The 115,343-nt window shown below is 38.9% G+C and carries 110 protein-coding genes, 4 tRNA genes, 2 rRNA genes, 4 pseudogenes and 2 other annotated features (1 of these 122 cut by a window edge); of the genes and pseudogenes, 20 read left to right on the top strand and 100 right to left on the bottom strand.

Annotation, left to right across the window (positions count from 1 at the left end):
- Nucleotides 1-166 precede the first annotated feature (166 nt).
- The 16 genes and pseudogenes from CYK55_RS04245 to CYK55_RS04170 all read right to left on the bottom strand — a co-directional run bounded on the left by CYK55_RS04245 (nt 167) and on the right by CYK55_RS04170 (nt 15,268).
- Nucleotides 167-874 (bottom strand): DivIVA domain-containing protein, encoded by a 708-nt coding sequence (locus tag CYK55_RS04245; RefSeq protein ID WP_010735972.1) that lies wholly within the window; start codon nt 872-874, stop codon nt 167-169.
- Nucleotides 875-894: 20 nt separating this feature from the next.
- Nucleotides 895-1,677, bottom strand: a complete 783-nt coding sequence (locus CYK55_RS04240) for an RNA-binding protein (protein WP_034689841.1) — start codon at nt 1,675-1,677, stop codon at nt 895-897.
- Between the two features lie 33 nt (nt 1,678-1,710).
- Nucleotides 1,711-1,980 carry a YggT family protein gene (locus CYK55_RS04235; RefSeq protein WP_010735974.1) on the bottom strand — a complete coding sequence of 90 codons (270 nt, stop codon included), beginning with the start codon at nt 1,978-1,980 and terminating at the stop codon, nt 1,711-1,713.
- Between the two features lie 30 nt (nt 1,981-2,010).
- Complete coding sequence (locus tag CYK55_RS04230) at nt 2,011-2,610, bottom strand: cell division protein SepF (RefSeq protein WP_034689844.1); 600 nt, start codon at nt 2,608-2,610, stop codon at nt 2,011-2,013.
- Nucleotides 2,610-3,296, bottom strand: a complete 687-nt coding sequence (locus tag CYK55_RS04225; RefSeq protein ID WP_010735976.1) for a YggS family pyridoxal phosphate-dependent enzyme — start codon at nt 3,294-3,296, stop codon at nt 2,610-2,612. Before CYK55_RS04225 ends, CYK55_RS04230 begins: the two co-directional genes overlap by 1 nt.
- 15 nt (nt 3,297-3,311) lie before the next feature.
- Nucleotides 3,312-4,559, bottom strand: coding sequence for a cell division protein FtsZ (gene ftsZ, locus CYK55_RS04220; protein WP_010735977.1), 1,248 nt, complete (start codon nt 4,557-4,559; stop codon nt 3,312-3,314).
- A gap of 21 nt (nt 4,560-4,580) precedes the next feature.
- Nucleotides 4,581-5,909, bottom strand: coding sequence for a cell division protein FtsA (gene ftsA / locus CYK55_RS04215; protein ID WP_034689847.1), 1,329 nt, complete (start codon nt 5,907-5,909; stop codon nt 4,581-4,583).
- 154 nt (nt 5,910-6,063) lie between these two features.
- Nucleotides 6,064-7,239: a cell division protein FtsQ/DivIB gene (locus CYK55_RS04210; protein ID WP_034689849.1), complete on the bottom strand. Its 1,176-nt coding sequence runs from the start codon at nt 7,237-7,239 to the stop codon at nt 6,064-6,066.
- Nucleotides 7,240-7,253: 14 nt separating this feature from the next.
- On the bottom strand, nt 7,254-8,342 hold the full coding sequence (gene murG / locus CYK55_RS04205) for an undecaprenyldiphospho-muramoylpentapeptide beta-N-acetylglucosaminyltransferase (RefSeq protein ID WP_034689851.1): 1,089 nt from the start codon (nt 8,340-8,342) through the stop codon (nt 7,254-7,256).
- Between the two features lie 18 nt (nt 8,343-8,360).
- A complete protein-coding gene (murD, locus tag CYK55_RS04200) occupies nt 8,361-9,731 on the bottom strand; it encodes a UDP-N-acetylmuramoyl-L-alanine--D-glutamate ligase (RefSeq protein ID WP_126133986.1) in 1,371 nt (456 codons plus the stop codon).
- 12 nt (nt 9,732-9,743) lie between these two features.
- A pseudogene (gene mraY / locus CYK55_RS04195) lies at nt 9,744-10,704 on the bottom strand (phospho-N-acetylmuramoyl-pentapeptide-transferase).
- A gap of 16 nt (nt 10,705-10,720) precedes the next feature.
- The gene (locus CYK55_RS04190; protein WP_126133985.1) at nt 10,721-12,913 is read right to left on the bottom strand and encodes a penicillin-binding transpeptidase domain-containing protein; all 2,193 of its coding nucleotides are present in this window, start codon (nt 12,911-12,913) and stop codon (nt 10,721-10,723) included.
- Nucleotides 12,914-13,312: a cell division protein FtsL gene (gene ftsL, locus CYK55_RS04185; RefSeq protein ID WP_010735984.1), complete on the bottom strand. Its 399-nt coding sequence runs from the start codon at nt 13,310-13,312 to the stop codon at nt 12,914-12,916.
- Between the two features lie 4 nt (nt 13,313-13,316).
- Nucleotides 13,317-14,276: a 16S rRNA (cytosine(1402)-N(4))-methyltransferase RsmH gene (gene rsmH / locus CYK55_RS04180; protein ID WP_126133984.1), complete on the bottom strand. Its 960-nt coding sequence runs from the start codon at nt 14,274-14,276 to the stop codon at nt 13,317-13,319.
- Nucleotides 14,277-14,297: 21 nt separating this feature from the next.
- A complete protein-coding gene (mraZ, locus tag CYK55_RS04175; RefSeq protein ID WP_034689889.1) occupies nt 14,298-14,729 on the bottom strand; it encodes a division/cell wall cluster transcriptional repressor MraZ in 432 nt (143 codons plus the stop codon).
- A gap of 170 nt (nt 14,730-14,899) precedes the next feature.
- On the bottom strand, nt 14,900-15,268 hold the full coding sequence (locus CYK55_RS04170) for a DUF3397 domain-containing protein (RefSeq protein WP_010735987.1): 369 nt from the start codon (nt 15,266-15,268) through the stop codon (nt 14,900-14,902).
- Nucleotides 15,269-15,477: 209 nt separating this feature from the next.
- On the opposite strand from CYK55_RS04170, the gene CYK55_RS04165 reads away from it, so the two are divergent.
- Both CYK55_RS04165 and CYK55_RS04160 read left to right on the top strand, forming a co-directional pair.
- Nucleotides 15,478-16,434, top strand: a complete 957-nt coding sequence (locus CYK55_RS04165; RefSeq protein WP_010735988.1) for a magnesium transporter CorA family protein — start codon at nt 15,478-15,480, stop codon at nt 16,432-16,434.
- 71 nt (nt 16,435-16,505) lie between these two features.
- Nucleotides 16,506-16,622 carry a DUF4044 domain-containing protein gene (locus CYK55_RS04160; protein WP_010735989.1) on the top strand — a complete coding sequence of 39 codons (117 nt, stop codon included), beginning with the start codon at nt 16,506-16,508 and terminating at the stop codon, nt 16,620-16,622.
- A 257-nt stretch (nt 16,623-16,879) separates the two neighbouring features.
- Here CYK55_RS04160 and CYK55_RS04155 read toward each other — a convergent pair whose 3' ends face one another.
- The 22 genes from CYK55_RS04155 to rplU all read right to left on the bottom strand — a co-directional run bounded on the left by CYK55_RS04155 (nt 16,880) and on the right by rplU (nt 36,403).
- The gene (locus tag CYK55_RS04155; protein ID WP_126133983.1) at nt 16,880-17,959 is read right to left on the bottom strand and encodes a hypothetical protein; all 1,080 of its coding nucleotides are present in this window, start codon (nt 17,957-17,959) and stop codon (nt 16,880-16,882) included.
- A 106-nt stretch (nt 17,960-18,065) separates the two neighbouring features.
- Complete coding sequence (locus CYK55_RS04150) at nt 18,066-18,341, bottom strand: hypothetical protein (protein ID WP_034689865.1); 276 nt, start codon at nt 18,339-18,341, stop codon at nt 18,066-18,068.
- 561 nt (nt 18,342-18,902) lie between these two features.
- Complete coding sequence (gene recN / locus CYK55_RS04145; protein WP_034689867.1) at nt 18,903-20,582, bottom strand: DNA repair protein RecN; 1,680 nt, start codon at nt 20,580-20,582, stop codon at nt 18,903-18,905.
- A 17-nt stretch (nt 20,583-20,599) separates the two neighbouring features.
- The gene (locus CYK55_RS04140; RefSeq protein WP_010735995.1) at nt 20,600-21,049 is read right to left on the bottom strand and encodes an arginine repressor; all 450 of its coding nucleotides are present in this window, start codon (nt 21,047-21,049) and stop codon (nt 20,600-20,602) included.
- Nucleotides 21,050-21,148: 99 nt separating this feature from the next.
- A complete protein-coding gene (locus CYK55_RS04135) occupies nt 21,149-21,970 on the bottom strand; it encodes a TlyA family RNA methyltransferase (protein ID WP_126133982.1) in 822 nt (273 codons plus the stop codon).
- A gap of 8 nt (nt 21,971-21,978) precedes the next feature.
- Nucleotides 21,979-22,866, bottom strand: a complete 888-nt coding sequence (locus tag CYK55_RS04130; RefSeq protein WP_034689871.1) for a polyprenyl synthetase family protein — start codon at nt 22,864-22,866, stop codon at nt 21,979-21,981.
- Nucleotides 22,863-23,090 carry an exodeoxyribonuclease VII small subunit gene (locus CYK55_RS04125; protein ID WP_034689874.1) on the bottom strand — a complete coding sequence of 76 codons (228 nt, stop codon included), beginning with the start codon at nt 23,088-23,090 and terminating at the stop codon, nt 22,863-22,865. The genes CYK55_RS04130 and CYK55_RS04125 overlap by 4 nt, the downstream gene beginning before the upstream one ends.
- Nucleotide 23,091: 1 nt before the next feature.
- On the bottom strand, nt 23,092-24,432 hold the full coding sequence (gene xseA / locus CYK55_RS04120; RefSeq protein WP_034689876.1) for an exodeoxyribonuclease VII large subunit: 1,341 nt from the start codon (nt 24,430-24,432) through the stop codon (nt 23,092-23,094).
- Entirely contained in the window at nt 24,429-25,283 is an 855-nt protein-coding gene (locus CYK55_RS04115) for a bifunctional methylenetetrahydrofolate dehydrogenase/methenyltetrahydrofolate cyclohydrolase (protein ID WP_034689878.1), read from the bottom strand. The genes xseA and CYK55_RS04115 overlap by 4 nt, the downstream gene beginning before the upstream one ends.
- Nucleotides 25,284-25,377: 94 nt before the next feature.
- On the bottom strand, nt 25,378-25,827 hold the full coding sequence (nusB, locus tag CYK55_RS04110; protein ID WP_010736001.1) for a transcription antitermination factor NusB: 450 nt from the start codon (nt 25,825-25,827) through the stop codon (nt 25,378-25,380).
- Nucleotides 25,820-26,245, bottom strand: a complete 426-nt coding sequence (locus tag CYK55_RS04105; protein ID WP_010736002.1) for an Asp23/Gls24 family envelope stress response protein — start codon at nt 26,243-26,245, stop codon at nt 25,820-25,822. Before CYK55_RS04105 ends, nusB begins: the two co-directional genes overlap by 8 nt.
- A gap of 213 nt (nt 26,246-26,458) precedes the next feature.
- A complete protein-coding gene (locus CYK55_RS04100; RefSeq protein ID WP_126133981.1) occupies nt 26,459-27,523 on the bottom strand; it encodes a M24 family metallopeptidase in 1,065 nt (354 codons plus the stop codon).
- A gap of 151 nt (nt 27,524-27,674) precedes the next feature.
- A complete protein-coding gene (locus CYK55_RS04095) occupies nt 27,675-27,920 on the bottom strand; it encodes a GlsB/YeaQ/YmgE family stress response membrane protein (RefSeq protein ID WP_010736004.1) in 246 nt (81 codons plus the stop codon).
- 77 nt (nt 27,921-27,997) lie between these two features.
- Nucleotides 27,998-28,372, bottom strand: a complete 375-nt coding sequence (locus tag CYK55_RS04090; RefSeq protein ID WP_034689882.1) for a DUF956 family protein — start codon at nt 28,370-28,372, stop codon at nt 27,998-28,000.
- A gap of 310 nt (nt 28,373-28,682) precedes the next feature.
- Entirely contained in the window at nt 28,683-29,597 is a 915-nt protein-coding gene (locus CYK55_RS04085) for a PTS system mannose/fructose/sorbose family transporter subunit IID (protein ID WP_019724014.1), read from the bottom strand.
- Between the two features lie 16 nt (nt 29,598-29,613).
- Nucleotides 29,614-30,420: a PTS mannose/fructose/sorbose transporter subunit IIC gene (locus tag CYK55_RS04080; protein WP_034689884.1), complete on the bottom strand. Its 807-nt coding sequence runs from the start codon at nt 30,418-30,420 to the stop codon at nt 29,614-29,616.
- A 32-nt stretch (nt 30,421-30,452) separates the two neighbouring features.
- Nucleotides 30,453-31,424, bottom strand: coding sequence for a mannose/fructose/sorbose PTS transporter subunit IIA (locus CYK55_RS04075; protein ID WP_010736008.1), 972 nt, complete (start codon nt 31,422-31,424; stop codon nt 30,453-30,455).
- A gap of 100 nt (nt 31,425-31,524) precedes the next feature.
- A complete protein-coding gene (locus tag CYK55_RS04070; RefSeq protein WP_034689886.1) occupies nt 31,525-32,016 on the bottom strand; it encodes a mannose/fructose/sorbose PTS transporter subunit IIB in 492 nt (163 codons plus the stop codon).
- Nucleotides 32,017-32,179: 163 nt separating this feature from the next.
- Nucleotides 32,180-35,035 (bottom strand): sigma-54-dependent transcriptional regulator, encoded by a 2,856-nt coding sequence (locus tag CYK55_RS04065; RefSeq protein WP_126133980.1) that lies wholly within the window; start codon nt 35,033-35,035, stop codon nt 32,180-32,182.
- A 380-nt stretch (nt 35,036-35,415) separates the two neighbouring features.
- Complete coding sequence (gene rpmA / locus CYK55_RS04060; protein ID WP_010736011.1) at nt 35,416-35,709, bottom strand: 50S ribosomal protein L27; 294 nt, start codon at nt 35,707-35,709, stop codon at nt 35,416-35,418.
- 12 nt (nt 35,710-35,721) lie between these two features.
- The gene (locus CYK55_RS04055) at nt 35,722-36,066 is read right to left on the bottom strand and encodes a ribosomal-processing cysteine protease Prp (RefSeq protein WP_010736012.1); all 345 of its coding nucleotides are present in this window, start codon (nt 36,064-36,066) and stop codon (nt 35,722-35,724) included.
- Between the two features lie 28 nt (nt 36,067-36,094).
- Nucleotides 36,095-36,403 (bottom strand): 50S ribosomal protein L21, encoded by a 309-nt coding sequence (gene rplU, locus CYK55_RS04050; RefSeq protein WP_019723824.1) that lies wholly within the window; start codon nt 36,401-36,403, stop codon nt 36,095-36,097.
- Nucleotides 36,404-36,423: 20 nt separating this feature from the next.
- Nucleotides 36,424-36,503: a sequence feature (ribosomal protein L21 leader region), on the bottom strand.
- A 127-nt stretch (nt 36,504-36,630) separates the two neighbouring features.
- Between rplU and CYK55_RS04045 the strand changes: the two genes are divergently transcribed.
- Nucleotides 36,631-37,275, top strand: a complete 645-nt coding sequence (locus CYK55_RS04045; RefSeq protein WP_034690686.1) for a uracil-DNA glycosylase — start codon at nt 36,631-36,633, stop codon at nt 37,273-37,275.
- Nucleotides 37,276-37,349: 74 nt separating this feature from the next.
- On the opposite strand, the gene CYK55_RS04040 is transcribed toward CYK55_RS04045, so the two are convergent.
- The 4 genes from CYK55_RS04040 to CYK55_RS04025 all read right to left on the bottom strand — a co-directional run bounded on the left by CYK55_RS04040 (nt 37,350) and on the right by CYK55_RS04025 (nt 40,750).
- On the bottom strand, nt 37,350-37,724 hold the full coding sequence (locus CYK55_RS04040; protein WP_010736015.1) for a MerR family transcriptional regulator: 375 nt from the start codon (nt 37,722-37,724) through the stop codon (nt 37,350-37,352).
- Between the two features lie 83 nt (nt 37,725-37,807).
- The gene (locus tag CYK55_RS04035) at nt 37,808-39,442 is read right to left on the bottom strand and encodes a SulP family inorganic anion transporter (RefSeq protein WP_034690683.1); all 1,635 of its coding nucleotides are present in this window, start codon (nt 39,440-39,442) and stop codon (nt 37,808-37,810) included.
- 123 nt (nt 39,443-39,565) lie between these two features.
- Nucleotides 39,566-39,925 (bottom strand): DUF1304 domain-containing protein, encoded by a 360-nt coding sequence (locus CYK55_RS04030; RefSeq protein ID WP_034690682.1) that lies wholly within the window; start codon nt 39,923-39,925, stop codon nt 39,566-39,568.
- Between the two features lie 219 nt (nt 39,926-40,144).
- On the bottom strand, nt 40,145-40,750 hold the full coding sequence (locus tag CYK55_RS04025) for a GNAT family N-acetyltransferase (protein WP_126133979.1): 606 nt from the start codon (nt 40,748-40,750) through the stop codon (nt 40,145-40,147).
- Nucleotides 40,751-40,896: 146 nt separating this feature from the next.
- Here CYK55_RS04025 and CYK55_RS04020 point away from each other — a divergent pair, with 146 nt between their 5' ends.
- Nucleotides 40,897-41,433 carry a TetR/AcrR family transcriptional regulator gene (locus CYK55_RS04020; protein ID WP_034690678.1) on the top strand — a complete coding sequence of 179 codons (537 nt, stop codon included), beginning with the start codon at nt 40,897-40,899 and terminating at the stop codon, nt 41,431-41,433.
- 70 nt (nt 41,434-41,503) lie between these two features.
- On the opposite strand, the gene CYK55_RS04015 is transcribed toward CYK55_RS04020, so the two are convergent.
- Nucleotides 41,504-41,854 (bottom strand): hypothetical protein, encoded by a 351-nt coding sequence (locus tag CYK55_RS04015; protein WP_034690675.1) that lies wholly within the window; start codon nt 41,852-41,854, stop codon nt 41,504-41,506.
- 211 nt (nt 41,855-42,065) lie between these two features.
- On the opposite strand from CYK55_RS04015, the gene CYK55_RS14050 reads away from it, so the two are divergent.
- Complete coding sequence (locus tag CYK55_RS14050; protein ID WP_126133978.1) at nt 42,066-42,356, top strand: CPBP family glutamic-type intramembrane protease; 291 nt, start codon at nt 42,066-42,068, stop codon at nt 42,354-42,356.
- Between the two features lie 114 nt (nt 42,357-42,470).
- Here CYK55_RS14050 and CYK55_RS04005 read toward each other — a convergent pair.
- The 3 genes from CYK55_RS04005 to CYK55_RS03995 form a co-directional block, all read right to left on the bottom strand.
- Nucleotides 42,471-42,544, bottom strand: a tRNA-Arg gene (locus CYK55_RS04005).
- 328 nt (nt 42,545-42,872) lie between these two features.
- Nucleotides 42,873-43,556: an O-methyltransferase gene (locus tag CYK55_RS04000; protein ID WP_034689058.1), complete on the bottom strand. Its 684-nt coding sequence runs from the start codon at nt 43,554-43,556 to the stop codon at nt 42,873-42,875.
- 79 nt (nt 43,557-43,635) lie between these two features.
- The gene (locus tag CYK55_RS03995; protein WP_126133977.1) at nt 43,636-44,166 is read right to left on the bottom strand and encodes a signal peptidase I; all 531 of its coding nucleotides are present in this window, start codon (nt 44,164-44,166) and stop codon (nt 43,636-43,638) included.
- A 427-nt stretch (nt 44,167-44,593) separates the two neighbouring features.
- On the opposite strand from CYK55_RS03995, the gene CYK55_RS03990 reads away from it, so the two are divergent.
- Together CYK55_RS03990 and CYK55_RS13430 are read left to right on the top strand one after the other, a co-directional pair.
- Nucleotides 44,594-45,019: a hypothetical protein gene (locus CYK55_RS03990; RefSeq protein ID WP_126133976.1), complete on the top strand. Its 426-nt coding sequence runs from the start codon at nt 44,594-44,596 to the stop codon at nt 45,017-45,019.
- A gap of 406 nt (nt 45,020-45,425) precedes the next feature.
- Nucleotides 45,426-45,572: a hypothetical protein gene (locus CYK55_RS13430; RefSeq protein WP_161633740.1), complete on the top strand. Its 147-nt coding sequence runs from the start codon at nt 45,426-45,428 to the stop codon at nt 45,570-45,572.
- A gap of 303 nt (nt 45,573-45,875) precedes the next feature.
- Here the strand turns inward: CYK55_RS13430 and CYK55_RS03985 are convergent, their stop codons facing one another.
- The 11 genes and pseudogenes from CYK55_RS03985 to CYK55_RS03935 form a co-directional block, all read right to left on the bottom strand.
- Complete coding sequence (locus CYK55_RS03985; RefSeq protein WP_034689061.1) at nt 45,876-46,880, bottom strand: lipoate--protein ligase; 1,005 nt, start codon at nt 46,878-46,880, stop codon at nt 45,876-45,878.
- 13 nt (nt 46,881-46,893) lie between these two features.
- On the bottom strand, nt 46,894-47,634 hold the full coding sequence (locus CYK55_RS03980; protein WP_126133975.1) for an MBL fold metallo-hydrolase: 741 nt from the start codon (nt 47,632-47,634) through the stop codon (nt 46,894-46,896).
- Between the two features lie 61 nt (nt 47,635-47,695).
- Nucleotides 47,696-48,490, bottom strand: a complete 795-nt coding sequence (locus CYK55_RS03975; protein ID WP_034689063.1) for a DUF975 family protein — start codon at nt 48,488-48,490, stop codon at nt 47,696-47,698.
- Nucleotides 48,490-49,376: pseudogene (locus CYK55_RS03970) on the bottom strand (M42 family metallopeptidase). Before CYK55_RS03970 ends, CYK55_RS03975 begins: the two are co-directional and overlap by 1 nt.
- A gap of 416 nt (nt 49,377-49,792) precedes the next feature.
- Complete coding sequence (gene dltD, locus CYK55_RS03965) at nt 49,793-51,058, bottom strand: D-alanyl-lipoteichoic acid biosynthesis protein DltD (protein WP_126133974.1); 1,266 nt, start codon at nt 51,056-51,058, stop codon at nt 49,793-49,795.
- Nucleotides 51,059-51,060: 2 nt separating this feature from the next.
- A complete protein-coding gene (gene dltC / locus CYK55_RS03960; protein WP_034689068.1) occupies nt 51,061-51,294 on the bottom strand; it encodes a D-alanine--poly(phosphoribitol) ligase subunit DltC in 234 nt (77 codons plus the stop codon).
- Nucleotides 51,295-51,321: 27 nt separating this feature from the next.
- Nucleotides 51,322-52,527, bottom strand: a complete 1,206-nt coding sequence (gene dltB / locus CYK55_RS03955; protein ID WP_034689069.1) for a D-alanyl-lipoteichoic acid biosynthesis protein DltB — start codon at nt 52,525-52,527, stop codon at nt 51,322-51,324.
- Nucleotides 52,527-54,025: pseudogene (gene dltA, locus CYK55_RS03950) on the bottom strand (D-alanine--poly(phosphoribitol) ligase subunit DltA). The gene dltB and the pseudogene dltA overlap by 1 nt, the downstream one beginning before the upstream one ends.
- Before the next feature lie 10 nt (nt 54,026-54,035).
- A complete protein-coding gene (locus tag CYK55_RS03945; RefSeq protein WP_010736035.1) occupies nt 54,036-54,185 on the bottom strand; it encodes a teichoic acid D-Ala incorporation-associated protein DltX in 150 nt (49 codons plus the stop codon).
- Between the two features lie 210 nt (nt 54,186-54,395).
- Nucleotides 54,396-56,510, bottom strand: a complete 2,115-nt coding sequence (locus tag CYK55_RS03940; protein ID WP_126133973.1) for an ABC transporter permease — start codon at nt 56,508-56,510, stop codon at nt 54,396-54,398.
- Entirely contained in the window at nt 56,500-57,267 is a 768-nt protein-coding gene (locus tag CYK55_RS03935; RefSeq protein WP_019723768.1) for an ABC transporter ATP-binding protein, read from the bottom strand. The genes CYK55_RS03940 and CYK55_RS03935 overlap by 11 nt, the downstream gene beginning before the upstream one ends.
- Before the next feature lie 320 nt (nt 57,268-57,587).
- Here CYK55_RS03935 and nrdD point away from each other — a divergent pair, with 320 nt between their 5' ends.
- On the top strand, nt 57,588-59,777 hold the full coding sequence (nrdD, locus tag CYK55_RS03930) for an anaerobic ribonucleoside-triphosphate reductase (RefSeq protein ID WP_034689072.1): 2,190 nt from the start codon (nt 57,588-57,590) through the stop codon (nt 59,775-59,777).
- 250 nt (nt 59,778-60,027) lie between these two features.
- Entirely contained in the window at nt 60,028-60,630 is a 603-nt protein-coding gene (gene nrdG / locus CYK55_RS03925) for an anaerobic ribonucleoside-triphosphate reductase activating protein (RefSeq protein ID WP_034689073.1), read from the top strand.
- Nucleotides 60,631-60,732: 102 nt separating this feature from the next.
- Here nrdG and dinB read toward each other — a convergent pair whose 3' ends face one another.
- From dinB to dnaX, 10 genes are all read right to left on the bottom strand, one after another.
- On the bottom strand, nt 60,733-61,869 hold the full coding sequence (gene dinB, locus CYK55_RS03920; protein ID WP_200868965.1) for a DNA polymerase IV: 1,137 nt from the start codon (nt 61,867-61,869) through the stop codon (nt 60,733-60,735).
- A gap of 158 nt (nt 61,870-62,027) precedes the next feature.
- Nucleotides 62,028-62,897: a 16S rRNA (cytidine(1402)-2'-O)-methyltransferase gene (gene rsmI / locus CYK55_RS03915; protein WP_034689075.1), complete on the bottom strand. Its 870-nt coding sequence runs from the start codon at nt 62,895-62,897 to the stop codon at nt 62,028-62,030.
- A gap of 139 nt (nt 62,898-63,036) precedes the next feature.
- On the bottom strand, nt 63,037-63,384 hold the full coding sequence (locus tag CYK55_RS03910; protein WP_010736045.1) for a DNA replication initiation control protein YabA: 348 nt from the start codon (nt 63,382-63,384) through the stop codon (nt 63,037-63,039).
- Nucleotides 63,377-64,201 (bottom strand): PSP1 domain-containing protein, encoded by an 825-nt coding sequence (locus tag CYK55_RS03905; RefSeq protein ID WP_034689076.1) that lies wholly within the window; start codon nt 64,199-64,201, stop codon nt 63,377-63,379. Before CYK55_RS03905 ends, CYK55_RS03910 begins: the two co-directional genes overlap by 8 nt.
- Nucleotides 64,202-64,240: 39 nt before the next feature.
- Complete coding sequence (holB, locus tag CYK55_RS03900; RefSeq protein WP_034689078.1) at nt 64,241-65,179, bottom strand: DNA polymerase III subunit delta'; 939 nt, start codon at nt 65,177-65,179, stop codon at nt 64,241-64,243.
- Between the two features lie 8 nt (nt 65,180-65,187).
- The gene (locus CYK55_RS03895; protein ID WP_010736048.1) at nt 65,188-65,517 is read right to left on the bottom strand and encodes a cyclic-di-AMP receptor; all 330 of its coding nucleotides are present in this window, start codon (nt 65,515-65,517) and stop codon (nt 65,188-65,190) included.
- Nucleotides 65,514-66,176, bottom strand: coding sequence for a dTMP kinase (tmk, locus tag CYK55_RS03890; protein WP_034689079.1), 663 nt, complete (start codon nt 66,174-66,176; stop codon nt 65,514-65,516). The genes CYK55_RS03895 and tmk overlap by 4 nt, the downstream gene beginning before the upstream one ends.
- An 89-nt stretch (nt 66,177-66,265) precedes the next feature.
- On the bottom strand, nt 66,266-66,862 hold the full coding sequence (recR, locus tag CYK55_RS03885) for a recombination mediator RecR (RefSeq protein WP_019722633.1): 597 nt from the start codon (nt 66,860-66,862) through the stop codon (nt 66,266-66,268).
- Nucleotides 66,863-66,885: 23 nt separating this feature from the next.
- Nucleotides 66,886-67,197, bottom strand: a complete 312-nt coding sequence (locus CYK55_RS03880) for a YbaB/EbfC family nucleoid-associated protein (protein WP_034689080.1) — start codon at nt 67,195-67,197, stop codon at nt 66,886-66,888.
- 18 nt (nt 67,198-67,215) lie between these two features.
- Nucleotides 67,216-68,952 (bottom strand): DNA polymerase III subunit gamma/tau, encoded by a 1,737-nt coding sequence (gene dnaX / locus CYK55_RS03875; protein WP_126133972.1) that lies wholly within the window; start codon nt 68,950-68,952, stop codon nt 67,216-67,218.
- A gap of 464 nt (nt 68,953-69,416) precedes the next feature.
- On the opposite strand from dnaX, the gene CYK55_RS03870 reads away from it, so the two are divergent.
- The 5 genes from CYK55_RS03870 to CYK55_RS03850 all read left to right on the top strand — a co-directional run bounded on the left by CYK55_RS03870 (nt 69,417) and on the right by CYK55_RS03850 (nt 74,558).
- Nucleotides 69,417-70,664, top strand: coding sequence for an SPFH domain-containing protein (locus CYK55_RS03870; protein WP_034689082.1), 1,248 nt, complete (start codon nt 69,417-69,419; stop codon nt 70,662-70,664).
- Between the two features lie 17 nt (nt 70,665-70,681).
- Complete coding sequence (locus CYK55_RS03865) at nt 70,682-71,875, top strand: ATP-binding protein (RefSeq protein ID WP_034689083.1); 1,194 nt, start codon at nt 70,682-70,684, stop codon at nt 71,873-71,875.
- Nucleotides 71,872-72,678, top strand: a complete 807-nt coding sequence (locus tag CYK55_RS03860; protein WP_034689085.1) for a TPM domain-containing protein — start codon at nt 71,872-71,874, stop codon at nt 72,676-72,678. The genes CYK55_RS03865 and CYK55_RS03860 overlap by 4 nt, the downstream gene beginning before the upstream one ends.
- 224 nt (nt 72,679-72,902) lie before the next feature.
- Nucleotides 72,903-73,208, top strand: a complete 306-nt coding sequence (locus tag CYK55_RS03855; RefSeq protein ID WP_034689086.1) for a hypothetical protein — start codon at nt 72,903-72,905, stop codon at nt 73,206-73,208.
- 27 nt (nt 73,209-73,235) lie between these two features.
- Nucleotides 73,236-74,558, top strand: a complete 1,323-nt coding sequence (locus tag CYK55_RS03850) for a PTS sugar transporter subunit IIC (protein WP_126133971.1) — start codon at nt 73,236-73,238, stop codon at nt 74,556-74,558.
- A 505-nt stretch (nt 74,559-75,063) separates the two neighbouring features.
- Here the strand turns inward: CYK55_RS03850 and CYK55_RS03845 are convergent.
- The 11 genes from CYK55_RS03845 to CYK55_RS03795 all read right to left on the bottom strand — a co-directional run bounded on the left by CYK55_RS03845 (nt 75,064) and on the right by CYK55_RS03795 (nt 87,001).
- Nucleotides 75,064-75,327 carry a type B 50S ribosomal protein L31 gene (locus CYK55_RS03845; RefSeq protein WP_010736059.1) on the bottom strand — a complete coding sequence of 88 codons (264 nt, stop codon included), beginning with the start codon at nt 75,325-75,327 and terminating at the stop codon, nt 75,064-75,066.
- A 96-nt stretch (nt 75,328-75,423) separates the two neighbouring features.
- Nucleotides 75,424-76,719, bottom strand: a complete 1,296-nt coding sequence (rho, locus tag CYK55_RS03840; RefSeq protein WP_034689091.1) for a transcription termination factor Rho — start codon at nt 76,717-76,719, stop codon at nt 75,424-75,426.
- Complete coding sequence (locus tag CYK55_RS03835) at nt 76,716-77,987, bottom strand: UDP-N-acetylglucosamine 1-carboxyvinyltransferase (protein WP_034689092.1); 1,272 nt, start codon at nt 77,985-77,987, stop codon at nt 76,716-76,718. The genes rho and CYK55_RS03835 overlap by 4 nt, the downstream gene beginning before the upstream one ends.
- 173 nt (nt 77,988-78,160) lie before the next feature.
- Entirely contained in the window at nt 78,161-79,030 is an 870-nt protein-coding gene (locus CYK55_RS03830; RefSeq protein WP_034689093.1) for a class II fructose-bisphosphate aldolase, read from the bottom strand.
- A gap of 263 nt (nt 79,031-79,293) precedes the next feature.
- Entirely contained in the window at nt 79,294-80,904 is a 1,611-nt protein-coding gene (locus CYK55_RS03825) for a CTP synthase (RefSeq protein ID WP_034689095.1), read from the bottom strand.
- A 656-nt stretch (nt 80,905-81,560) separates the two neighbouring features.
- The gene (glnA, locus tag CYK55_RS03820; protein WP_010736064.1) at nt 81,561-82,901 is read right to left on the bottom strand and encodes a type I glutamate--ammonia ligase; all 1,341 of its coding nucleotides are present in this window, start codon (nt 82,899-82,901) and stop codon (nt 81,561-81,563) included.
- A gap of 29 nt (nt 82,902-82,930) precedes the next feature.
- Nucleotides 82,931-83,326: a MerR family transcriptional regulator gene (locus tag CYK55_RS03815; protein ID WP_010736065.1), complete on the bottom strand. Its 396-nt coding sequence runs from the start codon at nt 83,324-83,326 to the stop codon at nt 82,931-82,933.
- 169 nt (nt 83,327-83,495) lie between these two features.
- A complete protein-coding gene (gene hflX, locus CYK55_RS03810) occupies nt 83,496-84,740 on the bottom strand; it encodes a GTPase HflX (protein WP_126133970.1) in 1,245 nt (414 codons plus the stop codon).
- Entirely contained in the window at nt 84,737-85,660 is a 924-nt protein-coding gene (miaA, locus tag CYK55_RS03805; protein WP_126133969.1) for a tRNA (adenosine(37)-N6)-dimethylallyltransferase MiaA, read from the bottom strand. Before miaA ends, hflX begins: the two co-directional genes overlap by 4 nt.
- Nucleotides 85,661-85,667: 7 nt before the next feature.
- On the bottom strand, nt 85,668-86,402 hold the full coding sequence (locus CYK55_RS03800) for a glycerophosphodiester phosphodiesterase (protein ID WP_034689101.1): 735 nt from the start codon (nt 86,400-86,402) through the stop codon (nt 85,668-85,670).
- Between the two features lie 134 nt (nt 86,403-86,536).
- Entirely contained in the window at nt 86,537-87,001 is a 465-nt protein-coding gene (locus CYK55_RS03795) for a hypothetical protein (protein ID WP_404830921.1), read from the bottom strand.
- Nucleotides 87,002-87,244: 243 nt separating this feature from the next.
- Between CYK55_RS03795 and clpP the strand changes: the two genes are divergently transcribed.
- On the top strand, nt 87,245-87,838 hold the full coding sequence (gene clpP, locus CYK55_RS03790) for an ATP-dependent Clp endopeptidase proteolytic subunit ClpP (protein ID WP_010736070.1): 594 nt from the start codon (nt 87,245-87,247) through the stop codon (nt 87,836-87,838).
- 81 nt (nt 87,839-87,919) lie between these two features.
- On the opposite strand, the gene CYK55_RS03785 is transcribed toward clpP, so the two are convergent.
- The 3 genes from CYK55_RS03785 to efrA all read right to left on the bottom strand — a co-directional run bounded on the left by CYK55_RS03785 (nt 87,920) and on the right by efrA (nt 91,969).
- Nucleotides 87,920-88,408, bottom strand: coding sequence for a gamma carbonic anhydrase family protein (locus tag CYK55_RS03785; RefSeq protein WP_126133968.1), 489 nt, complete (start codon nt 88,406-88,408; stop codon nt 87,920-87,922).
- Between the two features lie 73 nt (nt 88,409-88,481).
- Nucleotides 88,482-90,242, bottom strand: coding sequence for a multidrug efflux ABC transporter subunit EfrB (efrB, locus tag CYK55_RS03780; protein WP_034689104.1), 1,761 nt, complete (start codon nt 90,240-90,242; stop codon nt 88,482-88,484).
- Nucleotides 90,239-91,969 carry a multidrug efflux ABC transporter subunit EfrA gene (efrA, locus tag CYK55_RS03775; protein WP_034689105.1) on the bottom strand — a complete coding sequence of 577 codons (1,731 nt, stop codon included), beginning with the start codon at nt 91,967-91,969 and terminating at the stop codon, nt 90,239-90,241. The genes efrB and efrA overlap by 4 nt, the downstream gene beginning before the upstream one ends.
- Nucleotides 91,970-92,353: 384 nt before the next feature.
- On the opposite strand from efrA, the gene CYK55_RS03770 reads away from it, so the two are divergent.
- Nucleotides 92,354-92,566 (top strand): DNA-directed RNA polymerase subunit epsilon, encoded by a 213-nt coding sequence (locus CYK55_RS03770; RefSeq protein WP_010736074.1) that lies wholly within the window; start codon nt 92,354-92,356, stop codon nt 92,564-92,566.
- A 1-nt stretch (nt 92,567) separates the two neighbouring features.
- Complete coding sequence (gene rnjA, locus CYK55_RS03765) at nt 92,568-94,247, top strand: ribonuclease J1 (protein WP_010736075.1); 1,680 nt, start codon at nt 92,568-92,570, stop codon at nt 94,245-94,247.
- Nucleotides 94,248-94,575: 328 nt separating this feature from the next.
- Here the strand turns inward: rnjA and CYK55_RS03760 are convergent, their stop codons facing one another.
- The 12 genes from CYK55_RS03760 to CYK55_RS03705 form a co-directional block, all read right to left on the bottom strand.
- The gene (locus tag CYK55_RS03760) at nt 94,576-94,776 is read right to left on the bottom strand and encodes a cold-shock protein (RefSeq protein WP_010736076.1); all 201 of its coding nucleotides are present in this window, start codon (nt 94,774-94,776) and stop codon (nt 94,576-94,578) included.
- 149 nt (nt 94,777-94,925) lie between these two features.
- On the bottom strand, nt 94,926-95,618 hold the full coding sequence (gene radC / locus CYK55_RS03755) for a RadC family protein (RefSeq protein ID WP_010736077.1): 693 nt from the start codon (nt 95,616-95,618) through the stop codon (nt 94,926-94,928).
- Between the two features lie 63 nt (nt 95,619-95,681).
- Complete coding sequence (locus tag CYK55_RS03750) at nt 95,682-96,335, bottom strand: HAD family hydrolase (RefSeq protein WP_034689107.1); 654 nt, start codon at nt 96,333-96,335, stop codon at nt 95,682-95,684.
- On the bottom strand, nt 96,325-97,638 hold the full coding sequence (locus CYK55_RS03745) for a bifunctional folylpolyglutamate synthase/dihydrofolate synthase (protein WP_034689108.1): 1,314 nt from the start codon (nt 97,636-97,638) through the stop codon (nt 96,325-96,327). The genes CYK55_RS03750 and CYK55_RS03745 overlap by 11 nt, the downstream gene beginning before the upstream one ends.
- A 121-nt stretch (nt 97,639-97,759) precedes the next feature.
- On the bottom strand, nt 97,760-100,405 hold the full coding sequence (locus tag CYK55_RS03740) for a valine--tRNA ligase (protein ID WP_126133967.1): 2,646 nt from the start codon (nt 100,403-100,405) through the stop codon (nt 97,760-97,762).
- Nucleotides 100,406-100,452: 47 nt separating this feature from the next.
- Nucleotides 100,453-100,665 (bottom strand) — a binding site (T-box leader).
- A gap of 103 nt (nt 100,666-100,768) precedes the next feature.
- On the bottom strand, nt 100,769-101,422 hold the full coding sequence (locus CYK55_RS03735; protein WP_010736081.1) for a redox-sensing transcriptional repressor Rex: 654 nt from the start codon (nt 101,420-101,422) through the stop codon (nt 100,769-100,771).
- Nucleotides 101,423-101,681: 259 nt separating this feature from the next.
- Nucleotides 101,682-102,893 (bottom strand): tRNA uracil 4-sulfurtransferase ThiI, encoded by a 1,212-nt coding sequence (gene thiI / locus CYK55_RS03730; RefSeq protein WP_126133966.1) that lies wholly within the window; start codon nt 102,891-102,893, stop codon nt 101,682-101,684.
- A gap of 19 nt (nt 102,894-102,912) precedes the next feature.
- On the bottom strand, nt 102,913-104,055 hold the full coding sequence (locus CYK55_RS03725; protein WP_126133965.1) for a cysteine desulfurase family protein: 1,143 nt from the start codon (nt 104,053-104,055) through the stop codon (nt 102,913-102,915).
- 199 nt (nt 104,056-104,254) lie between these two features.
- Entirely contained in the window at nt 104,255-105,976 is a 1,722-nt protein-coding gene (locus CYK55_RS03720; protein ID WP_126133964.1) for a septation ring formation regulator EzrA, read from the bottom strand.
- A gap of 203 nt (nt 105,977-106,179) precedes the next feature.
- Nucleotides 106,180-106,734 (bottom strand): HAD family hydrolase, encoded by a 555-nt coding sequence (locus CYK55_RS03715; RefSeq protein WP_126133963.1) that lies wholly within the window; start codon nt 106,732-106,734, stop codon nt 106,180-106,182.
- A gap of 31 nt (nt 106,735-106,765) precedes the next feature.
- Entirely contained in the window at nt 106,766-107,605 is an 840-nt protein-coding gene (locus tag CYK55_RS03710; RefSeq protein ID WP_034689119.1) for a Cof-type HAD-IIB family hydrolase, read from the bottom strand.
- A gap of 120 nt (nt 107,606-107,725) precedes the next feature.
- Entirely contained in the window at nt 107,726-108,559 is an 834-nt protein-coding gene (locus CYK55_RS03705; RefSeq protein WP_126133962.1) for a DUF72 domain-containing protein, read from the bottom strand.
- A 143-nt stretch (nt 108,560-108,702) separates the two neighbouring features.
- Between CYK55_RS03705 and CYK55_RS03700 the strand changes: the two genes are divergently transcribed.
- Complete coding sequence (locus CYK55_RS03700; RefSeq protein WP_010736088.1) at nt 108,703-109,671, top strand: asparaginase; 969 nt, start codon at nt 108,703-108,705, stop codon at nt 109,669-109,671.
- Between the two features lie 202 nt (nt 109,672-109,873).
- On the opposite strand, the gene CYK55_RS03695 is transcribed toward CYK55_RS03700, so the two are convergent.
- From CYK55_RS03695 to CYK55_RS03680, 4 genes are all read right to left on the bottom strand, one after another.
- Nucleotides 109,874-110,623: an acyl-ACP thioesterase domain-containing protein gene (locus CYK55_RS03695; RefSeq protein ID WP_010736089.1), complete on the bottom strand. Its 750-nt coding sequence runs from the start codon at nt 110,621-110,623 to the stop codon at nt 109,874-109,876.
- A 14-nt stretch (nt 110,624-110,637) separates the two neighbouring features.
- The gene (locus CYK55_RS03690) at nt 110,638-111,471 is read right to left on the bottom strand and encodes a fructosamine kinase family protein (RefSeq protein WP_034689123.1); all 834 of its coding nucleotides are present in this window, start codon (nt 111,469-111,471) and stop codon (nt 110,638-110,640) included.
- A 181-nt stretch (nt 111,472-111,652) separates the two neighbouring features.
- Nucleotides 111,653-112,981, bottom strand: coding sequence for an aminopeptidase C (locus tag CYK55_RS03685; protein WP_023519252.1), 1,329 nt, complete (start codon nt 112,979-112,981; stop codon nt 111,653-111,655).
- Between the two features lie 164 nt (nt 112,982-113,145).
- Nucleotides 113,146-113,219 (bottom strand) — tRNA-Asn (locus tag CYK55_RS03680).
- A gap of 199 nt (nt 113,220-113,418) precedes the next feature.
- Between CYK55_RS03680 and CYK55_RS03675 the strand changes: the two genes are divergently transcribed.
- Together CYK55_RS03675 and CYK55_RS03670 are read left to right on the top strand one after the other, a co-directional pair.
- Nucleotides 113,419-113,491 (top strand) — tRNA-Thr (locus CYK55_RS03675).
- A gap of 161 nt (nt 113,492-113,652) precedes the next feature.
- Nucleotides 113,653-114,701 (top strand): annotated as a pseudogene (locus tag CYK55_RS03670) (ISL3 family transposase); the annotation flags it as partial.
- Between the two features lie 40 nt (nt 114,702-114,741).
- Here CYK55_RS03670 and CYK55_RS03665 read toward each other — a convergent pair.
- The 3 genes from CYK55_RS03665 to CYK55_RS03655 all read right to left on the bottom strand — a co-directional run.
- Nucleotides 114,742-114,815: transfer RNA gene (locus CYK55_RS03665), tRNA-Asn, on the bottom strand.
- A gap of 12 nt (nt 114,816-114,827) precedes the next feature.
- Nucleotides 114,828-114,943 (bottom strand): 5S ribosomal RNA (gene rrf / locus CYK55_RS03660).
- A 90-nt stretch (nt 114,944-115,033) separates the two neighbouring features.
- Nucleotides 115,034-115,343, bottom strand: a 23S ribosomal RNA gene (locus CYK55_RS03655) (it continues 2,605 nt past the right edge of the window).

Raw genomic sequence — 115,343 nt, 5'->3', positions numbered from 1 at the left:
CAAATTTAGTTACGATCGTAACTCTCAAAGACCGATAACGAGGTCAACCGCTATTTCTTACTAGTGTTCAGAAATAAATCAAGTAGAGGATCTTTCACTTTGCAGGGTCTTACCAATCTTACACTGTCATTGGCTCGCTTTAAGAATGTCAAAATGCTTTTCTGTTCTACTCTTCTTCGTATTCTCCAGGAATGATCGAAAGATCGATTGCTTGCGTATCAAAAGCAGTCACTGGAGACTCGTATACTCCTGTTTCAGAGTGTACATCACTTTCATTTTCATTGTCAAGCTGTTTTGCCAAAACTTCTTTGATTACTTCATGGCTATCTGTTACATAACTAGAAAATGGTTGTAGGATCTCATCCCATTCTGGACTTTTTACTTGTTCAAGTTGAGATTCCAACATCAAGCTGATTCGTTGATGGAATACACGAGTTTTCTTCTTCAAGTCCTCTGTTTCTGTCGCTAATTGTCTTGCTTTTTCAGTCGCATCTGTCAAGATACGACGTGCTTTTTCTTCAGCATCTGTAGTTAATTGGTGCGCACGTTTTTCAGCATTTGCGACCATTTCGTCCGCTTTGTTTTGTGCAGAAGTAACAATCACTTCTGATTCTTTGCTTGCACTTGTTTTTACTTTGTCAGCTGTATCTTGTGCCACAATGATCGATTGATTCAACGCATCTTTCAATTCATTGAAGTACTCAAGTTTTTCTTCCGAATGCTTTACTGCTTTTTCTAATTCACGATTTCTTTGTGTTACTTCTTCGTAATCACGAACGACTAAATCTAAGAAATCATCTACTTCGTCTTGATTGTATCCCCGCATTTTTGTTGGGAATGTTTTATTTTGAATATCTAATGGAGTTAAAGCCATGAGTAAACCACCTTCTTGTTTTATTTACGTAATACACCAAACAACACCCTGCACTTGTCTTTTTTCGTTTTCCCCTCAAGGTCTTGGATCTGTATTCTACCATACCCTCTGATCGAAACAATGTCCAATAACTCAAGTAGAAAGTCCGGTTTTGTATTTTCTGTCCAATTGACTTTTACTTTACCTGCTTCGATCAATTGCTTCGAACGTTGTCTGGATATATTATAGATTTCCGATATCACAGTGTCCAGTCTAAGTGAAGTGACCGTTCCTCTTTCTTGCATCCAGCTATCTTTTGGCAAGACCATATCTGTATACTTGATTTCCTCTAAGCGTACAGCTACTTTTCCGATCTTAGTCACTTGATTAACGACAAAGTGGTCGACTTCATTTGCAATGAAAACTTGCCATCGTTCATCATCTGAAATAATATCACCAAAATATGAACGTTTTATCCCTGTACCAACTAGTGTACCTAGGATCTTCCCATGGCTTAAACTGGCAAATTTACTGGGATAATGGACTTCATATAATGACATTTCAAAATCTTCATCAACAGGCTCATAATAGTCTGGGAAAATCAAGCATCTTTTCCGTTCCGCTTGCTCATACCCACCATATAACTGAAAACGCAAGTCACTATTTTGACGTATCAGGGTCTCTAAGATGTAGCACTGTCTCGGATCAAGAAATTCTGTCAGATATGGTGCATACTGACTCTGGACCTGTTCAATCCAATCTCCGACAGAGTCGATAAAAGAACGTTCATCTACTCGGAAATGTTGATATACATTCGCATCCACTTGATCCCCTCCTAACTCCCTGTTTATTCTACGCTAAATAGCGAACGTAATCATCCATAAAACGATATGCTGCAATCCTTGTACGGCAAGATTCAAAATCAAAATCGATGCTAAGATCGTAAAATCAATTGGTCCAAATCTTAACGGCAAACGATCAAATAGGCTGATATATGGTTCACAAATCTTTGCTAATATACGTCCAAGACTAGATTGGTACCCTCCAGGAAACCAAGATAGTAACGCATAAACTACTAGAATCATGCTGTAAAAGTATGCAGCACGTGAAATTAAATTAAGTAACATAAAAAGAATATAAATGTTTACTCCTCCTCTTTACAGATCAAACATACTGCCATCTGCGAAAGATTGAGCCGTTGAACTATCGATTTCCAGACCAGCAGGTGTGCAAAGGAAAATCTCATCACCTACTCGTTTAATATCGCCGTCTAACGCATAGACTGTCCCTGTTAGGAAATCCACGATACGTCGAGCCTGCTTTTCTTCTACTAATCGAAAATTGACTAATGTTGCTTCTCCCGCAATGATCCTTTTAGCAATCGTCATCGCTTCAGAGTAGGCACGAGGTTCCATCACTGTGATTTTTCCTGCTAACTGTGTGTTAGGTTGAACAGATGGTCTCGTTTGTCGTTGGTCTTTTTGCGTATTTTTTGTAGAAGTTTGATGTAATTCAATGACTTTTTTTGTTTCGTTCATCGGCGCATTCTCACGACCAACCGGACGAGATGTCATCGCTGGACGTTGTTTTTTTTCAATCGGCTGTGAAACAGCTGGAGAATGTTGTTGATGCTGTGTGTTTGATTTAGTTGGTTGCTTGGCAACCTGTTGTTGTTCAGGATAATCTTCGTATTCGTACTCTTCTTCATCCGCTAATCCGAAAAAATTAGCAATTGCTCCCCTGTTTAAAAGTGGCATTATTCTTCCTCCTCGTCTTTGAATAGCGCTGTTCCTACACGGATAAATGTAGCTCCTTCTTCAATTGCAAGTTGAAAATCTTGGCTCATCCCCATGCTCAGTTCGGTACATGGTGCATGTGTGTATTGTTTTGATTGGGCAAGATCACGCAATTCTCTCAGCGTTTCAAATACTTTATGAATTTGTTCAGCAGAAGCGTCCTTCGGTGCCATAGTCATAAGTCCCACTACCTGTATATTTGGATAGGCTGCTAAAGATTCTAAGAAAGGTAGAAGCTCCGCTGGTGAGATACCGTGTTTCGATACTTCACCAGACACATTGACTTCCACAAAACAAGCTAGCTGTTTTTCTAATCTTTTTTGGATTTCTTCTGCTAATTTCAAACTGTCTAACGCATGAAAGTAATCAATTTCATTTACAATCAATTTTACCTTTCTGCGTTGTAAATTACCAATTAAATGCCACTTCACTTCAGAATATTTAAGCAAATCTTGTTTTTTTTGCAACAATTTATCGACACGATTTTCTGCACAATGTGTGACTCCAGCATTGATTAATTCTTCAGCTTGGAGTGACTCTACAGATTTTGTAACAGCTACTAATGTCACTTCTTTCGGGTCACGATGAACAAGAGCACACGAATCCTGAATGTCTTGCTTGATATTCTGCAAGTTGTCAGCAATCATGTGCTCTTCCTCCTTTTATTTTTTACGACGGAAAAACGGCGGTGTATTCAATTCGTCGTCACCTTTTGTTTTTGTTTCTTCACGATTGAATGTATCAAATTCTTTTTTCTCAATAGTTTCGTAATTAGACTCATCCACTTTTGGACGAACATTTTGTTCGCGGCGGATGTCCCAATCACCAAAACTGCTTTCATCCTCAGCAGTAATTGGTTTTGCTTGGTCCATGTCTAATCGATTGCTTTGAGCAGAAGATTGCGTTTGAGTTGACGTTTGTCTAGCTGGACGACTAGACTTCCGTTCCTTTTTTGTTTCATCAATACCTGTAGCAATGACCGTTACACGGATTTCATCGCCCATTTCTTCATTGATCGATGTCCCTAAGATGATATTTACATCGCCAGTTGCTGCATTTGCTACGATATCTGAAGCATCTTGTGCTTCGAATAACGTCATATCCAAGCCACCAGTGATGTTCAATAGGACTTGTTCTGCCCCATCGATCGATGTTTCTAATAATGGAGAAGAGATTGCTTTCTTCGTTGCTTCAATCACACGTTCTTCACCACTTGCTACTCCGATACCCATCAAAGCAGTACCTTGGTTTGCCATCACTGTTTTCACATCAGCAAAATCCAAGTTTACGTAACCTGGTGCAGTGATTAAATCAGAGATACCTTGCACACCTTGGCGTAAGACATTATCTGCCTCGCGGAATGCTTCAAGCATTGGTGTCTTTTTATCAACGACTTCAAGAAGTCGGTTGTTTGAGATGATCAATAATGTATCTACGTTTTCTTTCAAACGTGCGATACCTTCCGCAGCAAAACGGCCACGTTTTGGTCCTTCAAATGTAAATGGACGAGTGACAACACCTACTGTCAATGCACCCAATTCTCTAGCAATTCCAGCAACGATCGGTGCAGCACCAGTACCAGTTCCACCACCCATACCAGCAGTGATGAAGATCATGTCTGCGCCTTCTAATGCTTCACGTAGAGATTGTTCACTCTCTTCAGCTGCTTTTTGGCCAACTTCTGGTTGTGAACCTGCACCTAAACCACGTGTGTATTTAGGTCCTAATTGGATCACTGTTTCAGCTTTTGAATTTTTTAATGCTTGGACGTCTGTGTTGGCAGTGATAAATTCAACACCTTTAACGTTTTCTTCAATCATACGGTTTACAGCGTTTCCGCCTCCGCCACCGACGCCGATTACTTTGATGACTGCGCCGTCATTGATGTTATTATCAATTGAGAATTCCATGTTTTTTTCCTCCCACGATGATTAATCAAATATATTGGTAAAAAATCCTTTGATTTTACTTGTTACGTTTTCGCCAGAATTTTTTTCTTCTGGTTCTTCGTTATACGTTGTTTCTTCTGCCACATCGTATTGTTCATAAGATGTGTGAGCTTCCGGCTCATTGGTTGTATAATGAACAGGTGCTGATTCCCCCATAACAGCGATTTTAGCTAATTGGTATACTTCACTTAAATTCGCAGAGTAATCAACGATACTGATCACGTTTGTAAATACTGGATTTCTTAGACCCATTTGATTTGGTACATAAAGCTTCACATTTACGCCAAATATTTCCTGTGCCAAATCAACGACACCTGGAAGGCTTGCTGCCCCACCAGTTAAGACAATACCGCCAGGCAGCTCTAACGCTTCGATTTGATCTAACGCTTCTTTTGCTTTATTGAAGATTTGTTCCATCCGAGCAGAGATTACTTCTGATAGGTAATGTTCATCGACTCGAACAGGTTCTGTTTGGCCAATCACATCTACCGGAAATACTTCTTGCTCTGAGGTACGTTCTGGATATGCATCCCCGTAATTTATTTTTAATGCTTCTGCATTGTTGAAGGAAGTATTTAAAACAATGGAGATATCTTTTGTGACAAATTCGCCACCTTCTTGATCTAGGCTCGTGAATTTCAACTGTTTGTCATGCATGACAGCTGTTGTTGTTTGTCCGCCACCCATATCGATAACGATTGTACCAAAATCTTTTTCTCCATCCGAAAGAATTGATTCAGTCAACGCTAAAGGTGTGATCACTAATTCATTGACGATCAATCCCGCATTTTCAACACATTTACGAATGTTATGAATGATTGTTTTTGGTCCAGTAAATAATAGACCATACATTTCTAATCTGACACCGATCATCCCACGAGGATCTTTGATGCCTTCGAATCCATCTACCGTAAAGTCCTGTGGTAAAATTGACACGATTTGACGTTCAGGAGGTATTGAACGAACCAGTGCAGCTGAAGCCACATTGCGGACATCTTCATCGGTGATTTCTTTTGAATCTCCGTTTACTGCAATCATCCCTTGGCAGTTTTCTACTTCAAGCATGTTTGCTGGTAGACCCACGCTTACACTTTTGATTTGAATGCCGGCTTTTTCTTCTGCCTGACGCACTGCTCGCTGTATCGCTTGTACTGTTTTATCGATATCAACGATGATGCCTCGGTTAATCCCTTCTGATTTTGCGTTCCCTACTCCAATAATATTCATTTGGCTGTCGATATATTCAGCCACGACAACTTTGACAGATGTCGTTCCAATATCAAGGCCTACGTACATTCCTGTTTTTGCCATGAATGGGATTCCCTCCTACTTAACTATTCCATATACATGCGAACCAATAACGTCCGTTTTAAAAATATACTTAATAGATATATTCACTGTTTCCAATTTTACCATAAATTACCAGTTTTTAGAAAGTAGATTATCACATTTTACAGTGGTTTTCTTAATTTTCATCTAAACTTGACGAAGATGGGGTCGTATTTTCATTTGTTGGATTCATTTCGCCTTGATTCTCACTTATTTGAGGCTCATCAACGCCCGTTTCTGAAGTAGAAGTTTGATCCGTACTTTGCGCACTTGCCTCTGTACTTTCTTCTGATCCTTCTTCTTGCGCTTCTTCGCTATTATTTGAGTAAGGGTAAGAAAAAATCCCTACTTCCATGTCGATGACACCATTTTCTTCCATTTCGCTAGCTACTTGCGCATAAAAATTCATTTGCGTTGCTAAGTTAGTAATATTGACGATCACTTGGTTCCCATCGTTCATATTCAGCTGGATCAAATTCTGATTCGTATTACGTGGCGTATATTTGATTTCCGAAATGGCTTTTTGTAACTCTGGCGATAGTTTATTATATTCTTTTGCTAAATCTTTGATTTTTGTTGAGTCAGTAAATCCTTCTAGGATCGGAAGATTTTTTGTTGGACTTTCAACTATCTCATCCAACACTGTTCCATCTTCGATCACAGGACTATATTTTCCGTCCGTTAAAATCAAAGCAATCTCTTTATATTCAGTGACAGACAGATCAAATGTATTGACACTACTAAAACCGATCGTAGCAGATTTTATTCGAGGCTGCTCTTTTTTCAAATGATCGATGTAACTTTGGCGCTGCCAATACTGTCCCCAAATATGCTGATTCAATGCTAATTGCGTATCCTTCAATATTTCTTCTTTCGAAACAACTTCATTTCCGGAAACAGAAACGCCCTCTAATTTGCTCAACGGGGAAACATAATAAATCAAAAATAACAAAGGAATCAAAAGAATGGAAATGATTAAACTCAGCCTTTTGTATAAAACTTTGTTTCGATAATTTTTTAAATTAGGCAAGCGATCAATAAACGAACCATTATACGGTCCCCCGTCTTTCTTATGTTCGATTTCTTCATAGTCTAATAAATCATCTTCTTCAACAAGTAGTTCTTCTTTTTTAGGAGGTGTAGGTTCTTTTTGTTCTTCTTTATGCTCGCTTTTTTCACTTGTTCCTGTCTGATGATCTGTGTGTTCTTTATGTTCTTCTAAGTATTTTCGGTTGGCCATTTGCCAAGGCGTCAGCGAGTTTTCATCGTTTGACTTCTCAGGCGTTTTTTTTGTTTCTTTTTTCTTACTCATCTATGACCACCACCTTATTCTATGATTAACGATTTTGCTAGTTGATACAAACGCTCAGACGCATCCGGGATACCTAATGTTTTAGAGGCAGTTGACATATTTTGTTGTAGTGTTTCATCTGTCATGATCTCATTTATCGTGGCACCCAAGGAATCACCATCCAACTCTCCATCCGCAATCATCTTAGCCGCCCCAACTCGAACGAGACTCATCGCGTTTTTTGTCTGATGATCGTTTGTCACATAAGGACTTGGGATAAGGATCGCAGGTAACCCAAGTGCGGTCAACTCAGCAATGGAGGTCGCCCCTGCTCGTCCGACCAATAGATCACTTGCCGCCATCACCGCTGCCATTTCATTGATGTAAGGTTGAATACTGATATTTGCTTTTGTTTCTCCTAACTTTTCCTTAATACTTTGATAATAACGTTCTCCTGATGCATAAAGGATCTGATAATCCGTCGCTTCAAATGTATCCAAATAAGAAGTAACAGCTTGATTGATTTTTAATGCCCCTTGGCTTCCTCCAAAAATCAAGACTGTTTTCTTCTTAGGATCGAGATCAAATTTTTTTAGAATATCTGTTTTCATCGTATCTGCAACTTCTTGTGCTCGCGGGTTACCGATCAAAACTGATTTGTCCTCTGGGAAAAAGGTTGCTGCATCTTTAAAAGAAAGCGCGATTCGATTCACATAACGACTCAAAAATTTATTTGTCATCCCCGGTACACTATTTTGTTCATGGATGATTGTCGGAATCCCTAACTTAGCAGAAGCATACACAACTGCCCCAGAAACATAACCACCGGTTCCGATCACGATATCTGGTTGAAATTCTTTTAGTATTTTTTTCGCTTGATGGATACTTTTTAAGAATAATTGGATCGTTTTGACATTAGCTAGTGAAAACTTTCGCTGAAATCCTTGGATCTCTAAGGTATGAAAAGGAATCCCAGTGGTTGGAACGATTTTGTTTTCCAAACCACGTTTTGCACCTACATACATAAACTCGGCGTTCGGCTCTTGTGTTTTCACATAATTGACGAAGGCTAGCGCGGGATAGATATGTCCACCGGTTCCTCCACCTGTTACCAAAATTTTCATAGTTATTATCGCTCGTTTCTACTTTTCTATTTTTAATTTTCTAACGGCTTCCATAAAGCGATCACCACGGATCTCAAAATTAGGATATTGATCCCAACTTGCATTGGCTGGTGATAATAAAACCACATCTCCTGGTTCGCTATTTTCTAAAGCTACAGGAACCGCAGCTTCCACAGACTCTGCTGTGCAGATCGTTGGTATGCCCGCTTTTTCACCAGCATCCTTTAATTTCTCTTTAGTTTCACCAAAAGTGATCAATCCCTTCACTCCTTCAAGTGATGGAATGAGTTCATTAAAGCTATTGCCCCGATCAAGTCCACCGGCGATCAAAATCAATTTTTCTGGTTGAAATCCGCTTAATGCCATCTTGGTTGCTAAGATATTTGTGGCTTTCGAATCATTGTAAAATTTACGTCCTTGCACCTCTCCAACATATTGTGTACGATGTGGTACGCCATGAAAATGACTCAATGTTTCTTTTATTTCTTCATTTGAGACATTATATTGTTTTGCAACAGTAATAGCTGCTAACGCATTTTCAACATTGTGCGCCCCTGGAACACCTATTTCTGAGATCTCCATGACTTTTTCTTTGTCGTAATAAATAACTCCCTCAAAAGAATAAGCACCTGTCGCTAAGACTTGATCTGTCGCAAAAGGTAACACTTTCGCTTTTGTTTTTTTACTTAGTTCCTGTAATTCTTTCTGATTCCAATTCAGTACAAGATAATCCTCTGACGTCATGTTTTTTTGCAAATGCCATTTAGCTTTGACATAGGCTGGGCGAGAGCCATGATAGTCGATGTGTGCTTCATAGATATTCGTGATCACTGCAATATGGGGACGAAGATCAGTAATTCCCATCAATTGAAAACTTGAAAGTTCCATAACAATCTTGTCTTCCGGATTAGCTTCTTGTGCCACACTACTTGCAGGAAAGCCAATATTACCAGCTAAACGAGTGATACCTGCTGATTTCCCCGCATTCAACAATAACCCAGTCATTGTTGTTGTCGTCGTTTTTCCGTTGGTGCCTGTTATGCCGATAATTGGGCATTCCGCTACTTCGTAAGCCAGTTCAACTTCCGTAATTACCGGAATACCCATTTCTTGAGCTTTTGCAACTAATGGATGTGTATAAGGAATACCTGGATTTTTGACCAGTATTAAAAATTTTTCATCTAATAATTCAATTGGGTGACTACCAGTCACTACTTTGATCCCTAAAGAAAGCAATTCTTGGGCTTCAGGATTTTCATCAAACGGTTTTCCGTCATTAACGGTGACAAGTGCGCCCAGTTCATGTAATAACTTGGCCGCACTAAATCCACTTTTTGCTAATCCTAATACAAGGACTTTTTTATTTTCATAAGTTGTTATTTTTTTCATTCTCGTCATCTCCTACCATACGATCCACAATGTGATCAATGAAGTAATTACACTTGTTATCCAAAAGACAGTATCTATCTTCCATTCAGACCAACCACTCATCTCGAAATGATGATGGATCGGTGACATTTTAAAGATTCTTTTACCAGTCAATTTGAAAGAAGATACTTGTAACATCACGCTAGCTGTTTCGATGACATACATCAGACCGATCAATAGTAATGTCCATTCCTGATTGAGCATGATCGAGATTGCTGCTAACAATCCTCCTAATGCTAAGGAACCGACATCCCCATGAATATTTTGGCAGGCTTGCGATTATAGACGAAAAATCCTAGTAAACCACCTAAAACACTCAAGCAGATAATTAAGACATCATACTGCTGTTGGTGCCAAGCGATAACTGCGTAGGTCAGAAAAGAAATACTTCCTAATCCAGCTACTAAGCCATCAATACCATCTGTTAAGTTAACAGCATTGGAAAAGCCAACTAACCAGAAAATCGCGAATAATCCGTACAACCAACTTAATGGAAGAGCAATTCCAAAAAAATTCAGTGTTCCAGGGTATCCTTCACCACGATAAACGAGATAAAAGATGATTCCCCCAACAATTTGGCCAATCAATTTTTGCTTTGAGTTCAATCCCATATTTCTTTTCTTGAAGATTTTGATGAAATCATCCAAAAAACCAATTGCTCCATATAGGGCAAGTACAAAAAGTAGGATGAAAAGAGTAGGCGTTAACTGTTGTTGCCAAGCGCCTACCCAGATACCAGTCAAGAGCGCACTGATTAAAAACACCAATCCCCCATCGTTGGAGTTCCGGCTTTTACATTATGCCATTTAGGTCCTTCCTCACGAATGGCTTGGCCTTGTTTTTTCATTTGAAAATAACCAATAAATAACGGCATTGTTGCAATCGTCATTGCACAACTACTCGCAATGGGAATTAATGTTTGTGTCAAATCCATGCTCTCTTCTCTCCTATTATTCTTTTAGATGGAAACTTAATGTTTCGTCAGATATTTTTTCATAAGGTGCGAGGCTTTGTTCTGTACAGTAACCATCACCGTGGAATGTCACTTCGACACCAAGTATTTTTCCTAATTTCATGATATCCGCCTTTGACCAACCTGTCACATCAGGCATCAATGCAGTACCACCACTATATAGAATCAATTTTTCTCCCGATATCAGCTCATCCCCATTTGCTGTGGATTGCGCTTCTACCTTATTTCCATCGCCAATGACTACTGGTTGCAAACCGCTCTTTTGTGCATCAGCAGCGGCAATATCAGGATTTAAATTACGATAGTCAGAAACAGTGATATTTTCCGTCTTTTTCTCTTCTGGCGTAGCTGTTTCAGCTTCTTTGAAATCCATTGCTCGTTTCAGTAAGGGGTTCGCAATTTTTGCTAAAGCCGTGCGGTCATATGTCTTAGGATGTTTCATTGTCAGATAAAGGACATATTCGGGATCCTCAGCTGGTACCATTTCGACGATCGAATACAGATACGCGGTATCACCTGTTAGATAACCTCCTGTATCAGAAGCAATCTGGGCTGTTCCTGTTTTAGCTGCAATATTGTATCCCGGAACATTATATACTCCGTAAGCACTACCGTAATTTTCATCTTCTATGACATCTCGCATATACTCACGAACTTTTTCTGTCGTTTCTTTCGAAAATGGCTGTCCTAACACTTCCGTTTCAGTAGAGACTTCTTCTCCAGTATTTGGATCAACGATCTTACTAATGTAACGTGGTTGGATCATAGTGCCGTTGTTGGCGATCGCACTGAAAGCTTTCATCATTTGGAAATTCGTGACACCAATCGCTTGACCATACGCACTCATCGCTTGGTCAACGATATTAGCAGTTGGTAAAGCACCCGCAACTTCATCATCTAAACCAGAGTGGGTACTTTGCCCAAATCCTAGTTTTTGCAAATAGTTAAACCACTTGCCACCTAAACGCTGTTCCAGCATTACCATACCCACGTTACTAGACCATGAAAGAGCTTGACGCATGGTCAGCATTCCTTTTTTACCAAAGTCATGGTCATTGATCGTGGCATCAGCTACTTTGATCTGTCCAGATAGGAAAGTCTCATTTTCATCGAATTTACCTTCTTCGATCGCTGCTGCTGTCGTGAAGATTTTCATTGTTGAACCTGGTTCATAAGAATCTTGTACAAGGATGTTACGCCACACAGCATCTTCACCAGTCAACCCTTCCATCGTCTCAGGATTGAACGTCGGGCGTTGGCTCATCGCAGTGATCTCACCAGTTTTAGCTTCCATCAATATCGCAGTCAATTCTTCAGGTTGATATTCTTCATTGACTTGATCCATCAATGTTTCTAAGTAACTCTGCAGACGACTATCAAGAGTCGTATACACATCTTTACCGTCTGTTGCCTTTTCTTCTTCTGCTACAGTACCTGGTAATGGATTTTGGAAATTATCTTTTTGATAGTAGATCTTTCCGTTTTGTCCACTCAAAATATCATTATAAGCAGATTCGATCCCAAGTCGGCCAACCAGACCATTTTCTTCTTCATCCGGTACCGCATAGCCAATAAAATGGGAAGAAAATATCCCACTAGGATACATACGTGCAGGATGATTATCGAAATAAAGCCCATTAACATCAGCCGCTTTCATCTCTGCTTCGATGTTTTGTTTCGTCTCTTGGGTGATATTACGTCCATAATTCCCAAATTCTACTTGGTAGAGATTTTGTTCGGCTCCATCGCGTAGTACCTTCAAGGCTTTACTTTTTTCCATTGAAAGGTTTTTGCTGATAATATCCGCAAGTGTATCGAAATCTTTTTCTTGTGCATATAATTTTTTGTTTCCAGTCGTGTATGTTTCGGAAAGAATTGCTTTGATCGAGTAAGACGTGGCATCTTCTGCTAGTGCCACCCCATTACGGTCAAAGACCGTGCCTCGTTTTGCCTTGACCTCTTCACTACCTTGATAAAGCTGGTTCGTTTTTTCTTCTAGTGATGTGCCAGCCACATGTCCACCGATCACGATGTATGCAAAACGAACGGCAAATAAAAAGAACAATCCAATACTCGTAGCAAATAAAATGATACCTACTTTTTTGCGATTGTTCATCGGATTTAGATTTTTCTTTTCCATAAACCGCCGGAATTTATTTTTAAGACTCATTTACTTCACTTTCCTTAAATTGTCGTCATTGATTGACAACCCTTTTTCTTCTGCGATTTTTTTAACACGCTCGGTACGAGAAAGTTCACTTTTCTCTTGCTCCAAACTGATTTTTTCTTGATTTTTTTCATTATATTCAACCTGTAGCGCCCCGATTTGCTTTTCCATACCACTAATATTGGTTCGTAACATCACTGTTAATACGCAAAGTGCGATGACAGAAAAAGCAATACACACTACGGCAAGCTTTTCGAAAATAGAGATTTGCTTCAAACGTTTTGCTGGAGATTGAGGAAGAACGATTTCTTTCTCTGAGGGTGAATCTGGCAGAGGTTGCTCTGGTAGTTCAATTTCTTGTAAATCATATGGATATTGTTGGACTTTCTTTAGTTCTGCCATTCTTCTACTCCTCTTTCTCTCGTATTTTTTCAGCGATACGCAATTTTGCACTACGAGAACGATTGTTTTCTGCCACTTCTTCTTCAGATGGTAACATCGGTTTTCTCGTTATCACTTTTAATTCAGGTTGAAACTCATCAGGTACGACCGGCAACCCTGGTGGTAAATCTTTGATCGTACTATATTCTTTGAACATGTTTTTGACGATCCGATCTTCTAATGAGTGGAAAGTGATCACACTGAGCCGGCCACCGACCTTCAATAAGCGGATTGCTTGCTCTAAGGAGGCTTGCTCCGCACCTAGCTCATCATTGACTGCAATTCGCACAGCTTGAAAAATGCGTTTTGCAGGATGACCGCCTTTTCGTCTTGCTGGGGCAGGAATCACCTGTTTGATGATTTCTACTAATTCCCCGGTTGTTTCAATCGGATGATCTTTTCTCACCCGTTCAATTTCTCTGGCAATTTGTTTTGAAAATTTTTCTTCTCCATAACGAAAGAAGATCTTTACTAATTCGTTGTAAGGATATTCGTTGATCACATGATATGCTGACAAAGGTGCCGATTGATCCATTCGCATATCCAAAGGCGCATCTTGATGATAACTGAATCCACGTTCTGCTTCGTCTAACTGTGGCGAAGATACGCCTAAGTCGTAAAGTATCCCATCGACCTTAGATACGTATTCAGTCAAGCGCTCTTCAAGCTCACGGAAATTTGCTTTGATAAAAGTGACCATACCTTTTTCGACATACTCAGCCAAACGGATTTTTGCGTGATCGATTGCGATCTGATCTTGATCAAATGCATAAAGATGACCCTCTGTATTCAATTGGCTTAATAAGTATTCGCTATGTCCGGCTCCGCCGAGTGTACAGTCCACATAAATTCCGTTCGGTTTGATTGCAAGTCCATCTACCGTTTCTTTTAACATGACTGTATAGTGTTGAAATGTTTCAGTCATTGGTCAGCCTCTTCCTATTTCTTATAATCCGAAATCAATCATATTTTCAGCGATTTCATTAAAGTTTTCTTCCGCAGCTTCTGAAAATTCTTGCCATTTGGCTTCATCCCAAATTTCGATCCGGTTTGACACTCCAACAATGACACACTCTTTCGTTATAGTTGCGTAGTTTCTTAATGTATTAGGGATATTGATACGTCCTTGCTTGTCCAACTCACATTCTGTAGCTGCTGAGTAGAAAAAACGGACAAAGGTTCTAGCATCTTTCTTTGCTAGAGGCATATCATTGAGTTTCGACTCTAATGCGTTCCATTCGCTCATCGGATAGCCAAAAAGACAACCATCTAATCCACGAGTCAACACGAATTGTTCGCCTAGTTCTTCACGCAGTTTTGAAGGCACGATCAAGCGACCTTTTGCATCAATATTATGCCGAAATTCGCCCATTAACATCGAAACTACCCCCAATCCTCCACTAACTAAAATCAGTCTACCACAATCCCCCACTTTCTACCACCTTTTATGGGAAATCTGAGAATAACTTTTTGATTAGTAAAAAAAATTTTAACAATCAAGCTGATAAAAGATTTTTTAAAGTCTTTTAACAGCCTGATTGCGCCATACTAGAGAAACGAAAGGATGTTTAGGACGATCAAAACGATATACATGACTAAGGTTACCAAAAAAGTAAGACGCCAAGTCATTTTGAAATAACGTGAATACACAAGTTCGTCATAATAATAAGCTTGGAATAACGCGATACAGATTGCCATTAAAAGGATGGTGATCAATAAAAAGGGCAAAAATGAAGACGTATCGGTATTACGAGACAATGCATGGATGCCTCCCCACAAAAAAGGAACGGCTAAATCAGGTGCTTTGACTTTGAAACGCCGAGTCAATGCAAATATTTTTACTAGAAATTGACAACCAAAAATCACGATTGCCGGAAAGATGTACCAAAACAATACAAGTGGTGAAAAACTGCCCATTCGACAAATCTCCTTTTTTATCGTTGCGTTCAGTATACGTAATTTAGTTTACACAACGATTTCATTTAGTTTAAATTTATACTGTTTTATTATGTTGTTGCAGCCGTTTTTTGACAAATCAAGATTGATGATCAGTGGGTAGTCTCTTTCAATGTGTTCTTTTCAAGAATTGGTTATAATAGAAGAAAGAAGTATTGAGGAGGTTCCCAATGATAAAGTATTTTACACTTGAAGACCAGAAATTGGTTGATTCAATGGAAGAAACGGCTGAAACCATTTGGTATTGTGTCGAGCGACCCACAGAAGAAGAAATCAATCAATTGATCAAACAGTTCCAAATACCTAAAGATTACCTCACGTCTGTCTTAGACGATGCAGAAAACTCCCGGGTAGAAGAATTTAATCAAGAAAAGCTGACAAAACCAGCATTGGTATTATTACAATATCCTTTTCCAAAAACAAGTCCTAGCGGATATTTCCAAGTAGATACTTATCCGTTTTCGATTATTCTCACGCCCAAAAAGAAGCTTATCACAATTACGAATCACGAACCACTTTTTTTGAAAAAAGTCTTTCATCAAACGTTTCAAAGAAACGATCTTTCGACCACTCTAAATATTTTTATGCAGTTACTTTGGCAGATCACTCAGTCCTATAACACTTATCTTTCTACCTTACTTGCCCAATGTGATCTGTTGGAGACACAACTAAAAGTCTCAACTGAAAATAAGCAATTGTATCAAATCATGGATATCCAAAAAAGCTTAGTTTATTTCAAAGAAGCGACTGCCTCGAATCTTGAAGCGTTACAACAACTAGCCGAGAACCAATCGGTAAAAAATAATCACGCGATGATGAATCACCTCAGAGACGTGATTATCGAAACAGAACAAGCAAAGACCACCGCTCGTATCCGCTTAAAGCTTGTCGAACAGATGAACCAAACATTCTCTGCCATCATTTCAAACAACTTAAATAATATTATGAAAATTTTAACTTCTTTAACGATTATCTTAACGATTCCAACAATCATTGGAAGTATATACGGTATGAATATTAAACTACCAATTGCCGAAAGGGATGATGCTTTTCTTTGGTTGATACTATTGACCGTGATCATTTCACTTCTGACCACTTATTATTTGAAAAAAGGTAAGTTTTTATAGAGATGCCCTCTTGTAGAATCAATGAAAAGCATGTAAAATCAACTTAACAATAATAAATCGAGGTAATCACGATGCGAGAAAAAAAACAAACAAGCACTTTTGCGAAAGTCACAAAATTAGTGATTTGGACAATGTTGATTTTGACAATCGGCTCAGTCGTTCTAACTGCTGTAATCAGTGTCATGTAAAAATAATGGAGGTTGCGCCAAATTTGGCGTAACCTCCATTTCCTGTTATTAATTATTATCATCAAGAGTCTGTCACATTGGTTACTACATACTTAAACTAACCTCTTTTTTGTTTGTTCTTGGTTGCTGTCTTACTTGATTCGATATATTTTTATGTTGGCTTTTACTCTCGCATCACTTGTTAGCATCGAAAAACTTTTCTTATTTTCATTTTGAACTCTGGCTACTGACTGTTTGGACTGATTCGCTTGTTCTTCTCACAATCTAAACTCTAAATTTGGAATGTCTTTCGTCTGGGATGAAGGAACTTGCTGTAAATCTTTCAAAAAATCCTTCAATTCTGCGGGAAAATTCTGTCCATCCGATGATTCTATCATTTTTAAAATATATTCACCTGTCGACGTATCTTTTAAATCAATAGTTTTTTGATTCGCCAAGCTGTTATACAGATTCTGTGATTTACTGTGAGACGGTTGAGTAGGAATCGCCTGTTGATATATTTCAGCCTTAAAACGATAGGGGTATGTTTGCTCTCCGAACTTAATTAGACTTTCTACTACACCGTGTGTTAAGCTTTCTTCGTTTTCACCTCTTACATTTTTTGCTTCAAATACAGGATTATCATTGGGATTGCGCAGTTTAACTGTGTCAATTTCTTTTCCTCCATGAGTTGTAAAACTGACCTCTGAATTCGGATTATCTTTTGTTTGGGATGAAGAGGCTTTCTGTAATCCATCCAAAAATCCCTTTAAAATTTCCTCATTTTCCATATTGGTTGTTCGATTACGTGAGTCTGTTCCCTGATTTCGCTTGGATGGTCTTGCTTCAAACTTAGGGATTGCATAAGCAAAAGAAGTCTCATCTTTTTGAATAGTATTCAGACTTTTTACTTCCTGATCATGTAATTCACTTGTATCTTTCTTAATTAAATATGAAGCCTCCTTAGATTGATGATTTTTTTCTACATTCTTTGCTAGTTTATCTTTTTTTCTCCAGTCAAAAACTGAATTTTGTTTTTCTATTGTTTGGAATGTCTGTTCCTGACTGGATGATCTTACTTCAGACTGAGGGATTTCATCTTTTTGAGTACTATTCGTACTCTTTACTACCTGATCATGTAACGCACTTGTGTCTTTCTTGATTAAAAAGGAAGCTTCCTTGGAGAGCCTACGATGATATCTTGGATGAATTTGCCTACTTCCGTTTAGAGATTGTTGCAATCCATCATTTGTATTGCAAGATGTATGGCCCTTATATTCACTAGATTCTTTACGTTTAAATTTCAATTTTTTAGGAACATACTCACTACTAAATTGTTTAGGAACCGTACCTGTCACATTCGCTAGCCCATTTGAAGCTAGAAAGTTTTGATCTATACTGCTTGGGGAATTCTCTGTAATACATTACGATAGCTTTGAGTTGCATTTGCTGTAGTATTTAAATCTACGAAGGACTTTCTTGATTTCTTTCTCCAAATGAGGTGCATGCATTTCCTACAACTCGATCATTCCTTTGATTAATCGGCTGTAGTGTTGTATTTTTAAGAATATCTTTCGGATAATAAAGATAAGTAATAATTGGGTTGGCTCTCACATTTAGTGATTCATTCCCTATGCGAATAGCTAATCTATTCAGAACTTCTTGAGTATTTGTCTTATTAGCGTCATGCATTCGATTAATAAACTTTCCACCTGTTTCTCTGAAATCAATTCCTGCCATATCTTACACTCCTCGCATTTTTATGTATTTGTTTTATTCCATTCCTTTTTCTTAGAAAAGCTTCTAAAAGTGTACGTTCCTAAATCACCCATTTACAAAAAATTTTTATAATTTCCTTGTTTATCTACAGAAATACTTTAGACTATTTATGACATCATTTTCCTACTAACCTCAAGTATCTATTCTTAGTGTTCAAAAAATAATTATTTTCAATAATCATACGTTCAAACTAATTTATGTGTAGTGTTTTTTTCAAACATAATCAAAAAATGGGAAAACATTAGTACTGAATTTATCTTTTCATCATTGACCAAAATTTTTATGATTAGTAAAAATATGCCTTTGTAATCGGATTAACTATTGACTAACTATCGATAGTTCTTGGATTTAAAAATCTTACTCTCAAAATCATAAAAAAAGTATAATAAAATACAATATAAAAATAACTAATTATTTTTTCTGTTGGGAAAAATTTCAACTGTTTTTTTACCCCTATTCCCTAAAAAAGCAAAATAAAATCACCCTAGCCAATCTAGACAAAGGGTGATTTTTATTTTCTATTTATTTTTTCGCCAAACGTAACAACTCTTTGGCGTGTTCGATCGTTAAAGGCGTGATTTCACTTCCCGCTAACATTCGTGCTATTTCATTTTCTCTTTCAGCTGCGGCTAATTCGGAGACGGATGTTTGTGTTCTTCCGCCGACGACTTCTTTTACAATGTAATATTGATAATCCGCTACCGCAGCCACTTGAGGGAGATGCGTGATACAAAGTACTTGGGAATACTTGGATATTTTCAATATCTTATCCGCAATGGCTTGTGCCACTCTGCCACTAACACCAGTATCAACTTCGTCAAAAATGATACTAGTCACACCTTGTCCAGAAGAAAAAATGGTTTTCAGAGCAAGTAATACTCGTGACAATTCTCCACCTGATGCTACCTTGACTAGAGGCTTCAATGGTTCTCCTGGATTTGTCGTAATATAAAATTCAACGATATCAAAACCTTGCTCATCTAAGCGTCCATTTGCTTGCGTTGAAAAACGAACTTCAAATTCGGTGTTTTCCATATAAAGACTCTTTAATTCACGCATAATCGACTGTTCTAAGTCACTTGCGATCGTTTTTCTTGCTTGATGGAGTTCTTCTGCACATTGAAACGCCCACTCTTCTTTTTGGGTCAGTTCATTCTTCATTTTATCAAGTTGACCTTCTGTAAAATCAGATGAATCCAATTCTTCTGTGATTTCTTCATAGTAGGCTAATATAGCTTCAACTGAATCGCCATATTTACGCTTCAATTGACGAATCGTTTCCATGCGTTGCGTCACTTCTTCCAAACGATTCTCATCCAGTTCAAGCAGATCGATTTGTCTACTCATGTCCCCTACTGCATCTTGCAATAAATAATAGGCACTCTGGATATTATCAAAAATTGCTTCATACTCTGAATCAAGATGGGCAATACTTTGGATCTCGGAAACAGCCGTTCCCACCCCATCAAGACTGCTTTGTTCGCCTTCACTAAGCGCCCCATAAGCAGTAGCTAAACCATCAACGATTTTTTGATAATTACTTAATTTATCGCGCTCTTCTCGAAGTTTTTCTTCTTCACCAACTTCTAATTGGGCAGCTGCGATTTCTTCTTGTTGGAAATTCAACATATCGATACGTTGGACATAGTTTTTTTCGTTTTGTTGGATTTTACGCACTTTTCTTTCAAGTTCACGATACGCTTGATAGGCTTCTTGGTACGCTCTTTTTTTCTGTTGGAATGTCGAGTCCCCAAAACGATCAAGTAACACAAGATGTGATTCAGGTTGTAATAGTTCCTGATGTTCATTTTGACCTTGGATATCCACTAAATAACTACCTACGCGTCGCAAATTCGCTAATGTCACGATATGTCCATTCACTCGACAAACATTCTTACCTGCTAAAGACATATCTCGACGGACGATCAGATTTGAACCATCGGACTCAATCCCTAACTCTTCCATCAAAGCTTCAAAACCTTCTTGTTTAGGCCATTCAAACAACCCTTCCAGAATACATTTATCGGCACCTTGACGAATATAATCACTTGATCCGCGACCACCTGCTAATAAGCCCAAAGCATCAATAATAATTGACTTACCGGCTCCGGTTTCTCCTGTTAATGCTGTCATTCCCTCATGAAACGACAAACGCAATTCAGGAATAATCGCAAAATTGGTGATACTGATTTCTTGTAGCATTGCAATCACTCCTTAGATTAAAGGTAATGCAGAAAATCTTTCTTTAATTGAACAGCATCTTCTTCCAATCGTGTGATCATCAACACATTGTCATCATCGTTGATGATCGAGAATAATTCTTTTTTGTAACGTTTATCGATTAAATTTGCAGCTGCAGAAGCATTGCCTGGCAAAGTCTTTAAAATAACAAATTTTTCCATCTGGTCAACTGCTACAAATGCGTCTTTCAATAGTTTTTCTAGCTTTGTGCTCACATCTTCACTTGTTTCAGCAGGCAGACTATAACGATAGCCACCATCAACTGCGGGAACTTTGATCAACTTAAGCTCTTTGATATCTCTTGAGATCGTTGCTTGTGTAACAGAAATCCCTTTATTTTTTAATATTTCAACAAATTCTTCTTGTTTACGTATATCTTGTTCATTTAGTAATCGAGTAATCAAACGATGTCGATCTTTTTTTCTCATGCTCAATCCGCTCCTTCACCAATCCTTCTTCTTTCAATGATAGCTTATTTTAAGCGCTTAATAAAGAAGAACTCATAGTCTTTTTTGTCAATTTCTAGACTACCGCTTATGCGTGAATTGTTCATGAGCCATTTCAACGATGTGAGCTGGATCAACGTTCGCATAGATCGTTCCTTTATCTGATACTTTTTTTAAGTGCGCTAAAAATTCAATATTTCCCTCTCCACCTGTAATAGGAGAGTAACTTAGATCTAATACATCAAACCCTTGCTCTGTGGCAAACGTCAAAATTTGTTCGATGACTTGTTGATGGGTTGTTGCTTCTCGAACGATTCCATTTTTACCGACTGCTTCTCTACCTGCTTCAAATTGTGGTTTGATCAATGCAATTACTTCACCCTCTGGCTTCAAAATTGCATGTAATGGCGGTAGCATCAGCTTCAAAGAGATGAATGATACATCAATGACAGCGACTTCTGGTACACCTTGAGCAAAGTCTTCAGGTTTTGCATAACGAAAGTTAACACGTTCCATCACGACCACTTTTGGATCTTGTCTGATTTTCCATGCTAACTGATTGTAGCCTACATCTAAGGCATAGCTCATTTTTGCTCCATTTTGCAAGGCAGCATCGGTAAAGCCTCCTGTGGATGCCCCAATATCAAGCAATACTTTATCTTTGACTGTTAGATCAAATTGTTTTAATGCTTTTTCTAGTTTCAATCCACCACGAGAAACATACGGTAATTTTTTCCCTTTGATTTTTAATTCACTACTAACGGGGATTTTTTCTCCTGGTTTATCAAAACGTTCATTTTTTTCATTATAGATCAATCCTGCCATCACGGAACGTTTCGCTTGTTCCCTTGTTTCAAATAGCCCTTGTTTGACGGCTAATACATCTACTCGTTCTTTTTCCATCCTCTTCCTCACTTCTCATCAAATCGTTTGACCAACTGACGAAGAATCTCTCCATCAAATGAACAAACTTCTTGTTCTAACTCGGCAATGATCCTATGGGCGGAATGGATTTCTCGTTGCAACGCAGCTCTTGTTTGCTCGACCCCTAATAAGCGTGGATACGTATTTTTATCCGCTTGTTCATCCTTGCCAGCTGTTTTTCCTAATGCTTCTGTCGTACTAGTCACATCCAATAAATCATCACGGATCTGAAAAGCTAATCCCAGATGAGCGGCAATTTGTTGTAATTGTACCAAAACTTCTTCTGGTTGTTCTGCTAAAATCCCACCTGCTAGCAAAGCATAACGTATCAAACGCCCAGTCTTTCGTTCATGGATCAATGCTAGTTCTTCTAGCGTCAAATCTTTCGTTTCCCCTTGGATATCTGCCGCTTGTCCTGCAACCATGCCTTGTGTCCCAGCACTAACAGCCAATTGTTGCAATAATAACAATTTTGGTGAGTTCGCTAAGTGGGTCATGCTGATCAACTGGAAGGCACCCGTCAATAATCCATCCCCTGCTAAAATTGCGATTGCTTCCCCATAAACTTTATGGTTGGTTGGTTTTCCTCGACGCAAGTCATCGTTATCCATTGCTGGAAGATCATCATGGATCAATGAATACGTATGGATCATCTCTAATGCTGCTGCTACTTGATAAGCAGAAGCATCGATCTTGGCATCAAAAGAAGCCACGGTTGCTAATAAAGCAAGTGGACGGATTCTCTTTCCTCCTGCATGGATCGAATAGATCATGCTTTCTTTCAAGCGTTCATCCGAAGTATATTCCGTAATGAAAGAAACCATTTCTTCTTCTACCAAAGGAAGGTGAGTCGCAGAAAATTCGGTTAGTTTCATTGTGTCCCCTCTTTCTCGTCAAAAGTGATCTCTTCATTCGTCTCAGTCATCATTTTTGTAAGGGTTTCTTCTGCTTTAGAAAGAGTATCTTGACATTGCTTACTTAATTCCATTCCTCTTTTGAACGCATCTAACGCTGATTCTAAAGGAACGTCTCCTTGCTCTAATTGTATGACGATTTTTTCTAATTCTTGCAATGATTCTTCAAATGTTGGATTTGCCATCTTATTCTGTCTCCTTTTTAATCTGTTCCACTTTGCCTTTGACCTGTCCATCTGCATAATGAATGACTAACTCATCACCGACTTGGATCTCATCGACACTTTTTGCCACCTGATCATGTAACGTGGTGTAGCTATACCCTCTACCCATGATTTTTAAAGGACTAAGTAAATCAAGTGACTGAACCGTCTGTTGAAACTTTTGTTGCTGTTGCTGCATATATTGGTACATTTTTTCTTCTAGTCGTTTTTCTAAGTAGCTTGTTTCTTGCTTGGCTGATTTCACTCGATAAATTGGTGCAACTTGTTGCAACTGATGACTTAAGGTCATGGTTTGTTTTTCTTTTGCATAGTAGATTTGTTGCGTTGCTTGATACAAGCGTTGCCGCAATTGATCTAGTTTGATTGTTTGTCCCTCGTAGAGACGTTCAGGTTGGCGAAAGACATAGGATTGTCTTGAGCGGGCAAACCGCTCTTGTTTTCGTTGGATTTGGCGTAAAAACCCTTGCTCTAATCGGGCTTGTCTTTCCTTGATCCGCATCAACTCTTCCGATAATACTGGAACAGCCAACTCAGCTGCTGCCGTCGGTGTCGCTGCTCGAACATCAGCCACTAAGTCAGCAATCGTCGTATCTGTCTCATGACCGACAGAAGAGATACTCGGTGTTTTTGCTAGATAAATCGCACGAGCCACCCGTTCTTCATTGAAGGGCCAAAGATCCTCGATCGACCCACCACCACGTCCGATGATCATTGTATCGAAATTTCCTAACGCTTCAACGCGTTGGATATTGCGGACGACATCATCTGCTGCTTGGTTTCCTTGCACAACAGTTGGAAACAAAACAAGTTGCGCGATTGGGTACCGGCGTTTGATCGTCGTGATAATATCACGAATGACCGCACCACTAGGACTTGTTAAAACGGCGATGCGTTTTGGAAATCTCGGCAATGCCTTTTTAGGTCCAGCAAATAGACCTTCTTTCATCAATTTCTCTTTTCGTTCTTCTAACTCTTGATACAACGCACCAACACCATCAGGCTCCATGTGTTCAACGTAAATTTGATAAGAACCGCTGGCTTCATAAAGGGATATCCGACCGATCACCAACACTTTCATGCCCTCTTTTGGTTGAAAACGTAACTTTTGGAAAGCACCTTTGAACATGATTGCAGAGATTTTTGCGTGATCATCTTTTAAACTGAAATATTGATGCGCATTCGCTCGCATACGGAAATTCGAGATTTCGCCAGTTAGATAAACTCTTTCCAGATATGGGTCTGCTTCAAATTTTCGTTTCAAATATTTAGTTAAGGTGGTAACTGTTAAATATTCTTGCGTCATAACTCTCCTCGCTCTGCTTCAGCTGATTGGACCGTTTGTGCCATCAACATCGTGATCGTCATTGGACCTACTCCTTTAGGGACAGGCGTGATATAGCTTGTAAGAGGAGCGACTTCATCGAATTTGACATCGCCGATCAGTTTTCCATTTTCATCCCGATTCATCCCCACATCGACAACTACCGCACCTGGTTTAACGAAGTCTTTTGTTACAAAATGACCACGCCCGATAGCTACTACGAGTATATCTGCTTCACGAGTTAACGCTGGAAGGTCTTTCGTTTTTGAATGAGCAATGGTGACCGTCGCATCAGCCATCAACAAAAGTTGCGCCATTGGTTTACCGACAATATTACTGCGACCGATCACTACTGCACGCTTACCAGCCAAATCAATATCATATGCCTCAAACATCTTCATGATCCCAAAAGGCGTACAAGGGATCTTATCAGGATTCCCTGCAAATAAACGTCCTAGATTCAAAGGATGGAACCCATCTACATCTTTTTTAGGATCGATTGCTAATAACACTTTCTCTTCATCAATATGTTTTGGTAAAGGCAATTGCACAAGGATCCCATGGAAGCTTGGATCATTGTTATATTTTTCAATTTCATTTAGAAGCTCATCTTCGGAGATCTTTTGACTATAACGCTCGACTTTTGAATAAATACCTAATTGATTCGCAACTCGTTCTTTGTTACGAACATAGACCTGACTTGCTGGATTTTCTCCAACTAATAAAACAACTAATCCGGGATTGATCTGTCGTTCGTTAAGCTCTTTTACTTTCAACGCAAGTTCTGCTTGCATTTTTTCTGCTAATTCTTTTCCATTCATCAATTCTGACATACGATCACTCCCAGATATTTTTGCTTTCATTCTACCATATAAACCACTTATAACATAACCAGATTTACTAACTATCATAGAAAAAAGCTAGGACTTACGCCCCAGCTTCTAATTCTTTTAACACATTCGATAACATACCATTTACAAACTTACGTGAACGGTCGTCACTGAATGTTTTAGCTAACTCGATTGCTTCATTCAATGCAACAGTTGCAGGCACGTCATCCACGTACATCATTTCGAAAATCGCGATTCTTAAAATAATCAGATCCATTTTGGAAATGCGGTTGATCCGCCAATTATTTTTTAAATGCTTTTCGATGATCGTGTCTAACGATGCTTTTTTTGCACAGACGCCACCAACTAGTGTGTCTAGATATACTGGAACAAATTCTGATTGCTCTTCATTGATCATCTCTTGATGGTCCAACTCGATCGCATTGAAAATCGCATCTTCTTTTGTCAGATCAGTGTTAAAATCTAATGGGAACAATGCCTGTAATGCCATCTCGCGGATCTCGTGTCTTGATAACTCTTTATTCATTTTCTTCCTCTTCGTCCTCAAAAAGTTCATCGATTGCTGGTTGTTCCAATTTTTCTGGTACAACTGCTACGACATGGATATTGACTTCAGCTAATGCAATGTCGGTCATGAAAAGCACTTCTTGGTGAACACGATCCTGCATTTCCATCGCTACTTTTGGTACTGATACGCCATATTCTAAATAACAATATAAGTCAACTTTCAAACCTTCTTCGTCATTGACTAAATATACACCTTTACCATGCGCTGCGCGACCTAGCAATTCTGTGACATTGCTAGCAAAAGTCCCACGCATTCCGTAGACCCCTTCGACTTTAGAAGCTGCAATACCGATAATGACTTCGATCACTTCTGGTGCAATCACGATTTCTCCTAAATCTTGATTAGCATGTAAGACTAAGTTTTTTTCGTCTGCCATTTTTATTTATTCCTCCTTTTGCCTACATACATCTTTCACTTCAAAAAGCGAAGTCATGTACCTAGGAAAACTGTCGCCTGTAAATCAGTCATGCGTGAAAAAACGCGCCGTTTACAATCGCTTGATTTCTCTTATAGTGTATCATTAAATGAGCCCATTTTCTATAACAAAGTCTGAGTTTTGACATTTACATTTATTGAAAAATGCTGATTATCACAAAATAATCAATTCTTTTGGTGAGTGAGTCAATACCCGGTTTCCTTCAGCAGTGATCAATAAGTCATCTTCGATCCGGACGCCACCGATTCCTGGTAAGTAGATTCCTGGTTCATCTGTAATGACATTGCCCACAACAAATGGTTTCTCTGCTCGCGCAGATACATTAGGACCTTCATGGATCTCTAAGCCGATACCATGGCCAGTGGAGTGGCCAAATGCTTCCCCATAGCCGTATTTGCTGATGTAGTCTCTTGCTACTGCATCAAGTTGGATACCTGTCACTCCAGGTTTTGCTGCTTCTAGAACTGCCAATTGGGCATCTAAAACGATTTGATAGATTTCTTTCAGTTGTTCTCCAGGATCGCCGATTGCAAACGTACGTGTCATGTCAGAAACGTATCCTTCATAGTAGCAACCAAAATCGATCGTGATCAAATCACCTTGTTCAATGATCTTTTGGCTAGCCACTCCGTGTGGCATTGCTGAACGAACACCACTTGCCACGATGGTTTCAAAAGACACACCTGATGCACCTAGTGAACGCATATAGAAATCTAATTGATTCGCGACCTCGATCTCTGTCATCCCTGGTTGGATCATTTTAAGGATATGATCATAAGCCATATCAGCGATGCTACAAGCTTTTTCAATGATCACTAATTCATCTTCATCTTTTACTTCCCGTAATTCTTCGATCATGTCAGAAACTGGGATCAACTCTGCATCCAGTAATTCTTCCAATACTGAATACTCTAAAAATGAAACTGTACGTTCTTCAAATGCTAGATTCTTCAATCCTTCTTTTCGAGTCAAATCAGCGACTTCCTCAAAAATTGGTGCGACATTTTTGAGGATCTCAAAACCTTGCGCTTGCGCAGCTGCTTGTTCTGTATAACGGAAGTCCGTAATAAAGAAGGCTTTCTCTAATGTGATGACCGCTAACCCAGTCGTTCCTGTAAAATTAGTCAAATAGCGGAGATTGTAAGGACTTGTCACCAAAAATGAATCTAGATTCGCTTCTCGCATTTTTTTGCGTAACTTTTCTACTCGTAACATCATGTGTAAATTCCTTCTTTCTTTGCACTCTTTTTATCATTATAGCAAACTTTCTTTTTTAAAGGCATAGGAAAGATAAATTCCTTCAATAGAAACGAACAAAGCGTTTTGGCTTGAGCTTTCCCTCAAGTCAAAACGCTTTAGACTTTCATTTCTAAGATCTTTTACCAAAGAAAAATGAGACAACTGCAACTAAGATCACTGCCCCTAAAATAGATGGAATAAGTGCCATACCAGCAGCGCTTGGTCCCCAGTTGCCAAAAATCGCTTGACCGATCGTTGAACCAATCAAACCAGCAATAATATTTGTGATGCATCCCATTGAATTTCCTTTACTTGTGATTGCTCCAGCAATCGCTCCAATGATTGCACCAACAATCAATGTCCATAACCAACTCATCGTATAACCTCCCTCTTTACTCTTTAATTTTATCATAAGAAATAAATAGCAGGCAAACGATGAGGGCTAGCTACAAATCATTTACGCTTGAAAATACCGATCACGCCTCGCTTGACAACGTCGATCAAACTTAAAGAGCGAACCATGTGACTTGGGTCAACATACTTACGGACTGCGCGCAAAACTTCCTTGGGATGTTTTGCAGAAAATGAATAGGTTCCGTTTTTCTTTGTGCGAATCGCAAAACGTGGAATCCATTTTCCTTTGAACATCACCGAGGCAATCACGACATCTACCTCTTCCCATGGGATCTGGACGAATTTCCGTGCATCACGATCATTGTAAAATTCAAAACCATTGTCACCAATCATGATCTTCCCATATTCTGCCACACCTAGATAAGATGTCGCATTCATCGTTAAGTCAACTTTTGTATTTAGGGATTGTACCATTTCAAGCACTCCATTTCTAATCAATCTAAAGTTACAGTACTCAGAAGTCTTACTGTTTCAATGATTTGGCCATTCGTTCAGCTTAGCCATACTTTTAATTTCACGTTTTTTACTTCTATATCAAAGACATCTTATCATAAATAGTATGCCTTTTCGAGCATAGATACTATCTCTAATAAACAGTTTTCCACAATCATCCACCATTCGATCGGAAGAAAGCTGAAGTAAAGTCTCGTCGCATTCTAAGAAAAAAGCTGCAACAAAAATCAATGATTGATTTCTGTCACAGCTTGTCTTTTATTGACTTAGATTACATTAATCCGATTAAGTGGAAAACAATACCCACTACGAATAATCCAAGAATGATAACGATTGGTGAAACTTTTTTCTTCAATAACCACATACAGAACAATGTTAGTAACAATGCAGCTAATCCAGGGATCAAGCTGTCTAAGTTGTCTTGTAATGTTGTTACTTTGTAGTCAGATAGAGAAAGGCCAGCTGCTTGTTGTTCCAACGCACTCTTGATACCTTCTGCACCTGCAGGTAAACTACTCCAATCAATGTAAGCACCTTCGTCAAGTTTAACGCTTGATACTACTGGCGCAAAGCCGATTGATACCCAACGGTTAACTAATGAACCTAAGATGAACATACCTAAGATCGAAGCACCTTTAGTGATGTCTTGCAACAAACCACCAGATAAATCTTCTGTGATTTTAGAACCTGCTTTATAGCCGAATTCTTGTGTATACCACATAAATGCCATACGGATGATATTCCAAGCGACGAAATAAATGATTGGGCCTAAGATATTTCCAGCCATCGCTAGAGAAGCAGCTAGCGCTCCAAGGATTGGTCTTACTGTAAACCAGAAGACTGGATCACCGATACCAGCTAGAGGTCCCATCATACCAACCTTAACCCCTTGAATCGCAACATCATCAACAGGTGCGCCATTTGCACGTTCTTCTTCCAGTGCAAGAGTTACCCCTAGAATTGGTGAAGCAACATATGGATGAGTGTTGAAGAACTCTAAATGACGAGTCAACGCAGCCGCACGGTCTTCTTTTGTTTTATATAATTTTTTGATCGCTGGGATCATTGAGAATGCCCAACCACCATTTTGCATACGTTCGTAGTTCCATGATCCTTGAAGGAAAGTCGAACGCAACCAAACAGAAATACGATCTTTTTTAGATAATTGAATTCTTTCTTCTGCCATTTCGTGAACGCCTCCTTTAATAGTTATCGATGATATCGCCTAGTGGGTCACCAGTATTTGAGCTTCCGCCGTTACCTGAACCACCTTGTTTAGAAAGTGCCAAGTAAATAAGAGCTAAAGCAACACCGATTGCGCCTAGACCGATAAGAGTGATTTCTGATACAGTTGCCAATACAAAACCGATTGCAAAGAATGGCCATACTTCTTTTGTAGCCATCATGTTGATAACCATTGCGTAACCTACGGCAACGACCATTCCACCACCGATAGCTAAACCGTCTGTCAACCAAACAGGCATAGATTCAAGTAAGCTTCTTACTGGACCTTCACCAATAGCTAAGATCAAACCAGCAGGGATTGCAATACGAACACCTTGCATACAGATAGCAACAACATGCCATAATTCAACTTTTCTAAAGTTACCATCTTTTGCAGCAGCATCCATCAGATGAACAAACGCTGTCGCAATCGTACGACAAATGATTGTTAATAATAAACCAGCAACAGCAAGTGGCACAGCAATCGCGATTGCTGAAGAAACGCCGGCTGAACCTTGACCACCTAAAACTAAAATAATTGCAGATGCAACAGATGCTAATGCAGCATCGGGAGCGACAGCGGCACCGATATTTGCCCAACCTAAAGCGATCATTTGTAATGTACCACCTAAGATAAGACAAGGAACTAGATTTCCAGTTACTAAGCCGATCAACGTACATGCAACAACTGGTTGATGGAATTGAAATTCATCAAGAATTCCTTCCATACCAGCTAAAAATGCAACGATGATGACTAAGATCACTTGAATAATATTTAAATCCATGATAGTAATCCTCCATTTTTTCTGATAATTAATTAAGCACGATTTTTTAGTTCTTCTTGCGCTTTTTTCAAAATTTCATCCATGTTTCCTTTAGAGTCATTCGGTACTTTACGTACATCGAATTTCACGCCAGATTCTTTCAATTTATTGAATGAATCAATATCGTCTTGACTGAAAGCAAGTACTTTGTTCGGTTGTACTTTACCTGGAGAATGTGCCATTGATCCGACGTTCACTGTTTCTAATGGTACGCCACCTTCAACTGCACGCACGACATCTTGAGGATTTTCAAACAATAGCAATGCGCGTTGACCGCCAAAGTGTTGATCATCTTTTGCAAGTTTGATCATTTGTTCAACTGGTACAACGTGTGCTTTTACACCAGGAGGTGCAGCTTGTTGGATCAATTTTTTACGTAACTCATCTTTTGCTACAGCATCAGATACAACGATGATCCGTGTTGGATTTGTTGTTTTTGTCCAAGCAGTTGCTACTTGTCCATGCAACAAACGTGAATCAATACGTGCTAAAACATAAGTAAACTTACCAGGTGTTCCTGAAGGTGCAGCTTCTTGTGCCGCAGCTTTTGTTTCTACTACTGGTTCTAATTCTTCCGGTTTGACTTTCACGCCTTCTTTTGCTGTTTCAATGATATGAGCAGCAATTTCATGTGCTGATTCCATTGAAAAACGTGAAGCATATGCTTCGATCAGCATAGGCAAGTTCAAACCACTTACGATTGCCCACTTATCTTTGTGTTCTTCAAATAATGTGTTTGATTGATTGAACGGTGTTCCGCCCCATAAATCAACTAAGAATAAGACTTCGTCTTGGTTATCGAAGGAAGCGACTGCTTCTTCTAATTTGGCTCTCAAGTCATCTGGACCTTCACTCGGTTGTAAAACAACAGCTTTGACGTTTTCTTGTTCGCCAAAGATCATTGAACCCGATTGTAAGATTCCTTCAGCAAATTGCCCATGACTTGCTAGGATAATCCCTACCATATTTATACCTCCTACTTCTTTTTGTTGTAACAAAATCAAAAATAAAAATAAGTGCTTACCTTTTACAACAGATACATTTGACCGTTACGCAACAACAATTTTATGCTTTCTTGGCTTTGGTCAGTAATTCCATTAAAAAGATTTTCCGATCAGCGGGCACCTTCCGAATCTCCAACTCCACACCTTGACCATCCAAAAAATGAAAGGCTTCGATATCTCGTTGATCGACGGACACAAAATTTGTGATCATGGTCTTTCCTTCAGAAAAACTCATTCCCCCGATATTTAGAGAATCAATTCGGATACCACTTCGGACAATTTTCTCAACGTCTTTAGGATTAGTAAATAAAAGCATCACTTTCGTTCGCGCTAAGAGTCCACTCTCAAAGATCTGGATCATCTTTTCAACAGTGATGACATTTGCCATAATCCCTGGTGGAGCAGCTTCTTTTAAAAGAAACTTCCTTAACTTGTCTTTCGCTACTACGTCACTTATGACGATGATACGTTCAACGCCAGTCAATTTAGACCAGGCAGTTGCAACTTGCCCATGGATCAAACGATCGTCTATACGTGCTAATCGAATATCCATTCGTAAATCTCCTTTTTATTAAATCACTACTCAAAACATCTCCCCACTTCTGTCGGAAGCATTTCCGTTAAGCACACTTTAATAAAAGCAAGAAACGTGCCAACTTTTAAAAGATACACTGCTTGATTTAATGGTTTCTTATACAATACACAAAAAAGATACACTAAAATAGTGTATCTTTTTTGTGTATATCTTCATTAGTGTATTCTTTTTTCTCTAAATGGTTAGTGATCATTTTCAATAGATAATACACTTCTTCTAACGGAAACTTGACTTTGATCTTTCCTTCTAACTCATTTAGTGGCTCAACAATTTTAACATAGAGCGGATCGTTTTTAATCGAACGATTATCTTGATTTTCTACAGAGAGCGGTTCATTTAAGATGACACGCTCAATCATGCCCGCCGCATGTAGAACAAGGTTGATCATAAATCCGTATTCTTTTACATCAATGCTTGCTGAATCCATTAACCCATCTGCAAATTTCCAAAGAGGATCGATTAACTTTTCTCCATTGATAAATGTAAAATTATCTGCGATAAATGACACACATGTACTTTTGGCTGTTTCTTCATTTAATAAAACATCTTCGGTTTCATCTAACTCTGACTCTAACAGTAATTGATCTAAAATCACCTCAATGTTTTGATCAATAAATCTTTCCAATGGAATGAATGGTGCATCGATATGCGGGTCCGTGATCCCAGTCGTCGCAATGATTTGATAATTTTTTTGGATCTTTGGTAGTTTAGTTTTCAAATCAACGATGGACAAAGCAATTACTTCCAATTGAGCTTCTTGCCTTTTACTGACTGCACGCTCGATCAACGATTTGATTCGTTGTGCTGTTCCCTCTCCTGAGGCACAGATGGCCACTACGGCCTTTCGTTGTTTGTCGTCCGCTTCCGCAACATTTCCACTTGAGACTTCAGCATACCCTCGGAAATTCTTCAAAGATTCATAAAGCAAGTCAAGATCTGTTCCCAGCACCGACACTTTACGTACTGTTTCTAAAACTAAAGAAGTCGTGACCATATCGACTGTTCGAACAGGGATACCCGTATCTTGCTGTATCTGAGCATTGAAGGACGCAAGTGAACCCATATCCACCAGAAGAATCGTTCCACTCCCCTCATCTACTTCTTGCACACTACGCTCAATCCGACTTAAAGCAGTTTTCGGGTCCATGTCTAGTGGCATATCAACCGCCCGGACGTTATCCGCATCTAGCAACTGTTGAACCACTTGCACCATACTGCTTGCGGTACTATTGCCATGTGCAGCCACAACGACCCCGATCCGACCACTTGCTTGATTAGCTCGTAATGAAACAAGTAATACAGTCAAATAGTAATCTTCACTTTCTGGGATCTCCACTTGGAAGTACATTTCGATATGTTTCCGTACTTCTTTCGCCAGTGCGTATTCCTCAGGAAAATCAATAGCCATTTCTCGGATATTGTCATTTGTATGCCGCTCTTCTCCTAAATGGATTCGTTTCAGAAAAGAGCTGATATGCAGACTCATCGCATAAATAAAATTTTGTTGAAACTCATATGGTAAAGATTGCTTCACCATGAGATAAATCTGATTCGTTACTTCAATAATTTTAGAGTCAACAAATTCCGCCAACTTATTATCTGCATTAAATGAAAAACCGTGATCTTTATAGAATGACTTTAAATGGATATTGATATCTGTTGAGATAAAATGATTGATTGCTTCTTGATCCAAGCCATCTGACTTGAGCAAAGCAGCTTTATCACCAATAATGTCGTAAAGATTATAAGGCAACTCATAGGAGTCTGCCTGTAACTGCATCACATCATCGTTCGGAAAAACGGTGATTTTAGGATCAAGTATCTTGGATAACTCTGCCATTTCTTTTCGATTACTTGCTAGTTGGATCAAACCACTACGAATCCCTTCAGTTAAATCATCGATCGTGATCGATATTTCAGGTTTGTTCATGTGGTTTAGAAATCCTCGCGCACATACCAATTGGATATTCGACTTCAACTGTCCAATGTTTCCATAAGTAACACTGCCTATTAGCGCTTTCACAACATCTTCTGTCAAAGAAATTTTTCTTTGCGTACGATTCGCTTCATGAGCGATCATGATTTTGACTAAATCGATTTTTTCATTCGCTGGACGTCGATCAAAAGCAGGCAACTTGATATTGATCGGGATACGGCGTACAAATGTCTCAAGTAATGCCGAACCTGGATCTTCAGTCGTTGCACCGACGATCCGAACATTCGCTTCATGAGATTTCGTTGTTTCGCCCAATCGGCTATAGGTACCATGGTCCATAAAATAAAAAATCATTTCTTGTCCTTCAGGTGGGAGTCGATGAATTTCATCCAAGAAAAGCATCCCGCCGTCCGCTTGATCAATGATTCCCATTTTTTCTTCTTCCGCACCTGTAAACGCACCTTTGACATACCCGAAAAGATGACTCATCAGTAATTCAGGGTTATTAGCATAGTCGGCACAGTTAAAGACGATCAACTCTGTGTCTTCTTCCACCACATGATTGGTTTTAGCAAAATGAAACATCGCATGAGCGAAATAAGTCTTTCCAGAACCAGTCGGTCCAGTGATCAAACAGTTCAACCCTCTGGGAGGATACAAAATGGCAGCTTTTGCTTGTTCCACTGAGTTTTTCATACTACCATTGGCGCCAATGATTTTGGCAAAAATATCTTTCGTATCTACTTGAAGACTCGGTTTTTTTACGTGAGTCAATTCTTCTTTATAACTAGGTACATATTTGGCTAATGGTTTCTCAATGGTCGGTCTTTCTTGATAGACATACCGAACTGGACGGCCATCCGTTTTCTTTAGTTTTCCTTCACGTACTAATTTGTTGAGATCTTTACTACTATTGGTACGTTGAATACCCAAAACTTCCGCGATCTCTTGAGTCGTTACACCTTGATCGTTTTCATCTATAGATAAATGAGCGGTCTTTTCTTTGACATACGTATAAATTCGGTCAATTCGTTTTGCCAATATTTTCGCCCCTCTTCTCTTGTCCTTAAAACCTAATACTATTGATTTAATCACTATTCGTCAACTATTTATATCAAAAAGAAAATAAGACACGCTCAAAACAAAAAAAGAACATTTGTTGTTTATTTATTAAGCAATTGAGACAAGTCTAAACGTGTACTATTTTTTCAGATAACAGAAAACGATTATCTCTTTTTTACTTTGCACGATACCTTTTTGCAGTTAGAACTAGCGAAAATAGTAAACCAACTATTTTTACAGCCAATCATTCTCCCAATGCAAAAAAAGCCTGACTCTGTTTGAGCCGGAAATCATTATTGATTCAGAAAGAATGAAAAAACTCTATCCCTCGCTAGGCAAGGAATAGAGCCAACTGTTCATTAAGCTTCTTGAGCTACTGGATAAACAGACACTTGTTTTTTGTCGCGACCTTTACGTTCAAAACGAACAACACCGTCAACTTTAGCAAATAAAGTGTCATCTCCACCAATACCTACGTTCACACCTGGATAAATTTTTGTTCCGCGTTGGCGGTAAAGAATTGATCCACCTGTAACTGTTTGTCCGTCAGCACGTTTTGCACCTAGACGTTTTGATTCTGAGTCACGGCCGTTAGATGTAGAACCGCCACCTTTTTTGTGGGCGAATAATTGTAGATTCATTGTTAATAACATGGTCTGCACCTCCTATTTATCATTAATTGTTTTTGTTTGGATATATTCTGGGTTTTCAGCTTCGATCGATTGTAAACCTAATAGGAGATTCTCCAATAAGATTTCTGCAATATTGTTTTGCTCTTGTGTCAATCGTGAAATTACTTCAACGTACAAATAGCCGCCTTCTTCTTCATTCATGTCAACAATCGGTTCAAAACCAGCTAATGATGAAATCCCATTGACAGTGCTGATCGCTAAGGCAGAAACACCTGCACAAACGATATCACTTCCGTAAGGACCGGCATCAGCATGCCCAGTCAAAGTAAATGAAACGATTTGACCAGCGTCATTTCGTTTAAATGTCCCTTTGATCATTGTTTAGGCCTTCTTTCTCAAACGCAGATTAAGCGTTGATCGCGTCGATAACCACTTTTGTGTATGGTTGACGGTGACCTTGTTTACGGTGTGAGTGTTTTTTAGGTTTGTATTTGAAAGTAACGACTTTCTTTTGTTTGCCGTGTTTTTCAACTGTACCTTCAACTGTTGCACCAGAAACGGTTGGAGCGCCTACTTTCGTAGTTTCGCCACCTACTAAAATAACTTCGTCAAATACAACCTTTTCGCCTGCTTCAACGTCAAGTTTTTCGATGTAGATTGTTTGTCCAACTTCAACTTTTACTTGTTTACCACCTGTTTTAATAATTGCGTACATGCTTTAAAGCACCTCCTTATTTTCATACTTAGACTCGCCATCCAGAGTGACAGGGTGTCCTGTACTTCATCAAACTCATTCTGTGCGGTTGTAGCTGTGGAGACCACAATTACAACATTACTAGAATAACAAATCATACTATAATAGTCAACAACTTTTTTATTTTGCCAATCATTCGTCAATTGAACGATTTCTTTCTATAATGGACAAGAATAGGAGTTGATATTATGGATTACCCAAAACATTTGATGGACGAAGCAACTCGGCGTATTCAAGGACACCGTGTGGAAGGATTTGTCGCTGGGCAAGGTCCTATCCGACCCAAATTGATGTTAGTTGGCGAAGCCCCTGGTAAAACAGAGATTGAGAATCACATTCCATTTAGCGGCCAAGCTGGCAAAGAGTTGATGAACGCACTAAAATCAGTAGGTTTATCTCGAGATGAAGTGTATATTACTAGCGCTGTCAGAAGCCGTCCTTATCGAATCGTCCAACGCATTAATGGACGGACAAAAAAATCAGAGACCATTTATCCGAATCGAACGCCCAGTAAAACGGAAATTTTTGCTCATGCACCAATCTTAGATTACGAACTACAACATGTACAGCCCTTTTTGATTGCCACGCTAGGCAATATTGGGCTACAACGTTTATTAGGTAACGGCTACACGATTTCAAAAAATCATGGAAAACTGTATACCGGACCAGTCTTAGAGTTGAATCCACAGCATGATGCTTATCAATTTTCTACTAAACAGTATCGTATTCTTCCACTCTTCCACCCGGCGGCCATTTTTTATAATCGAACACTGACAGAAATGATTTTAGAAGATTGGCAAAAACTTGGAAAAATACTTGCTGAAAAAAAGTAAAGGCAACAAAAGAACCAACCAGTCTCACAAATCATGATTGATTGATTGGTTGGTTCTTGGTTTTAGCGACTAAATCAAGCTAAGATTGGATCTCCTTTGACCAAATCTTGGTTATAACGCGCGATTTTCTTTTGGAGACGTTCCTGACAAGCTTGCATCTCTGCAATTTTTTTTGCCAATTGTTCACTTTCTTCCATAAGAAGATCCCTACGAGCAAGGATTGTTTCATCCCCAGCGCTATATAAACGAATATATTCAGTCAAAGATTCAATCGATAAACCCGCACTACGCATACATAAGGTAAAATCGACCCAACGTAAATCTTCTTCAGTATAGTCTCGGATACCTCCGTTTGTTCGGTTCACCGGTGGGATCAAACCGATCCGTTCATAGTAGCGTAACGTATCCGCAGAGATTCCTTTTTCTTCACTCACTTGTTTGATGTTCATCCATTCCTACCTCCCGAACGTCTATACACTTATTTTACCTTAGAATAGGCGGCAGCCACAAATTTTTTTAGCGAACCCACTGACTATATTTCACTGTCTAACATATATTGTTTGTGTAAAGAGGTCAGCGCATGAGCCACCGTAAGATGTTGTTCTGTCTTTTGTTTTTCCCAAAGATGTTGCAATTGCTTTTCCACTTCTGGTTGTAACGAGGTGTAAATAATCGTTTGTTCTTTTATAGCAGCTTTTTCTTGAAATTCTTCAAATAAACTTTGCGCCGTCAAATCAATACTTGGCACCCCGCGCATTGAAAAAATGATTCCTTCTTTATCTGCTAATTCTGTTAATGTCGCTTTCAATCGTTCAGCGGACATGAAGAATAAAGGACCACTGATATAAACAACTGCCCAATTATCCAACTTTTTCGTTTCCGGTAAGCTCATTCGCTGCCAATCGATTTCCTCCACTGAGATCGTGATGGCTGCACTCTTAACAATAAAAAAGACACACCCACTAATAATTCCTATAACGATTGCAATACTTAGATCAAAAATCACTGTACACCCCATCGTCAAGAAAAACAGAAGAAGCGCTGACCAGTATCTTTTAGCAAATAGTTCTCTGATCGTTTCCCATTCATTCATACGCCAAGCAGTGACGATCAATACACCTGCTAATGCTGGCATCGGAATGTTCGACATGATTGGTGCAAAAATAAGCATGGATAGAAACAATACGATTGCATGGATCATTCCAGCTACTCTGGTTTGAGCACCGGATTTGATTGCGACACTCGTTCGAGCAATCGCTGCTGTAGCTGGAATCCCACCAAAAAATGGTAACAGTAGATTACCAATTCCTTGTGCGACCAACTCCTGATTACTATCTAACTGACGATTCGCCATTCGGCCTGCCGAAGCACCACACAACAAACTTTCGATCATACCTAACAGTGCAATGCTGATTGCTGGTACGATCACTGTTTGGATCGCTGACAAACTAAAATCACCAAGTACCAAACGGTTACTACTGATCAACGTTTGGGGAATTTCCCCTACGGTCGCAATTGGCCAATCAACGATCATCATCAACGCAGTTGTGAGGACGATTGCCAATAATGAGCTTGGTATCTTTTGCCCCCATTTTTTAGGATAGACCAACATCCCAATAATGACCAAACTTCCCATTAAAATCGTTGGCAAAGAAATTTCAAAGCCTAAATTTTGATAACTAGCCAATTTTTCCATCACATTGGCCCCTTCTGAATGAACACCGAATAAATTATCGATCTGACCTAAAGCAATAATGATCGCAATACCAGAGGTAAACCCTGTGATGACAGGTGCAGGGATAAATGAAGTCAGCGTTCCTAATCGTAAGACACCCGCAGCAAATAAAAGAACTCCAGCCAAAAAAGTAGCCAATAAGACACCTTGCATCCCTTGTTTTGCGGCAATCGACATCAAGATTGCTGCCATCGCACCAGTAGGACCAGAAATCTGATAGAACCCACCAGATAAACCACCAATGACTAGACCAGCAATTACAGCAGTGATCAGACCAGCAGCTGCGTCTGCACCACTTGAAACACCGAAAGCTAAAGCGAGTGGTAAAGCAACCGCCGCGACTGTAATACCTGCCAATAAGTCTTTTTGTAATACTGAAAGATTATAACCAGAAAATTCTTTTTTCAATAAACCAATATAATTCTTTAACAACACTACTACCCCATTTTCATAAAAAATTGATAAAATGCACGTTATAGGATAGCATATTTTGTTGACTAAAGTAAGTTTTCTCACAAACTTTCATAATTTTTTCAGCTATTTTTCTTTTATATCCTAAAAGAATAACGTAATGAGTGCAATTGCTGCTAACCCACCTTGTTTGACGATGATCAAGCGATCACTAGTAAAGCTACCATAAGCCGCCACCAGCAAAATATAGATCAATAATAGCCCCGTGATTTCTTTTGGTGCATTTGAAAAATAAGCGCCGTACACCAATGCCACACCAAGTAACCCATTATAGATCCCCTGATTCTTAAACAAAGTCTGTACGGACTGCCGTCTTAATTCTTCCTTCGGCATGTTGAATACTCGACTAGTTGTTGCAGATTCCGTCGCAAAGGTTTCAATATACATGATATAAAGAAATTCCAAGGCAACAAGTGTAACTAAAATTTGAGATAATAATGTCATCTGTTTTCTTCCTTTCTAAATCAGTAATAGAGTGCATTTTTCTAGTTAGAACACCGTGACTACATCAACTAAAAAAATCTCCATTTTGATTATAAAGGAACTTTTGTTTTTTTTCTTCAACTTCTACTTATAACTCATAGTTGCTAAAAGAAAAATAAACGCCGACTCACCAATGAGTCAACGTTAAGAATAGCATAGCCGCTAGCGTCATTTATTCAATCAGAGGATTGCACTTAGTAAAAAACAAGTCAGCGAATCTTCTCCCCCAAAATCAACTGGTCGGCGTTCAAAAATATCGAATCCTTTTTTCAAATAAAATTGATAGTTACAATTAGAATCTGTATAGAGATACACTCGTTTATTTTTATAGCTTTTCTTGATTTCTTCTAACAGGCGAGAGCCGATCCTTTTACCTTTCAAAGCTGGATCGACGGCAAAATAAGTCACTTCGCCTTCTGGGCGATTCGTTGCAAACTCCTGGTACATTTCTTGATTTGCTCGATCATAAGCTCCTATCGCACCTTGATATCCGGTCAAGCCAATCAGTTTTTCTGCTACAGTAACAAACAAGCGTCTTCCCCATGAAACAGATACTTTTGGTTCCCCATCAAAGCGAGCAAAAAGAAAGCCGACAAATTGACCGTCTAGATATGCACCTAATGTGACTGTTGATTTTATCAACAATGATGACAATGCATACTGGCGATAGAGATAAAGTACGATAGGATTTTCTGTATAGCTGGAGTAATTCATTCCTTGCGCTGCAAATTCACTTGCTTTGTTTAAGTCTTTTCTATCAATTGAACGAATCGTTAATTTTTCCATATTCATCTACTCCTTTTGAAACAAAACTTTCTTTCTTTACGTAACTTTATTATAATTACTTAAAAAGTGACTTCCTATAGGCAATGATTCAACATCTGTCCAATAATGAACACTTAGGAAGATACTGTCAAAAAAAGGAGAAACAAATGGATCGTCGAAGCAAAAGAACGAAGCACGCAATCAAACAAGCCTTTTTAGATTTAACGAAAGAAAAACCCATCAATAAAATCACGATTGCGGAGCTTTCACAACAAGCAGATATCGGGAGAGGGACGTTTTATACTCATTATGAGGATATCTATGATTTGCGTTCAAAAATCATTGAAGAATCGATTTGTACACTGATAGATATCTTCGATCAAACTTACCCCAACAAAGAGCAATATGACTTTCGCCGATTCGTCCATGCTTTAGTCAATCATGTAGATGAGAACAAAGCTGTTTTTCACTTTTTCTTCAATGATTTCATGGATGATGAACTCTCTGTCCAACTTACACAGATCCTGATAAAAAGAGTCATAGACGAAGAACAATTAGATAGGAAAGATATCAAAAATAAAGTAGAGGTTCTTTTTTCTATTTCCGGCACTACTAGTGTTTTAACTGAGTGGATCAATGGGAATCTAAACGTGGAGAAAGAAGAATTGATTGCTATTTTAGATGACATCATCACACGGTTTTAATCAAAAAAGAAGAACACTAGCAATGATATCCTAGTTGTATAACCGTTCTTCTTTTTCGTGAATTATGTCTTTACTCGAGTTGCATCAAAAATTCTCTTTGTTCATCCCCTAAAGGAATGATTTTTTTGATGATTCGAAACCGCCAATGCTTATTGCCCGCGGAAAAACGCCAGATAACTGATAAACCGCCACCTAATGCAACTTGTTCCTCTTCGATCGCTGTGCGTTCATACGTGAGATGATCAATAACCTTTGTTTGAAAAAAGTTTAAAAATAAAATCGTCACTTTGGTCTCATCGATCAATAAAATCACTTTACTACTGATACTGTCCAAACTCTGAGATTCCGCAAAACAGCGAAACATTCCTGCTGATCTATACGGACCTGTTAAACGATCCATCCATTTTTTTGTGATTAACATAAACGTTTCCCTTTATCCTCTCCTGAAATAAGCCCTTTCGATTTTCGACCGAATGAACATCGGTCCTTTTTGATCGTCCAGTTGATGTTGATGCTCTATTTTACCATAGATGTTCGATTTACCTACATTGATCAAAATGAAAAACTCCCAGAAAAAAAACAGGTGATACTAAATTGTTGATAGAATAATCCTACATTTATCACAGCTTAGCTTGAGTCTGGTTGAAGAAGAAATTTATATTGTTGCGATCTTCGTTCTGGTCTTTCTTTTACTTTTTACATTTATGCGTACTAAATTTTCTATTTGGGGCGCTAGTACGATTTCTCTATTGGTTTTTGGTCTCAGCCATTATGCCGTATACGATGGAAATCTCCATCAATGTATTTTTATTATTGGTTTGGCTCATGCCACTTCTCTCTATGCCTGGTTAAAAACACAAAACTTATTGATCCTTATGCTTGCGCATCTCTTATATGATTTGATCTTATTTTTTGGAATTTGAACCATCGATTTTTTATACGATCAAACCTGTACCTTCAAAACTTATTGACGAATAGCTCTTATTTATCCTAATATAAAAAAGCCGCTAGAAACAAAAGTTTCTAACGGCTTTTTACGTCACAGGAGGGATTCGAACCCCCGACCGTCCGCTTAGAAGGCGGATGCTCTATCCAGCTGAGCTACTATGACAACTTTAGCGGAACAAAAATAATTATAGATAAATTAAAAGCTTATGTCAATACAAAATAGTTATTTTATGAAACAAAAATTTTTATCGTACTTTTTTCTTACAGAATGTACTATCAAAATACAGGCACGATTTTCATCTTGTATTTTTTTCTACGATCGACTTGTCATTTTAACATGGAACATGAAAGTCTGTTTCGTTCAACATAGTAAGGCAGAACTTGACTGGATGGATTCCCTACTTTCAACTTCTGCCTTGCTATCAATGAGATCGACTTAGCTACTCGCTTAGCTAGCATTCTTTTGCATCTTTACTAAGAAAATCTGGCAATTATAAGTTGATCGTTTCTGCCTCTTTCGTGATCAAAATCACACCATCACCCAAAGGTAACAACGTAGAGGTCAAATCCGGATGTTCCATGACCACGCGCAGAAATTCATTCAATTTACGATGGATCGCTCGTTTCCCTCTTGGGATCTCTTCATCTGACAGAAGAATCGTCCCTCCTTGAAAAATATCATCAACCATCAAGACGCCGCCTTTTTTCAATACACGAAGGCATTCAGGCAAGAATTCGATATATTTTGATTTTGCACTATCCATAAATATAAAGTCATAAGGACCTGTCAATGTTGGTAAAATATCAGCCGCTTGGCCTTCTAATAATGTCACTCGATCCGTCATCTCTAAACGCTCATACGTTGCTTTCGCTTTTCTGATCATCACATCAAAGCGATCGATCGTCGTCACATGACCTTCTTTTCCAATGACTTGTGCCATCAAACTAGATGAAAAACCAATCGCAGCTCCAATTTCAAGTACTTCTTTTGGTTTGATCTGTCCCAATAAAAATTGCAAAAAGACGACCGTCTCATGAGGGATGATCGGCACTTCCGCCGCATGTGCTTCCTCTTCAACTTTCCCCAATTCTCCAGTTAACTGTTTTTGTTTTGTCCGCATAAAATCCAATAACTCTTCTTTTACAACGGGACGATGCATCATTTCATTACGCATACTTCCCCTCCTCTTCCAAACATTATACGAAGAAACCTATCTTTCGACAAGAGGGAGAAGCTGGTAAATAAAAATATGATTATTGCATGTCAGAAAAAAAATCAGTTTCTTTCTCTCGACGTTGTTTCAGTTCAAGGTAGGTATGCCAAGCTGTAATGGAGGACAAGCACACAGCGATTCCTAAGAATACCCCTTTCATCCAATTGAACGCATGCCGTGAGAACAATAACCCTATGTACGGGATCTTGAATACAGGCGTGCCAATAATATTACGATCTCGTACTGCTTCAACTTCGATTTGCGTTTTTCCATCAGCTTTCGTGTAAAAATACTGGTGTTGATCTTCAATAGCAACGACTCTTCTTGTCACGATATGTTTACCTGAATTTTCATAGTAGGTGATCACATCTCCAACTAAAATCGTATCTGTCTTTCTTTTTTGTACATAGATCAGACTTCCTTCTGCATAAGACGATGCCATCGCTTGATCATCAATGATATGCGGTGTCAGTCCAAATACTCGAGGGAGCCGCACGACACACAAAATGATTGCTAGAAGAACCACTAACGAAATCGAACTAAAAAAAGTTATTTTTTTATAGATAGGCACATTGAACCTCCTTAATAAACATTTTATTAAATCTATAATATAATAACGAATTTTTTTTGACAATATTAATACTCAGTTTGAATATTCTCTATAAAAAAATAAACAAGCGAACAAAAAACTATAAAAATAGCTAAAAATTGACTGTTAAATGAAAAAATTTTACTCTGTAATTAGATAATTTATTAAAGGAGATTTGTCTATGGTTATTTTAAATAACTGATGTAATAAAATTATACCATTCTCTATGAAAATTAAATGAAGCGTACTTATTATATCTATATCGTTATTTATAATAAGTATCGCTTATTTTTTTCATTACCCCTTCATGCCAATCTCTTAATCAAAGGCAACCATCAATGGCTGTGTCTCATTAGATGACACACTACTCTACAGTCGCCCTAAAGAAAGCGCACGAAACAATCATGGATTGTCTGTATCGATCATCGATCTACTAGAACCCTATGTAGGCAAGACGTTGAAAATCGTTGTTTCCTCGCCTTATCAAAATTATACTGGTCTAACATCTAAAGTTGATTTGGGAACTACCATTCCAATGATCAGCTTCATTTTCTCACAATCAATCCCACAAGACATCGCGATGATCTTGGCTTTTGTTATTGCCATCGGATTGTTGATCTGGACTAGCTATATTCTCTACAGACATAATAGATCAGATCATTCATTATTGATTTTGACCTTATTTTCTTTCGTGCTTGGATTTGAATCGATTTCGGAATATATCTTGAGCAGTGTTCTTTTTGAACCAATCGTACATTCGATTTTTTCACACTTATTTGCAATCTTGACTTCTATACTGATTATTTTTTACTATCAGTCCAAAATGACAAACTAACAGAAATGGTATGGTTATTTCTGCTATTTCCAAACATTTGTTTTTGCCAACATCTTACTTTATGCATTATTTTCATATTTTGAATTATCTGAATTAATGCCCTTTGCTAGTGTTGTTAGTGTTGTAAGCACTTTTTTTCATTGTATGTAGTCTTTGGATCGGTTTGATCGCTATCTTCTTATATTCGATTGGGCATTCGATCATCAAATGGCCCACGCTCTTATTTGCGATTCTCCTGATTGTTATTTGTCGGATACAATATCATGGAGAATATCATGAAAATCGATAGTTACCATAAAGAACGTCTTTTCTTACAAACCAAACAGATCTGATTGAAACATATTATATAAAAATCCAAGAACAGATCCAACAAATCGATCAAGCAAAAAATGACTTTGTTGTACAAATGGAAGAACTGAGTCAATTGATTGATACAAATGAACAAGCCGAAGTGAAAACTTACTTAAAACGGATCGTAGACGAAACAAGACAATTGGATTTGTCTCTTTTTCCGACAGGTCACCAACTAACAAAATTGATTTTGGCTAGATAGCAGCACCTTGGTCCAAGAAAAAGATAAGTGAGTCGATCGCCTAAAAATCAATATACCATCTAGTTAAAAAAGACCTTCAAAAGCAGTCAACAGGCTGTTTTTGAAGGTCTTATGATCGATTCTATTTTAGATTTGTCGGGTCTGGGATATTGGCTATCCGTCAGCTTATCACCCTACATCCGAATAAATGATGTTCCAGAAGCGGATATTCAACATTAAACTAAAAAATTGTAAAATACGAAAAACTATTTTTCAACTTTCTATCTTACTTCCTAGGTCAAAACGCTTCTGTCACAATTTTATCTAGTACAATAACTCCAATAAATCTTGTGCTTCGATTGCACCAAAATACTTCTTGATATCGATCGTTTCCACTACTTCTTGTAAGGTAGCTTTGTCATACTTTATACCCGTCAACACTTGTTCAACATCTTTGATATCTCCTAGACCAAAGAAATCGCCAAAGATTTTTACATCCTCGATGATCCCTTCTGAGACATTCAGATGTACCTCGATCGATCCAATCGAAAAGCGTTTTTGACGTGAAAAGTTGAAATCTGGTGATTTTCCATAGTTCCAATCCCAATTTCGATAATACTGCTCAGAAATTTGATTGATTTTTTCCCAATCTTTTTCTGTCAATTCATAGGTCTTTACGTCTTCTACTGAAGATACGCCGAAAATTTTCAAAAGAATGTCTTCACGAAATTCTTCGGTTGTCATCCCTTGTTTTTCCTCAGGTAAGAATGGTTTGATATTAGTAACTCGCGAACGAATTGATTTGATTCCTTTGGATTCGATTTTTTCTTTTTTTACTTTAAGCGCATTGACTACCTCATTAATGTCTGAATCGAACATGATCGTTCCATGAGCAAACATTCGACCATTTGTAGCATACATGGCATTCCCTGAAAACTTCAAGCCATCGATTACCAGGTCATTACGTCCTTTTAATTCGGCACCTGAAATACCTAATTCGTGTAATGCTTGGATAATTGGTTTAGTCACCTTCGCAAAGTCACGGAACGAATCCCCATCATCTGGCATGATGAAACTGAAATTCAAATTACCAAAATCATGATATACTGCCCCACCACCGCTTAAACGACGGACCACATGGATGCCATGTTCTTCAACATATTCACGATTGATTTCTTCGATCGTGTTTTGATTTCGACCAATAATAATTGACGGTTCATTGATGTAAAAAAGCAAAATTGGTTCTTCTAATGGCATCTCTTGCAGTAAAAAGGTCTCGATTGCTAAATTTACTCTTGGATCGTGGTTTTCATTTGGTACAAAAATCATTCTGCTCGTCCTCCTATATATCAAACACTTTATCGACTTCGGCTAAGGCAACTTCGATTTCTTCTCCAGCCGCTTCTTTTGCTTCATTCTCTAATTGTGTTAGGTTACCGAATTGTGGCAAGTGTGTCAAAACTAGTTTTTTGACTTTTGCCGCTTTTGCGATCTCTCCGGATTCTTTTGAAGTGAAATGCGCTTTATGTCGCTCATTTCCTGCAAAAAGATACGTGTCTGCCAAAAAGAGATCCGCCTCTTTAGCAAAGGGGATAAAACTCTCTAAATAGCCAGAATCTCCTGTAAAAACAAGTACTTTTCCGGTGGCTCTTTCGACAATACGCATGGCATAACAAACCACTGGATGAATTGTTTCCAAGAAAGTGATCGAAAATGGTCCGACTTCAAGTTCTTGGGTTGGATCATATGCCACTCCTTGGGACACTCCCGGTATCGTCAATTGTTCAAAATGACTGGCATCTTTCGTATGTCCATAGATTGGTAATATCTTTTCCTGATCTCTGTTTGGATGCAATTGCCACTCATATTGCAAAACACCTAGATCTGCGATATGGTCATGATGATAATGGCTGATGATCACAGCATCTAAAGCAAGCGGATCGAGATGGTCTTCCAATTTCACAAGCGTTGCGCTCCCTGCATCAATCAACAAATTAAATTGATCAGCTTGCAACAGATAACTCGTCGTTCCTTGTTTTTTATAAGGATATGCACCTAAGCAACCTAAAACGGTTAATTTCATGACTGATTCCCCCTCAAAAACTTATGCTACCACAATTTCTTATTTTCATAAGAAAAACTGCTTATTCGAAGTGAAAGTATTCCATTGGGCTGCCTTTTTCAATACGAGCTTGTTCGTAAAATTGTGCAATCGACACATTGACATAAGCAATTACCCAAAGTAAACCAAAGAACAGCGCAATAAATCCGAGAATATACCAACCAATAAATGAAAGTTGCAGAAGAAGATAGGTCCCAATACGATCTTTCAATAAAAACCAGGCATATTTCAAACTTTGGATAACTGTCAGTTTCGGATAGTCAAACTTTGTCCAAGCAGCAAATTGGAACAATCCTGCAACGATCGTCATCACAAATAACGACACGAAGAATAGTAAAGTTGTAAAGACTGCAAAGCTCAGATCAATCGTAAAATCATTCATCACCCCTTGTGGTGATGCATTTCCATTAAAAAGTAGATTGATATACGTATTGAATCCGCCAATCAAAAAACTAGGCAAAAGTATAATACCATTGATCAGCCAATTGAATACGGTATTTAAAAGATTGATAAGCAGAATCGGTACAAAATATTCTTTTTGAAAAACAGCAAACAATAGATTGGATTTTGCTCGCCCACCTCTGACCACAACTAACGAGATATAATAGACCCCATAAGTAAACGCAAAGATCAATACGTGTTGAAGCAAAAAATTGAGTACGTTTGCCTGTGTGCTATCTATTGGGAAGATGCCTACAAAAAGCTGCTGGATAATCAACCCAATAAAGACTGAAAGGAAAATGATCCAAGCATTGATCCCCCACTGTCCTTCTAAAGATGCCCGGGCTTTTTTTCGATATTCAGAAACATTCTTCATTACTCATAACTCCTAATTTCTGCTACTTTTTCACTATCCAAACGTTTGACTACTTCAGTAACTAACTTCACTGTATTGAAGTAATCTTCCTCATGGATGATCGATGTATGTGAATGCAGATAACGAACGGGTACAGTGATTGCAATAGATGGCACACCATTACGTGACACATGCATTTGGCCCGCATCTGTTCCCCACCGGTGATGACAGTATACTGGAATGGAATAGCCATTTCTTCTGCCACTTGAATCACAAAATTCAATAATTTTTTATGTGGGATCATCGAAGCATCGAAAATCAAGATTTGTGGTCCTTTACCTAAAATTGAATCTGCCTCTTTCGGTGTCATCCCTGGTGTATCACCAGCAGTACCTGTATCTAAAGCAATCGCAATGTCAGGGTCAACCAAATGAGTACTTGTGCGCGCACCTCTTAAACCAACTTCTTCTTGTACATCACTTCCAGCAAATAAGACATTCGGATGTCCTTCTTTTGCTAGATTTTCAAGTACACGTAAAGAAACAGCTGTCCCAATACGATTGTCCCATGCTTTTGCTAACAAGAATTTTCCATCATTCATTCGACGATATTCAATATAAGGAGTGACCATATCACCAGGACGAATGCCCCATTCCGTCGCTTCTTCTTTGCTTGTCGCCCCGATGTCAATAAACATATCTTTGATATCATAAGGTTTGTTACGAACTTCAGCAGTCAAGACATGTGGTGGTTTTGAACCAATCACGCCATGGATGATTTTTCCCTCTTGAGTCTTGATTTCTACTTGTTGCGCCAACATGACTTGGCCCCACCAACCACCAAGTGTTTGAAATTCAATAAATCCTTTATCTGTGATCTTTGTAACCATAAAGCCCACTTCATCCATATGTCCGGAGATAAATACTTTAGGGCCCTTGCCAGAATCATGTTTTGCGATGATACTACCTAAACCATCGTAAAAAATATCATCTGTGAACTGCTCTGCATATTTTTTATAGACTTTTCGCACCTCTTCTTCATTTCCCGGTACGCCACGCGCAGTTGTTAAATCAATCAATAATTGTTCTTCATTTTTATTCAAACGCTTTCCCTCTTTTCCATACTTAATAGTAGAATTATATCATTGTTCACTGATTTTGGGGCAGCATATTTGTTTGATTTATGCAGTCATATTATAACGCCCATCTTCTTTTGAACCTGCTACCATCTAAAAAATAACCCATAACATCCCCTCTATTGGGACATTACAGGTCATTCCACGAATTTCTTCATTCGTCTTGTATTTTGATTCCAATGCATCGTTTATTTTTCTGGTAGGGTATCTGGGGTTTGCAATTGCCAATCCTTACTATAGAAAGCATCATCTATCTGATAATGAGACACTGGTTGCTTCTCTTCTAGGAAAGGTTGGATATACTGATCTGCAGTCAACCAGCCTTGCCAACCAAGATGGATTGTATCTTCCATAAAATAGGGCACACTAGCCATTTTGGTTAAATCTGCGATGTGTTGAAATCCTTGTTTCTTTAATTGATACTTGATTTTTTTGGCAAATCCTTGCAACATTTCTTGAGACAAACCGGTATAATCACTCCACTTTTCATTCACTGGCGGAAGAATGAATAATGCTTCAGTATGTTCATTTGCTAGTTGCTGCAATAATAATTGAAAATCAGAATATTCCTTTGAAAAACGATAATCCCAGTCTTTCTGTGAGTCTTTCAACTCAGCTAAATGGTGTTTGATTCGGGTATTGTAGAAATCATCTTTTAGTGCAAAAGGATTATTCTTAGTTTTACTAGCACCAATCTGCGTAGCGAGCTTATTTAGTTGTTCTTTTTCATAACTAGTTGGTAATGGTTTGGTCGCTTGATCGATCTGTTTTTGTTTATCCGTCAAACCAATCCCACTAAATAATTCATCCTCACGCTTCAAGATGTTCCATTTATCTTCCAAGCCCGCTAATTCTTTATCATTGGGTTTGATTCCTTTTTGTACTGTACTTAAAATCCGCGTGATGTCCTCATCTTTCGAAACGATTGAAAAACTTAATAAACGTCGCGCGAAATAGCGATCTGAAGCGATCACTTTTTTTATTGAAAACAGCCAATCCAATGTCTGTAACTCTGAATAGTGGGTACTGAAATAGTCTTCCTTCACCCCGTCTTTTACGAACCACTGAGGTGACACGATGACCACTACTTTTTTATTTCTGAGATCCTTACTAGCTGAGCGCATCATCATGAACTGGCTTAGCGATTGGGTCCCAGGCGCACCTAATAAAAATGGTTCGTAGCTCCGTTGATATTTCTGGGCTAAAACAGAAGGATGAAAAGGACTGATCCTACTCAATTCACTCGAGCCAAGAAAAGGCACATACTTTTTTTCAGTAAAAGCTGTATTTTTGATTACATCCCCTCGTAAGACGTTGTCTGACATCGAACTGGCTGCTCTATGAATGATTTCTGGGTCAGCTACATTCACGCGATAAGATGAAGTGAAAAAAATCGCAATCAGTATAAACGCAAGTATCACTGGACCAAAAATCGCAAACAGCTTTTTCTTCATGGTTATTCCTTCAATTCGTTGACTTGATCAATGATTTTATTTGGTGTAGCCCATTCTTCTCGATCAAATTCTGATACAGGAACTTGTACATCAAGCTGTCCATCCAACTCAACTAATAATTGAACAGAGCCTAGTGAATCCAATAAACCTTCACCAAACAAATCGATTTCTTTATTTTCTTTCACTTCATCTGTACCTGTAATCTCTGCTAAAATCGTTAAAACTTGTTCTTCCATTTCTATTCTCTCCTTTAAACTCGTCATTTATTTAAAAAATAGTTGATCTAAAAATCCTGAAAAAATCAATAAGCTAGCACACACTGCTTGAAACGTCATAAAAACAGAAAAGGCGTGGGTCAAGCGATTGGAAGGAAGTTTTTTCTTCCGTTTTTTCTTGTAGCGAATCCATGCATCTGTCACACAAATCAGCGTTGCATGATAGATACCATACAAAATGTAGAACCATGTCAAACCGTGCCAGATACCCATCAATAGAAACAATGCAAAGTATCCGATATTTGAAGTCACGATCTTGCTCTTGAACCATTTTTTCTTCATCAAGAAGAACATCAACCGCATATATACGTAATCTCTGAACCAGAAGGACAAAGACATATGCCAACGATTCCAGAATTCTTTAATATTCCAAGCTAAAAATGGTTTGTTGAAATTGATCGGGGTATCATAGCCCATCAAATAGCTCGTACCAACTGCAAACAAACTATAGCCAGCAAAATCGAAAAAGAGATACAAACTATAGACATACATGTAACCCAATAGCCACCACGAGATTCCCCCATGAGCCAAGGCACCCTTTGATACGATGGGTAAAAGTACCTGTCCGAGATAATGACCGATGATGAATTTGTATAAAAAACCCATAAACAGATGATGGACCCCTTTTTCCAACATTTCCAGATATTGTTCCTTTGTTGGTGGTTGGAGCTGATCTTTTTCAAATCTTCGATAACGATCGATTGGTCCTGAAGAAATGGTTGGAAAAAACAACAAGAACTGAATATAACGGTAAGGATGATAGGTTTTGATCATACCGTCTCTCATTTCCATGATCATTTGTACCGATTTGAATGTTAAATAAGAAATTCCCAGAAAACTAAACAGTGATTCCTTACCAGATGTTAGAAATGGTGTGACTTTCGTAATCGCTAAAGGTAGAATTGCTAGAACTACCGCTAGATAAAACCATACACTCTGGTTGCTTTTTTTTCGATAAGTGAAATAACACCAAACAAGTATACTTTGCCAAATCACATAGCCAATCAAAGCAAGTCCTTGTTGCCAATACGTTCCTCCAAAGCTGATGAACAAGAAAAAGAAAGTTACAAGAACTTGATAAGTTCCTAAACGTTTCTGAAAAAATAGTAGGGAAAAAATGATTGGCGCTAACGCGAAACTCAGTAATAGAAAATAATACGGCTCCGCATAAGGAATCATATGTGGGAGACTCATCACCTATTCACCTCAGCTGTCAATGCTTTTCGATCAATTTTCCCATTGTTCGTTTGTGGCAATTGGTCAATAAACGCCACTTTTTGTGGGATCATATAGTCCATCAGAAAATCGGTCAACCTTTGTTTGATCGAACGTATCAACTGATAATTAGTATCCGGAATCGCTTGATTCAATACAACAAACGCCACTAATTGTTGGACTTTCGACCCTTGATATTTGGGAACAACGATTGCTTGATTGATTCGTTCATCTTTAAGCAAGGCATGTTCAATATCACCTAATTCAATGCGGTAGCCATGTAATTTCACCTGTTGATCGATTCTTCCCTCAATAAAAAGCAAACCATCCTCTGCTAAATATCCTGCATCTCCTGTTCGATAGTTTTGATGCCCAGTTACTTGAAAGAACACTTCCTTCGTTTTTTCAGGATTGTTCAAATAGCCTTTTGACACGCTAGGACCAGTAATCAAAATCTCGCCGCGATCACTTTCACCATTTTTCAAAATGGATACGGTCGTATCGGACTTGACATAGCCAATTGGTAAACGTTCATACGTAGTCAATACTTCTCTTGTGATCAATATACTGGAGATGGCTACTGTCGCTTCTGTCGGCCCATACGTGTTGTAAATTTTGGCTGAAGGAAACCGTTCGAGTAACGCTTGCGCCGTTTTCTTCGTCAATTCCTCGCCACAGAAAATGAATGTAGCCAGCTCTGGTAAATGTCCCTCGTCAAAAGATATGTCCATCAAGCAAATATCAACAAACGAAGGAGTCGATACCCAGATGTCCAGTTTTAATTGTGGTAAAATAGTAAATAATTTTTGAAAATCTTGGATGTTTTCCTTGAATAAAGGCTTGATGATCCCCCGGAAACTAACGCTGGATACAAAGTGAACACAGATAAATCAAAAGAGAAAGGTGCTTGTGCTAAAAAAGCTTGTCCCTCTTTGATTGGAAAGTCGCGCAAGACCCAATCGACAAAGCTCACCAAGTTATCATGACTAATTTGCACGCCTTTGGGTTCTCCTGTAGTACCTGAAGTAAAAATAAGATAAAAATTTTCATCACCTTTCACTGTATGCTCAAATGGATAACCAACTATCGAGGCGATAATCGAGCGTAAACAATCTTTTTGGATGATTGGTATATCTGTCTCAATCTCCCAGTCACTTAAACTAATGATCATACTAGGTTGTGCGACACGTAAAATCGCTTCGATCCGTTCCTTCGGTGTTTGGGCATCAATCGGTAGATACGCATGTCCTGCTTTCACTGCGCCTAAGAATGCTACCACCATCTCAAACTCTAGATTGCCGAACACGATGATTGGTCCCTTCGTAGTCAAACGCTTCTCTAAGTAATAGCCTAATGCATCTGAGGAGTGCTTCAGTTCTTGATATGTGTGTCGCTCCTCTGCTGTCTGATAGGCGATCCTCTCTGGGTCTGCTATTCCCCAAAAATCGATCGCAGCCACGATTCCTTTTTTCTTCATCGTTTCCCTCCTAGAATTCGTTATATATAAATGTTCCACCTTGAATATTTTTGTAATGATACAAATAAATGAGTAATAATAGTATCGTCGAATAAACAAGGGTTCGAAGCATAAAAGTTCGCCAATATCGAACCTGTGGTTGCTGCCACCATTGTTTCATCTCTTTTACCTCCTATTTAGATCCTTAGTCAAATTCTACTCATTCTATCCACAAAAAAACATTTGTTTTACTAACAGAATGCGCTTTACAGCTAACAGTTTTGTCACTAACTAAAGAGAACAAAAAAAGAGCCGTACGAAAATAAATGCGTACAACTCGATTCTGTCTTTCGTTCAGCTAGAATAAGATACCCTTTTTGCTCTATTTTTCTTATTCCTCAATGATCCGACAATACAAACGGCTAGTCATAAAGTAAAAGAGTAGGTAAATGACGATCAATAAGCCACAAACAAAGTATACCAACCAATAGTCTGCTCCTTCTACATATTGAGAAAACACATTGATGGCAAATACTGCATGAGTGATGCCCAAAATCATCGGTGGAAAAAACATCAACGCATTTTGTTTATAGATCATCCGATTTGTTTTGCGTTGAGCAATCCCTAATTTTGTCAGCAATTGATAATTGGTTCGTTCAATTTCAGCTTCGGATAATTGTCGCACCATCAAGATACTACCGGTTGCAATGATCACGATCATTCCAACAAAAAGGGCAACAAAGATATTGATCCCAATTTGGCGGTCAATGGCACGCAACCTAGGATAGCGCGCATTATAATTCAAACGTGATGTTTGTCCTGTCAATTTATTTTCTGAATATTCGCTCTCCTCTTCTTTAGAAGCATCCGTATGGATCGTCCCAACTATTCCTTGGTCAGTAATCTCATAACTATAATAAATCGTGTGTGTCCAATTAGTAGGTACTTCTTTATTTAATCGTTCGGTCATTTTTTCTTGATTACCGCCAGTCACATTCCAATTGATGATCTGATATTCTAATCCAGTGACACGGTCAAAGATTTCTTGAGTAACGACCAACGTTGTTCCATATACTCCAGTTACATGGCCAAAGATTCCTTGAACAAAGATCGCGGACGGTCCATAATAGGTCATGCTCTCATCTCCTAAATATCCAGGAAGAACCTGTTGGATCAAAAGTTCTTGTTTATCCGGCAAATAGATCTTTTTCCCATAACTGGAAAAATCACGAAACATCGTTTTTACTGAATCTAACATAATTGCATGGTCTTTCTCTGTAAGTTTGATGTTTGGCAAACTAGGTTTGATTTTGCGAAAGGTGCGGTATTCTTCTTCAGAAATCAAATTGACTGGCTTGATTTCATTGCCACCAGATACCGAACCAATACTCAGATTATAATAGCTCCCTACTACTTTGTAATGAAAGACTAATTCGTCGCTGATTTTCTGATTCTCTTCTGTTAAGATCGGTCGCAGTTTATCTGCCGTTTGAGTATCTAATTGATATGAAACAGGCGCATGAATTTCCTCACGATGAGCAACGAGCGTCGTCCTTCCAATCATTCCGCCGATCATTGCCAAAGATAGGCCAATAACTAATGTGATCAACGAATTCATTCGCCAGCCTTTTAACAGATGGATTTGTGTATTCCCAATTAACAAAAAATTGGTTCCTCGGTACTTAAATCTCGATTCGCTCAACAAATGGAGCAGTAAACGAAAAGAATAACGAAAGAACAGGTAGGTCCCTAATATGCAGAAAAACAATATTGAAAACGGAAAAGCGATCATCAATCCTAGATTTACTTTTTTTTCCAAGAGTTGGCTAATTGTTTCTTTGAAATTCAATGCAGCGAAATAGCTGCTAGAAATCATCAATACTCCGATCACGCCCAATAAACGATGCCTTGTGCGAATACGCAACATTGAACTTTCCACTTGTTCTCTTTCCCCAAAACTACGATTCATGGGATAACTCCAAATCTTCCATAGTGAATAAAGAGAAACTGCCGAAAGAATAACAAAAAATACCACAACGGTTTCAAAAATGGACGGGATAGGAATAAAAAAACGACTAGTAATGTCCATCTTCATCATTCGCACTAAAATCATTTGAAACAATTTTGAGAAAATACTTCCCAATAAAATCCCTAACATACAAGCAAAAAAACCAATGGTCATCGTTTCCAACACATAGATTGATGAAATCTGGAATTTGCTGATTCCGAATAATTGATAGATCCCAATCTCTTTTTGTCTCCGATTGAGAAAAAAGCGATTAGCACTGAGCACGAAAAAGAGTAAAACAACAGTAATGATCCAACTACCAAGCTTTAAAATATTATCTATCGAAACATCTTGACTTGCCCTTCGAATCAGTGATTGGTCATAGGTCATCGCGCTAAAAGAGTAATAGATCATCGTCGATAAGGTCAAACTGAAGAAATAGACAAGATAGCCCCTTGATTGTTTTAAAAAACTTTTTGCGGCTAATTTATAAAGCATTGATTTTACCGCCTCCTCCAATCGTCGCCTGCATATCGATGACTTTTTCAAAGAATTCTTTTCTTGTCCCACGGCGGATCACTTCTGAAAAAATCACCCCATCTTTGATAAATAAAATACGGTTGCAATAACTAGCTGTATAAGGATCATGTGTCACTAATAAGATCGTTGATTTTTCAACTTCGTTCACTGTTTTTAAATAATTCAACAATTCTGTTGCTGATTTTGAATCCAATGATCCGGTTGGTTCGTCCGCGAAAATCACCTCTGGTTCTACTACTAAAGCTCTAGCTGCCGCAATCCGTTGTCTTTGTCCAACTGACATTTCATCAGGATAACGTTTTAGTAATTCTTCGATCCCCAAAAGCTGGGCCACATGTAAAACTCTTCGGTCCATTTCATCTTTCGCCATATTTTCAACAGCTAAAGGAAGTAAAATATTATCTTTACCATTCAATGTATCTATAAGATTGAACGTTTGAAAGATAAAGCCAATTTTTTTTCGTCTGAAATCACTCAATTCATGTTTTTTCATTTTTGTGATTTCATTTCCTTGGATCATCACACTGCCCATCGTTGGTAGATTGATCGTTGATAAGATATTCATCAGAGTCGTCTTTCCCGCTCCACTTGGTCCCATGATGCCAATAAACTCTCCTTCTTCAACTGAAAAAGAAACATTGTCTAACACCTTAACCGGTGATTTACTACTTCCATAACTTTTACTTAAATGTTTTACTTCGATTATTTTACTCATGCTAGTCCTCCACCTTTATCCTTAATTGAATAGTAGCACATCCTTTCATTTTTTTCCCTTTTGATTTTGTCACCTGGTCACTCAAGAAAATTATCCTGAATTTTTTTTATTCAATTTTTTTATTCAAAAAAAATAATACGTATTTTTCAAAAGCTGATACTGCACGTTTTCACTTTTTTTCACAAGATAATATACACCATATATAGTATACTCATTCAATTATACAGGGATAAAACACTATATGTAGCAGATAATTAGTTGCTCCTTTCTTCAATTTGTTTTATGATAGACAAGAACAATTTTTGTAGGAGCTGAAGAAAATGAAACGAACAGATCAAGAAATGGCTGTGCTAGAAAAACAGCCTGAAACCAAAAAAATGACTGTCATCAAACGCGATGGACGCGAGGTACCATTTGATGAACAGAAAATAAATGCCGCACTGATCAAAGCAGAAAAGAAAATTCACGGTTCCTTATCTCCTATTACGTACGAAAAGATCCAATCAATCGCAGAACTTGTGATCAAAGAAATCAAAAATCGCTTCGCAAATAACGTAAAAATCTATGAGATCCAAAACATCGTTGAACATATTTTGTTAGAAAAAAACGAATATGCCTTAGCAGAAGAATATATCCATTATCGAACAAAACGTGATTTTGCTCGTAGTAAAGCAACAGATATCAACTTTTCAATCGAGAAACTGATCAATAAAGACCAAAGTGTTGTCAACGAAAATGCGAACAAGGATAGTAATGTATTCAATACACAGCGTGACTTGACTGCTGGCATCGTTGGGAAATCGATCGGATTGAAATTACTTCCACCGCATATTGCCAACGCACATCAAAAAGGCGATATCCATTATCATGATCTCGATTACCATCCGTATACACCAATGACAAATTGCTGTTTGATCGACTTCAAAGGTATGCTGAATAACGGGTTTAAAATCGGAAATGCAGAAGTCGAATCACCAAAATCGATCCAAACAGCAACGGCACAGATCTCACAGATCATTGCCAATGTTGCATCTAGCCAATATGGCGGATGTTCTGCCGATCGTACAGATGAATTGCTTGCTCCTTTTGCACAATTAAATTACAAAAAGCATTTAATTGATGCCAAAGAATGGATCGACACACCCGAACGGCAAGAAGCCTATGCAAAAGCAAAAACCAAAAAAGATATTTTTGATGCTATGCAAAGTTTGGAATATGAGATCAATACACTTTTCACTTCCAACGGACAAACGCCTTTTACTTCACTCGGCTTCGGTCTAGGTAAAAATTGGTTTGAACGAGAAATCCAAAAAGCGATTTTACAAATCCGAATCAATGGATTAGGAAGTGAGAAACGGACAGCGATCTTCCCCAAATTGATATTTACACTAAAAGACGGAATCAATCTGAAACCAACTGATCCAAACTATGACATCAAACAATTAGCCTTAGAATGTGCCACAAAAAGAATGTACCCAGATATTCTAAATTATGACAAGATCGTTGAATTGACAGGAAGTTTCAAAGTACCAATGGGCTGTCGCTCCTTCTTACAAGGTTGGAAAGACGAGAACGGTGAAGAAGTGAATGTCGGAAGAATGAATCTAGGTGTGGTTACGTTGAACTTGCCGCGGATCGCCTTAGAAGCAGACGGTGACCAAGAAAAATTCTGGCAATTACTTTCAGATCGCTTGTCAATCATGAAAGATGCCTTAGTTTATCGAGTCGAACGTTGTAAAGAAGCGATTCCTGCAAATGCACCGATCCTTTACATGTATGGTGCATTCGGTAAACGACTATCTCGTACCGATGCTGTAGATGAATTATTTAAAAATCGTCGAGCAACTGTTTCATTAGGCTACATCGGACTTTATGAAGTCGCTGCTTCTTTCTTTGGCGGTGCGTGGGAAAATAATGCAGAAGCCAAAGACTTCACTCTAGATATCGTGAAAAAACTAAAAGCTAATGCAGACGCTTGGGGAAATGAATATGGCTATCACTTCAGTGTATACTCCACACCAAGCGAAAGCTTGACGGATCGTTTTTGTCGTTTAGATACAGAAAAATTCGGTATCGTTGAAAATATCACAGATAAAGAATATTATACTAATAGTTTCCACTATGATGTGCGTAAAAATCCAACGCCATTTGAAAAGCTTGAATTTGAAAAAGACTATCCAAAATACTGTTCTGGTGGCTTTATCCATTACTGTGAATATCCAGTGTTGCAACAAAATCCTAAAGCATTAGAAGCTGTTTGGGACTTTGCCTATGATAAAGTAGGCTATTTAGGAACCAATACGCCGATCGATCATTGCTACCAATGTGGTTTTGAAGGAGATTTCCAACCAACTGAACGTGGCTTTGAATGCCCAGAATGCGGCAATCACGATCCAAAAACATGTGACGTAGTCAAACGAACATGCGGCTATCTAGGAAACCCACAAGCCCGCCCAATGGTCCACGGCAGACACAAAGAAATCTCATCACGCGTGAAACATATGAAGTAAGGTTGTGAAAGAAGCGTTTAGTACTGAGTAATAAGACAGAAAAATCAAAAATGGCTGTTTCATTTTAGATTTTTTTGACTTATTACCGAAGTATTGCTTCTTGAACACCGTAGATAAGGTTGTGAAAAAAACATCCAACTCCATATCATATGAGAGATAGCACCCTTTCTCTGGCTATTTTCTTATGTCTCCTACGACCTTCAAGAATTTTTTATAACGGATACCATTTTATAATGAAAGAAGTTTTACTATGAGAAATCCTAAACCTAAAGAATGGCTGGCTCAAGATTATAGTCATGACTATATTGCCGATTATAAACCGTTCAACTTTGTAGATGGCGAAGGTGTTCGTAATAGCTTATATGTAAGTGGCTGTTTATTTGCCTGTGAAGGTTGTTTTAACAAAGCCGCTCAGAATTTCCGTTACGGCAAACCATTCACTCCAGAACTGGAAGAACAGATCATGGCTGATCTACGCAATGATTACGTCCAAGGATTGACACTTTTAGGCGGTGAACCTTTTTTGAATACGAATGTTTGCCTACGTTTAGTCGAGCGAATCCGCCAAGAATTTGGTCACAGCAAAGACATCTGGTCTTGGACCGGTTATACCTTCGATGAATTATTACAAGATTCGGAAGATAAATTAGAACTGCTCTCGAAAATCGATATTCTTGTTGATGGCCGTTTTGAATGGTCAAAAAGAGATTTCAAATTACAATTTCGTGGAAGTAGCAATCAGCGTATCATTGACGTGCAACGATCGCTTGCTGAAAAACAAGTCGTCATCTGGGAAAAATGTACAGATGCTACGCAAACATATGAACAAATAAAAAAACAAGAACTGATTTAACTATACTCAGTTTTGATTGAACACAATAAAGAATGCTCCATCTAAAAGGCCAAGACAGAAGTGAATTTCGCTTTTGTCTCAAAGTCTAAGATGGAGCATTCTTTATTCTATTTCTGATTCTATCGTTTGCGTTTCCCACAAAGGTAACACAATATTCTCATAAGTCATCGGATCTAAATTCGTCAGTGTGATACCTAATAAACGAATCCCCTTCTCTATCCCTAAAATCTCTTCCCAGATCAGACTGGCTTGATAAAACAGCGCTTCTTTTTTATAGACATATTCTGGTAATGTCACTCGCTTCGTTACTGTAGAATAATCGGTATAACGGACCTTCAAGACAACTGTTTTTCCATGTTTTTGGACACGTCGGAGAGAATCTTCCACTTTCTCAGCCAGCTGACGCAACTGACCAAGAACTTCTTCTTCTGTTCTTAGTGGTTGTCCATACGTATGTTCTTTACCGACTGACTTACGCTCGCGGGTGACATTGACCGGCGAATCATGAATACCTCTTACTTTTCGATATAACGAATACCCCATTTTACCAAACTGTTGGATCAACATCATTTCAGTACATTGATAAAGATCTTCTCCTGTAAAAATACCTAATTCATGCATTTTAGGAACAGTTTTCTTACCAACACCATGAAATTTTTCGATTGGTAATGCTTTTAAGAAATCGACAGCTTCTTCGGGGGTGACGACTGTCATTCCTTTAGGTTTTTGAAAATCTGATGCGAGTTTCGCTAAAAATTTATTATAGCTGACACCAGCCGAACAAGTCAGATGCACCGTTTGCCAAATATCAAGTTGGATCATTCGGGCGATTTTAATCGCTGATTTACAATTGATTTTATTATTCGTGACATCTAAATAAGCTTCATCAATACTAACTGGTTCGACTAAGTCTGTATAGCGATAAAAAATCTCCTTGACTTCTTTTGATATCGCACTGTATTTTTGGTGGTCTCCAGGTTTGAAAATCGCTTCTGGACAAAGTTCATAGGCTTTTTGGGCACTCATTGCGGAATGGATGCCGAACTTACGTGCTTCATAGTTAGCCGTCGTCACTACCCCACGCCCGCCAGTATCACTGGGATGTCTGGCAATCACTAAGGGTTTTCCACGAAGCTCAGAGTGATCTCGTTCTTCAACGGACGCGAAAAAAGCATCCATATCGATATGAATGATTTTTCTAGATGTATTATTATGTAAAGGAAACTGTAATTCCATCAGACTCACCCCATTTCATTATACACGAACTTTTGTTCCCTTTCAAGTTAGGAGGTTCGTTTTTCAAAGAAGCTGTACCTCGTGCTTAATTGATTATAAGAAAAAAGTCGTTCAAAAGACTGTTCACCACAGCAAGCCTCTGAACGATTTTTTATAAAAAGTTAATCATCCAATTCATGGAACTGACGATAAACTTCTTGTTTTTTTATTCCATTTTTGACTGCAATCGTTTTGATTGCCACGTTAGTTTTTTCTCCTTGCTCAATTAATTGTTGTACCTGTTCTTTTAACGTACCTTGAAGTTGTTCACTTGGTACGATCTCTTCGTTACTCCCCTCAACAAGTAAACAGCATTCTCCCTTGATCGGCTGTTTTTCTAAATAACCAAGTAATTCTTCAATGTCTCCGCGTAAATATTCTTCATGAATCTTCGTCAATTCTCGACAAAGCACAACTTGACGATTACCAAACACTTCCAACATATTGGTCAGCGTTGCGACTACGCGATAAGGTGACTCATAAAAAATCAATGTTGCTGTTTGATTGCGCAGCGATTCCAACATCGTTTTTTGTTCTTTTTTCTTTCTAGGTAAAAACCCATAAAATAAAAATGGCTGCGGAACTAGACCTGAAGCAATTAATGCAGTCATTCCGGCGGTAGGTCCTGGCAATGCTACGACTGGAATATCTTGCTTGATACAAGCAACAACAAGCTCATGCCCAGGATCACTGATAGATGGCATGCCCGCATCGCTTACTTGTGCTATCATTTTTCCTTCTTTTAGCCAGTCGATCAATTGAGGAATACGTTCTTTATAATTATGCTCGTGCAAACTTTTTTGGGGAGTTTGGATCTCGAAATGATTCAATAGCTTTTGTGTATTGCGTGTATCCTCACTTGCGATCAAATCCGCTTCTTGTAATGTCCGCACACTGCGAACAGTCATATCCTCCAAGTTTCCGATCGGTGTTGGAACGAGGTAAAGTGTACCAAACACGTGATTTCCTTTAAAGCTCTTTTGGTTATACATATGATTCTCCTTATCAAACAGAGTAAAGGAAGCTACTCTAATTAAAAAATTTATCCTGGTAGTTCAACGACGAATACCGCAAAACAAGAGTGCTTTGCGGTATTCGTTGACCGTGATAGAAGCCACTAGATCCTTTGATTTAGCGACCACTTTCTCGATAGATCACTTCTAAACAGAACGCACAAGGTTCATCATTTTCACGTCTTGAACCATACAAATCATAGCAAACATGGAATCCTTCTTCATAAATCTTTTCTAGATTCATTCGGGATTTCGATAGTTCTTGCTTGGCATTTTCAGCTGGAGCTTGCGCCACTTGGTTCAATTCACGAAGATGTTCACGTAATCGTTGATTTTCCATCTCTAAGGTGGTATTTTTCTCAACGATCTCATGCAGTGCATGTTTCATCTCTACTAATTCAGTCAATGTATTTCGTAACTCTGACTCCAATTGGTTCAACCCATCATATAATGATCTCTTATCCATTCATCTCACCTACTTGGATGAAATTTTTTAGTTCATCCCATTCATATTCAACAGGATTTTCCCGTCCGTTCAGTCGCACACTAACTAAGCGACTAAGCAGGTTCAATCCTACGACTTTCCCTTTACCATCAGGAGTTTCAAGTGTTTTCCCAAAGTCAGGGAGTTCTTTTTTTGCGGCTTCATATGCTTCACTTTCATACTGTAGACAGCACATCAAGCGACCACACAAGCCAGAAATTTTAGTTGGGTTCAGTGATAATTCTTGTTCTTTTGCCATTTTGATTGAAACAGGGACAAAATCTCCTAAGAAAGAAGAACAGCAGAGTGGTCGCCCACAAGGTCCGATACTTCCGATCATCTTCGCCTCATCCCGAACACCGATTTGTTTCAATTCGATCCTTGTACGAAAAACGGCAGCCAAATCTTTCACTAATTCACGAAAATCAATACGTCCATCTGCCGCAAAATAAAAAGTCAATTTGCTTCGATCAAAAGTATATTCAACTTGGACGATCTTCATTTCTAGTTTTCTCTCTCTAATTTTTTCTTTCGCAATCAAAAAAGCTTTTTTTGCATCTTCTTCATTTTTGTTGCTTTTTTTAAGCTCAGCAGTTGTTGCTTTATGCAAAATAGGATTGATGGTTTCAGGTAAATCTTCCAGATCAATATCTCTTTTGGGAATAGCAACCGTTGCGATATGTAAAGTTTGCTGAGACTCGACTAACACTTTATCATTGTATGCATATTCTGAATCTCCGGGTGTAAAATAATAGACATGACCAGCATCTCTATAACGGACACCTACTACTTCTACCATTTGTGGCCTCCTTGATTACGCAAAATATAAATTGACAAATCAAAAAATCGTTTGTAATACAAATTGCTCAGCGACGGCTTGAAAACTCACATTGCTACGCAGTTTTTGTTCTGCTAACAAAATACGTTCAATCGTTTGATTCAGCCGTTTGACTTTACCATACTCCCCAGATGTTATCGCCTGTTTTTGAGCTTCCTGATAATAATACATTAAAATTGAAAAACCAGTAAATTGTTGATTTTTTTCTTTAAATACTTTCATCAATCGTTTTTGTACATAGATAAAGGCTTGTGTATCTCTTTTATCCAAGTAGACAAACCATTGATAAATCAAGTTCTTAGCCTCATTAAACCATTCATCTTCTGAGATTTCAACTGCTTTTCCTAAACTGTTTGTCAAGAATGACAAAAGTTTTGCTTTTTCCGTAGAAATTTGCTGATCTTGTAATTTTTGGATCAATGAATCCTTTGACAATTCTTGAAAATGCAAGGTTTGACAACGAGATTGGATCGTAGGTAAGATTCGACCAATGGCTTCCGTTTCTAAAATCGCTAGAAAATCCCCGGGTGGTTCTTCTAAAAATTTTAATAAACTATTGGCCGCACTCGCATTCATTTTTTCTGCTTCCTGTATCAAGAATACTTTTTTCCTTGATTCATATCCGCTACGACTAAACTCTGTTTGTAAGCGCCGGATCTGATCGACCTTGATCGACTGACCATCGGGTGCAAGAACGAGTACATCTGGATGTTCTTGATTCTGGATCCGTTGACAATTATTGCATCTGCCACAAGGTTGTTGGTTGTTCATATTCGTACAATATAAATGTTGTGCTAACCAAATGCCTACCTCATGCTTTCCTGTACCTTTTTCACCTTCAAAAAGATAAGCATGAGCGAGACGCCCATGCTCAAAACTTCGTTGAAGTTGTTGATACACGAGAGGTTGCATTTGCGCAAGTATGTTTTCTTGAGCCATAGTTCCTCCTAGAAATGGTGGAATCCTTCAACTGGCAAGACAAAGACTGTTGCTCCGCCCACTTCTACTTCTACAGGATAAGGAACGCCACCGTCCATTGAAATATCTAAAGTTACTGGAGTAGAAACAAATTGTTTTCTTGACTCACATGTTTTTTTGATGATCTCTAATGCTTCTTCGACACGATCGTCCTCAATACCAACGATAAATGTGCTGTTTCCCGCTTTAAGGAAACCACCAGTAGAAGATAATTTAGTAGCACGAATGTTTGCATCGATCAATTCATTGGACAAACGGTTGCTATCTTTATCTTGAATGATTGCTAAAATGATTTTCATTTACGTTCACCTTCCTGACTTTCAAAATATTGTGGAAATTGGTTGATAATTGCGTGGTAACTCAATTGTAACACTTCTTCAAAACTATTTCTTGCATCGATCTTATGGATGCGGTCTGGATGCTCCTCTACCAATTTCAAATAGGCATGACGGACACGCTGGTGGAACTCTAATCCTTCTGAATCTAAGCGATCGATTTGATTCTGGCGATTTTTAGCGATTCGACGTAATCCTGTGTCAGAATCCACATCAAGATAAAGAGTAAAATCAGGAGTCGTTCCTTCTGTAGCAAATTCATTCAGTTTAGCAATCTCGTTTACGCCGATCCGACGACCTGCACCTTGATAGGCCAACGAACTATCGACAAAACGATCACACAAAACGATTTTCCCACTCGAAAGTGCAGGTAAAACTTTTTCGACTAAGTGTTGTCTTCGAGCAGCTGCGTATAATAAACTTTCTGTTCGCTCGTCCATGCGATCATTTTGGGGATCAAGAATCACTGCACGAATCTGTTCAGCAATTGGTATCCCACCTGGTTCCCGAGTTTGAATAATCTCTGTTTTTGCTACTTGTTGTAAAAGAGGATATAGTTCTTTGATGATACTCGTTTTACCTGCACCATCAGGTCCCTCGATCGTAATAAATAAGCCGTTCACACTTGTTCCTCCATCTCTTCTCTTGCTTTTCTATTGTATCTGAAAATCTTTGTTGATCAAACTACCGCGATTTGACTCGTAGCAAAAAATCATAGTTCACGTCTGCCTTCGACCGCTTTCATTAAAGTCACTTCGTCTGCATATTCGATATCGGAACCCACAGATAAGCCATGAGCTAACCGAGTGACTTTGATACCAGCAGGCTTGATCAATCGTGAAAGGTAGATTGCTGTTGCTTCTCCTTCAGTGGTCGCATTTGTTGCGATGATCACTTCTTGGACCTCTGCATCATGTAAACGTTGTAAGAGAGGAGGGATATTGATATCTTCTGGACCCGTACCTTCCATTGGTGACAATACACCATGTAGCACATGGTACAAGCCACGATACTCACGCATCTTCTCCATCGCCATGACATCTTTTGGTTCTTCAACAACTAAAATGATGCCACGATCTCTCGAGGGATCTTTACAAATCTCACAAGGATCTTCTTCTGTGATATTTCCGCAAATACTACAAAAATGTAGATCGCGTTTGACGCTCAATAAAGCTTTGGCAAATTCATTGACCACTTCATCCTTCATATCGATCGTATAAAAAGCCAGCCTTGTCGCTGTTTTTTGACCAATACCTGGAAGTCTCATATAACTGTCGATCAGTTTGGCAATTGGTTCTGGATATTGCATGTTCATTTCCCCTTCAGGAAAATTTAAAAGGGTAAGCCCTTAGTGTATTTTCCCATTGTTTTTTCGGATTCTTTATCGATTTTTTCTAATACGTCATTGACAGCCATCACGATCAAATCTTGTAGCATTTCGGTATCTTCTGGATCAACTACTTCATCATTGATCTGGATATCTTTCATTCGACGATTGCCAGTAAAGACGACTTTGACTAGATCATTCGTAGAACTACCAGTAAATTCTGTTTCATTTAGTTTTTCTTGGGCTTCGCCCATTTCTTTTTGCATTTTTTGGACTTGTTTCATCATCCCTTGCATATTTCCCATTCCGCGCATCATTAGTATCGCTCTCCTTTTCTAATCATCGATGACTGTGACTGCTGAACCGAAAAGTTCTTCAGCTTTCGTCACTACATTTTTTTGGTTTGTTTGTTCTTGAGGAAGCAATTCAATCTCGTCTGATTCATTATCAGACGCAAACGATTCTTCGGCTTCTCCATCCTTTGCTTGGACGAGATAATTTTTCCTTAGACCGGGCCAACTTTCCCGTGTGATATAGACAGGCTCTGGCGTATAATCTTTGATCATGCGGCTAAGTTGGTTGTGGATCGCTAATTGAAGCTCTTCGTCATTAGCTGCGCGCTGACAGACGATTTCATAATCAAAAGCAATCACTAGTCCCTTAGGTCCTGCCGCAACTGGTTCACTTGCTTTGAGCATCGCTCGCTGGGTCACTGACAAACTCATCAAAAGATCATCCCAGACTTCTTTTACTTCATTCAAGTGTTTCCTTGTCGCCTCTTTTAGTACATTATACACCCGTTCCGTGGGAATACGGTATGTACTTGGCTGTTTTTTCTGAACAGGTGATTGCGTCGTTTGCTGATTCGCAATGACTTTCACCGTGCCATTTTTGATTTCTTTGATTTCCTTTTTCAGCTCTTGGATCTCTTGTTGCAACTGTCTTACTTGTTGCTGATCGATCTCACTAGGCCCTTGCTGACTTTCATTTGCTGAAGATTGAGCTAGTTTCACTGTCGCAACCTCTAAATAAATGGTCGCATTATTTGTAAAACGCACTTCATTTTGTGTATCGCTCAAAATTTGGATCATTTGAAACAAGCGTTGTGCCGGGATTTCTTTCGCCAATGTCGTGAATGTTTCTGTTTTGACATGTGAGGTTTCCTGTAATAGATTTGGTGCTTGCTGAAACATCAATAGATCACGGCAATAAGACAACAGATCTTCTAAAAAGCGCCGTGATTCTTTTCCTGCCGCTAAAATTTGATTCAATTCTTGTAAGGCTTGTGGGATCTCTTTGCTAAAACAAGCGGATAGATAAGCATCCATCATCTCATTCGTCAAACTCCCCGTGACTTGCATTGCATCATCCAACGTGATCGTACCATCACTGAAAGAAATCGCTTGGTCAAGAATACTTAACGCATCCCGCATCCCACCTTCTGCTGCTCGTGCGATGACAGTCAACGCAGGCGCTTCGTAAGCAATCTCTGTTTGATCCAAGATATATTCTAAATGTTCGGTAATATCTGCTGCATTGATCCGTTTGAAATCAAAACGTTGTGTTCGCGAGATGATCGTTGCAGGGATTTTGTGCGGTTCAGTGGTTGCTAAAATAAAAATAACACTTTCTTTTGGTTCTTCCAGTGTTTTCAGTAAAGCGTTGAACGCTCCAGTCGAAAGCATGTGGACTTCATCAATGATATAAATTTTGTAAGCGGCTTTTGTTGGTGCATAATTTGCTCGATCTCTGATAAAACGGATCTCCTCAACACCATTGTTACTTGCCGCATCGATTTCAATGACATCTTCTTGTGTCCCAGTCGTAATCGACTGACACATCTCACAATGATTACAAGGTTCACCATCTTTGCTGTTTGGGCAATTGATCGCCTTGGCAAATATTTTTGCCGCACTTGTTTTCCCTGTCCCCCTTGGTCCTGTAAACAAATAGGCATGTGAGGTTTTATGGGAAACAATCGCATTTTTTAATGTTTGTGTCACAGCTTTTTGTCCAACGATATCCTCAAATCTCTGTGAACGCCACACACGATAAAGTGCTTGATATGCCATAAGGATCCCCCTTCTTTTGAAAAATTCACTAACTTTTATTATACGTGATTTAGCAAAAAAAAACTACTATACTTTATTCGGTTATAACAGAAGTGAACAATACTCAGAAATAAGCCTTACCATTCAAAAAAGCTGCTCATATTTTGGGATGTTTCGGCTAAATACCAATTTCGAACATCGTTTATCTAAGTTGTGAAAGAAGCCATTAACTCTAGACGATTAGACAGAAACATCCAAAATAGCTATTTCATAGTTGATTTTTTTTTAGCTGTGTTCAAAGAGTTGCGCCTTGAACAGTATTTATCCAGATTCTAAAAAAGTTCAGTTCTAAAACGTATGGCTGAACGTGGAAAATAGTTGCTCTGGTATTCTACATCTTTCGACTGAGAGCATTTTCAGTCTCCTATGGTATAATACAAACATATACGTAGGAAAAAAATACTTGCTCACAGGGAGGAATTTTTATGGGACTTATTAAAGCAGCAACTAGCATGATCGGCGGCGGATTAGCAGATCAATGGATCGAAATCATTGAACCAGACAATATGAGCGACACCACAGTCATGACAAAAGGTGTCAAGGTGCGTAAAGACGATAAACGAGGATCCAATCGAAAAGGTACAGAAGATGTATTGACAGATGGCACAGTCGTTCATGTCTATCCGAACATGATGATGCTTTTGGTAGATGGTGGAAAAATCATCGATTACACAGCGGAAGAAGGCTATTATACGATCAAAAACGATGCCGCCCCTTCCATGTTCAATGGTTCATTGAAAGGTGCAATCGCTGAAACCTTTGACCGCTTTAAATTTGGTGGCGTAACCCCACAAAAACAACAAGTATTCTATATCAATCTACAAGAGATCAAAGGAATCAAATTTGGCACAAGCGCGCCATTAAATTACTTTGATAATTTCTATAATGCAGAATTATTCTTACGTGCGCATGGAACGTACTCTATCCACATCACTGATCCAATCTTATTCTATACAAATGCAATTCCTAAAAATAAGACGCATGTTGAAATTGCAGATATCAATGAACAATATTTAGCAGAATTCTTGACTGCTCTTCAATCAGCGATCAACCAAATGTCCGCTGATGGGCAACGCATTTCCTATGTCCCATCAAAAAGTTTAGAACTAAGCAAATATATGGGCACAGCGTTAGACGATTCCTGGCGCGAGCTTCGTGGGATGGAGATTGTTTCTGTCGCAGTTGCTAGCATCTCTTACACAGATGATTCGGTCAAACTCATCAACATGCGTAATGAAGGTGCCATGTTAGGTGATCCTAGTGTCCGTGAGGGCTATGTGCAAGGTTCGATTGCTCGTGGGATGGAAGCTGCAGGTAAAAATGATGCCGGTGCGATGACTGGCTTTATGGGCATGGGAATGGGAATGAATGCCAATGGCTCCTACTTAGCTCAGTCCTCACAAAATAATCAAGAACAAATCAAGCAACAACAAGAAAAACAAAATCAACAAACAGCTCAAGGTACTAACGATACATGGACTTGTCCTGTCTGTGGTACCGAAAACACCGGGAAATTCTGTTCAAACTGTGGTGCTGCAAAACCAGTGGCGAATAGCCAACCAAAGCTTGAAATGAAATGTAGCGAATGTCATGAAGTAGTGGATCTTTCAAATGGAATTCCTAAATTTTGTCCAAATTGTGGAAAACCATTCAAAGGTATCCCACTCGACTAGTTGAAAGGGGTGCCTGAATGGATGCTTTAACACATAAATGCCCCAATTGTGGCGGACCATTGACCTTCGATCCAAAAGATCAAAAATTTCATTGTGACTATTGCCTAAATGTTTATACAGAAGCAGAAGTCAGTCAATATGAAGAGGAACAAAAAGCGGCCCGCGACATCAATGGGACTCAAGATCAACCAGTTGCAACGGATGATTTCACCTTTACAGCAGAAGAACAGCTCGAACAAATGGATGAAACAGAACGTCAAGCATTTGCTGATGCTGGTGGAATGACTGACACAGAGGCAACAGCTGAACAGACGTCTACCGCCGAACAAAGCAACATCGAATTATTTTTATGTCCAAACTGCGGTGCAGAAATCGTCACAGAAGCCACTACAGCTGCTACCTATTGTTACTACTGTCATAATCCAGTCGTGCTATCCGGACGACTAAGTGGTGACTTCTTACCAAATAAAGTCCTGCCTTTTGCTGTAGAAAAAGAAGAAGCAATTAAACAGTTTCTCGCATGGACGAAGAAAAAATGGTTTGTACCAAAAGCATTTTTCAATCAGGAGCAAATCGACAAATTAACTGGCGTTTATTTTCCTTATTGGGCGACCGATGCCGAACTGGACGGTTCCTTGCAAGCCAATGGAACAGTTATCAGAATCTGGCGAGTCGGCGATATCGAATATACCGAAACAAAACAATATGCTGTACAGCGGGAAGGGAAACTTTCATTTAAAGAATTAGTTAAAAATGCCTTGTCAAAAAACACCCAACAAAAGATGGTAGAAGCTGTCCAGCCATTTCCTTTAGCTAAAGCTATCGGATTCAAAAGTCAATATCTTGCTGGATTCCAAGCAGAAAAACGTGATATTGAGTACCAAGCGCTCAAAGCAGATATCCAAAATGAGCTACGTGACTATTCGGAAAAATTGTTGCGTGACACTGCAAATGGCTACACTACTTTAACCGGGGTACGAACTTCTACTGAAATCACCGGTCAAAAAAATGAATATGTCTTATTGCCTGTTTGGCTTGTAACTTACCGTAGTAATGACTCCAATAAAAAAGTCTACTACTATGCTATGAATGGACAAACGGGTAAGGTCAGCGGTGTGTTACCAATCAGCCATAAAAAACTAGCTTTGACCTCTTTTAGCATATTCGCCGTTTTAGCCATCCTCTTTATGATTGGAGGGTACTTGATATGACCAAGCAGAAACATAACCTGTATCTTTTCTTTTTATTCGCTGTTAGTTTACTTTGGGCACCGTTCGTAGATGCTGCTACCCCAACGGTCAATGATGAAGCGGGTCTATTTACAAGCGACCAAATCGTAACATTGAACCAACAGGCACAAGAAATCAACGAAAAGATCAAAGGGCAAGTTTTTATCGTGACTACTGAGTCTAACTCTGAAGAGCCTAGAGACTTTGCTGATAACTATTTGAGAAACGCAATCGGAAACGATCAAAATGGCTCTGTTTTACTATTAGATATGGGCCAACGAGAAATTTATATCTCTACTTCTGGAAATATGATCGACTATTTGACGGATCGCCGGATCGATTCGATTTTAGATGATGTCTATGATCAGATGACGAATGCAAACTATTATGCAGCAGCCCAAGCCTATTTGACCAAAGCTTCTACTTATGTAGATGAAGGAGTGCCTGGCGGTCATTATCGTATAGATGAAGCCACAGGTAAAATCACTCGGTATAAAGTTTTGACTACCGTCGAAATAGTGATTGCGGTCGCTTTGGCAGCTATCTTAAGCATCGCTTTTTATATGATCACCGCCTCACGATACCAATTGAAATCTGGGACATACAAATACCCATTTCGTGAAAAGGCAAGTATCAAATTGACGAACAAAACAGATCGTTTAACAAACTCCTTTGTCACGACTCGTCATATCCCTAAAGCGCCACCACCAGGAAGCGGTGGTGGCGGCAGCACGACTCATTCGAGTGGTGGCGGTACCTTTGGCGGCGGTGGCCGAAGTTTTTAATTAAACGAAAACAGAACACAAACCAAAACATGGATCAGACTATGAGGGAATCCCTTTATCTGATCCATGTTTTTTGATTCTTTCATCAAATACTTACACACGTATCCATACTTAATAGGTATAGAAATAAAATTACTTAATATAGATAAATATATTGATTTTTAATTTCATAAATGTATACTTGATTTATGAAAGCGTTTCAAAAAGCATCAGGAGGTCTCACCATGAATAATAAAGAAACAGTTCCATCAATCATTCATTTTGGGTTGAAATCGGCTTGTTACTTGCTTCTTGCTTGTATCGTAAGTGGTATCTTCATTCCCTATTTATTCTATTTGTTACACTGGGAAGTTCGACTAGGGGTCTTTCTCTTTCTTCCTCCCTCTGTAGCTGCTGTCATCACTGGCAATCATTATTTTATTTCAACTAATACAGGTTTTACTAAAGGATATATCCGAACATTTCTTATTGCTACAGTCTGTCTCATGTTTGTCGCTTATTTATGGTTGTATCAAGGCATCATCTTCTAAATTCTATCGATAAAAAGGAGTGTCAAAATGTTAACAAAGTTTACAGAAATCATTGAGCGTTATTTAGCAGGTCCAATGGCTACAATTGCCAACCAAAGACATTTACGTGCCATTCGTGATGGGATCATCGCTACATTGCCACTAATTATCGTCGGTTCGTTTTTCTTGATCATTGCGTTTCCTCCCTTACCACCCAGTTGGGGGATCTATCAGTTCTTGTCCGAAAATGCAGCAACTATTTTATTACCCTATCGCATGACTATGTATATCATGTCTCTATATGCGACATTTGGCATCGGTGCCAGTTTAGCCAAAACCTATAAACTAGATGTTGTTTCTGGTGGTTTACTCGCTACGATTGCTTTTTTATTGACCTTTATCCCTGTCAATATTCCCCTTGAGGCTGCGGAAGCTGCTGGCACTTCTGGTTTTGTTTTGCCTATGGCCAATCTTGGCGGTGGTGGGATGTTTGTCGGAATCATTACTTCAATTCTTGCAGTCGAAGTGTATCGTTTGACGGATAAATCGAAATTTAAAATCACAATGCCTGAGCAAGTACCTCCTGCGGTTGCTCGTTCTTTCGAAGCGTTAACTCCAACCTTGATCGTGATTTTAGTCATGGCATCGATCAGCTATTACATCGGCTTTGATTGGCACACTGCCGTTTCAAAAATTGTCAGCCCTTTGATCAGCGCAACCGATACGTTGCCGAGTGTATTGTTGCTGATTTTTCTAATCACTTTTTTCTGGGCATTCGGTATCCATGGCGTATCCATCATTGGTTCACTTGCCCGCCCCTTATGGTTGCAGATCTTAGAATCCAATACAACTGCAGCAGCAGCTGGTCAGGCTTTACCCAGTATTGCAGCTGAACCTTTTTATCAGTGGTTTGTTTGGATTGGTGGCGCAGGTTGTACGATCGGTTTAGCCATTCTGCTTGCCTTCACAGCCAAATCAAAATATGCTTCAAAATTAGGTAAGGCAATCATTACTCCTTCTATTTTCAATATCAACGAGCCAGTTATCTTTGGCGTACCGATCGTATTGAATCCAACACTGATCATTCCGTTTATCTTTGTTCCAATGGTTTGCGCAACCATCACTTGGTTTGCGACTAAACTAGGCTTAGTCAGTGCGGTTACCATCACCGCACCATGGACACTCCCTGGTCCTATTGGCGCTTACTTAGCTACAGGTGGTGACTGGCGTGCAGCTGTATTGAACATTTTATTGATCATTCTTTCCGTTTTCATGTACTATCCATTTGTTAAGATTTATGATAAAAATGAATTAGCAAAAGAACAGGCTTTAGAAACTGAAACACCAAGAGAGACACCACTATCTAACTAATTTGAGAGATACTTAAAGTAAGTTTGAGTCTACTTCTTTTATTTCATAAAAACAGCACCTACTTACCTTAAAGAAAGAAGTAGGTGCTGTTTTTCATTACTGTTTTTTCATTCTAGTATAACTGACTTATTGTAACTTATTATTTCAATACCCAGACACTGCTTGATCATACAGCCGATTTCAAACGGATTGCACAATACATCCCGCACCCACATACAAGTTCTGATATAGGTATTTTAGACACTGTCAGGATGATTTGATAAAGCGCAGGATCTTGCTTTAGAACTCATACAGTATTTCTTTTTAAATATTCTTTGGATGTTTTTTCGTCATTGTTTTTCCTACCATTTTTAACATTCGGTGCAAACAATTATTTCAAATAAAATCTTACAGGAAGCGTTCATAATTAACAATAGGTCAAAGTTTCCCAGTGTAATCCTTTAGACAAAAAAACAGACTACACATAGTGTGTAGTCTGTACACCTTTGATTGCTCAATGGTTTGATTATTCCGCAGCGTTTTCGTCTTTGAGACCGTATTTTTTGTTGAAACGGTCCACACGTCCGTCTGCTTGTGTGAATTTTTGACGTCCAGTGTAGAATGGATGTGAGTCAGAAGTTACTTCGACACGGATGACTGGGTATGTATTACCGTCTTCCCATTCAACTGTTTCTTGTGAAGTTTTTGTTGAACCTGACAAGAATTTGAAACCAGTTGTAGAATCCAAAAATACGACTGGATGGTAATCTGGATGGATATTTTCTTTCATGCTATTCGCTCCTTTGCCCTGCTTCATTTGCTGAACCAGAGTTGATTTGTCGATTTACAACATTTACATCTTACCATGTTTCCTATAAGCTTGCAATTATCTTTTTAAATTTCTTGTGGGATTTTTTTTGCCAAAAGAAACATCTTGGAAATCTTTAAAAAATTGTTGGTTATTTTTAGTTTTTCGCAAGAAACGAATCAATTGTTCCGTATATTCTAATGAGTCGCCAATCATATGCTTACGGAGTTTCCAGATTTCTTCGAGCTGATCACTATCCATCAATAACTCTTCTTTACGAGTACCTGATTTTTTGATGTCGATGGCAGGGAAAATACGTCGCTCTGATAGTTCACGAGATAGTTGTAATTCTAAGTTCCCCGTTCCTTTGAATTCTTCGTAGATGACATCATCCATCCGACTCCCTGTATCAACTAATGCCGTAGCCAAAATCGTTAAGCTACCGCCTTCTTCAATATTTCTGGCAGCGCCAAAGAATTTTTTCGGTTTGTACAATGCAGCAGGATCGATCCCTCCGCTCAATGTACGACCACTTGGTGGTACCACTAGATTATAAGCACGAGCTAAGCGAGTGATACTGTCCATCAAGATGACGACATCCCGTTTATCTTCAACTAAACGCATAGCACGCTCTAAAACCAATTCAGAAACCCGCGTGTGGTTTTGTGGTTGCAGATCAAATGTGGAAGAAACCACATCGCCTTTGACACTACGTTCAAGATCGGTTACTTCTTCAGGTCTTTCGTCGATCAATAGAACGATCAACTCCACTTCTGGATGATTTTCAGTGATCCCATTAGCGATTTCTTTTAAGATGGATGTTTTTCCTGCTTTTGGCGGTGCAACGATCAAACCACGTTGGCCAAAGCCAATCGGCGCGAAAATATCGATCATACGTGTTGCGATTTGTTGAGGTGTCGTTTCTAAACGAAGTTGCTTCTCCGGATAGAGTGGCGTCAATGCTGGGAAATGCGGGCGCTCTTTCGCATCTTCCGGATCTCTCCCATTGACACTTTCAACGTGCATCAATCCGTAATAACGTTCTGATTCTTTAGGCGGTCTTGCTTTACCAGCTACTTTGTCACCGTTTCTTAAACTGAAGCGACGAATTTGGGAGGCAGAGATATAAATATCTTCGACACTTGGACCATAGTTGATCGGACGCAAAAAACCATAGCCGTCTTGTCCAACGATATCTAAAATCCCCTCCATATAGTAAAAGCCTTGTTTTTCAGCTTGAGCTCGAATAACAGCTAGGGATAATTCCTTTTTGTTCATCTTACTGTAATAAGGAATCTTAAATTCTTTTGCATAACTGTAAACATCTTTTAGTGTTTTGTTTTCCAGTTCGGCCATTGTCAAATAATCGCTCATTCGGCTTCCACTTCCTCCACCATTTTGATACCTGCTCCGATTGCTGTTAATTTCTCGATGATATGATCATAGCCACGCAATATATATTCGACATTATAAATCGTGGTCGTGCCTTCTGCCATTAATCCTGCAATCACTAAACAAGCCCCTGCGCGTAGATCTGAAGCAACAACTTCAGCACCATGGAGTTTATTCGGACCATTCAGGATGATCATATTCCCTTCTACCGAAATATCAGCACCCATTCGTGCTAATTCAGGAACATGATTTACTCGCTTCGAATAGATCGTGTCCACGATCTCAGCTGTTCCTGTAGTCATCAATAATAACGGTGTCAACGGTTGTTGTAAGTCTGTGGCAAAACCTGGATACGGATAAGTCATCACATTCGCGGCTTTTAAATTCTTTGAAGGATAGACTTCGATCTCGTCTTCACTGATTTTCATGCTCACACCGATTTCTTGAAGTTTAGCAATAAAACTTTCAAGATGCTCATAGATCACATTCTTGATTTTTACGCCATTTCCTGCGGCAGCAGCTACAGCTAAATAAGTCCCTGCTTCGATACGATCAGGAATCATGAAATGACGGCAGCCATGAAGTGCTTCTACTCCTTCAATACGGATAACATCAGTACCTGCCCCACGGATCTTGGCACCCATATTGTTCAATAATGTCGCAACATCAATGATTTCAGGTTCACGCGCCGCATTTTCGATCGTCGTCTGTCCTTTTGCTTTCACTGCTGCTAACATGATATTGATTGTTGCACCAACAGAAATCACATCCATAAACACACGATTTCCATTCAGCGTTTTGTTTTCTGTTCGTAGGTACATCGCACCATGTTCATTTGTGACCTTTGCTCCTAGCGCTTCAAATCCTTTGATATGAAGGTCGATTGGACGCGGACCAAGGTAACAGCCGCCTGGTAGACCAACAACTGCTTCGCCAAATTTAGCTAATAAGGTGCCCATAAAATAGTAAGAAGCACGCAAGCTATTGATCTTCCCACTTGGCATCGGTACTGAAACGACACCACGTGGATCGATTTCTAATACATTGTTTTCAAAACGGACAGTTGCGCCCATGATTTCTAAAATTTCTATCAATGAATGAACATCTTGAATATCAGGTACACCTTCCAAGATCACAGGAGAATCTGCTAAAATCGCTGCTGGTATCAAGGCAACTGCACTATTTTTAGCACCACTGATCGTTACTTCACCAGTCAATGGACGATTTCCTTCAATGATTATTTTTTTCATTTGTTCCCCACCTTGTTTATTCCTCAAATTTTATACATATGCTTGTATTTTATCATAGATGAAACGAAGAAACGAGTATCGTTCCTTTTATTTAAATAAAAAAAGAGAACAATCGCCGGATTGGCACATTGTTCTCTTCTATCAGTTATCTCGTTCGATCTAACTTTTATCGATTATGCTTTGTTAGCAGAACCGAACCAGTCGATATGAGACTCAGCATCTTTAACGATTGCTGCTTTACCTGGTGCTAATAATTTACGAGGGTCAAATCCTTTACCTTCGCGGTCTTTACCAGCTTCGATATATTCACGAGTTGCTGCAGCAAATGATAATTGGAATTCAGTGTTCACATTTACTTTAGAAATACCCATTGAGATAGCTTTTTCGATTTGATCTTGAGGAATACCAGATCCGCCGTGTAATACTAAAGGTACATCTGAACCTACAGCATCAGCAATTGCTTGTAAGTGATCAAATGCTAATCCGCTCCAGTTTTCTGGATATTGACCGTGGATGTTACCAATACCACATGCTAAGTAGTCAATACCTGTTGCTACCATTTGTTTACATTCTTCGATGTCTGCTAATTCGCCTGATCCGATGATTCCATCTTCTTCTCCACCAATTGAACCAACTTCACACTCAACTGAGATTCCTTTAGCGTGAGCTTTTTCAACAACGTCTCTAGCTAATTTCAAGTTTTCTTCGAATGGTAAATGAGAACCATCGAACATAACTGAAGTATAGCCAACTTCGATACATTCTAATGCAGCATCGTAGTCACCGTGGTCTAAATGGATTGCCACTGGAACAGTGATGTTCATTGATTCAACTAAATTAGTGATCATATCTTTACATACTTTGTAACCACCCATGTATTTAGCTGCACCCATTGAAGTTTGGATAAGTACTGGTGCTTTTTTAGCTTCAGCTGCTTCTAAGATCGCTTGAGTCCATTCTAAGTTGTTTGTGTTGAACCCGCCGACAGCATAACCGCCTTTACGAGCAGCTTGTAAAAATTCAGCTCCTGATACTACTGGCATAATAAATTCCTCCTAAATTTTGTGAAAACTAAATTTGTTAAGATGATCCTTAACCAACGAACCTATTTTACCAAACATTTCACTAGTTTTCTACTAAAATCAATAAAAATGAAAATTTTCAAGACGCTTTTTTCATTAAATAAATAAAATCCACCGAAATATCTTAGGTAAAAGGTTCTCTATAAACATTTAAAATATTTATTAATAACAATTCTAATAATTTGACATCCGCTGATTTTGACGGATCAATTTCCTAGTATTTTTTATTTTGATTCGCGTTCCGTTAACGAAGCACCAACAAATGCTTTGATCAATTTCTGTGGACGGTTCGGACGTGAAATCAATTCTGGATGGAATTGACATCCAACAAAGAATTTCTTCTCGGTAATCTCAACAATCTCAACTAAACGATTGTCTGGAGATACACCTGAAAAGACTAAACCATGCGCTTCAAATTGTTGACGGTATTTGTTGTTGAATTCATAGCGATGACGGTGACGTTCTTGAACAACTTCTGCCCCATCATAAGCTGTAGCAGTAGTCGTGCCTTTTTTGACTTTACATGGGTAAAGCCCTAAACGTAATGTTCCACCAAGATTTTCCACGTTCTCTTGATCTGCCATCAAGTCGATGATGTTGTTTGTTGTTTCTGGGATTGTTTCCGCTGAAGCAGCATCTTCTAACCCTACGACATTCCGTGCAAATTCAACACAAGCCATTTGCATCCCTAAACAAATCCCTAAGAATGGGACATCATTTTCACGAGCATAACGAATGGCTTCGATTTTTCCTTCGATTCCTCGATCACCAAAACCACCTGGTACTAAGATCCCATCTGCCTCTTTCAATCGTTCGTCCACATTTTCACTCGTCAATTCATGTGCTTTGACCCAATCCAATTCGATATCCGCATCAAATGCAAAGCCTGAATGTTTCAATGCTTCCACAACTGAGATATACGCATCAGGTAATTCAACATATTTCCCTACTAAAGCAATACGAACTTTTTTCTTCAAGTTCAAGACACGATTTTCTAATGCTTTCCATTCTGTCATATCTGCTTCTGGTGTTGAAAGCTTCAAATGATCACAAACGATCCGATCCATTCCTTGTGATTGCAATAATAACGGGATTGAATATAGTGTATCTACGTCTGGTGATTCGATCACTGCTTCTGGTTCAACGTCACAAAATTGTGCCAATTTATTTTTGACATCTTGAGATACAGGTTGCTCTGTGCGCACGACTAAGATATTTGGTTGGATACCTAATCCACGTAACTCTTTCACGCTATGTTGTGTTGGTTTAGTTTTCATTTCACCAGCCGCTTTTAGATAAGGAATCAACGTTGTATGGATATACATCACGTTGTCAGAACCAACATCAGCTTTCATTTGACGCAACGCTTCTAAGAATGGCAGTGATTCGATATCTCCAACTGTGCCGCCGACCTCTGTGATAATGATATCTGAGTCAGTCATTTTAGCTGCACGCATGATTTTTTCTTTGATTTCATTCGTAATATGCGGAATTACTTGGACAGTTGCGCCTAAGTACTCCCCTTTACGTTCTTTACGTAAGACTTCTGAATAAATTTTTCCTGTCGTCACATTGGAGTATTTGTTCAAGTTGATGTCAATAAAACGTTCGTAGTGGCCTAAGTCCAAATCCGTTTCTGCTCCATCATCTGTAACGAAAACTTCTCCGTGTTGGTATGGACTCATTGTTCCGGGGTCCACGTTGATGTATGGATCAAATTTTTGGATCGTTACTTTCAATCCACGATTTTTCAACAAACGGCCTAAAGATGCTGCTACGATCCCTTTACCAATCGATGAAACCACGCCGCCTGTCACAAAAATGTATTTTGTCATATGTTCAAAAACTCCTTCTTGTTTTATCTGCAGGAAAAGTCTAAGAAAATAAATAAGGCTCCCTATCCTTCTAAAGAATAGGGAGCGTTGATTTCTGTAAACTTCTGACCCTCTAAAAGGGTGCCCAAGGTGTATATTACAAGCTATCTAAACGAAAGTCAAGTATTCAATTACGTTTATATCTACTGGATGGATAAAAGTACTTTCACTGACGTCAATACATTAAGTCGTATGAAACGCAATAAAAATAGTGGAAGAAAATATTACTATATATCGAAATCGTTGGAACAAAAATCTCATAAGCGATCAAATAATCGATTTATAGAAAAAAATTTCGTTTGGATGGGCCGCTTTTTTCTCCTTCCCATACCATATCAAAGCAAGTAATGGGAAAGTTTTTTCCATATCCACTACAAGCGAGTCACAAGACCAAAAAATTCACACTCCAGTGATGAAGAAAAAATTGTCTAGGACATTAGTCCTCTTGTACCACTTAAAACCGAATAAACGGCGGGAACAGAAGTAACCTCTTCAGAAATAAGGCGCCATCCACAAAAATTTGAAAAACAATTTTCGCGGATGACGCCTTATTTCTCGAGGCTGAACACTTCTGTCCCGACCTCTTCTATACTTTTCATTGATTTAACGGGATTTTATTAGTAAAGCTCTAAATATTGTTCTCTTTCCCATTCAGAAACGGTTTGTCTAAAGGCAGCCCATTCCAGACGTTTTGCCTCCACAAAGTTTGCAAAGATATGATTGCCTAACGCATCGATCATCACTTTGTCTTTGCGCAATTCTTTGATGGCATTGTGGATTGTTGATGGAAGATCTTGGATTTGCGCTTCTTCACGTTCTTCTTCGTTCATCACGTAGATGTTACGATCAACAGCCGGTGGTGGTGTCAATTCATTACGGATACCATCTAAACCTGCTTGTAATAAAACAGCCATTGCTAGGTATGGATTCGCTGCTGGATCGACAGAACGTAATTCTAAGCGAGTGGATAAACCACGAGATTCCGGTACACGTACCAACGGCGAACGATTACGTCCACTCCATGCTACGTAAACAGGGGCTTCGTAGCCTGGAACTAAACGTTTATAAGAGTTGACCGTTGGATTGCAGACTGCCGTATACGCGCGGGCATGTTTCAATAAGCCACCTAAGAAATGATACGCAGTTTGACTTAATTCTAAATCTCCGTCTTTATCATAAAAGGCATTTCCATCTTCATTGAATAAAGACATATTGCAGTGCATTCCAGAACCATTGATCCCGAATAATGGTTTTGGCATGAAAGTCGCATGCAAGCCATGTTTACGAGCGATGGTTTTCACGACTAATTTAAACGTTTGGATATTGTCACAAGCATCAACGACATCTGCATATTTAAAGTCGATCTCATGCTGTCCAGGAGCCACTTCATGATGAGAAGCTTCCACTTCAAAGCCTAAGCTTTCTAATTCCAATACGATATCTCGACGGCAATTTTCGCCTAGATCCGTTGGTGCAAAATCGAAGTAACCACCTTTGTCATTCAACGTCGTTGTGATGCCACCATCTTCATCTAATTTGAACAAGAAGAATTCTGGTTCAGGCCCTAAATTGAATGAGGTAAAGCCAAGTTTTTTCATGTCATTTAATGAACGTTTCAGATTGCCACGAGGGTCACCAGCAAATGGAGTACCATCTGGATTATAAATATCACAAATCAGGCGCGCCACTTTGCCGTGGTCGCTTTCCCATGGGAAAATCATCCAAGTAGAAAGATCAGGATACAAGTACATATCACTTTCTTCGATTCTGACAAATCCTTCAATCGAAGAACCATCAAACATCATTTTATTCTCAAGTACTTTGTCGATTTGACTCACTGGAACTTCAACATTTTTGATTGTTCCTAATATATCTGTAAACATCAAACGTAAAAAGCGTACGTTCTCATCCTCAATGATTCGTTTAATTTCTTCGCCTGTGATTTGTTTCTTTACCATGGTATCCCTCTTTCTTTTTTTTATTTCATTCAGTCAAAGTATTGACGTTGTTGCAAGCCTTGTGACTGATAATGTCCTGTTTTGGCTAACCCACCTTGAGCTAATATCTCATCACGAAAAATTTGACGAACGTCGTGATCGGTCAGCGGTTTTTTACTTTTTTCTTCTTGTTTTTTCGCCTGTGCCATTTCATAGACCCGTTTGATGCCAGCCATATTCAATCCTTCTGAAAGATAATCCTTGATTTCTAATAGAATATCGATATCATTCAATGAATACATGCGGCGATTTCCTTCACTGCGCTCAGGATGAACAAATTCCTGTTCTTCATAATACCTGATTTGTCGAGCAGTCAAGTCTGTTAGTTTCATAACTGTACCAATTGGAAATACCGACATTGAACGACGTAATTCCTTTTCTCCCATCTGACGTCTCCTTTCGTCCTATCAATTGAATAAAGTATACCAATCACAAAAAAGACTGTCAACCTCTCATGTCAGGTTTCCTTACATAAGAGGCGGTTTTTTTTATAAAAAAACTTGATCCACTTCTATATAAAGTCGATCAAGCTCGTTTTTTCTTATTCTTTATTTTTTAAAATAACTCATCTTTTTTTAGCCATTTTGAATTTTTATTCGCAAAACCACGTACTTCATAGCTATTTTGTTCTTCAATGAAGCGTTCATCTAATACAAGTGTCTGCCGTCTCAACTCACTTAATGTTTGTCCTTGATCACTTGGCACAATTTTCGTATAAGGAAGCATCAACTCCATCAATTGCCGTTTGATGGCCTCAATCAAGCGTTCTTTGCCCTCTTGTGTCTGAGCAGAAATCAAGACATTCGGAAATAAAGTCGGTATAAATCCTGCTGTGTCGATTTGGTCTGATTTATTATAGACAGTCAATACAGGCATTTCTTTCATATCTAACTCGTCCATCAACTTTAAAACTGTTTGTTCTTGCAAGATTTGATCAGAAGAACTTGCATCGACCACATGGAGCAGGAGATCCATCCCTTGACTTTCTTCAAGGGTTGAATGGAACGCATCAATCAACTGGGTGGGCAGATCTTGGATAAAACCAACTGTATCCGTTACAGTCAATTCGAATCCTTCCGCAAAACGCCATTTTTTCGTCAACGGATCAAGGGTGGCAAATAGTTGATCTTTCGCATATGATTCGGCTTGCGTCAATAAATTAAGAATTGTTGATTTACCCGCATTTGTGTAACCGATCAAACCAATTTGAAACACTTCGCTACTTTGTCTTTTTTGCCGATTACGTTCTCGATGAGCCTCCACTGCTTTTAGCTCTCTTTTTACGCCTAAGATCTTGTTGCGGATATGCCGACGATCCGTTTCCAGTTTTGTTTCTCCTGGTCCCCTTGTACCGATCCCACCACCAAGACGAGAAAGCGACTCACCTTGTCCAGCGAGACGAGGTAGTAGGTATTGCAATTGCGCCAATTCGACTTGCAGTTTTCCTTCTTTAGATCGCGCACGCATCGCAAAGATATCCAAGATCAATTGGACTCGATCAATGACCGGCGCCCCTACCGCATCGGTAATCAGCTGACTTTGACGTGGAGTCAATTCATGGTTGAATATGACAAGATCTGCCTCATAAGCATCTGCTAATTGGGTCAATTCTTGAAGCTTTCCTTTACCGATCAACGTTTGACGATCCACTTGCGGTCGTTTTTGCGTGAGTCTATATACGACTTCACCAGCTGCTGTATCAATCAATTGTTCCAATTCTTTCATTGATTCAGCAAAATATCGCTGATTTTCTTCCGTTTCTACACCAACAATGATTACTTTTTCTTTTGCTTCTCTCATGTTCTCACCTCTTTCAGCCAACCTTCGATGGCATTTTCGATCTCTGCTAGATCTGTCGGTTTTTTCAAGAGATCGAACCAATGCGCCGTCAAACGATTACGAAACCAAGTCAGTTGTCGTTTGGCATAGCGCCGAGAGTTCAATTTGATTTGTTCGACTGCCTCATCTAGAGTGATGTTTTCTTCAAAATAAGGAAAAAATTCTTTATAGCCGATCCCTTGACTGGCTTGAACCCCCCCTAATTCATAGACCTTTCTTGCTTCTGCAATCAATCCCTCTGTGAGCATTTGATCCACTCGTTGGTTGATTCTACTATAAAGGAACTTACGCTCCGTATCCAGACCGATCATATAATAATCATACAAGCACTCAGGTCTATCTTTCGGCGCCATGATACTATAGCCTGTTGTCTCAAATACTTCTAATGCGCGAATCACTTTTCGCTGATTATTCCAATGGATTTTCCCCGCCGCAAGCGGATCGCGTTCATTCAAATAAGTCCAAAGTTTTTCTTTTCCTAGTTCTTCAGCCATTTTTTCATATTTCTCTCGAACAGCAGCATCCGTTTCTTCATTTGCTCCTAATTGAAAATCGTACAATAACGATTGAATATATAAACCGGTACCACCAACGATGATCGGCAAATGTCCTCTTTCGGTGATCTCCTTGATCAACTTGCGACCTGCCTGTTGAAAATCCGCTGCCGAATACTGCTGGTCTGGCTCGATCACATCAATCAAATGATGAGGGATTCCCATCATTTCAGTTGGCTTGATTTTTGCCGTACCGATATCCAAATGTTTATAAATTTGTAAGGAATCTCCACTGATGATCTCGCCGTTGAATTTTTGGGCAAGTGTCACACTTAACGCTGTTTTACCAACTGCTGTGGGTCCTACGATCACTAATACTTTTTCCATATGGCTCCTACTTTTTCATTAATTGTTTAACATACCAAGCACGTTCAGGAAAGTCTGTGATGAGTGCATCCACAGGTTCCTTTAATCCTCTTTCAAGCTCTTCTGTCGTATTGACTGTCCAAAGACGAATACGCTTTGGAAACTCCTGTATTTCCTGAGGATGCGCAAATGCCCAAGTTGCTTTAGGGTGAAGACCTTCAATAAAAGGTAAGGTCTTAGCTAGATCTAATTTTTTCATTGAATCACTCATTAAAAGATCCAGTTGTGCGTCTGGTTCGATGACAGATAAACGTTCTAATGAACGAAGGTTGAAACTACAATAAGCATGACGAAACGGCCACTCATTTTTTGTCATAAGTTCAGATACTTGTGCTTCGATTCCTTCATACTCATACTTGTCCGTTTTGATTTCGATCATCAATGTTCCTCGATAATTTTTTTGGAGAAGTAGCGAGAGTACTTCTTTTAGCGCAGGGATTTTCGCTGCTGGGAAATCTTTACTAAACCAACTGCCTGCATTCAATTTTTTCAGCTCTTCGAGAGTCTTTTCTCGAACAAGGCCTTTGCCATTGGTTGTTCGATCAACGGTTTCATCATGAATAACGATCAGTTGACCGTCCTTACTAAGATGGACATCTAGCTCGATCCCATCCGCCCCCACTCTTACTGCTTCAGAAAAAGCGGGCAATGTATTTTCCGGATGGGTTCCTTTACTTCCTCGATGTGCATAAATCTGTACCATAGTCCTCACTCCGATCATCCCTATTTTACCACAGGAACAAAAAAGAAAAAGCTTGGGCTAATTGTAAGTGCCCAAACTTTTACTTTATCAAAATGTTTAGTTTCTCTTATCATTGAATAAAAAATATGTTTTGTTTAGCTCCACACATCATCTTTTGAGAAAAAGCCGATTGGTTGTCTCGTCGTATTTTTCAACTGGGATTTTTTCTCATTGATCATTGCGGTCAAATTATCTGTGAAGTTTTCCAAAATGACACGCCCACCTTTGTAAGCATAGCCGCCAATCTTCATCGTTTCATCCGGTGAAAGAATCACTTTTCGATGAGCGATATTCTGGAATAATTCATCTAAAATATAATTTGGCAAATAAAAATTATTTTGTGCCGAAAATGATTGCAAATACGCAAAGTCATCGATTGTGATATAACAATCGTCAAAAGCATCAAAGCTGACATATTCGTCCAACAAGCTCGCACGCTTTTGGAGAATCTCATTGATTTTTTTATTTAATTGATTCAATGTTTCGATTTCTTTGACTTTCAGTTCCAATTCGCGTCTACGTTGCTCTTTATTCTCAAGATGACGCATTTGGATCGCCATCCCTAAGTAGACTAAGATTGCTCCTACTAATACACCGATAAAACCTGTGATAGCAATTACCAATTACGGTTCCTCCTTCTTATTGATTTCTTTTTTATCATAACATAAACTCACTTTATGAGACTAGCTCTCGGAAAGTTTTTTCATTTGACCTTTATTGACCAAAAATGTATACTACTTTGTAGGTAATCAAAATCAATTTATGTTACACTATTTCTAAACAAATCAAGGAGGAACCTTATTATGAATTTAATTCCTACAGTTATTGAACAATCCTCACGTGGGGAAAGAGCCTACGATATTTACTCACGTTTATTGAAAGACCGCATCATCATGTTGAGTGGACAAGTAACAGATGATCTAGCAAACTCAATCATCGCACAATTGCTATTTCTAGATGCACAAGATTCTGAAAAAGACATTTACATCTATATCAACTCACCTGGTGGTTCTGTGACCGCTGGAATGGCCATCTATGACACAATGAATTTTGTCAAAGCAGATGTCCAAACAATTGTTATGGGGATGGCTGCTTCAATGGGAAGTTTCTTATTGACTGCCGGAACAAAAGGGAAACGATTTGCTTTGCCAAATGCTGAAATCATGATTCACCAACCACTTGGTGGCGCACAAGGACAAGCAACAGAAATCGAAATCGCTGCACGTCATATCTTACAAACCCGCGAACGTTTGAATAAAATCTTAGCGGAACGTACTGGTCAACCAATCGAAGTGATTGAAAAAGACACAGATCGTGACAACTATATGACTGCTGAACAAGCCAAAGCATATGGCTTGATCGATGAAGTCATGGAAAACAGTGCTTCATTAAGCTAATTAATCCGCACGACTATAAAAGAAGGTCCGTCATTCAAAGATGACAGACCTTCTTTTTCTACTGTAAAATAAGTGATCAGCTTATTTTTGCCATTCTTTGAAGAATCCATCTGCATGTTTTTGTCCCATCTCGATATAATGCACAATATTCTGTTTATTTTTTTGGATTTCTTCTTCTGTTAACGGACGGATTACCTTGGCTGGTCGACCAAAAGCTAAAACATTCGGTGGTATAATTTTTCCTTCTGTCACAAGTGAGCCTGCTCCGATCAAACTATTCTCACCAATAACTGCATGGTTCAATACAGTCGTTCCCATGCCGATCAATGCGCCTTTTTCGATTTTACATCCATGAAGCATACATTGATGTCCGACTGTGACATTTTCAGCAATCTCAACTGAGGCATCATGATCGACATGGATGACCGTCCCATCTTGGATATTGGTTCCTTTGCCGATTTTGATCCAATTGCTGTCGCCACGAACCACTGCTTGGTACCAAACCGTAACATCTTCTCCTAATTCTACATCACCGATAACCGTCGCATTATTTGCTATAAACCTTGCCATCTTTTTCCCTCTTTTCATTTTATTGAAGAAAAAAGGTCCTAGAAGACTATTCGTCCCTAGAAACCTCTTTTCATTATTCCGCTGCTTCAGCAAATTGGCTGTTATAAAGTTTCTCATAGAAACCGCCTTTTGCTAATAAACTTTCATGTGTTCCTTTTTCAATGATTTGACCTTGATCCATCACTAAGATCAGATCGGCTTCACGTATCGTCGATAGACGGTGAGCGATCACAAAACTCGTTCGTCCTTCCATCACTTTATCCATTGCTTTTTGGATCAACGCTTCAAGTCTCGTATCAACAGAACTAGTCGCCTCATCCAGAATCAATATCTTCGGATCGGAAACAACCGCACGAGCAATCGTCAGCAATTGTTTTTGTCCCAACGAGACATTATCTCCTTCTGAATTGATCTCCATTTCATAACCATCAGGCATCGTCCGGATAAAATGATCGACATTCGCTGTTTTCGCTGCATCAACGATCTCATAATCCGTTGCATCTAATTTACCAAAACGAATGTTGTCGGCAATCGTGCCCTCGTACAACCAAGCATCTTGCAGTACCATCCCAAACATGGAACGAACATCACTTCGGCTCATCGCTTTCGTATCAATCCCATCAATTTTGATCGCGCCATGCGTCACATCATAAAAACGCATCAATAAGTTGATCAATGTTGTCTTCCCAGCGCCCGTCGGTCCGACAACTGCTACCATTTGTCCAGCTTTCACCTCAAAGTTCAAGTCTTGGATCAAAGGTTTCTTCGGATCATAAGCAAAATCGACATGTTCAAACGAAACATTTCCATAGATCGTTTCTGGCAAAGGAACATCGGTCTTGTTTTCTTTTTCCTCAGGTTCATCTAAAATCTCAAATACCCGTTTCGTGGCTGCGGATGCACTTTGCAATACGGAAGATAATTGCGTCACATTACCCATTGGTTGGCTGATTTGCCAAATATATTGGATAAAGGCTTGTAATTGCCCAACCACAATAACTCCAGAAATTACATAAAAGCTGCCCAAAACTGCCATACCGATATACGTAGCGTAGGCAGTTAATTGTACTAACGGCATCATCAATCCAGAAATAAAGGCTGCTCGAAACCCAAAATGTTTCAAGCTATGGTTGACCTTATGAAATCCTTCAAATGTTTCTTTCTCACGACCGTATACTTTTAACACACTGAATCCAGTCATGTTTTCCTGAACATAGCCATTTAATTCACCTAAAGAATTTTGCATTTCTTGGAAATATTTTTGAGAAGCATTGATCACTCGTTTAGATATCCAAATTGACGCTGGAATCATGATCATTGAAATCAACGCCATGACCGGTTGGATATAAAACATCATCGCTGCTGCCATCGTGATGCCCAAAATAGCATTGACAATACCGATAAAGGCTTGTTGCAAGGCACCACTAACTGCGTCAACATCATTCGTTACACGAGATAAAATATTTCCTTGTTGATTTTTATCGAAATAAGAAACCGGCAAACGATTGATTTTTTCTTCAATATCTCTACGCAAGTCTTTCATGGCACTCTGAACAACATTTGTCATCAAAACCCCAGAAAGCAATTGAGAAATACTATAACCTGTACCAACCACCGCGATCCAAATCAAACAGTTGATGATATAAGAAAAATTGATTGCCTCATTATTCACTAGATTTTTACTGATTTCTGTTGTTGGAAGCCCGACGACATAAGGCAATGCCGCATTGAAAGCCACTGTTAAAAATGTAAATAGTAGCACTAAGATAAACATCAATCGGTAAGGACGGATATAGCGAGCTAAACGTTTAAAAGAAGCGAAGGTTTTTTTCATGCTAATTCCTCCTTCGATAATTGAGAAGCGGCAATGTCATAATAAATCGGACAATTTTCTAGTAGTTCACGATGTGTGCCCATACCTACTACTTCCCCTTCATTCAATACGATGATCTTATCGGCGTGCATGATCGTACCCACACGTTGTGCAACAATCAATACGGTTGATTCAGTTGTTTCTTTTTTCAATCTTGCACGAAGTTTTGCATCCGTTTGATAATCAAGTGCTGAAAAACTATCATCGAAAATATAGATTTCTGGTCGACGGATGATTGCTCGTGCAATGGCTAACCGTTGCTTCTGCCCACCTGAGAAGTTTGCTCCACCTTCAGAAAGATGTTCATCATAACCGTCCGCTTTTTTAGAAATAAAGTCGGTTGCCTGCGCAATATCAGCCGCACGTTCCATTTCCTCTTGCGTTGCATCTTCTTTTCCGTATCTCAAGTTTTCAGCGATCGTTCCAGTAAACAATAGTGCTTTCTGTGGAATAAACCCAATTTTTTGTCTTAGTTTACTCAACTTGTACTCACGCACATCTACACCATCAATCAGGATCTCACCATGAGTAACATCATAAAAACGTGGAATCAATTGGATCAATGTAGACTTCCCACTACCTGTACTACCAATAAATGCGACTGTTTCCCCAGGTGAAGCAGTAAAGCTGACGTTGCGGATCACTGGTTCTTGCGAATGTCCAGGGTAAGCGAAGGTCACATTTTTAAATTCAATGTAGCCTTTCGTTTTTGTTTCCGATATGCCATTTGGATCTTCAACAATAGCAGGAGTAGCATTTAAAGCTTCTTGGATACGACTAGCAGAGACTGCTGCTCGCGGATACATCATAAACACACTGGCAAACAACATAAATGAAAACAACGCGTGGAAAATATATTCAATAAAAGCAATTAGATTTCCTACTTGCAACTGTCCATCTGCAATTTGTAGCGTACCACTCCAAATAATCAAAATCATCACAATATTGAAGAGGAAGAAAAAGCCAGGTTGAGCAACTGCCATTAAGCGAAAGAGACTTTTAGAACTTGAAGCATAATTCTCGTTGACTTTTTCAAATCTTTTTTCTTCGAATTTTTCATTTACAAACGCGCGGATAACGCGTAGACCTGATAGGTTTTCACGTAAAATACTATTGATCCTGTCTAAATTCTTTTGTTGAATTTTTGATAAAGGTTCAGAAAATTTAGCAATCCCAACAACAGCCAACAATAAGAATGGCAATGCACCAATCACGTATAAACCAAGAGATGGACTTGTACGCATAACCATATACAAACTAACAACAAACATCATCGGTGCCATAAAACCGATTCTTAGAATATTTTGTAGAAACAACATGATTTGATACGCATCATTGGTCGTACGAGTGATCAATGATGATACACCTAGTGTTTCATATTCTTGATGTGAATACGTTTGGATATGTTTGAACAGATCATCACGAATGTCTGCAACGATATTCGTCGTGATCCTTGACCCAAAATAACCTAAAAATATATTCATTATGATCCCGATCACAGTGATCACGATCATCAATAGTCCTTGTTGTTTCACATAGTCAAAATCATCGTTGAGGATTCCAACATCGATCATGCGTGCTAAAATAGTTGGTAGACCTAGTTCGATCAGAATAAAACCGAACACACAAATAAAATTCAACACCAAATATTTTTTATAGCGCATGGTGTAATGCCACATTAACTTCACTTTATCATCTCCTTTAAATATTCTATCTTGCCATTACTTTCAATAGTAGCACAATCTACTACTTTATAGAACACTACATTTTTCAAAAAGAAATTTTTCTGAAAATTATTTTCTCTTCGTACGTTTTTTCATTTTACAGTGACCGTTTTCTATACTTATCTCTTGATTTATGCTAGAATAGCAATTAACTATTGTATGTTTCATACAGAGGATCCGAGTAAAAAATATTCCAATTGGATAAGCAAATGCGAGGCTTGTCTCTTTAAGGAGAATCAAGTATTTTTCTTAAAGTATAAAAAAACACAGGTGGCTTGTCCCCTCGTTTTGTGTTGTCCAAAAAATACGCTAAATTACTGCTTTAAGCAGATAAAGGAGACATAAACCATGATTTACAAAGTTTATTATCAAGAGTCAAAAATCCGTAACCCAAAACGTGAAGAAACACAATCGCTATACATCGAAGCAAACAGCGATGTTGAAGCACGCCAACGAGTGGAAGAAAATACCCCATACAATATTGAATTCGTACAACTTCTAGAAGGTAACCATCTAGAATACGAAAAAGAAAACCCAGCATTCACATTAGTGGAGTTTTAAGATGAAACTTTCCATCAAAAATAATGAGACAGGCGTCTTTGCGATTGGTGGATTAGGTGAAATCGGGAAAAATACGTATGGGGTACAATTCCAAGATGAAATCATTATCATCGACGCTGGAATCAAGTTTCCAGAAGATGAACTGCTTGGCATTGACTACGTCATTCCTGATTACAACTATATCGTACAAAACATACACAAAATCAAAGCATTAGTGATCACTCATGGACACGAAGACCATATTGGTGGGATACCTTACTTATTAAAGCAAGCAAATATCCCGATCTACGCTGGCCCTCTAGCTTTAGCTTTGATCACAAATAAACTGGACGAACATGGCTTACTTCGTGATGCTGTGCTAAATGAAATCAATGAAGACACTGTGATCCGTTTTAGAAAAACATCTGTCAGCTTTTTCCGAACGACCCATAGTATTCCGGATGCTCTAGGTGTGGTTGTCAAAACACCTTCCGGTAACATCGTTGCTACTGGAGATTTCAAGTTCGATTTTACACCTGTAGGAGAACCAGCAAATTTGCATAAAATGGCTCGTATCGGAGAAGAAGGCGTTCTTTGCCTCCTTTCAGATAGTACCAATGCAGAGATTCCAACGTTTACGAAATCAGAGAAGACGATTGGCCTTTCTATTTTGAAAATATTTGAGAAAATCGAAGGTCGGATCATTTTTGCTAGCTTTGCTTCTAATATCTTCCGTCTACAACAAGCAGCGGAAGCCGCTGTAGCAACGGGTAGAAAAATTGCTGTTTTCGGGCGTAGTATGGAAAATGCGATCGTCAACGGACAACGTCTCGGCTACATCAAAGTGCCTGACGGTACCTTTGTCGATGCGCATGAAATCAATCGTTTGCCTGCAAATGAAACAATGATCCTATGTACAGGTTCGCAAGGTGAACCAATGGCTGCATTGAGCCGCATTGCGAATGGTACCCATCGTCAAATCCAAATCCAGCCAGATGATACAGTGATTTTTTCTAGCTCACCGATCCCAGGTAATACAACAAGTGTGAACCATTTGATCAACTTGTTGTCTGAAGCTGGCGCTGAAGTGATCCATGGAAAAATCAATAATATCCACACATCTGGTCACGGTGGTCAAGAAGAACAAAAATTGATGCTTCGTTTGATGAAGCCAAAATATTTTGTACCGGTGCATGGGGAGTTTCGGATGTTGAAGATCCATGCCTCTCTTGCACAAGACACAGGTGTACCAGCTGAGAATTGTTTTATCATGGAAAATGGTGATGTATTAGCATTAACAAGTGATTCTGCTCGTTTAGCTGGAAAATTCGTCGCTGGCGATGTGTATATCGATGGCAGTGGAATCGGTGATATCGGTAATGTTGTTTTACGAGATCGTCATTTACTTTCAGAAGAAGGACTCGTTCTTGCAGTGACAACTGTCGATATTAAGAAAAAAGAGATTCTAGCTGGACCAGATATCCTTTCTCGTGGCTTCGTCTATATGCGAGAATCAGGGGATATGATCAATGAAGCACAACGTATTTTGTTCCACGCATTGCGTGATGTGCTAAATGCCCCCGACTGTTCAGAGCATAAATTAAAAGAAGCGATGGTCGGTGCATTACAACCTTACTTGTTCGATCGAACAGAAAGACATCCAATGATCATCCCTATGGTGATGACCCCGGATCAAAACTAACTTAAAACCGCGGTTGGAACATCAGTGTTCAGCCTCGATAAATAAGGTGCCATCCACAAAAATTGTTCTTCAAATTTTTGTGGATGGCGCCTTGTTTATCGAAGAGGTTCTTCTGTTCTGCCGTTTATTCGGTTTTTGGTGGTGAGAATTAATGTCCTACTCCCGATTTTTTATAAAAAAAAGCGAGACCCACAAAAATGTAAAAGAACAATTTATGTGGGTCTCGTCTTATTTTTAGAGGGAAACACGTTGGTTTCACCCTCTGACATCAATTATTTGGTTCGCTCCATGACAAAGCAAGCCTCATAACAGTATATTTTCGTATAGATTACGCTTTTTCAACGTTTGTAGCTTGTGGGCCACGATCTGAATCTTCTACGTCAAAAGTAACTGCTTGACCTTCTTCTAATGTTTTGAATCCGTCACCTTGGATTGCTGAAAAATGTACGAATACGTCGCTTCCATCTTCACGTGAGATAAAACCAAATCCTTTTTCAGCGTTGAACCATTTAACTGTTCCGTTTTCCATTAATAATACCCTCCTCGTGCCAAAGCACTTATTTGATTGTAACATTGCTCGTGTACGATAGAGGTGCAACAGATGTTTCAACTTCTATTCCCAAACAAAATTACATTATAATTGTACACTTCGTTGTTTTTTTTTGCAAGAAAGCTACATCATTCTTTTTCCATTAATCCTTCTTCACGCAAACTAAAGTATTGTTTGCTGCCAATAATCAGATGGTCAAGAACTTCAATCCCCATCATCTCTCCACATTCCTGGATGCGTCGTGTCAATCGCATGTCTTGCTTGGATGGAAGAACGTTGCCGCTGGGATGATTATGAGCAAGTACTAGCCGTGCTGCCGAATAGCGGACTGCGTAATGAAATACTTCACGTGGATGCGCGATCGTCTGATCCAATGACCCGATGAACAAGGTTTTCTTTAGTAAGATTTGATTTTTTGTATCAAGATAGATACAAACTAAATGTTCTTGTTTTTGATCTTTTAGTTCTAGGATCAATTCTTTTGCCAATTCATAACTCGCATGGACAGTCGTTGTTTGACGCAACTGATCGACTTGTATCCGTCGACCCAGCTCAATCAATGCTTTGATCTCTAAGGCTTTGACCCGACCAATCCCACGAACCGCTTCTAATTCTGCTAGTGTTGCTTGTCTCAAGAGCGCTAAACCACCAAATTTCTTCAATAACGTACCCGCAACTTCTAATACGTTATACGGATGTTGACCAGTCCGAAGCAAAATGGCTAAAAGCTCTTGATCTGATAACGCATCCTCTCCATAAGTCTCCATCCTCTCCCTTGGTAGAGACGTGGCGGGTACTGTTTGAAGCAAATTTTTTTCCATAAAAAACCTCCTTTCCCGTGCGCTCAAAATAAGATACGGAAAAGGAGGATATTAATTTTATTTTTATTTGATCAATGCCGGAACTTCATGAAGTGAAGAAACAATCGCCGTTGTCTTAGCGGCTAATTCATCAGAAGGTGCTAATAAATCTGGCACCATGATTACTGGGATTCCTGCACCATACGCTGCTAGTACCCCATTTTGTGAATCTTCTAATATCAATGTCTCCGCTTTTTCAGTACCTAAAAACGCATGGGCATGTAAAAAGATTTCTGGATCTGGTTTTGCACGTTTGACATTTTCAGCTGAGACGATCGTATCAAAACGATGACGTAGATTATTTTTTTCTAGTAACAGTTCAATGACATGTCGCTGATTACTTGATGCGACTACTTTTGGGATATCTTTTTCTTCCAAAAATTTCAAGAATTCTAAAACACCTGGTTTTAATTCAACTTGACCTAAAGCAAAACGATCAAGCGTTTCTTGATAGGAATCGTCGATAAATTTTTGGACAGTTTCTCGACCAAAGCTTGCAAAAATAGTATGGTAGTTCGCCCAAACTTCTTCATCAGAAACGCCTAAAAATCGTAAGTAAAGATCTTTGTCATAGGGAAACCCCATCCGATCGGCTACTGTTTGGGATGCCTCATAATAAACGATCTCTGTATCAAATAATAAGCCATCCATATCAAAAATCACTGCATTAACTTTCATTTTTTCCTCCCAACTGTACAAGCAAACGTCGCACTTCCGAAATAAAATAGAGTGAACCTGTCACTACAAGAATATCCTCAGCCGTCATCTTCTCCAAGATCTCTGCAAGTCCAAATTGCCACATTGAAACAATCGTAACTTTCTCATCAGTCGTTGCTTGGATATCCGACAGCTCAATGGCTTTAGGATAATCAAAAGTAGTGACGTAAATTGTCGCGTCTGGTACTTCTTGTAATTGGTGTAACATTTTATCAACCTCTTTTGTTCGTAAAGCAGAGAACAAAAGATGGATATGATAGCCTTTGAATTCTTGTTTAAGATTTTGGACTAAACGTGCCATCGCATGGGTATTATGCGCCCCATCTAAAATCACTAAGGGTTCTTCACTTAATCGTTCCATACGTCCTGGCCATTGCGCCTTTTTCAAGCCATTGGTCACGTCTTTTTCGCGGAATGGAAGATTCATCCGTCCACAATAGATTTGATACATTTCAATCGCCATACCAGCATTTTCAACTTGATGTCTCCCAATCATATGGATAGTCAACTTAGGGATTTTACCAAACTCATTTTGGAATGAAAAAATTTCGCCCCACTCTTCTGCCGGATGTTTGTAACTGACTGTGTAAGCCTCTCCCCATGCGTGTTGTGTAGCATTTTTTAATTTTGCTTGTTTTTCGATCACTGTCAAGGCTTCAGGTACGATATTTCCAGTGACCAGCGGCACATTTTGCTTGATAATCCCTGCTTTTTGAGCAGCGATTTCTTCGATCGTGCCGCCCAAAATATCTGTATGATCCATACCAATCGTTGTGATACCCGTCAACAAAGGTTTCGCTACGTTTGTTGAATCGAGTAAACCACCCAATCCCACTTCAATGATCGCGACGTCCACTTGTTCTTCCAAGAAATAATCAAATGCCATAGCAGTCAACGTTTCAAATTCGGTAATGCCAGCTACTGCTTCAAATTGATCCATCTGCTCAACTAGCGGTTGATATTTCTTTACTAGTCGAATCAATGATTCATCAGGAATACCTTGTCCATTGATCGAAATGCGCTCATTGAAAGATTCGATATATGGGGATGTAAATGTTCCGACTGTCAAGCCGGCTTCTTCTAATAAATATCTTAAATAAGTCACTGTTGAACCTTTGCCATTCGTCCCTGCAATATGGATCGTTTTGACTTTTTCTTCTGGGTGTCCGACTACCTCTAATAAGGCCTCTACTCTGTCTAATCCAGGACGTGAGCCAAATGGTAATCGGCTATGGATCCAATTGATTGCTTCTTCGATTTTCACGTTAATATCCCCCCATTCCTCTTCATTATAACAAAAAAGCTTACGTAAGAAACAATGAAATCCAGAAGAGCTCTTTTGACTTAAAAAAGAGAGGCAACATCCGTCACCTCTCTCTTTCGTCTTACTTGATTGATTTTAATTGCGCAATACGTTCATTGACAGCTGCTTGTTTTTCTAAATAATCTTTTTCTTTTGCACGCTCTGCTGCAACTACCTCATCCGGTGCATTCGATACAAAACGCTCATTACTTAGTTTTCCTTGTACACGTTTCACTTCGCCTGTCCATTTTGCTAGTTCTTTTTCTAGACGCTGGATTTCTTCTTCAATGTTGATCAGCCCTGCTAAAGGTAAGAAGATTTCCGCGCCAGTCAAGACCGCTGACATTGCTAGATCTGGTGCAGTTACGTCACTTGAGATCGTCAACTCTTCTGGATTACAGAAGCGCTCGATATAGCTAGTATTTTCATTTAAGAATTGATCGATCTTCGGATCATTTGTTTTGATCAATAACGTGATTGGTTTTGATAATGGTGTATTCACTTCAGAACGGATATTACGTACAGAACGAATCAATTCTTTCAGTACTTCCATCCCTTTTGATGCTGCTTCATCATCGTATTCGGGTTGCACGACTGGATAGTCAGCCACTACTAAAGAAGTACCTTTATGAGGGATATGTTGCCAGATTTCTTCTGTAACAAATGGCATGATCGGATGTAATAAGCGTAAGATCTGATCCAACGTATGGACAAGAATACTACGGTTCGTTTGTTTCGCTACTTCGTCCTCACCGTAAAGTGTTTCTTTACTCATCTCAATGTACCAGTCACAGAAATCATCCCAGATAAAGTTATACAATTGGCGACCAGCCTCACCAAATTCAAATTGTTCAAACAAGTCAGTCACTTTAGCGATTGTTTCATTCAAACGTGTCAAAATCCAACGATCGGCTACAGTTTTCTCACCCGAAAGATCAATATCTTCTACAGTCATCCCTTCAACATTCATGATAACGAAACGAGAAGCATTCCAGATTTTATTGATGAAGTTCCAAGAAGCATCCATTTTTTCGTAACTAAAACGTACGTCTTGTCCCGGTGCTGAACCATTAGATAAGAACCAGCGTAACGCATCAGCACCGTATTTTTCAATGACTTCCATTGGGTCGATCCCATTTCCAAGAGATTTACTCATCTTGTGTCCTTGTTCATCACGAATCAATCCATGGATCAGTACATTCTCAAATGGACGACGTTCTGTAAATTCCAAGCTTTGGAAAATCATTCGGCTTACCCAGAAAAAGATGATATCATAGCCCGTTACTAATGTACTTGTTGGGAAGTAACGTTGGTAATCTTCATTGTCTTCGTCAGGCCAGCCCATTGTTGAAAAAGGCCATAACGCTGAACTGAACCAAGTATCCAGCACATCGGGATCTTGTAACCAGTTTTCACTGTCTGCTGGTGCTTCCATGCCCACGTACATTTCACCAGTTTCCTTATGATACCAAGCAGGGATCTGATGTCCCCACCATAATTGACGTGAGATTACCCAGTCATGAACATTTTCCATCCAGCGTAAGAAGGTTTGGTTGAAGCGTGGTGGGAAAAAGTCAACTGCATCATCAGTTTCTTGATTTTGGATCGCCTTTTCAGCTAAAGGTGCCATTTTTACAAACCATTGTGTTGATAAACGAGGTTCAACGACTACCCCTGTACGCTCAGAATGTCCTACATTGTGGATCATCGTTTCGATCTTGATCATACGACCAAGTTCTTTTAGATCCGCAACAATCGCTTTACGTGCTGCAAATCGGTCCATCCCTTGATATCTACCTGCTAATTCATTCATCGTGCCATCTTCATTCATGACATTCACTCGTGGTAGGTCATGGCGGTTACCGACTTCAAAGTCATTTGGGTCATGTGCGGGCGTGATTTTTACAACCCCTGTTCCAAATTCCATGTCGACATATTCATCTGCTATGATCGGGATTTCTTTATTCACTAGTGGTAAAATGACTTTTTTACCAATCAATGATTGGTAACGCTCATCTTCTGGATGAACAGCGATCGCCGTATCACCAAGCATCGTTTCTGGACGAGTCGTTGCAATTTCCACCACACCTGAACCATCAGCCAATTCATAGCTCATATGATAAAAGGCACCTTCGATCTCTTTGTGGATCACTTCGATATCAGAAAGAGCTGTGCGTGCTTGTGGGTCCCAATTGATGATGTATTCGCCACGATAGATCAACTCTTTTTCGTATAGGCTGACAAATACTTTACGAACAGCTTCGGACAAGCCATCGTCTAAAGTGAAGCGTTCACGGCTATAATCCAAAGATAAACCCATTTTTGCCCATTGTTCACGGATATGACCGGCATATTCTTCTTTCCATTCCCATACTTGATCAATAAATTTTTCGCGACCTAGATCATAACGAGAAACACCTTGCTCACGTAATTTTTCTTCTACTTTTGCTTGTGTTGCGATCCCTGCATGATCCATCCCTGGTAACCATAACGTATCATAGCCTTGCATTCTTTTTTGACGAATCAACATATCTTGCAATGTTGTATCCCAAGCATGACCTAAATGGAGTTTACCAGTCACATTGGGAGGTGGGATAACGATTGAATAAGGTTTTGCTTTTTTGTCGCCACTAGGTTTGAACAAATCTTCGTCTAACCAGTTTTGATAACGCCCCGCTTCAACTTCTTGCGGATTATACTTTGTCGATAAATTCTTTTCTTCCGTCATACTGTCTTCCTCCTTTGAAATAAAGAAAACGTCCTAAATACTTTCGTATTTAGGACGTATAAATTACGCGGTACCACCTAATTTGTAATAGTTGCCTATTACCTCTCAAAGTGAGTTAACGATCACTACTCGTTCATCTCTACTCGATTCAAGACAAAAACTCCCAAGCTACCTTCACTAGCTTTCGTTAAGAACGTTCCACCATTCGTTCTCTCTCTCTAAACGTCGGACTAGTTACTCCTCTTGATCAACATCTTGACTCATTTTACAATGGTTAGTAGCCAAAGTCAATAAAAGCTCTTAATGAATCGCTGTTCGATTCATATAAAGACTCCACTTGGGTATGATCTTCCCACTTAGTTTTTACTTGGAAGGAAAGACTTGCGAATAATTTTCATCAAAATAGATCAATGTCTGTAGCTCAGTTGTCAGATCGATGTATTGCATATGAACATGTGGCGGAACATTGACCCGATCTGGCGCAAAGTTCAAGATCGCAGTAATGCCTCCTTTGACGATTTCGTCGATGGCTGCTTGTGAATACTTACTTGGCACAGTTGATATCGCCACTTTGATTCCTTCTTTTTCAACGATTTCACTAAAGCGATCCATAGGATAAACCATCACACCTTCGATTTCTTTTCCGACGATGGCTGGATCATTGTCAAATACACAAACAATATTCAAATTTGCATTTCTTCTAAAATTGTTGTGTTTCAATGCTTTTCCTAAATTCCCAAAACCAACTAAAGCGATTCTTTTTTCTTCCTCTGTGTTCAAAATTCGATCAAATACTTCAATCAAATACGGAACATCGTACCCATAGCCGCTTCGTCCTAATTCTCCTAAATGAGAAAAATCTCTACGAATCGTGGCAGAAGGTACTTGTGTGATCTCACTAAATTCATTTGATTTGATTCTTTGAACACCAGAATCATTCAACATATTTAAATAGCGCAAATATAAAGGCAACCGTTTCGCTGTTGCTTTGGGTAACGTTTCTGATTTTTCTCGCATATCGTTTCTCCTTGTTAATCATTTCACATAATTTTAGTTTAGCATGGAACAAAGAACCTCGCAATAGGAGGAAGCTTAACTCCGTGAAAAACAAGAAAAATCAGGCACCATCCACAAAATTTGACATACAATTTTCGTGGATGGCGCCTGATTTCTCGAGGCTCAACAATTGTCTCGTCCTCTTTCACTTGTCTACTTCTTGAGACTGGATCTTTTATTACAAATGATCGACTCGTACAAGAAGTACAAGTTCCTTCTTTTAAAGTAAATCAGAAAATTCTTTTACTTGTTCTTTTGCTGTTTCTGTGTGGATCGTTTCGATCTTTAATCCTGCCAATGCACGTTCGATCATCCCATCGATATCCAAACGTTCTTCGTATTGATGTACTTTTTCTAGTCGTGGACGAGTTTTGGGCTGTGGCGGTGCAAAAATCGTGCAGCAATCTTCAAATGGTTGAATGGACAAATCAAACGTATTGATTTGTTCAGCCACTTCGATAATCTCTAATTTATCCATCGTCGCTACAGGACGAATGATCGGCGTATTCGTGACCTCATTGATTGCCACCATACTTTGGAGTGTTTGGGAAGCCACCTGCCCTAATGATTCACCATTTAAAATTACTAGTCCATGACGAATACGGCGGATCTCATCTGTTAAACAAAGCATCATCCGACGTGTGATCGTCATCCAGTAGCCTTGGGGCACCACTCGTTTGATCTCTTCTTGCACTTCTGTAAACGGTACTTCGATAAATTCGATTTTACCAACATAGGGTGTCAGCTTCACTGTTAAGTCTTTCGCTTTTTGCAAGGCTTGTTCACTCGTGTAAGGTGGACTAGCAAAGTGGACAGCTTCAATTTCTACCCCACGTTTCATGGCATAATAACCGGCAACTGGAGAATCGATCCCTCCAGAAAGCATCAACATACCTTTTCCACTTGTACCGACAGGCAGACCGCCAGCTCCTTTGATCGTTTCATAGGAAAGATAAGCACCATCTCGGCGGATTTCCACACGCAACGCAATATCTGGCTTTCTCATTTGTACTTGGATATCCGGAAAAACATCGATGACTGCATTTCCTAATGCTTGGTTTAGTTCATTGCTGTCCAATTCAAAGCTATGATCACTACGTTTTGCAATGATCTTGAATGTTTCTTTTCCTGTATAGATTTCTTGCATGATTTCCTGAACCGCTTGTTTTAAACTTTGTACTTCTTTTTCTACTCGCACGCTAGGTGAAAAGTTTTGGATCCCAAATATCTTCGCTAATTTAGGGATAACTAAGTCTCCGTCTACACCATTCAACAAAAGATGCATCCGATCACGCTCTGCGTGGATCTTGATTTCAGGAAAATTGCTCAATGCCTGTCTGACATTTTGTGCTAACTGCATAATAAAACTTCGACGATTTTTTCCTTTTGTTGAAAGTTCACCATAGCGAACCATGATTTCACTGTACTTCACAACAACACTCCTCTGTTTCTTAATTGATGACTGAAAATTTCTTGTACAACTGTTTAAAGATGATCATGAATTGTTCGACTTCTGCCATCGTATTGCTTTCATCTAAGCTGACACGAATCGCTGAAGTAGCTAAATCATTGGGCACTTGCATCGCATGCAGCGTACTACTTGCTAGGTGCTTTCTAGAAGAACAAGCGCTTGTCGTAGAGACAAATATTTGTTTTTCTTCTAATGCATGGACCAATACCTCACCACGAATACCTTTTAATGAAAAACACAAAATATGTGGTGCGTAATCTTCACCTTCAGAAAAAATCGTTACTTTATCATACGTATGTAAAGCTTCAATCAATGCTTGTTTAAGATAGGCAGTTTGGTTTGGTTTTTGTGCTTTGATATCTAGAGCTAAACGCAGAGCTTTTGCCATCGCGACGATCCCCGGCACATTCTCTGTTCCACTCCGTTGATTTTTCTCTTGTCCGCCTCCAGTGAACAGCGGTGCTAACCGTCGGCCTTTTTTCCAATAAACAAAACCAACACCACGTGGCCCGTGAAATTTATGGGCAGAAAAAGTGGCAAAATCCACACGTTCAGTCAACCATTCCTCTAAAGGAACTTTACCAATCGCTTGTACCGCATCCACATGGAAATGGATTTTAGGAAAATCATTTAAAAAACTACTGATTTCTTTGATTGGTTGAATCGCACCTACTTCATTATTTACTGCCATAACGGAAACCAAAATCGTTTCTTTACGCACTAATTTTTTCAACTCAGCTACGCGGACGATCCCTCTTTTATCGACAGGAGCAATACTCACTTCGATACCTAGTTTTTTTAACTGCTCAGCTGTTTCACTGACAGCAGGATGTTCAACGCCTGATATGATCATGTGGTTACCGTAACCTAGTTTTTCAAGCATCGTTCCTTTAAGCACCCAGTTATTTCCTTCTGTTCCACCTGACGTGAAATACACTTCTTCTGGAGACACAGCAATCAGTTTAGCGATTTGTTTTCTCGCTTGTTGTAGCAGACGGTTCGCCTGATTGCCTAAATCGTGTAGACTTGATGGATTCCCGATGATCCGTTGACTTGTTTTGACATACGCATCCAAACTTTGCGGATAGATCGGTGTTGTCGCACTATTATCGAAATATATCATATTTAAACCTTCTTTTTTTGAAATTCTTACCTATTATAACGGTTGTCCCTTGTGCTTTCAAGTGGCGTTTTCTCCGAGTTGGACTCTATAAAAAAATCGATCGAATCAATATATTCCCTGCCCAACAGTTACTCATCAATGACTTCCAAAAAAAGACAACACTTGGCACTTGCCTGTGTTGTCTTTTTTGATCGCAGGATTATACTAAATCAGGATGATTGAAGTAAAAATCTTCGATTCGTTTGAATGCACCTGGTTCTGTGCGCTCTAATGCTGTGCCGATCTCATCCAAAGCCTCTTGATAGTGATATTCTTTATTGAATAAGTAATAACTCTTTTCAATGGCTTCTTTCACTTCTTCATGTGTGTGACGATAACGGTTCGCATATTGCAACATTTGCTCGGTTAATGCTGCTGCATCCACTAGGTCGTGGGTTTTCTTATCAAGTAACTCTAGATCTTCTTCACATAATGCTACCAGACGTTCGACCTCATCCATGTTGACTCTGATTTTATTCAACACAGTACTCAATTCTTCGATACGTTCTGTTGCCACAAAGAAAAACTCTAGATAATCATTTGGCAAACCTGGTAATCGTTGTTTTTCAATAAACCGTTTAAGACTGCGCAATTTAAATTCGAATGTATCGATTTTTTCTTGCGCTTCTTTTTCACCTTTTCTTAGTTCGTGTAAAGAATCGCTGATTTCAACCTGTTGGTTTTCAATATCTTCTAATACTTTGAAGACTTTCTTATAGAACGTTCTTACTTCTGAGTAAGGCACTTCATGTTGTTGTAACTGTGGTTTGATTTGTTCGTTTTGACGTTCGATTTCTTCCACTTCTGTTTGGAAACCACGTACACGCCCGATTTCGTTATGGTTCAATGTATAACTTTGAGCGGTATGATCTAATTCGATCAACAATTGACGATTGTTTTTCGTCGCATGTTTGATATATTGTTCGATCGTTACTTGATTTTTAGTCACAAATACTTGTGCTTCCATCTCACGTTCTAAAATATCGTATAATGCATCGATCAGATTAGCCGTTTCACGATTTTCAAATTCAACAGTTTCAACTTCCGTTTTCTCAATATTGATCAACGAACGTTCGATTCGACGATTGATCGTTTCGATATCGCCAGACAGGTTTTCTTCTGGAAAAACATACTCCTCTTTGATTAAGCGGTCATAGGTCTCTTGGATCTCTTCCACTTGCGCCGGGAAAGTCGTATTCAAATCTTCAAATAATGGCGGGATTTTTTTCATTAACGCATCCACTTCATACGTGTGTTTTTCCGCTTTATCCAGCACTTCACGGGCTTCAACTGGATCACCTGAAGTATTTAACGTAACAAATTGTGTAAACTCATTTTCAATCGTTTTCACTTGCTTTTGTAACTCAGGTAAAGCTGGACCGTATTGCTGTTCTTCTTCTCGGATCGTTGCTTTTAGCTCCTCATAAACGTCTAAAGCTTGTTGAACAGCTAAGGAATTACGTTCTTCTGTTTCACGCAATTCTTTTAAGCCGTCACGAATCTCCGCCACTTCTTTTTCCATTTGGTTCATGGTTGCTTCGGCTTCTTCCACTGCTTTTTTCCCTTTTAAGAATCTAAAGCTCTCGTTGAGATTTTCAACTTCAAAGATCTGACTTTCTAACTCGGCAAATGATGAGGTAGAGATGTCATTCCATTTTTGACTCCATTCACGAAAGGTATTTTGGCTTTGCCCCACTAGATGCATTTTTTTGACATCGTCAACTTCTTCAATCACAGGCAAGTCGAATAATTCTTCCTTGCGTTTTTCTAAGACGTCCAATCGATCTTGGTTTTTTTTCTTCATTACGTAACTAACCAAAAAAGCCAGAATGGCGACTATAATGATTGCAATGACGATCCCGATGATAACATTATTTCCCATTTAAGGTTCCTCCGTTTTCAATATGCATCTACTGTCTCTATTTGTTTATGATCAGACGAATCTGATTTGCATAACATTGTAAATACGTCTTTCGTGCAAAAAGACATCTATTTTATATTATAACATACTATGTTCAGTCATACACTACCTACATAAAAAATCTTTTTTGCTCTCTTTCTACCAACTAAAATGAGAAGACCTTATCAAAGACTCGTTGAAGAATTTTCTTCGGCAAATTTTACTCGCTCTGCCTTCTTCATTTGTTCCTTGATTTCCTTTGCGATCCTTTCTTCAGGGGCATAATCCTTTTGCCAATTGTCTGGCTTCAATACTTTGTTTGTAACAGGATCGTAGTGAGGTTTTCCATCTGGAAACAGTTTTCCCATATTCGCTTGATGGACAATATCAAAAATCCTCGTAGGATCAACGCCCAGCAAAGAAAAAGAGCCATACGTAAAATAAAGCAAATCGGTCAGTGCATCTACTTGCTCGACGAGACTTTCCTCTCCCCATGCCTGTTTTTTGAGAATCTTTTTTTCTGCTTGATCAAGTGCATCATGCAAGTATTGGACGGAATCATGCAATTTTTTCGCATCACCGTCACTTGCTGCTGCCACAAATTCTACTAACTCTTCGATTTTGAATCCTGCTCGGTCATCGGCATGTTTTTTTGTAAATGCAGTGGGTTGCTCTGGTATTCTTGGATCGAACGTCCGATGGAATCGTTCTACTTTTTGATAAGGTGTTTCTGGCTCCATAATGATTCTAGTCCTCCTAACTGACACACATTCAATCAACTATCCCAAAATGCTTCAAACCTTTATAAATACCATCCTCTTCATTCGAAGCCGTGACAAAATCAGCTTGCTGCTTCACACCAGTTGGCGCATTGCCCATTGCAACACCAATTCCAACTCCTTTTAGCATTTCAACATCATTGTAATGATCGCCAAACGCCATGATTTCGGACAATGCAATTCCTTTATTTGTCGCAAATTGTTGGATTCCTAACAATTTTGACCCCCCTTTAGGAATAATATCGACCGTATAAGGATTGGAACGTTGGAACGAACACTCTGGGAATCGTTGGTCAAGCTTTTCTTGCTCAGATGTTTGGCTCAATAAAATACATTGATAAATTGGCTCGTTCAAGATCGCTAATGTTTCATATCGTTTTCGTTGTCGATGAGGACTGAACACTTGCAAGATTTTTTTTAACAGACGTACAGGGAATTTTTTGGGTAAGTGATTGACGATTTTTTTGATGATGATCGATTGTCCTAGCATCATTGTCGTTGAACCATCTAGTTGATCTCGCCCACCAAAAATGATTTGTCGGTGATGGGCATCCGAAAAGTGAACGATATCCGCTAATACTGTTTTATCAAAAGGATGGTCGACGATCGTTTGATTACGGTCAAAGACTAATTGACCATTGTAGACGACGAACATGTCTAGTTCAAGTTCATCGATCACTTCTTTCATTCTTACAGGGCTGCGCCCAGTGGCAACACCGCATAATATGCCTTTTTTTTGTAGTTGATCAATCGCATATTTAGTTGAAGCCAACGCTTTTGCCTGGTTGTTGACTAATGTGCCATCGATATCAAAAAAAACTGCTTTGATCATGTCGTTCCATCACCTCTTCCGATTATTATTTAGTAAAAATTCCTAGTTGAACAGTTTCATTTCTTATTGGTAAGGCGTGCTTGCTACTTTTTATATAGAGTGGTTACAAAAGCCAGATCTTCAAAACAAATCGATTTGTTTTGGGTTAAGCTCATCTGGTTCGATTCCTAAGATTTTTTGTAATGCCAAAGCATTTTCAGCCGCATCTCCACCAGAGTTATTATTGAAGATCACCCCAACATGTTTTGTTACACCGTCTACTTTTTTGATGGCTGCTGCTAATTCCTGTAATTCTTCTTCAGAATAGCGATACAACGTTCTTTTTTTTCGCCAATCCTGATCATTTGCTTGCCAACCTTGCCCATTTCTTCCATGAAAACGGAAAAGGGTAAAATCCGTATTTGTCACATAAGGATCGAAAGGAATCGTCGTATTCAGTAATTGTGGCTCATCAATGATTGCTAAGGAAAACATCGCACGAGTCATAAACTGTCTCGTGCGTGACAGAAATTGGTCGCTGTACCAAGAATAGTCACGTAACTCAATAGCTACCGGATAGCCATTGAACCATTTTCTTAGTTTTCTTAAATAGGCAACATTTTCTTTGGTGCATTTAAATGAAGCAGGGAATTGAACTAAAAAACAAAAGAGTTTTCCTGACTCGCTCATCGGTGCCATCACATCTAAAAAGCGTTCAATCATCTCTTCTTCGGATTGATAATACTTCTGCCAGTTGCCTTGACCACTGATTCCTTGGTAAGCTTTCATCACGAAGCGAAAAGATGCTGGTACTTCACTCACCCACTTCTCCACAGAGGACTTTCTTGGGATACCATAATAGGCGGTATCTAATTCGACGAATGAAAGGACACTCGCATAATCGTAAAGAGTATTATTTTTTTTTCCTGTTAATTTGTCATGTTCTTTAAATGATGTCAAGCCAATTTTGATCACGACGAATCACTTCCATTCGTTTAAATTCATTTTATCTTTGTTCCCAAGTTGTTCCGTTTGATTCATTCATAGCAAAACTCTTTTATATAGTATACAATAAGCTAGAAACCCTATGCAAAATTATTCGTGAGGAAGTTCTGAAAATGAAAAAAATTCTTATCTTACACACAGGCGGCACGATTGCCATGAAAGAAAATTCTTTAACAGGTGGCGTAAGTCCAGATGTGGCTAACCCACTATTAGATGCAGAAGTAACGATTCCAGAAAATGTTGATTTGATCATGGAAGATATCTTTAATCTTCCTTCCCCGCACATCATGCCTAAACATATGTTACAACTTAAAGAAAGAATCAATCAAGCCGTTCTTTCTGACATCCAAGGTGTCGTGATCACCCATGGGACAGATACGTTGGAAGAAACAGCATTTTTTCTAGACTCAACGATTGGTGATAAATTACCGATCGTCTTAACAGGAGCGATGCGTTCAAGTAATGAGTTAGGTAGCGATGGTCTATATAATTTTGAAAGTGCGATCCGGGTAGCAAGTTGTGATGAAGCAAAAGACAAAGGTGTTTTGGTGGTGATGAACGATGAGATCCACTCAGCACGCTATGTCACTAAAACCCACACGACTAATGTTGCTACTTTTCGTACTCCTACGTTAGGACCAATCGGTTTGATCACTAAAAATCGTATATTGTTTATGCAAGAATTACTTGAAGCGCAAAGACTAGATATCGCATCAGTCAAAGGAACGATCCCAATCGTCAAAGCCTATGCGGGTATGCAAGGTGATTTATTAGAAGCACTTGCCCATTCGAAAGTCGACGGTCTGGTCATTGAAGCTTTAGGCGCTGGGAACCTGCCTCCGCAGGCATTAACAGCATTAAAGAAACTCTTGATCCAAAAAATACCAGTAGTCTTGGTTTCTCGTTGTTTCAACGGAATCGCTGAACCCGTCTATGATTACGAGGGTGGCGGAAAAGAACTCGCAAGTATGGGCGTTATTTTTTGTAATAGTATCAATAGCCAAAAAGCTAGAATAAAACTTTTGATTGCCATTAACGGTGGCTTGTCAGAAGAACAGTTGATCAAATTTATGACACAATAGAAATCAAATTGAGTAATACAGAGCTTGTACGTCTCATCATATTGAAAACTCAATAGAAGCTACAAACACATCATTGTTAAACGGAGTTCCAAATGAAACTCCTTCAGAAATAAGCGCGAAAAACCAAAAATTGGAAGAACAATTTTCGGTTTTTCGCGCTTATTTATCGAAGTAAATACCTTACAATCTTATCTCACTCGATTTATTTTGTTTCTTCATTTTTCTCCCATAAGATATTTGCTGCACAATAAAGTTGCTCTTGCATTCTGATCTCATGTCTCGTTTTTACCTCTGTTCCAGATACCGTTTGTTCATAATGACTCTCGATCTCATTGCCATATTCAACTTCTTTATCAAAACGGATCAACACATGTTTAGGTGTATGTGTTGTCAAAAAATCGTAACCTAAAACATCAATGATCCAGTTGAAGTACATCGCATTGTTCACATGTTGATTGCTGTCAATATCATAAAATCGCACACGATATGGCAACATCAAGCCCGATTCGATTGGCTCGATTTTTTCTTGTCGTTTGATTTTCTTGATTTTTTCACTTTCAAAAGGTGCAATGATTTCTTCATTCACACTACTCATCTTACGGTTCACTAGATCCATCAAAACAAATACTGATTCGATTTCAACTAATTCATTTCCTTCCTCATCATGAATCCAAAAATTACGATAACAAAAGAATTTATTATACTGCATCGCTTGTGTGGTAACATCGATTTTTTCACCGACATGAGGCAAACGATTGATGTTCATCGAATAGTTCGTGATTACCCAAGTCAAGCCAAAGCTACTGACAAAGTCTGTTCCTCGGCCTAAATGATCACTTTGTTCTTCCGAAGTCTTGATGACCACACCCAGCATGGACGGAAAAGTCATTGTTTTGTTGATATCACATTCATAATAAGATACTTCATGTTTTTTTGTATATTTTTGTGCCAAAAGAAAACCTCCAATTACTTCTTCATTAATATATGATCGACCTGTGTCCCATAACTCTCTCCAAACATATTGAGATGCGCCAACAAGTAATAGAGTTGATAGAGTGGTAAACGACTCTCCCAGCCCTCTTCCAATGGCCAGCTTTCTTGGTAAGCTTCCAGGAATTCAGGACGAAAGCCACCGAACAACTGACTCATCGCAATATCTTGTTCGCGATTCCCATAAGAAACTGCTGGATCGATAAACACTGGTCTTCCTTGCCTGTCATAGAAAACATTACCACTCCATAAATCTCCATGCAAGAGGCTAGGCGTAATCTTCCGATGATCGCCACGATTTAGTAGTTCTTTTTTTAACCGCTGATACTCTTTTTCACGTGTTTCATTCCATCGATTGTTTTTCTCCGCTATGTCGATTTGAGCCTCCAAGCGATTTTTGAAAAAGAAGGTCCACCAATCTTCTTCAAATGTATTGAGCTGTGGTAAACTCCCTAGATAATTGTCCTTGCGAAAACCAAACTGTGGTGCAGTTGAACGATGGATTTTTACTAAGTCTTTTGCCAGTTCTCGAGGATCACCTTTCCCTGGTTCAATCCATTCCATCAATAGATAGGCACCTTCATTTGTTTCGCCTAACATATAAGTTTCAGGTACTCGTACATGTGGTGCAAGCTCTTTCAGACCATCCACTTCTGCTTCAAAAAAACGTTTGGTCACATGAGGATGGATTTTTAGAAAATAGGATTTTTGCTGTTCTTCAATTCGATAGTTTTGATTCACATCTCCCCCAGTAATCGGTATCACCTTACCACTCAAACGAATCTCTGTTAACACTTCTTGGATATCCATTTTCACTCCTCCTTGCTATTTCACAAGATCGATGATTCATCGATCAAGCACGCCCGCAACAACTCCTATATCATTTTAAAGTATAACACAGGTATTTATAAAATCCTGAAATCAAGAAATTAACAAAAAACAGATACAGAAAACTATCAAGTCTCTGTATCTGTTTTGATTGATATTGAAATTAAGCTAATGCCCCCATTGGGTCCCAAGGAGCTAATAAAATTGGTTCAGCATTAAATGCGGCTAGCTGTTCTTCCGTCAATAAATCTTTGCGGACAACGATTTGATACGTATATTCATCCATCCACTCGTCACTCATCACAAAAAACCCTTTATCTCCGACTTTTTCTCCCCAGCTGTTTTCGACTTTCCATTTCGTTGATTTTCCATCAACTAAATCGACACCAGTCAAGACCATCGCGTGAGTCATCAAGCTTTCTCCATGATCCAAACGCTCCGCTTTCGTCATAGAAAAATCTAAATCAAATAATTCATCCATCTCATAAACGTCTGTTGCCATGATGCCACTATCTCTTGTAGAAGATTGACCAACATCACACCCAAACCACACAGATTCTCCTTGTTCCAATTGAGCAATCGCTAAATTTTTGAACGTTGTCATATCGACATTAAGATATTTGACTTCTTTTCCTCCCACAACATTCCCTAACATTTCAACCGTATAAGAGCGATCGTAAGGCTTGTCTGCCGTCGGTGCATTGATGATACTTACATAATCATCCAAATTTACACCAATATATTTATCGTAAAACATTTGCGGAGTCAATTGTTGATCGATATGGTAATTTTTTTCTTCGTCTCGATACTCAAAATCAAATTCAGTTGGTGGAGTACCTAAAGAAGTTGTTAGAAATTGATAGATCCCAGCTAACATCTTTTCTTTTTCTACTTGGATCTCTTCATTTGTTTTTCCTTCTGCCACTAATTGACGTAGTTTAACGGCGTCTTTACGCAATAATTTGTTTAAATAGTTATTCAAATCACGAGAATTTGAGCTATTCGCGCTTTCTGGCATCACTGATTTTGGTACGACACCATATTTTTGGAATAATGATACGATCATATCCCATTGTCCACCATCTTGTTGGGGAACAGCTAGTAAAAAAGCGACTTTACGACTGTCTAATGCTTCATTACCAGTTGCAAGAATATTTTCATAAAAATAGTTTGCTTTCTCGTATTTATCCCAAAAGAAAGTATAATTTTGGGATAATTCAAATTCTTTCAAGTGGAATTGATTCAACAATTTGTGACGGAATGTATTCAACGCCGCAAACATCCAGCAACGGCCAGATTGTTTTTGGTTTGAGACTTTCCCAGTCGCTAGATCTACAGAAAATACCGGTGTGTTTTTTGTATGTGAAGCAATATTTTCTGCTGAAGCTGTGATCCCATTTTTTACAACAGCATTTTGTAAGGCTTGCTGCTTTTTATTCGTTTGAAATTGATCGGCAAATTTTTTTGTCATATCTGGTGTAATCGCGTTCATTTAATCATCCTTCCCGATTGAAAATATATCTCCATTTTACTCTTTAACCCTTTGAATTACAACGTTCTATTCTGAAAATTCAGAACAATCATGCGATTCAATTTGCGTATTTCCGTTGGAAAACAAAAAAAGTCTAAGAGAACTCTCCTAGACTTTTTGTATTACTCCGGCAGTAGGACTCGAACCTACGACATCATGATTAACAGTCATGCGCTACTACCAACTGAGCTATGCCGGAATCAAATTACATAAATATAATATCAATTTTCATCATATAACGCAATACTTTTTTTCGAATTTTTAAATAATTACTAATTAACCATCGTTATTTTATATTTGTGAAAAACAACTCAATTTCTTTTAAATGTTGTCTGTTCAAAGAGAAAAGTTATTGACAAATGACCATAAATTAGTTATCCTATTTAGGTAGTAAAAATGCCGCTTTAGCTCAGCTGGTAGAGCGCTTCCATGGTAAGGAAGAGGTCGACGGTTCAAGCCCGTCAAGTGGCTTTTTGTAAGACAGCGTTACTTCAACGTTGTCTTTTTTTATTTCTCCAGGATGTTTGAGCTTATTGATTTCTTTGGCTCTACAATTTATGTTAAAAAAGCATATCGTTCTCTAGTATGATTAAATCACCACAAAATAAACAACTGAGAGGACGATATGCTATATGAATGATTCTATCAAAAAAATGCTGAGATTAATAGATAAAAATTTGATGATTACTGAGTTCTCTTACGAGATCTTTCATAAAGAAAAGACATTGATCATTCATGCTATTCTCTCACCTGATCCTCGTGCCTGTAGAAGTTGTGGTTCTACTGTGGTAGATGGAAATGGGAAAGCAATTGTGTTGAAAAATGGAAAGAAGGAAATCATTGTCCGCTTTGAACAATACGATCCTATGCCAATGATTATACGCTTAAAAAAGCAACGCTATACCTGTAAAACTGTCGTCCCCATTGGACTGCTCAAAGCTATTTTGTCCGCCCAAGACATTCAATTGCGGATCCTGTCAGATATAAAATTGCTTCTTTACTGACTGAAAAAGTCTCTTTATCTTTTAATGTGAAAAGTTGTCAGGTATCTTTGACTGTCGTTATTCGTATATTGAAAGAGTTTAAAAGCTATTTACCAAAGCCCACTAAGAGGATTCTCCCCAAAGTATGGATGGTTGATTGGTTGATGAATTTCGTTCCCACACTTCCATAAAAGATAAAATGATCTTTATTTGCGCGGATGGAGAAACAGGTAACTTAATTGATATCTTACCTATGCGTAAATTACCTCGATTAACAAACTATTTCTTAGGCTGCACCAATCCAAAAGAAGTAAAATTCTTAGTCACAGACAGGAACGCCGCCTACTTCCAGCTCACTAAACGCGTTCTGCCAAATGCGAAAGTAGTGATTGATCGGTTTCATATTAGCAAACACGTGAATCAAGCTTTCAATGAGTTGCGTATCCGTGAAATGAATGAACTGCGTAAAGCAGGACAGTAAAGCCATGCAGAAAAACTGAAAAAGAACTGGCGCTTTCTGCTAAAAAAATCGTACAAACATTAACCACTATGGATATAAAAAATGGAAAAGTTTCCGAGCACCTAAATACCCATTTCTTACTGAAGCAATGATGATTGATCGATTGCTTAGCTTTTCCACGCCCCTAAAGGAGGCATATCCCGTATTCCATATTAACAAAGAACCATTTCTTTCAAAAACAACAAAAAAACACAACAGGATCTGTTGTGTTTCAAGAACTCCGGCAGTAGGACTCGAACCTACGACATCATGATTAACAGTCATGCGCTACTACCAACTGAGCTATGCCGGAATAATAATACCAGCGTGGCGGCGTCCTACTCTCACAAGGGGCAACCCCTCACTACAATCGGCGCTAAGAAGCTTAACTTCTGTGTTCGGCATGGTTACAGGTGTATCCTTCTCGCCATCGCCACCACACTTGGTGTTATCTATCTTTGAGTAAATCTTGTTCACTCAAAACTGGATTTGAAGTATCAGTAAGAAACTCTCCGAGTTTTTCATTTTATTTTGGTTAAGTCCTCGATCGATTAGTATCAGTCCGCTCCATACATCACTGTACTTCCACTCCTGACCTATCTACCTGATCATCTCTCAGGGATCTTACTTTCTTAAAGAAATGGGAAATCTCATCTTGAGGTGGGCTTCACACTTAGATGCTTTCAGCGTTTATCCCTTCCCTACATAGCTACCCAGCAATGCCCTTGGCAGAACAACTGGTACACCAGCGGTAAGTCCATCCCGGTCCTCTCGTACTAAGGACAGCTCCTCTCAAATTTCCAACGCCCGCGACGGATAGGGACCGAACTGTCTCACGACG

This window comes from Enterococcus mundtii, from assembly GCF_003957375.1.
GTDB classification, from domain to species: domain Bacteria; phylum Bacillota; class Bacilli; order Lactobacillales; family Enterococcaceae; genus Enterococcus_B; species Enterococcus_B spodopteracolus.
The sequence above is the reverse complement of the archived record's forward strand: the minus strand, read 5'-3'. Positions and strand labels throughout refer to the sequence as shown.

What these genes read in the sequence shown, in the direction of transcription:
- CYK55_RS04080 (WP_034689884.1), bottom strand. Translation starts at nt 30,420, where the DNA reads ATGGATTTAAATATTATTCAAGTGATCTTAGTCATCATCGTTGCATTT.
- murG (WP_034689851.1), bottom strand. Translation starts at nt 8,342, where the DNA reads ATGAAAATTTTGGTAACAGGTGGAGGAACCGGTGGACATATCTATCCC.
- CYK55_RS03870 (WP_034689082.1), top strand. Translation starts at nt 69,417, where the DNA reads ATGGGACTTATTAAAGCAGCAACTAGCATGATCGGCGGCGGATTAGCA.
- rho (WP_034689091.1), bottom strand. Translation starts at nt 76,719, where the DNA reads ATGAGCGATTATTTGACAATGGCCGAACTGGAAAACAAAACACTAAAA.
- CYK55_RS03760 (WP_010736076.1), bottom strand. Translation starts at nt 94,776, where the DNA reads ATGGAAAACGGAACAGTTAAATGGTTCAACGCTGAAAAAGGATTTGGT.
- CYK55_RS04070 (WP_034689886.1), bottom strand. Translation starts at nt 32,016, where the DNA reads ATGGATATTCGATTAGCACGTATAGACGATCGTTTGATCCATGGGCAA.
- dltD (WP_126133974.1), bottom strand. Translation starts at nt 51,058, where the DNA reads ATGAAGAAAAAGCTGTTTGCGATTTTTGGTCCAGTGATACTTGCGTTT.
- CYK55_RS03700 (WP_010736088.1), top strand. Translation starts at nt 108,703, where the DNA reads ATGAAAAAAATTCTTATCTTACACACAGGCGGCACGATTGCCATGAAA.
- CYK55_RS04025 (WP_126133979.1), bottom strand. Translation starts at nt 40,750, where the DNA reads ATGGAAAAATTAACGATTCGTTCAATTGATAGAAAAGACTTAAACAAA.
- CYK55_RS04055 (WP_010736012.1), bottom strand. Translation starts at nt 36,066, where the DNA reads ATGATCAAAGGGACATTTAAACGAAATGACGCTGGTCAAATCGTTTCA.
- CYK55_RS03750 (WP_034689107.1), bottom strand. Translation starts at nt 96,335, where the DNA reads ATGAAAGTTAATGCAGTGATTTTTGATATGGATGGCTTATTATTTGAT.
- CYK55_RS04190 (WP_126133985.1), bottom strand. Translation starts at nt 12,913, where the DNA reads ATGAGTCTTAAAAATAAATTCCGGCGGTTTATGGAAAAGAAAAATCTA.
- CYK55_RS04125 (WP_034689874.1), bottom strand. Translation starts at nt 23,090, where the DNA reads ATGGCAAATCCAACATTTGAAGAATCATTGCAAGAATTAGAAAAAATC.
- CYK55_RS03800 (WP_034689101.1), bottom strand. Translation starts at nt 86,402, where the DNA reads ATGGTACAGATTTATGCACATCGAGGAAGTAAAGGAACCCATCCGGAA.
- rpmA (WP_010736011.1), bottom strand. Translation starts at nt 35,709, where the DNA reads ATGTTATTAACAATGAATCTACAATTATTCGCCCACAAAAAAGGTGGC.
- hflX (WP_126133970.1), bottom strand. Translation starts at nt 84,740, where the DNA reads ATGAGAGAAGCAAAAGAAAAAGTAATCATTGTTGGTGTAGAAACGGAA.
- CYK55_RS03945 (WP_010736035.1), bottom strand. Translation starts at nt 54,185, where the DNA reads ATGAAACAATGGTGGCAGCAACCACAGGTTCGATATTGGCGAACTTTT.
- rsmI (WP_034689075.1), bottom strand. Translation starts at nt 62,897, where the DNA reads ATGTATAACCAAAAGAGCTTTAAAGGAAATCACGTGTTTGGTACACTT.
- CYK55_RS03835 (WP_034689092.1), bottom strand. Translation starts at nt 77,987, where the DNA reads ATGAAAAAAATAATCATTGAAGGAAATCGTCCATTGACTGGTGAAGTA.
- CYK55_RS04130 (WP_034689871.1), bottom strand. Translation starts at nt 22,866, where the DNA reads ATGAAACTAACCGAATTTTCTGCGACTCACCTTCCTTTGGTAGAAGAA.
- CYK55_RS03985 (WP_034689061.1), bottom strand. Translation starts at nt 46,880, where the DNA reads ATGATTTTTGTACCAAATGAAAACCACGATCCAAGAGTAAATTTAGCA.
- CYK55_RS03735 (WP_010736081.1), bottom strand. Translation starts at nt 101,422, where the DNA reads ATGCGAGAAAAATCAGAAACGTTACCCAAAGCAACAGCGAAACGGTTG.
- CYK55_RS04165 (WP_010735988.1), top strand. Translation starts at nt 15,478, where the DNA reads ATGATAAAGTATTTTACACTTGAAGACCAGAAATTGGTTGATTCAATG.
- CYK55_RS03940 (WP_126133973.1), bottom strand. Translation starts at nt 56,510, where the DNA reads ATGCTTTATAAATTAGCCGCAAAAAGTTTTTTAAAACAATCAAGGGGC.
- CYK55_RS04150 (WP_034689865.1), bottom strand. Translation starts at nt 18,341, where the DNA reads ATGGCAGGAATTGATTTCAGAGAAACAGGTGGAAAGTTTATTAATCGA.
- CYK55_RS04075 (WP_010736008.1), bottom strand. Translation starts at nt 31,424, where the DNA reads ATGGTAGGGATTATCCTAGCAAGTCATGGGCAATTTGCTGAAGGAATC.
- CYK55_RS03980 (WP_126133975.1), bottom strand. Translation starts at nt 47,634, where the DNA reads ATGAAATTAACCGTTTTAGGTTGCTTAGGTGCATATCCTTATAAAAAA.
- CYK55_RS13430 (WP_161633740.1), top strand. Translation starts at nt 45,426, where the DNA reads ATGGAAGAACTGAGTCAATTGATTGATACAAATGAACAAGCCGAAGTG.
- CYK55_RS03725 (WP_126133965.1), bottom strand. Translation starts at nt 104,055, where the DNA reads ATGATATATTTCGATAATAGTGCGACAACACCGATCTATCCGCAAAGT.
- miaA (WP_126133969.1), bottom strand. Translation starts at nt 85,660, where the DNA reads ATGGAAAAAGTATTAGTGATCGTAGGACCCACAGCAGTTGGTAAAACA.
- CYK55_RS03830 (WP_034689093.1), bottom strand. Translation starts at nt 79,030, where the DNA reads ATGCCAGTAGTATCAGGAGCTGAATTTTTACAAGCTGCTCGTAAAGGC.
- CYK55_RS04085 (WP_019724014.1), bottom strand. Translation starts at nt 29,597, where the DNA reads ATGGCAGAAGAAAGAATTCAATTATCTAAAAAAGATCGTATTTCTGTT.
- CYK55_RS03905 (WP_034689076.1), bottom strand. Translation starts at nt 64,201, where the DNA reads ATGGTAGAAGTAGTAGGTGTCCGTTATAGAGATGCTGGTCATGTCTAT.
- CYK55_RS03975 (WP_034689063.1), bottom strand. Translation starts at nt 48,490, where the DNA reads ATGAAGAATGTTTCTGAATATCGAAAAAAAGCCCGGGCATCTTTAGAA.
- CYK55_RS04225 (WP_010735976.1), bottom strand. Translation starts at nt 3,296, where the DNA reads ATGATTGCTGACAACTTGCAGAATATCAAGCAAGACATTCAGGATTCG.
- CYK55_RS03855 (WP_034689086.1), top strand. Translation starts at nt 72,903, where the DNA reads ATGAATAATAAAGAAACAGTTCCATCAATCATTCATTTTGGGTTGAAA.
- glnA (WP_010736064.1), bottom strand. Translation starts at nt 82,901, where the DNA reads ATGGTAAAGAAACAAATCACAGGCGAAGAAATTAAACGAATCATTGAG.
- dltC (WP_034689068.1), bottom strand. Translation starts at nt 51,294, where the DNA reads ATGGAAGAACAAGTTTTAACGATTTTAGCAGAGATTACAGGTACAGAT.
- CYK55_RS03935 (WP_019723768.1), bottom strand. Translation starts at nt 57,267, where the DNA reads ATGAGTAAAATAATCGAAGTAAAACATTTAAGTAAAAGTTATGGAAGT.
- CYK55_RS04140 (WP_010735995.1), bottom strand. Translation starts at nt 21,049, where the DNA reads ATGAGAAAAAAAGATCGACATCGTTTGATTACTCGATTACTAAATGAA.
- nusB (WP_010736001.1), bottom strand. Translation starts at nt 25,827, where the DNA reads ATGAATAAAGAGTTATCAAGACACGAGATCCGCGAGATGGCATTACAG.
- CYK55_RS03785 (WP_126133968.1), bottom strand. Translation starts at nt 88,408, where the DNA reads ATGGCAAGGTTTATAGCAAATAATGCGACGGTTATCGGTGATGTAGAA.
- CYK55_RS04105 (WP_010736002.1), bottom strand. Translation starts at nt 26,245, where the DNA reads ATGGCAGACGAAAAAAACTTAGTCTTACATGCTAATCAAGATTTAGGA.
- rnjA (WP_010736075.1), top strand. Translation starts at nt 92,568, where the DNA reads ATGAAACTTTCCATCAAAAATAATGAGACAGGCGTCTTTGCGATTGGT.
- CYK55_RS03860 (WP_034689085.1), top strand. Translation starts at nt 71,872, where the DNA reads ATGACCAAGCAGAAACATAACCTGTATCTTTTCTTTTTATTCGCTGTT.
- CYK55_RS04115 (WP_034689878.1), bottom strand. Translation starts at nt 25,283, where the DNA reads ATGTCAGAATTGATGAATGGAAAAGAATTAGCAGAAAAAATGCAAGCA.
- rsmH (WP_126133984.1), bottom strand. Translation starts at nt 14,276, where the DNA reads ATGACTGAAACATTTCAACACTATACAGTCATGTTAAAAGAAACGGTA.
- CYK55_RS03850 (WP_126133971.1), top strand. Translation starts at nt 73,236, where the DNA reads ATGTTAACAAAGTTTACAGAAATCATTGAGCGTTATTTAGCAGGTCCA.
- CYK55_RS03715 (WP_126133963.1), bottom strand. Translation starts at nt 106,734, where the DNA reads ATGGAGCCAGAAACACCTTATCAAAAAGTAGAACGATTCCATCGGACG.
- CYK55_RS04090 (WP_034689882.1), bottom strand. Translation starts at nt 28,372, where the DNA reads ATGGTACAATCCCTAAATACAAAAGTTGACTTAACGATGAATGCGACA.
- dnaX (WP_126133972.1), bottom strand. Translation starts at nt 68,952, where the DNA reads ATGGCATATCAAGCACTTTATCGTGTGTGGCGTTCACAGAGATTTGAG.
- CYK55_RS04095 (WP_010736004.1), bottom strand. Translation starts at nt 27,920, where the DNA reads ATGAGTTGGTTATGGACATTGATTGTTGGTGCAATCATTGGAGCGATT.
- CYK55_RS04170 (WP_010735987.1), bottom strand. Translation starts at nt 15,268, where the DNA reads ATGGGCAGTTTTTCACCACTTGTATTGTTTTGGTACATCTTTCCGGCA.
- CYK55_RS03825 (WP_034689095.1), bottom strand. Translation starts at nt 80,904, where the DNA reads ATGACAAAATACATTTTTGTGACAGGCGGCGTGGTTTCATCGATTGGT.
- ftsL (WP_010735984.1), bottom strand. Translation starts at nt 13,312, where the DNA reads ATGGCAGAACTAAAGAAAGTCCAACAATATCCATATGATTTACAAGAA.
- CYK55_RS03770 (WP_010736074.1), top strand. Translation starts at nt 92,354, where the DNA reads ATGATTTACAAAGTTTATTATCAAGAGTCAAAAATCCGTAACCCAAAA.
- CYK55_RS04235 (WP_010735974.1), bottom strand. Translation starts at nt 1,980, where the DNA reads ATGTTACTTAATTTAATTTCACGTGCTGCATACTTTTACAGCATGATT.
- CYK55_RS04135 (WP_126133982.1), bottom strand. Translation starts at nt 21,970, where the DNA reads ATGGAAAAAGAACGAGTAGATGTATTAGCCGTCAAACAAGGGCTATTT.
- clpP (WP_010736070.1), top strand. Translation starts at nt 87,245, where the DNA reads ATGAATTTAATTCCTACAGTTATTGAACAATCCTCACGTGGGGAAAGA.
- nrdG (WP_034689073.1), top strand. Translation starts at nt 60,028, where the DNA reads ATGAGAAATCCTAAACCTAAAGAATGGCTGGCTCAAGATTATAGTCAT.
- CYK55_RS04015 (WP_034690675.1), bottom strand. Translation starts at nt 41,854, where the DNA reads ATGTTAATCACAAAAAAATGGATGGATCGTTTAACAGGTCCGTATAGA.
- xseA (WP_034689876.1), bottom strand. Translation starts at nt 24,432, where the DNA reads ATGACGCAAGAATATTTAACAGTTACCACCTTAACTAAATATTTGAAA.
- recN (WP_034689867.1), bottom strand. Translation starts at nt 20,582, where the DNA reads ATGCTACAAGAAATCAGTATCACCAATTTTGCGATTATTCCTGAATTG.
- ftsZ (WP_010735977.1), bottom strand. Translation starts at nt 4,559, where the DNA reads ATGGAATTCTCAATTGATAATAACATCAATGACGGCGCAGTCATCAAA.
- CYK55_RS04160 (WP_010735989.1), top strand. Translation starts at nt 16,506, where the DNA reads ATGCGAGAAAAAAAACAAACAAGCACTTTTGCGAAAGTCACAAAATTA.
- dltB (WP_034689069.1), bottom strand. Translation starts at nt 52,527, where the DNA reads ATGAGTCTCCCACATATGATTCCTTATGCGGAGCCGTATTATTTTCTA.
- CYK55_RS03685 (WP_023519252.1), bottom strand. Translation starts at nt 112,981, where the DNA reads ATGAACGCGATTACACCAGATATGACAAAAAAATTTGCCGATCAATTT.
- CYK55_RS04210 (WP_034689849.1), bottom strand. Translation starts at nt 7,239, where the DNA reads ATGAGTAAGAAAAAAGAAACAAAAAAAACGCCTGAGAAGTCAAACGAT.
- ftsA (WP_034689847.1), bottom strand. Translation starts at nt 5,909, where the DNA reads ATGGCAAAAACAGGAATGTACGTAGGCCTTGATATTGGAACGACATCT.
- CYK55_RS03865 (WP_034689083.1), top strand. Translation starts at nt 70,682, where the DNA reads ATGGATGCTTTAACACATAAATGCCCCAATTGTGGCGGACCATTGACC.
- rplU (WP_019723824.1), bottom strand. Translation starts at nt 36,403, where the DNA reads ATGTACGCAATTATTAAAACAGGTGGTAAACAAGTAAAAGTTGAAGTT.
- CYK55_RS04040 (WP_010736015.1), bottom strand. Translation starts at nt 37,724, where the DNA reads ATGAACATCAAACAAGTGAGTGAAGAAAAAGGAATCTCTGCGGATACG.
- CYK55_RS03880 (WP_034689080.1), bottom strand. Translation starts at nt 67,197, where the DNA reads ATGATGCGCGGAATGGGAAATATGCAAGGGATGATGAAACAAGTCCAA.
- recR (WP_019722633.1), bottom strand. Translation starts at nt 66,862, where the DNA reads ATGCAATATCCAGAACCAATTGCCAAACTGATCGACAGTTATATGAGA.
- CYK55_RS04045 (WP_034690686.1), top strand. Translation starts at nt 36,631, where the DNA reads ATGGATTACCCAAAACATTTGATGGACGAAGCAACTCGGCGTATTCAA.
- murD (WP_126133986.1), bottom strand. Translation starts at nt 9,731, where the DNA reads ATGAAAAAAATAACAACTTATGAAAATAAAAAAGTCCTTGTATTAGGA.
- CYK55_RS03710 (WP_034689119.1), bottom strand. Translation starts at nt 107,605, where the DNA reads ATGATCAAAGCAGTTTTTTTTGATATCGATGGCACATTAGTCAACAAC.
- CYK55_RS03795 (WP_404830921.1), bottom strand. Translation starts at nt 87,001, where the DNA reads ATGGCGATCCAAATGCGTCATCTTGAGAATAAAGAGCAACGTAGACGC.
- CYK55_RS03720 (WP_126133964.1), bottom strand. Translation starts at nt 105,976, where the DNA reads ATGGGAAATAATGTTATCATCGGGATCGTCATTGCAATCATTATAGTC.
- CYK55_RS04000 (WP_034689058.1), bottom strand. Translation starts at nt 43,556, where the DNA reads ATGCGTAATGAAATGATGCATCGTCCCGTTGTAAAAGAAGAGTTATTG.
- radC (WP_010736077.1), bottom strand. Translation starts at nt 95,618, where the DNA reads ATGGAAAAAAATTTGCTTCAAACAGTACCCGCCACGTCTCTACCAAGG.
- CYK55_RS03910 (WP_010736045.1), bottom strand. Translation starts at nt 63,384, where the DNA reads ATGGATAAGAGATCATTATATGATGGGTTGAACCAATTGGAGTCAGAG.
- CYK55_RS03740 (WP_126133967.1), bottom strand. Translation starts at nt 100,405, where the DNA reads ATGACGGAAGAAAAGAATTTATCGACAAAGTATAATCCGCAAGAAGTT.
- CYK55_RS04100 (WP_126133981.1), bottom strand. Translation starts at nt 27,523, where the DNA reads ATGATGTTACGAGTAGAAAAGTTACGCAAAAAAATGCGAGAAGCGAAT.
- CYK55_RS04245 (WP_010735972.1), bottom strand. Translation starts at nt 874, where the DNA reads ATGGCTTTAACTCCATTAGATATTCAAAATAAAACATTCCCAACAAAA.
- CYK55_RS03895 (WP_010736048.1), bottom strand. Translation starts at nt 65,517, where the DNA reads ATGAAAATCATTTTAGCAATCATTCAAGATAAAGATAGCAACCGTTTG.
- CYK55_RS04020 (WP_034690678.1), top strand. Translation starts at nt 40,897, where the DNA reads ATGGATCGTCGAAGCAAAAGAACGAAGCACGCAATCAAACAAGCCTTT.
- nrdD (WP_034689072.1), top strand. Translation starts at nt 57,588, where the DNA reads ATGAAACGAACAGATCAAGAAATGGCTGTGCTAGAAAAACAGCCTGAA.
- mraZ (WP_034689889.1), bottom strand. Translation starts at nt 14,729, where the DNA reads ATGTTAATGGGCGAATTTCGGCATAATATTGATGCAAAAGGTCGCTTG.
- CYK55_RS03845 (WP_010736059.1), bottom strand. Translation starts at nt 75,327, where the DNA reads ATGAAAGAAAATATCCATCCAGATTACCATCCAGTCGTATTTTTGGAT.
- CYK55_RS04030 (WP_034690682.1), bottom strand. Translation starts at nt 39,925, where the DNA reads ATGACATTATTATCTCAAATTTTAGTTACACTTGTTGCCTTGGAATTT.
- CYK55_RS04230 (WP_034689844.1), bottom strand. Translation starts at nt 2,610, where the DNA reads ATGCCACTTTTAAACAGGGGAGCAATTGCTAATTTTTTCGGATTAGCG.
- efrB (WP_034689104.1), bottom strand. Translation starts at nt 90,242, where the DNA reads ATGAAAAAAACCTTCGCTTCTTTTAAACGTTTAGCTCGCTATATCCGT.
- holB (WP_034689078.1), bottom strand. Translation starts at nt 65,179, where the DNA reads ATGGCTCAAGAAAACATACTTGCGCAAATGCAACCTCTCGTGTATCAA.
- CYK55_RS03815 (WP_010736065.1), bottom strand. Translation starts at nt 83,326, where the DNA reads ATGGGAGAAAAGGAATTACGTCGTTCAATGTCGGTATTTCCAATTGGT.
- CYK55_RS03690 (WP_034689123.1), bottom strand. Translation starts at nt 111,471, where the DNA reads ATGGATATCCAAGAAGTGTTAACAGAGATTCGTTTGAGTGGTAAGGTG.